Source organism: Lysinibacillus sp. NPDC097287 (genome assembly GCF_044761695.1).
Lineage (GTDB): Bacteria > Bacillota > Bacilli > Bacillales_A > Planococcaceae > Lysinibacillus.
Genome location: NZ_JBIWCX010000008.1, coordinates 115,343 through 215,393, shown reverse-complemented (window position 1 = coordinate 215,393; position 100,051 = coordinate 115,343). Strand labels below are relative to the sequence as shown.

At 37.4% G+C, this 100,051-nt stretch carries 91 protein-coding genes, 17 tRNA genes, 1 rRNA gene, 1 other RNA gene, 2 pseudogenes, 3 riboswitches and 1 other annotated feature (1 of these 116 only partly in view); of the genes and pseudogenes, 73 read left to right on the top strand and 39 right to left on the bottom strand.

From position 1 onward, the window contains the following. The 19 genes from rrf to ACIQ2D_RS13435 form a co-directional block, all read left to right on the top strand. A 5S ribosomal RNA gene (gene rrf / locus ACIQ2D_RS13525) occupies positions 1–99 on the top strand; the annotation flags it as partial. A gap of 11 nt (positions 100–110) precedes the next feature. Continuing rightward, positions 111–186: transfer RNA gene (locus ACIQ2D_RS13520), tRNA-Val, on the top strand. Between the two features lie 3 nt (positions 187–189). After that, positions 190–263 (top strand) — tRNA-Trp (locus ACIQ2D_RS13515). 74 nt (positions 264–337) lie between these two features. Continuing rightward, positions 338–410: transfer RNA gene (locus ACIQ2D_RS13510), tRNA-Lys, on the top strand. A gap of 37 nt (positions 411–447) precedes the next feature. Further along, positions 448–519, top strand: a tRNA-Gly gene (locus ACIQ2D_RS13505). Between the two features lie 10 nt (positions 520–529). Next, positions 530–618 (top strand) — tRNA-Leu (locus ACIQ2D_RS13500). A gap of 20 nt (positions 619–638) precedes the next feature. Next, positions 639–715, top strand: a tRNA-Arg gene (locus tag ACIQ2D_RS13495). A gap of 7 nt (positions 716–722) precedes the next feature. Beyond that, a tRNA-Pro gene (locus tag ACIQ2D_RS13490) sits at positions 723–799 on the top strand. A gap of 6 nt (positions 800–805) precedes the next feature. Next, positions 806–881: transfer RNA gene (locus ACIQ2D_RS13485), tRNA-Ala, on the top strand. Between the two features lie 25 nt (positions 882–906). Beyond that, a tRNA-Met gene (locus ACIQ2D_RS13480) sits at positions 907–980 on the top strand. Positions 981–1,079: 99 nt separating this feature from the next. Then, positions 1,080–1,172, top strand: a tRNA-Ser gene (locus ACIQ2D_RS13475). A 160-nt stretch (positions 1,173–1,332) separates the two neighbouring features. Then, a tRNA-Met gene (locus ACIQ2D_RS13470) sits at positions 1,333–1,407 on the top strand. Between the two features lie 4 nt (positions 1,408–1,411). Next, a tRNA-Asp gene (locus ACIQ2D_RS13465) sits at positions 1,412–1,487 on the top strand. 38 nt (positions 1,488–1,525) lie between these two features. Continuing rightward, positions 1,526–1,601 (top strand) — tRNA-Phe (locus tag ACIQ2D_RS13460). Positions 1,602–1,606: 5 nt separating this feature from the next. After that, positions 1,607–1,680 (top strand) — tRNA-Gly (locus ACIQ2D_RS13455). 4 nt (positions 1,681–1,684) lie between these two features. Continuing rightward, positions 1,685–1,758, top strand: a tRNA-Ile gene (locus ACIQ2D_RS13450). 7 nt (positions 1,759–1,765) lie between these two features. Continuing rightward, positions 1,766–1,842, top strand: a tRNA-Asn gene (locus ACIQ2D_RS13445). Position 1,843: 1 nt separating this feature from the next. Beyond that, positions 1,844–1,915, top strand: a tRNA-Glu gene (locus ACIQ2D_RS13440). A 281-nt stretch (positions 1,916–2,196) separates the two neighbouring features. After that, the gene (locus tag ACIQ2D_RS13435) at positions 2,197–3,243 is read left to right on the top strand and encodes a nitric oxide synthase oxygenase (protein ID WP_402864806.1); all 1,047 of its coding nucleotides are present in this window, start codon (positions 2,197–2,199) and stop codon (positions 3,241–3,243) included. A gap of 50 nt (positions 3,244–3,293) precedes the next feature. On the opposite strand, the gene ACIQ2D_RS13430 is transcribed toward ACIQ2D_RS13435, so the two are convergent. Further along, positions 3,294–4,499 (bottom strand): CynX/NimT family MFS transporter, encoded by a 1,206-nt coding sequence (locus ACIQ2D_RS13430; protein WP_402864804.1) that lies wholly within the window; start codon positions 4,497–4,499, stop codon positions 3,294–3,296. A gap of 176 nt (positions 4,500–4,675) precedes the next feature. Then, positions 4,676–4,853: riboswitch (Lysine riboswitch) on the top strand. Positions 4,854–4,936: 83 nt separating this feature from the next. On the opposite strand from ACIQ2D_RS13430, the gene ACIQ2D_RS13425 reads away from it, so the two are divergent. Further along, positions 4,937–6,400 carry an amino acid permease gene (locus ACIQ2D_RS13425; RefSeq protein WP_402864802.1) on the top strand — a complete coding sequence of 488 codons (1,464 nt, stop codon included), beginning with the start codon at positions 4,937–4,939 and terminating at the stop codon, positions 6,398–6,400. 33 nt (positions 6,401–6,433) lie between these two features. Here the strand turns inward: ACIQ2D_RS13425 and ACIQ2D_RS13420 are convergent, their stop codons facing one another. Continuing rightward, positions 6,434–7,699 carry an Nramp family divalent metal transporter gene (locus ACIQ2D_RS13420; protein WP_402864800.1) on the bottom strand — a complete coding sequence of 422 codons (1,266 nt, stop codon included), beginning with the start codon at positions 7,697–7,699 and terminating at the stop codon, positions 6,434–6,436. Positions 7,700–7,955: 256 nt separating this feature from the next. Here ACIQ2D_RS13420 and ACIQ2D_RS13415 point away from each other — a divergent pair, with 256 nt between their 5' ends. From ACIQ2D_RS13415 to ACIQ2D_RS13375, 9 genes are all read left to right on the top strand, one after another. Beyond that, positions 7,956–8,651, top strand: coding sequence for a response regulator transcription factor (locus ACIQ2D_RS13415; protein WP_402864798.1), 696 nt, complete (start codon positions 7,956–7,958; stop codon positions 8,649–8,651). Then, on the top strand, positions 8,641–9,933 hold the full coding sequence (locus ACIQ2D_RS13410) for a HAMP domain-containing sensor histidine kinase (protein ID WP_402864796.1): 1,293 nt from the start codon (positions 8,641–8,643) through the stop codon (positions 9,931–9,933). Before ACIQ2D_RS13415 ends, ACIQ2D_RS13410 begins: the two co-directional genes overlap by 11 nt. Before the next feature lie 2 nt (positions 9,934–9,935). Next, on the top strand, positions 9,936–10,616 hold the full coding sequence (locus ACIQ2D_RS13405; RefSeq protein ID WP_402864794.1) for a PepSY domain-containing protein: 681 nt from the start codon (positions 9,936–9,938) through the stop codon (positions 10,614–10,616). 123 nt (positions 10,617–10,739) lie between these two features. After that, positions 10,740–11,267 (top strand): PepSY domain-containing protein, encoded by a 528-nt coding sequence (locus ACIQ2D_RS13400; RefSeq protein ID WP_402864792.1) that lies wholly within the window; start codon positions 10,740–10,742, stop codon positions 11,265–11,267. A gap of 104 nt (positions 11,268–11,371) precedes the next feature. Further along, positions 11,372–11,523: riboswitch (cyclic di-AMP (ydaO/yuaA leader) on the top strand. Positions 11,524–11,673: 150 nt separating this feature from the next. Beyond that, positions 11,674–13,497: an APC family permease gene (locus tag ACIQ2D_RS13395; RefSeq protein ID WP_402864790.1), complete on the top strand. Its 1,824-nt coding sequence runs from the start codon at positions 11,674–11,676 to the stop codon at positions 13,495–13,497. 626 nt (positions 13,498–14,123) lie between these two features. Beyond that, positions 14,124–14,225: riboswitch (purine riboswitch) on the top strand. Positions 14,226–14,581: 356 nt separating this feature from the next. Beyond that, complete coding sequence (locus ACIQ2D_RS13390; protein ID WP_402864788.1) at positions 14,582–15,166, top strand: xanthine phosphoribosyltransferase; 585 nt, start codon at positions 14,582–14,584, stop codon at positions 15,164–15,166. Beyond that, on the top strand, positions 15,166–16,458 hold the full coding sequence (locus ACIQ2D_RS13385) for a nucleobase:cation symporter-2 family protein (RefSeq protein WP_402864786.1): 1,293 nt from the start codon (positions 15,166–15,168) through the stop codon (positions 16,456–16,458). The genes ACIQ2D_RS13390 and ACIQ2D_RS13385 overlap by 1 nt, the downstream gene beginning before the upstream one ends. Before the next feature lie 100 nt (positions 16,459–16,558). Further along, positions 16,559–16,687 carry a hypothetical protein gene (locus tag ACIQ2D_RS13380; protein ID WP_402864784.1) on the top strand — a complete coding sequence of 43 codons (129 nt, stop codon included), beginning with the start codon at positions 16,559–16,561 and terminating at the stop codon, positions 16,685–16,687. 311 nt (positions 16,688–16,998) lie between these two features. Then, the gene (locus tag ACIQ2D_RS13375; protein ID WP_402864782.1) at positions 16,999–18,999 is read left to right on the top strand and encodes an acyltransferase family protein; all 2,001 of its coding nucleotides are present in this window, start codon (positions 16,999–17,001) and stop codon (positions 18,997–18,999) included. Between the two features lie 95 nt (positions 19,000–19,094). On the opposite strand, the gene ACIQ2D_RS13370 is transcribed toward ACIQ2D_RS13375, so the two are convergent. Beyond that, complete coding sequence (locus ACIQ2D_RS13370; RefSeq protein ID WP_402864822.1) at positions 19,095–20,387, bottom strand: DUF2252 domain-containing protein; 1,293 nt, start codon at positions 20,385–20,387, stop codon at positions 19,095–19,097. Positions 20,388–20,745: 358 nt separating this feature from the next. Between ACIQ2D_RS13370 and ACIQ2D_RS13365 the strand changes: the two genes are divergently transcribed. The 5 genes from ACIQ2D_RS13365 to ACIQ2D_RS13345 all read left to right on the top strand — a co-directional run bounded on the left by ACIQ2D_RS13365 (position 20,746) and on the right by ACIQ2D_RS13345 (position 24,942). After that, positions 20,746–21,324, top strand: coding sequence for a YitT family protein (locus ACIQ2D_RS13365; protein WP_402864781.1), 579 nt, complete (start codon positions 20,746–20,748; stop codon positions 21,322–21,324). Positions 21,325–21,536: 212 nt separating this feature from the next. Next, positions 21,537–22,418 carry an EAL domain-containing protein gene (locus ACIQ2D_RS13360; RefSeq protein ID WP_402864780.1) on the top strand — a complete coding sequence of 294 codons (882 nt, stop codon included), beginning with the start codon at positions 21,537–21,539 and terminating at the stop codon, positions 22,416–22,418. Further along, the gene (locus ACIQ2D_RS13355; protein ID WP_402864778.1) at positions 22,390–22,581 is read left to right on the top strand and encodes a CBS domain-containing protein; all 192 of its coding nucleotides are present in this window, start codon (positions 22,390–22,392) and stop codon (positions 22,579–22,581) included. Before ACIQ2D_RS13360 ends, ACIQ2D_RS13355 begins: the two co-directional genes overlap by 29 nt. A gap of 9 nt (positions 22,582–22,590) precedes the next feature. Next, positions 22,591–23,346 (top strand): GGDEF domain-containing protein, encoded by a 756-nt coding sequence (locus tag ACIQ2D_RS13350; RefSeq protein WP_402864776.1) that lies wholly within the window; start codon positions 22,591–22,593, stop codon positions 23,344–23,346. 201 nt (positions 23,347–23,547) lie between these two features. Further along, positions 23,548–24,942 (top strand): L-cystine transporter, encoded by a 1,395-nt coding sequence (locus ACIQ2D_RS13345; RefSeq protein WP_402864774.1) that lies wholly within the window; start codon positions 23,548–23,550, stop codon positions 24,940–24,942. A gap of 250 nt (positions 24,943–25,192) precedes the next feature. Here ACIQ2D_RS13345 and ACIQ2D_RS13340 read toward each other — a convergent pair whose 3' ends face one another. The 3 genes from ACIQ2D_RS13340 to ACIQ2D_RS13330 all read right to left on the bottom strand — a co-directional run bounded on the left by ACIQ2D_RS13340 (position 25,193) and on the right by ACIQ2D_RS13330 (position 27,825). Next, complete coding sequence (locus ACIQ2D_RS13340) at positions 25,193–25,507, bottom strand: hypothetical protein (RefSeq protein WP_402864772.1); 315 nt, start codon at positions 25,505–25,507, stop codon at positions 25,193–25,195. An 85-nt stretch (positions 25,508–25,592) separates the two neighbouring features. After that, the gene (locus ACIQ2D_RS13335; RefSeq protein WP_402864770.1) at positions 25,593–26,147 is read right to left on the bottom strand and encodes an SLOG family protein; all 555 of its coding nucleotides are present in this window, start codon (positions 26,145–26,147) and stop codon (positions 25,593–25,595) included. A gap of 523 nt (positions 26,148–26,670) precedes the next feature. Beyond that, positions 26,671–27,825 carry a DUF418 domain-containing protein gene (locus tag ACIQ2D_RS13330; RefSeq protein ID WP_402864768.1) on the bottom strand — a complete coding sequence of 385 codons (1,155 nt, stop codon included), beginning with the start codon at positions 27,823–27,825 and terminating at the stop codon, positions 26,671–26,673. Positions 27,826–27,928: 103 nt separating this feature from the next. Here ACIQ2D_RS13330 and ACIQ2D_RS13325 point away from each other — a divergent pair, with 103 nt between their 5' ends. Together ACIQ2D_RS13325 and ACIQ2D_RS13320 are read left to right on the top strand one after the other, a co-directional pair. Beyond that, positions 27,929–28,627 carry a response regulator transcription factor gene (locus tag ACIQ2D_RS13325; protein WP_402864766.1) on the top strand — a complete coding sequence of 233 codons (699 nt, stop codon included), beginning with the start codon at positions 27,929–27,931 and terminating at the stop codon, positions 28,625–28,627. Beyond that, the gene (locus tag ACIQ2D_RS13320) at positions 28,627–30,270 is read left to right on the top strand and encodes a sensor histidine kinase (protein WP_402864820.1); all 1,644 of its coding nucleotides are present in this window, start codon (positions 28,627–28,629) and stop codon (positions 30,268–30,270) included. Before ACIQ2D_RS13325 ends, ACIQ2D_RS13320 begins: the two co-directional genes overlap by 1 nt. Before the next feature lie 63 nt (positions 30,271–30,333). On the opposite strand, the gene ACIQ2D_RS13315 is transcribed toward ACIQ2D_RS13320, so the two are convergent. After that, positions 30,334–31,242 (bottom strand): TetR/AcrR family transcriptional regulator, encoded by a 909-nt coding sequence (locus ACIQ2D_RS13315; protein WP_402864764.1) that lies wholly within the window; start codon positions 31,240–31,242, stop codon positions 30,334–30,336. A 157-nt stretch (positions 31,243–31,399) separates the two neighbouring features. Between ACIQ2D_RS13315 and ACIQ2D_RS13310 the strand changes: the two genes are divergently transcribed. Then, positions 31,400–32,914, top strand: coding sequence for a DHA2 family efflux MFS transporter permease subunit (locus ACIQ2D_RS13310; protein ID WP_402864762.1), 1,515 nt, complete (start codon positions 31,400–31,402; stop codon positions 32,912–32,914). A 57-nt stretch (positions 32,915–32,971) separates the two neighbouring features. On the opposite strand, the gene ACIQ2D_RS13305 is transcribed toward ACIQ2D_RS13310, so the two are convergent. Beyond that, entirely contained in the window at positions 32,972–35,158 is a 2,187-nt protein-coding gene (locus tag ACIQ2D_RS13305) for an MMPL family transporter (RefSeq protein WP_402864760.1), read from the bottom strand. 126 nt (positions 35,159–35,284) lie between these two features. Here ACIQ2D_RS13305 and ACIQ2D_RS13300 point away from each other — a divergent pair, with 126 nt between their 5' ends. The 5 genes from ACIQ2D_RS13300 to ACIQ2D_RS13280 all read left to right on the top strand — a co-directional run bounded on the left by ACIQ2D_RS13300 (position 35,285) and on the right by ACIQ2D_RS13280 (position 40,843). Continuing rightward, positions 35,285–35,902, top strand: a complete 618-nt coding sequence (locus ACIQ2D_RS13300) for a TetR/AcrR family transcriptional regulator (RefSeq protein ID WP_402864758.1) — start codon at positions 35,285–35,287, stop codon at positions 35,900–35,902. A gap of 483 nt (positions 35,903–36,385) precedes the next feature. Continuing rightward, positions 36,386–36,814, top strand: a complete 429-nt coding sequence (locus ACIQ2D_RS13295; RefSeq protein WP_402864756.1) for a DUF1641 domain-containing protein — start codon at positions 36,386–36,388, stop codon at positions 36,812–36,814. A gap of 45 nt (positions 36,815–36,859) precedes the next feature. Beyond that, positions 36,860–38,044 carry an NAD(P)/FAD-dependent oxidoreductase gene (locus ACIQ2D_RS13290; RefSeq protein ID WP_402864754.1) on the top strand — a complete coding sequence of 395 codons (1,185 nt, stop codon included), beginning with the start codon at positions 36,860–36,862 and terminating at the stop codon, positions 38,042–38,044. 645 nt (positions 38,045–38,689) lie between these two features. Further along, the gene (locus ACIQ2D_RS13285) at positions 38,690–39,445 is read left to right on the top strand and encodes an SDR family NAD(P)-dependent oxidoreductase (RefSeq protein ID WP_402864752.1); all 756 of its coding nucleotides are present in this window, start codon (positions 38,690–38,692) and stop codon (positions 39,443–39,445) included. Between the two features lie 132 nt (positions 39,446–39,577). Next, on the top strand, positions 39,578–40,843 hold the full coding sequence (locus tag ACIQ2D_RS13280) for an MFS transporter (protein WP_402864750.1): 1,266 nt from the start codon (positions 39,578–39,580) through the stop codon (positions 40,841–40,843). Positions 40,844–41,063: 220 nt separating this feature from the next. Here the strand turns inward: ACIQ2D_RS13280 and ACIQ2D_RS13275 are convergent, their stop codons facing one another. From ACIQ2D_RS13275 to ACIQ2D_RS13265, 3 genes are all read right to left on the bottom strand, one after another. Further along, complete coding sequence (locus tag ACIQ2D_RS13275) at positions 41,064–42,233, bottom strand: MFS transporter (protein ID WP_402864748.1); 1,170 nt, start codon at positions 42,231–42,233, stop codon at positions 41,064–41,066. Positions 42,234–42,291: 58 nt separating this feature from the next. Beyond that, positions 42,292–42,552 (bottom strand) — a binding site (T-box leader). Positions 42,553–42,675: 123 nt separating this feature from the next. Beyond that, complete coding sequence (locus ACIQ2D_RS13270) at positions 42,676–43,563, bottom strand: hypothetical protein (RefSeq protein ID WP_402864746.1); 888 nt, start codon at positions 43,561–43,563, stop codon at positions 42,676–42,678. Then, positions 43,556–44,062 carry an RNA polymerase sigma factor gene (locus ACIQ2D_RS13265; protein ID WP_402864744.1) on the bottom strand — a complete coding sequence of 169 codons (507 nt, stop codon included), beginning with the start codon at positions 44,060–44,062 and terminating at the stop codon, positions 43,556–43,558. The genes ACIQ2D_RS13270 and ACIQ2D_RS13265 overlap by 8 nt, the downstream gene beginning before the upstream one ends. Positions 44,063–44,289: 227 nt before the next feature. On the opposite strand from ACIQ2D_RS13265, the gene ACIQ2D_RS13260 reads away from it, so the two are divergent. Further along, a complete protein-coding gene (locus ACIQ2D_RS13260) occupies positions 44,290–45,258 on the top strand; it encodes a quinone oxidoreductase family protein (RefSeq protein WP_402864742.1) in 969 nt (322 codons plus the stop codon). 110 nt (positions 45,259–45,368) lie between these two features. Here ACIQ2D_RS13260 and ACIQ2D_RS13255 read toward each other — a convergent pair whose 3' ends face one another. Beyond that, on the bottom strand, positions 45,369–46,169 hold the full coding sequence (locus ACIQ2D_RS13255) for an EcsC family protein (protein WP_402864740.1): 801 nt from the start codon (positions 46,167–46,169) through the stop codon (positions 45,369–45,371). 76 nt (positions 46,170–46,245) lie between these two features. Beyond that, positions 46,246–47,562: a MocR-like pyridoxine biosynthesis transcription factor PdxR gene (pdxR, locus tag ACIQ2D_RS13250; RefSeq protein WP_402864818.1), complete on the bottom strand. Its 1,317-nt coding sequence runs from the start codon at positions 47,560–47,562 to the stop codon at positions 46,246–46,248. Positions 47,563–47,705: 143 nt separating this feature from the next. Between pdxR and ACIQ2D_RS13245 the strand changes: the two genes are divergently transcribed. Then, positions 47,706–48,281 (top strand): GNAT family N-acetyltransferase, encoded by a 576-nt coding sequence (locus tag ACIQ2D_RS13245; protein ID WP_402864738.1) that lies wholly within the window; start codon positions 47,706–47,708, stop codon positions 48,279–48,281. A gap of 142 nt (positions 48,282–48,423) precedes the next feature. On the opposite strand, the gene ACIQ2D_RS13240 is transcribed toward ACIQ2D_RS13245, so the two are convergent. From ACIQ2D_RS13240 to ACIQ2D_RS13220, 5 genes are all read right to left on the bottom strand, one after another. Then, positions 48,424–49,131, bottom strand: a complete 708-nt coding sequence (locus ACIQ2D_RS13240) for an ABC transporter permease (protein WP_402864736.1) — start codon at positions 49,129–49,131, stop codon at positions 48,424–48,426. Then, positions 49,128–49,976: an ABC transporter ATP-binding protein gene (locus ACIQ2D_RS13235; RefSeq protein WP_402864734.1), complete on the bottom strand. Its 849-nt coding sequence runs from the start codon at positions 49,974–49,976 to the stop codon at positions 49,128–49,130. Before ACIQ2D_RS13235 ends, ACIQ2D_RS13240 begins: the two co-directional genes overlap by 4 nt. Before the next feature lie 145 nt (positions 49,977–50,121). Continuing rightward, on the bottom strand, positions 50,122–51,078 hold the full coding sequence (locus ACIQ2D_RS13230; protein ID WP_402864732.1) for a LytTR family transcriptional regulator DNA-binding domain-containing protein: 957 nt from the start codon (positions 51,076–51,078) through the stop codon (positions 50,122–50,124). Positions 51,079–51,107: 29 nt separating this feature from the next. Beyond that, on the bottom strand, positions 51,108–51,671 hold the full coding sequence (locus tag ACIQ2D_RS13225) for a dienelactone hydrolase family protein (RefSeq protein ID WP_402864730.1): 564 nt from the start codon (positions 51,669–51,671) through the stop codon (positions 51,108–51,110). A 106-nt stretch (positions 51,672–51,777) separates the two neighbouring features. After that, positions 51,778–52,659 carry a LysR family transcriptional regulator gene (locus tag ACIQ2D_RS13220; protein WP_402864728.1) on the bottom strand — a complete coding sequence of 294 codons (882 nt, stop codon included), beginning with the start codon at positions 52,657–52,659 and terminating at the stop codon, positions 51,778–51,780. Positions 52,660–52,891: 232 nt separating this feature from the next. Between ACIQ2D_RS13220 and ACIQ2D_RS13215 the strand changes: the two genes are divergently transcribed. Further along, positions 52,892–53,854: an AEC family transporter gene (locus ACIQ2D_RS13215; RefSeq protein ID WP_402864726.1), complete on the top strand. Its 963-nt coding sequence runs from the start codon at positions 52,892–52,894 to the stop codon at positions 53,852–53,854. A gap of 136 nt (positions 53,855–53,990) precedes the next feature. Here the strand turns inward: ACIQ2D_RS13215 and ACIQ2D_RS13210 are convergent, their stop codons facing one another. The 5 genes from ACIQ2D_RS13210 to ACIQ2D_RS13190 all read right to left on the bottom strand — a co-directional run bounded on the left by ACIQ2D_RS13210 (position 53,991) and on the right by ACIQ2D_RS13190 (position 61,319). Further along, positions 53,991–55,010, bottom strand: coding sequence for a LacI family DNA-binding transcriptional regulator (locus ACIQ2D_RS13210; protein WP_402864724.1), 1,020 nt, complete (start codon positions 55,008–55,010; stop codon positions 53,991–53,993). 128 nt (positions 55,011–55,138) lie between these two features. Further along, complete coding sequence (gene dcuC, locus ACIQ2D_RS13205; RefSeq protein WP_402864722.1) at positions 55,139–56,557, bottom strand: C4-dicarboxylate transporter DcuC; 1,419 nt, start codon at positions 56,555–56,557, stop codon at positions 55,139–55,141. A gap of 426 nt (positions 56,558–56,983) precedes the next feature. Next, positions 56,984–57,913, bottom strand: coding sequence for a ribonucleoside hydrolase RihC (gene rihC, locus ACIQ2D_RS13200; RefSeq protein ID WP_402864816.1), 930 nt, complete (start codon positions 57,911–57,913; stop codon positions 56,984–56,986). 10 nt (positions 57,914–57,923) lie between these two features. After that, a complete protein-coding gene (gene rbsK / locus ACIQ2D_RS13195) occupies positions 57,924–58,844 on the bottom strand; it encodes a ribokinase (RefSeq protein WP_483869749.1) in 921 nt (306 codons plus the stop codon). A gap of 360 nt (positions 58,845–59,204) precedes the next feature. After that, positions 59,205–61,319: a choice-of-anchor I family protein gene (locus ACIQ2D_RS13190; protein WP_402864718.1), complete on the bottom strand. Its 2,115-nt coding sequence runs from the start codon at positions 61,317–61,319 to the stop codon at positions 59,205–59,207. A gap of 301 nt (positions 61,320–61,620) precedes the next feature. On the opposite strand from ACIQ2D_RS13190, the pseudogene ACIQ2D_RS13185 reads away from it, so the two are divergent. Then, positions 61,621–62,255, top strand: a pseudogene (locus ACIQ2D_RS13185) (HD domain-containing protein). After that, a complete protein-coding gene (gene scpC / locus ACIQ2D_RS13180; RefSeq protein WP_402864716.1) occupies positions 62,185–63,459 on the top strand; it encodes a succinyl-CoA:acetate CoA-transferase ScpC in 1,275 nt (424 codons plus the stop codon). The pseudogene ACIQ2D_RS13185 and the gene scpC overlap by 71 nt, the downstream one beginning before the upstream one ends. Positions 63,460–63,503: 44 nt before the next feature. On the opposite strand, the gene ACIQ2D_RS13175 is transcribed toward scpC, so the two are convergent. The 3 genes from ACIQ2D_RS13175 to ACIQ2D_RS13165 all read right to left on the bottom strand — a co-directional run bounded on the left by ACIQ2D_RS13175 (position 63,504) and on the right by ACIQ2D_RS13165 (position 66,124). Further along, positions 63,504–64,130, bottom strand: a complete 627-nt coding sequence (locus tag ACIQ2D_RS13175; RefSeq protein ID WP_402864714.1) for a LysE family translocator — start codon at positions 64,128–64,130, stop codon at positions 63,504–63,506. A 50-nt stretch (positions 64,131–64,180) separates the two neighbouring features. Further along, entirely contained in the window at positions 64,181–65,125 is a 945-nt protein-coding gene (locus ACIQ2D_RS13170) for a LysR family transcriptional regulator (RefSeq protein ID WP_402864712.1), read from the bottom strand. Positions 65,126–65,452: 327 nt separating this feature from the next. Continuing rightward, positions 65,453–66,124, bottom strand: a complete 672-nt coding sequence (locus ACIQ2D_RS13165; RefSeq protein WP_402864710.1) for a carboxymuconolactone decarboxylase family protein — start codon at positions 66,122–66,124, stop codon at positions 65,453–65,455. Positions 66,125–66,476: 352 nt separating this feature from the next. Here ACIQ2D_RS13165 and ACIQ2D_RS13160 point away from each other — a divergent pair, with 352 nt between their 5' ends. From ACIQ2D_RS13160 to ACIQ2D_RS13150, 3 genes are all read left to right on the top strand, one after another. Continuing rightward, entirely contained in the window at positions 66,477–68,015 is a 1,539-nt protein-coding gene (locus ACIQ2D_RS13160; protein WP_402864708.1) for a DEAD/DEAH box helicase, read from the top strand. Positions 68,016–68,085: 70 nt separating this feature from the next. Next, positions 68,086–68,865 carry a YqhG family protein gene (locus ACIQ2D_RS13155; RefSeq protein ID WP_402864706.1) on the top strand — a complete coding sequence of 260 codons (780 nt, stop codon included), beginning with the start codon at positions 68,086–68,088 and terminating at the stop codon, positions 68,863–68,865. A gap of 120 nt (positions 68,866–68,985) precedes the next feature. After that, positions 68,986–69,624, top strand: coding sequence for a LysE family translocator (locus ACIQ2D_RS13150; RefSeq protein ID WP_402864704.1), 639 nt, complete (start codon positions 68,986–68,988; stop codon positions 69,622–69,624). Positions 69,625–69,668: 44 nt separating this feature from the next. Here the strand turns inward: ACIQ2D_RS13150 and ACIQ2D_RS13145 are convergent, their stop codons facing one another. The 3 genes from ACIQ2D_RS13145 to ACIQ2D_RS13135 form a co-directional block, all read right to left on the bottom strand. Next, the gene (locus tag ACIQ2D_RS13145) at positions 69,669–70,481 is read right to left on the bottom strand and encodes an SDR family NAD(P)-dependent oxidoreductase (RefSeq protein ID WP_402864702.1); all 813 of its coding nucleotides are present in this window, start codon (positions 70,479–70,481) and stop codon (positions 69,669–69,671) included. A 359-nt stretch (positions 70,482–70,840) separates the two neighbouring features. Further along, entirely contained in the window at positions 70,841–71,167 is a 327-nt protein-coding gene (locus tag ACIQ2D_RS13140; protein ID WP_402864700.1) for an ArsR/SmtB family transcription factor, read from the bottom strand. Further along, the gene (locus tag ACIQ2D_RS13135; RefSeq protein WP_402864698.1) at positions 71,164–71,589 is read right to left on the bottom strand and encodes an SRPBCC family protein; all 426 of its coding nucleotides are present in this window, start codon (positions 71,587–71,589) and stop codon (positions 71,164–71,166) included. Before ACIQ2D_RS13135 ends, ACIQ2D_RS13140 begins: the two co-directional genes overlap by 4 nt. Positions 71,590–72,014: 425 nt before the next feature. Here ACIQ2D_RS13135 and ACIQ2D_RS13130 point away from each other — a divergent pair, with 425 nt between their 5' ends. From ACIQ2D_RS13130 to ACIQ2D_RS13110, 5 genes are all read left to right on the top strand, one after another. Then, a complete protein-coding gene (locus tag ACIQ2D_RS13130; RefSeq protein ID WP_402864696.1) occupies positions 72,015–73,229 on the top strand; it encodes a NupC/NupG family nucleoside CNT transporter in 1,215 nt (404 codons plus the stop codon). 246 nt (positions 73,230–73,475) lie between these two features. Next, positions 73,476–73,805, top strand: coding sequence for a bacillithiol system redox-active protein YtxJ (ytxJ, locus tag ACIQ2D_RS13125; protein WP_402864694.1), 330 nt, complete (start codon positions 73,476–73,478; stop codon positions 73,803–73,805). Between the two features lie 349 nt (positions 73,806–74,154). Continuing rightward, the gene (locus tag ACIQ2D_RS13120; protein WP_402864692.1) at positions 74,155–74,358 is read left to right on the top strand and encodes a cold-shock protein; all 204 of its coding nucleotides are present in this window, start codon (positions 74,155–74,157) and stop codon (positions 74,356–74,358) included. Positions 74,359–74,895: 537 nt separating this feature from the next. Then, positions 74,896–75,210, top strand: a complete 315-nt coding sequence (locus ACIQ2D_RS13115) for a hypothetical protein (protein ID WP_402864690.1) — start codon at positions 74,896–74,898, stop codon at positions 75,208–75,210. A 228-nt stretch (positions 75,211–75,438) separates the two neighbouring features. Then, a complete protein-coding gene (locus tag ACIQ2D_RS13110) occupies positions 75,439–75,870 on the top strand; it encodes a hypothetical protein (RefSeq protein WP_402864688.1) in 432 nt (143 codons plus the stop codon). Positions 75,871–76,028: 158 nt separating this feature from the next. Here the strand turns inward: ACIQ2D_RS13110 and ACIQ2D_RS13105 are convergent, their stop codons facing one another. Then, the gene (locus ACIQ2D_RS13105; protein WP_402864686.1) at positions 76,029–76,382 is read right to left on the bottom strand and encodes a hypothetical protein; all 354 of its coding nucleotides are present in this window, start codon (positions 76,380–76,382) and stop codon (positions 76,029–76,031) included. Positions 76,383–76,563: 181 nt separating this feature from the next. Between ACIQ2D_RS13105 and ACIQ2D_RS13100 the strand changes: the two genes are divergently transcribed. From ACIQ2D_RS13100 to ACIQ2D_RS13090, 3 genes are all read left to right on the top strand, one after another. Next, positions 76,564–77,043 carry a hypothetical protein gene (locus ACIQ2D_RS13100; RefSeq protein ID WP_402864684.1) on the top strand — a complete coding sequence of 160 codons (480 nt, stop codon included), beginning with the start codon at positions 76,564–76,566 and terminating at the stop codon, positions 77,041–77,043. A gap of 431 nt (positions 77,044–77,474) precedes the next feature. Continuing rightward, positions 77,475–77,897, top strand: coding sequence for a FosM family fosfomycin resistance protein (fosM, locus tag ACIQ2D_RS13095; protein WP_402864682.1), 423 nt, complete (start codon positions 77,475–77,477; stop codon positions 77,895–77,897). Positions 77,898–78,370: 473 nt separating this feature from the next. Beyond that, on the top strand, positions 78,371–78,637 hold the full coding sequence (locus ACIQ2D_RS13090) for a CPCC family cysteine-rich protein (protein WP_402864680.1): 267 nt from the start codon (positions 78,371–78,373) through the stop codon (positions 78,635–78,637). Between the two features lie 123 nt (positions 78,638–78,760). On the opposite strand, the gene ACIQ2D_RS13085 is transcribed toward ACIQ2D_RS13090, so the two are convergent. Continuing rightward, complete coding sequence (locus ACIQ2D_RS13085) at positions 78,761–79,234, bottom strand: DUF2975 domain-containing protein (protein WP_402864678.1); 474 nt, start codon at positions 79,232–79,234, stop codon at positions 78,761–78,763. Between the two features lie 781 nt (positions 79,235–80,015). Next, positions 80,016–80,208, bottom strand: a non-coding RNA gene (gene ssrS, locus ACIQ2D_RS13080) — 6S RNA. 245 nt (positions 80,209–80,453) lie between these two features. On the opposite strand from ssrS, the gene ACIQ2D_RS13075 reads away from it, so the two are divergent. After that, positions 80,454–80,792, top strand: a complete 339-nt coding sequence (locus tag ACIQ2D_RS13075) for a zinc ribbon domain-containing protein YjdM (RefSeq protein WP_402864676.1) — start codon at positions 80,454–80,456, stop codon at positions 80,790–80,792. Positions 80,793–81,240: 448 nt separating this feature from the next. Here the strand turns inward: ACIQ2D_RS13075 and ACIQ2D_RS13070 are convergent, their stop codons facing one another. Both ACIQ2D_RS13070 and ACIQ2D_RS13065 read right to left on the bottom strand, forming a co-directional pair. Then, a complete protein-coding gene (locus ACIQ2D_RS13070) occupies positions 81,241–81,753 on the bottom strand; it encodes a zf-HC2 domain-containing protein (RefSeq protein WP_402864674.1) in 513 nt (170 codons plus the stop codon). Between the two features lie 234 nt (positions 81,754–81,987). Further along, positions 81,988–82,629, bottom strand: a complete 642-nt coding sequence (locus ACIQ2D_RS13065; protein ID WP_402864672.1) for a YfbR-like 5'-deoxynucleotidase — start codon at positions 82,627–82,629, stop codon at positions 81,988–81,990. Between the two features lie 174 nt (positions 82,630–82,803). Between ACIQ2D_RS13065 and ACIQ2D_RS13060 the strand changes: the two genes are divergently transcribed. Further along, entirely contained in the window at positions 82,804–83,244 is a 441-nt protein-coding gene (locus ACIQ2D_RS13060) for a hypothetical protein (RefSeq protein WP_402864670.1), read from the top strand. A gap of 183 nt (positions 83,245–83,427) precedes the next feature. Here the strand turns inward: ACIQ2D_RS13060 and ACIQ2D_RS13055 are convergent, their stop codons facing one another. After that, the gene (locus tag ACIQ2D_RS13055; RefSeq protein ID WP_402864668.1) at positions 83,428–83,607 is read right to left on the bottom strand and encodes a putative motility protein; all 180 of its coding nucleotides are present in this window, start codon (positions 83,605–83,607) and stop codon (positions 83,428–83,430) included. Positions 83,608–83,919: 312 nt separating this feature from the next. On the opposite strand from ACIQ2D_RS13055, the gene ACIQ2D_RS13050 reads away from it, so the two are divergent. From ACIQ2D_RS13050 to ACIQ2D_RS13005, 10 genes and pseudogenes are all read left to right on the top strand, one after another. Further along, the gene (locus ACIQ2D_RS13050) at positions 83,920–84,651 is read left to right on the top strand and encodes a LysM peptidoglycan-binding and 3D domain-containing protein (RefSeq protein WP_402864666.1); all 732 of its coding nucleotides are present in this window, start codon (positions 83,920–83,922) and stop codon (positions 84,649–84,651) included. 129 nt (positions 84,652–84,780) lie between these two features. After that, positions 84,781–85,332: a superoxide dismutase family protein gene (locus tag ACIQ2D_RS13045; protein WP_402864664.1), complete on the top strand. Its 552-nt coding sequence runs from the start codon at positions 84,781–84,783 to the stop codon at positions 85,330–85,332. A gap of 269 nt (positions 85,333–85,601) precedes the next feature. Then, a complete protein-coding gene (locus ACIQ2D_RS13040) occupies positions 85,602–86,618 on the top strand; it encodes a TAXI family TRAP transporter solute-binding subunit (RefSeq protein ID WP_402864662.1) in 1,017 nt (338 codons plus the stop codon). 93 nt (positions 86,619–86,711) lie between these two features. Further along, positions 86,712–87,221 (top strand): DUF1850 domain-containing protein, encoded by a 510-nt coding sequence (locus ACIQ2D_RS13035; protein ID WP_402864660.1) that lies wholly within the window; start codon positions 86,712–86,714, stop codon positions 87,219–87,221. Further along, positions 87,218–89,266, top strand: coding sequence for a TRAP transporter permease (locus tag ACIQ2D_RS13030; RefSeq protein ID WP_402864658.1), 2,049 nt, complete (start codon positions 87,218–87,220; stop codon positions 89,264–89,266). Before ACIQ2D_RS13035 ends, ACIQ2D_RS13030 begins: the two co-directional genes overlap by 4 nt. Before the next feature lie 167 nt (positions 89,267–89,433). Further along, positions 89,434–89,577, top strand: a complete 144-nt coding sequence (locus tag ACIQ2D_RS13025) for a hypothetical protein (protein ID WP_402864656.1) — start codon at positions 89,434–89,436, stop codon at positions 89,575–89,577. Between the two features lie 141 nt (positions 89,578–89,718). Next, complete coding sequence (locus ACIQ2D_RS13020; protein ID WP_402864654.1) at positions 89,719–90,828, top strand: amidohydrolase; 1,110 nt, start codon at positions 89,719–89,721, stop codon at positions 90,826–90,828. A 74-nt stretch (positions 90,829–90,902) separates the two neighbouring features. Next, positions 90,903–92,012 (top strand): mandelate racemase/muconate lactonizing enzyme family protein, encoded by a 1,110-nt coding sequence (locus tag ACIQ2D_RS13015; protein ID WP_402864652.1) that lies wholly within the window; start codon positions 90,903–90,905, stop codon positions 92,010–92,012. A gap of 12 nt (positions 92,013–92,024) precedes the next feature. Continuing rightward, positions 92,025–92,693, top strand: a pseudogene (locus tag ACIQ2D_RS13010) (N-acetyltransferase); the annotation flags it as partial. A gap of 21 nt (positions 92,694–92,714) precedes the next feature. Next, positions 92,715–93,671 carry a nucleoside hydrolase gene (locus ACIQ2D_RS13005; protein ID WP_402864814.1) on the top strand — a complete coding sequence of 319 codons (957 nt, stop codon included), beginning with the start codon at positions 92,715–92,717 and terminating at the stop codon, positions 93,669–93,671. Between the two features lie 67 nt (positions 93,672–93,738). Here ACIQ2D_RS13005 and ACIQ2D_RS13000 read toward each other — a convergent pair whose 3' ends face one another. Further along, on the bottom strand, positions 93,739–94,449 hold the full coding sequence (locus tag ACIQ2D_RS13000; protein WP_402864650.1) for a Fe-S oxidoreductase: 711 nt from the start codon (positions 94,447–94,449) through the stop codon (positions 93,739–93,741). Positions 94,450–94,609: 160 nt separating this feature from the next. Between ACIQ2D_RS13000 and ACIQ2D_RS12995 the strand changes: the two genes are divergently transcribed. Further along, the gene (locus ACIQ2D_RS12995; RefSeq protein ID WP_402864648.1) at positions 94,610–95,041 is read left to right on the top strand and encodes a DUF4395 domain-containing protein; all 432 of its coding nucleotides are present in this window, start codon (positions 94,610–94,612) and stop codon (positions 95,039–95,041) included. A gap of 332 nt (positions 95,042–95,373) precedes the next feature. Next, positions 95,374–96,636: a hypothetical protein gene (locus tag ACIQ2D_RS12990; RefSeq protein ID WP_402864646.1), complete on the top strand. Its 1,263-nt coding sequence runs from the start codon at positions 95,374–95,376 to the stop codon at positions 96,634–96,636. 119 nt (positions 96,637–96,755) lie between these two features. Here ACIQ2D_RS12990 and ACIQ2D_RS12985 read toward each other — a convergent pair whose 3' ends face one another. From ACIQ2D_RS12985 to ACIQ2D_RS12975, 3 genes are all read right to left on the bottom strand, one after another. Next, positions 96,756–97,718, bottom strand: coding sequence for a DMT family transporter (locus tag ACIQ2D_RS12985; RefSeq protein ID WP_402864644.1), 963 nt, complete (start codon positions 97,716–97,718; stop codon positions 96,756–96,758). A gap of 119 nt (positions 97,719–97,837) precedes the next feature. After that, positions 97,838–99,067, bottom strand: coding sequence for a peptidase T (gene pepT / locus ACIQ2D_RS12980; RefSeq protein ID WP_402864642.1), 1,230 nt, complete (start codon positions 99,065–99,067; stop codon positions 97,838–97,840). A gap of 29 nt (positions 99,068–99,096) precedes the next feature. Further along, the gene (locus ACIQ2D_RS12975; protein ID WP_402864640.1) at positions 99,097–99,747 is read right to left on the bottom strand and encodes a lysoplasmalogenase; all 651 of its coding nucleotides are present in this window, start codon (positions 99,745–99,747) and stop codon (positions 99,097–99,099) included. Between the two features lie 136 nt (positions 99,748–99,883). Here ACIQ2D_RS12975 and ACIQ2D_RS12970 point away from each other — a divergent pair, with 136 nt between their 5' ends. After that, positions 99,884–100,051: the 5' end (the start) of a hypothetical protein gene (locus tag ACIQ2D_RS12970; RefSeq protein WP_402864638.1), read on the top strand. Its footprint extends 1,512 nt past the window's final position; the window shows 168 of its 1,680 coding nt (coding positions 1–168); it begins with the start codon at positions 99,884–99,886; the stop codon falls past the right edge of the window.

The window sequence follows — 100,051 nt, the reverse complement described above, 5'->3', positions numbered from 1 at the left end:
AGAGGTCACACCCGTTCCCATACCGAACACGGAAGTTAAGCTCTTTAGCGCCGATGGTAGTTGGGGGCTTCCCCCTGTGAGAGTAGGACGTCGCTTCGCTTATTTTTTGTGGAGGATTAGCTCAGCTGGGAGAGCATCTGCCTTACAAGCAGAGGGTCGGCGGTTCGAGCCCGTCATCCTCCACCATTTAGGGGCATAGTTCAACGGTAGAATAGAGGTCTCCAAAACCTTTGGTGTGGGTTCGATTCCTACTGCCCCTGCCAGGTCCTATAACTACGGTTATTACATTATGGCGTAGTTTGGGAAAATATTATCACAGTCATTTTATTAATAAAATGAGCCATTAGCTCAGTTGGTAGAGCATCTGACTTTTAATCAGAGGGTCGAAGGTTCGAGTCCTTCATGGCTCATCATTTAAATTGCCAGTATAAATAAATCTAAGCACATGCGGAAGTAGTTCAGTGGTAGAACACCACCTTGCCAAGGTGGGGGTCGCGAGTTCGAACCTCGTCTTCCGCTTCGTATATGTGCCGGGGTGGCGGAACTGGCAGACGCACAGGACTTAAAATCCTGCGGTGAGTGATCACCGTGCCGGTTCGATTCCGGCCCTCGGCACCATTTTCTTTTAATAATAATTTGCGCCCGTAGCTCAATTGGATAGAGCGTCTGACTACGGATCAGAAGGTTGTGGGTTCGACTCCTGCCGGGCGCGCCATAGTTTTCGGAATGTAGCTCAGCTTGGTAGAGCACTTGGTTTGGGACCAAGGGGTCGTAGGTTCGAATCCTGTCATTCCGACCATTATATGGGGCCTTAGCTCAGCTGGGAGAGCGCCTGCCTTGCACGCAGGAGGTCAGCGGTTCGATCCCGCTAGGCTCCACCATAACTTATAACCATATAAAGATCCTGGCGGTGTAGCTCAGTTGGCTAGAGCACTCGGTTCATACCCGAAAGGTCGTGGGTTCGACTCCCTCTGCCGCCATCTTAAAGGAACTTAAGCTCATTTGGTTAGCCCAGACGGCTCATAACCGTCCGGTCGCAGGTTTGTGTCCTGCAAGGTCCATCATTTATATATAACTTTGGAGGTATACCCAAGTTCGGCTGAAGGGATCGGTCTTGAAAACCGACAGGCGGGTAACACCGCGCGGGGGTTCGAATCCCTCTACCTCCTCCAGTTTTTTAAATAGATGGTATTTTAAAACACGAGTAGTATTGTCGCGGGGTGGAGCAAATCGCAACACGAAGATTGCGATTAACGTCGACGCAAGCGAAGCGTGGAAGACGTCAACGTACTAAAAGCGTATAATACTTTTGCTTATACTTAATAAAATTGTCGCGGGGTGGAGCAGTGGTAGCTCGTCGGGCTCATAACCCGAAGGTCACAGGTTCAAATCCTGTCTCCGCAACCAAAATGGTCCCGTGGTGTAGCGGTTAACATGCCTGCCTGTCACGCAGGAGATCGCCGGTTCGATCCCGGTCGGGACCGCCATTTTTTAATCAAAAGATTAGTTAAAACTAATCGAATGTGGGTCAGTAGCTCAGTTGGTAGAGCATTAGATTGAAGCTCTAAGTGTCGGCGGTTCGATTCCGTCCTGACCCACCATTTTTGCGGGTGTAGTTTAATGGTAAAACCTCAGCCTTCCAAGCTGATGTCGTGAGTTCGATTCTCATCACCCGCTCCAATAGGGGCCTATAGCTCAGCTGGTTAGAGCGCACGCCTGATAAGCGTGAGGTCGATGGTTCGAGTCCATTTAGGCCCATTATTATTCCGAAGTAGCTCAGTTGGTAGTAGCACCTGACTGTTAATCAGGTTGTCGCAGGTTCGAGTCCTGCCTTCGGAGCCACGGCCCGTTGGTCAAGCGGTTAAGACACCGCCCTTTCACGGCGGTAACACGGGTTCGAATCCCGTACGGGTCATTTTGCATGTAGCATATTATTGCTACATGCTTTTTTTATTGTTGTTGAACTGTGCACTTAAATATCTAAAGAATAAGCGTTATAATGCTTAAAACGATAAACTATACTATTCGATAAGTACGGTCAATATATTGCGCCTTTCGTAACTGCAAATTCAAATCATCCATCTGGAAATTTGAACAAAGTATTTCATATATAAAAGATGTATGTTTTCTAGCGTTTTTTTTCATGGTGAATCCGGTTCCGTTGCTCTAAGATGAGGGTATATGGGGGAATTCGACATGAATTTACAAGAGGTACAGCGTTTCTTATTACTTTATCAATTGGAAAAAAACCAAACAGAGGCTTGGCTAACGAATAGATTGCAAGAAATAAAAGCAGTGGGAGAATATATCCCGACGACAGAAGAATTAACATTTGGTGCACGTGTGGCGTGGCGTAATAGTAATAAGTGCATTGGGCGCTTATTTTGGCAGTCACTTCATGTTGTAGATGCACGCGAAATATTAGATGAGCAGGAAATTTTTGAGTCGTTGCTTGCGCATATTCAATACGCGACAAATGAGGGTAAAATTCGCCCTACAATCACTATTTTTGCACCGGGGCGAGTGCGTATTTGGAATCATCAACTTATACGATATGCTGGCTATGAAACTGCAGAGGGCATTGTGGGTGACCCGCATTCCGTGCCATTTACAAAAATTTGTGAGTCGCTTGGCTGGCAAGGTGAAGGTACAGCGTTTGATGTACTGCCACTGGTTGTACAGGTGGATGAGCGTTCGCCACAAATGTTTGCAATTCCACAGGAGTATATATTAGAAGTGTCGATTCGTCATCCTGAACGTAATGAGGTTGATGCACTAGGTATGAAATGGTATGCAGTGCCGATTATTTCAAGCATGCGCTTTCAAATGGCGGGTATCGATTTTCAGGCTGCGCCTTTTAATGGCTGGTATATGGGTACAGAAATAGGTGCGCGTAATTTAGCGGATCATGATCGCTACGATATGATTCCAGCTATGGCTAAAATTTTCGGGCTGGATACGACAAAGCAATCATCACTTTGGAAAGACCGTGCACTTGTTGAGCTCAACATTGCCGTATTGCATTCTTTTAAAGAGGACGGTGTAAGCATTGTTGATCATCATACCGCGGCACAGCAGTTTAAGCTGTTTGAAGAGGCAGAGGTAACGGTAGGGCGTGAACTTACTGGTAATTGGAGCTGGCTTATTCCACCGCTATCACCAGCATCAACGCATATTTTCCACAAGCCGTATGTGAATGTGTACAACACACCGAATTATTTCTATCAAAAGCCACCCTATTAACAAGTAAAGGCATCTCATCGTAATTTAGATGAGATGCCTTTTTGTAACTCCTAATTTACATATTCATTTTTAGAAGCCCTCATAGCACTTGCGAATAGTACTAACACTACAACAATAAATAGCCAGCCAGCGATGTCCCACCCACCGAATAGATCGTGTAGATAGCCAAATAATATCGGACCAGAAGCTGCAAGTAAGTAACCCCCAGACTGCGCAAACCCTGATAGATCAGCAGCCTCGTAAGCTGTACGTGTTCGTAATGTAAAGAGCATCATTGCTAGTGCAAATGAAGCGCCACCCGCCATTCCTAAAAACACCATCCAAAGAACAGCAAGGCTTGTCCATTCCATAACTAAGCCGATAAAGCCTATTAAATAAAATGCTGTAAAAACGAAAACGAGCGGACGCTGCGACTTCATTTTGCCAGCGATAATAGGTGTGAGTATAGCCATTGGAATTTGTGATAACTGCATTGTCGAGAACATCCATCCAGCACGGTCAGCTGGCAAGCCTTGAGCTATATAGATTTCAGGAATCCAAGCGGCTGTTGTGTAAAATAGTAGAGATTGTAAGCCCATCGCGCCAGTTACTGCCCACGTTACTGGAGATTTCCACAACGGTATACGGACTTTCGTAGTAGCAACAGTTGGTTCAGGCTTATTGAACTTCAATTGTGGAATCCAAATAAGTATTGTGATGACTACAAGGACAATAGATAGGGCAAGTGCACCTTGCCAGCCCAGTGACGAATTGGCGACTGGATAGCTAATGCCTGCACCCACACCGGCTGAAAGATTCATTGACATCGTAAAGCAAGCCATTAGTAAACCGACATGGTAAGGGAATTTCAATTTTAGAAGCCCTGGAATTAGTACATTCCCGAAAGAGATTGCAACGCCAATAAGTATCGTTCCGAATACGAGTAATTCAGTTGTGCCAAGTGAGCGTAATACGATACCAAGCGCAAGTAAAATAGTAGATAAAAGTAATGTTAATTCTAATCCAAATTTGCGTGCCACAATGGGTGCAAAGGGCGACACCACTGCAAAAGCCAACAAAGGAATTGTTGTTAATAAACCAGCAAGTACATTAGAGATACCTAGCCCTTCACGAATGAAGGAAATGGATGGTCCAACGGCAGTCAACGGCATACGTAGAGTAGATGCGATAAAAATAATACCGATGACAAGTAACAATGTTGTACCTGTCCAGCTTAATTTTTTGCTAGGAGAAGTAGATTGTTCATGAGTTACCAAAGTAAGACCTCCTGATATAAAAGTTATAATTCGAACCACTATATCATTTTATCATGCTTAAAAAAATAGTAGAAAGTTCATAAAATACTGAACATTTAAATGCGTATTGAAATGTAAAAGGGTATATGTTAAGCTTAATTACATCATAAATTTAATATATTAATGCCTCATGTTTGTATTGAGGTAGAGGTCGCGTTATTTAAGAGTACGCTAATGGAAATGACAAGCATTAATGAAATTAGCTGAAAGGAAATATCGCCGAAGTGTGAAGGGACTTGAAAACTTCATGCTGGGGCTGTCTCCGAAAGGAACAGAACTGTCACGTTTTGATCGACGTGTTGTGCTATCGTGTTTTAAAGAACAGAGGATTCTACTTAGCCATCGCATCGTGTTGTGATGGTATTTTTTTGCCTCTAAGAAGGAAGGAAGCTATTAACGTGAGTGAAATAAAAGTAAATCAGCTAGGGCATAAAGCTCCGAAACTGAAAAAAGAATTGAAAAGTCGCCATATTACCATGATTTCTCTTGGTGGAACAATTGGTACAGGGCTATTTTTAGCGAGTGGTGGTGCAATAGCTCAGGCAGGTCCTGGTGGTGCGCTACTGGCCTATGCGCTAATCGGAGTTATGGTGTACTTCTTAATGACGAGTCTTGGCGAGATGGCAGCCTATATGCCATCATCCGGTTCATTTAGTACGTATGCGACAAAATTTGTCGATCCAGCATTAGGCTTTGCACTTGGCTGGAACTATTGGTATAACTGGGCGATTACAATTGCAGCAGAAATCGCGGCCGTATCGCTTATTATGAAATATTGGTTCCCAGATAGTTCTTCTGCTTTATGGACAGTCATGTTCATTGCAGTCGTGTTAACATTTAACTTATTGTCTGTAAAAAGCTATGGGGAAAGTGAATATTGGTTTTCGATGATTAAAGTCGCAACGGTAATAGTATTCATCATCGTTAGTTTTCTGATGATTTTTGGTATTTTAGGTGGACAAGCACCGGTCGGCTTTACGAATTTCTTCATTAGTGATGGGCCGTTCCATGGGGGTTTCTTAGCGACGTTCGGGATTTTCCTAGCAGCAGGATTCTCGTTCCAAGGGACAGAATTACTAGGGGTTACGGCTGGTGAAACAGATGATCCAGGTAAAAATATTCCGAAAGCCGTAAAATCAGTTTTCTGGCGTATTATTTTATTCTATATTTTAGCGATTGCTGCAATCGGGATGCTGATTCCGTTTACAGACGAACGCTTATTATCTGAAGATATCGCTGTATCACCATTTACGTTAGTGTTTGAACGCTTAGGGATTGCCTTTGCTGCTTCATTCATGAACGCGATTATTTTAACTGCGATGCTTTCAGCGGGTAACTCAGGGCTCTATGCAGCATCACGTATGCTATGGAGTCTTGCAGTAGACGGTCATGCACCGAAAATTTTCATGAAGCTTAGCCGTCGTGGTATTCCAATTTACGCGTTACTTGCGACATTAGCAGTAGGTAGCTTAGCATTCCTTGCCTCATTCTTCGGTGACGGTGTTGTCTATATGTGGCTATTGAATGCTTCAGGTATGTCAGGTTTCATCGCATGGCTTGGGATTGCAATTAGTCACTATCGTTTCCGTAAAGCATTCGAGGTACAAGGATTGGACCCAAAATTACTGCCGTATAGAGCGAAATTGTTCCCGTTTGGTCCGTTATTTGCCTTTACGGTATGTATGATTGTTGTTTTGGGTCAAAACTATACAGCCTTTATGGGCGGTGCGATTGACTGGTACGGCGTGCTCGTATCATACATCGGTATTCCATTGTTTTTAGCGTTCTGGTTAGGCTATAAATTAAAACATAAAACGAAAATCGTTCCACTGAAAAACTGTGATTTAACTGTGGATAAATAAAGAGAACGAGGTGCATCTACGCACCTCGTTTTTTTATGCAAAAATCGTCTGCCAAAGCAGATAAATATTCAAGCTAACAACAATCGCAACGACAATCCAGCCGAGGAAGGAAGTGATTTTATGATTCACTAGACTACCCATAATTTCTCTTTTACTCGTAAACATTACAAGAGGAACAAGAGCAAAGGCTATCCCGAACGATAAGATGACTTGACTCAAGACAAGCGCGTGAGTTGCATTTACACCAGACGCAATTATGGCAAGTGGTGGAATCATTGTAATGGCACGACGCAAATAAAGTGGAATCCGTCTTCGGATAAACCCCTGCATGACAACATCCCCAGCGAGCGTCCCCACAGAAGAACTTGCCAAACCGGCAATCAGTAACCCGAGTCCAAATGAAATAGCCGCCAGCGGACCGAGTGCATCACGCAGTCCGTTAAATGCTACATCTAAATCTTCTACCACAAGTCCCTGCGTATGAAACACTGCTGCTGCAATAATGAGCATGCTCATATTGATGGCACCCGCAATAATCATCGCAACCATAATATCGATAAATTCAAAGCGGAATATTCGGCGTTTTTCACTTTCATTACGACCGACAATACGACTTTGTGTTAATGAAGAATGTAAGTAAATAGCATGGGGCATTACCGTTGCCCCTAAAATTCCTGTGGCAAGTAATAGTGAATCTATGCCTTCAAACTGAGGTGTTAGAACGCCCATTGCCACACCACCCCAATCAGGTTGTGCTAAAAAAGTTTGGAATGCAAATGCTAGCACTACAATGAGCACCATGCCAGAAATGCCGGCTTCAAAAGCACGAAAGCCACGTCGTTGTAATTCTAAAATAGCAAATGAGCCAACCGTGGTAATGAACGCTGCAGGCAGCATTGGGATGTTAAATAGTAAGTATAGGCCAAGTGCAGCACCGATAAATTCGGCAAGATCGGTTGCGATGATGACAACTTCAGCTTGTATCCATAAAAAGATAGATGTTTTTTTTGAAAAGTTTTCCCGTGAGATTTCCGGCAAGTTTTTACCAGTTGCAATACCGAGTTTTGCTGATAAGGATTGGATGAGTACTGCCATTAAATTTGAAAAAGCGATAACCCATAAAAGCAAATAGCCATACTGTGAACCAGCAGTAATATTCGTTGCGAAGTTACCTGGATCTATATAGGCAACTGCTGCAATGAAAGCTGGGCCAAGAAATGGTAAAATATGTCGCCAGCCTTTTACATCCCCATCCAAAACTGCCTCTGCTGTTGTTTTTGTAATTTTTTTATAAACCATAATGCGCCCCCGTTCCGTATTAAAAGTATCGTTATCACAAAAATGTTTCCTTGAGGAAAGTTTGATTATATTTTATGACTACTTGTTTGAAAAATACCGTCATTCGCCCAAATAATGAAATAAATAAAATCTACACTTAATTGAGGGAATGTATGTAAAGCTTGTCTTGATACAATCTGTTTCTCATCATTTTCTAATTAGACTTTCATACCTTGCATAGTTTACGATAAAAGAAAATGCTGAGGAATGACGCCATATGACGAATCGGATTTTAATTATAGAAGATGAAGAAAGCATTGCACGAGTGTTACAGCTAGAGTTGCAATTTGAGGGCTATGAAGCGGAGATGGCACACACTGGAACAGATGGATTACTGAAATATCGTGAGCAGAAGTGGGATTTGGTGTTACTTGATATTATGCTTCCTGAAATGAGTGGGCTGGATGTGTTAAAACGTATTCGTGCAACAGAGTCTCATACACCCGTTATTATGTTGACGGCAAAAGGGGATGTAGAGGATAAGGTCAAGGGGCTCGACCTTGGAGCAAACGACTATATGACAAAACCATTTGAAATTGAAGAGTTGCTGGCAAGAATTCGCACGGCTCTAAGATTTTCACAGCGAGCAATCGAGCAAGAGACTCTTACAGCATTTGGTGAATTATCTATCAATGAACAAACACGTGATGTTTTATATTACGGAGAGCATGTGTATTTGACTCCGCGTGAATATGAGCTTTTATTATACTTACTGAAGCATCCAAAGCAGGTACTAACACGTGAGCAAATTTTAGAAGCGGTGTGGGGCTATGATTACTACGGAGATACAAATGTTGTCGATGTATATATCCGTTATGTGCGCCAAAAACTTGATGCAGCGAATCATACACCAATTATTAAGACCGTACGTGGTGTTGGGTATGTATTAAAGGGGCAGATGAATGAAGCTTAAAACAAAAATTCACTTGCTAACGACTCTGCTCATGCTAGTGATTTTAGTGGCGACCAATATTGGGGTATATTTTTTGTATGAAGAGCTTGCGTACGATACCGAATATAAGCAGTTGCAGCATCGTGGGGACGAACTAAGTACGGCACTTAGCAAGCTGGAAGTGCAGACGAATATACAGCAGGTAATTCGTGCGTATATGCCAACGGATGGAGCGGTTCATGTTTATGATGAGGGGCAGAATTTGAAAATGAAGGTGCAGGCAACCCTCGAGATGTCAGATGCGAAATATATTACATTCGAGATGCCGGCAATTTGGCCTGATGGGACGGTTGTGGAAATTGAACTTGTTCAATCAATGGAAGAAGTAGCGAGAACAATGAGTTTGCTGAAAATTATATTAATACTTGTTACACTTTTGGCGGCAATCCCTATTCTTTTAGCAAGCCTCGCATTAAGCCGCCTCATCTTACAGCCACTTGAACGGTTAAGTACTACGATGAAAAAAAGTGCGGATACTGGAAAGTACGAGAAAATCGAGTTAACTGACAAAGGCAAAGATGAGTTAACCGAGATAAGTCGGACTTTTAATGGCATGATGGAGAAGCTCGAACTACATTATCAAAAACAGCAACAATTTGTATCAAATGCTTCTCATGAACTAAAAACACCTATTACAGTCATTGAAAGCTATGCTAAATTACTTCTACGCCGAGGTTTTGATAATGAAGCGGTTGCAAAGGAGTCCTTACAAGCAATAGCCAATGAATCTGCACGTATGCATGAGATGGTTTTACAATTACTAGAACTAGCGAAAAACAAGGAACAGTTAGATATCCAGTGGGAACAAATTGAGTTAGCATCATTACTAGAAAATACAGCAACACAAATGCAACAAGCATACCATAGACCTTTTATCGTAGACGAGGCTGTACCAAGTCACATTTATAGCGATGAAAAAATGCTTAAGCAGCTACTGTTCATTTTACTTGATAATGCACGCAAATATAGCGAAGGCGAGATACGGATACATGCGTCTGAAAACAATCAACATGTTTTCGTTACGATTCAAGATTGTGGTGATGGGATTCCTGAGGAGCATCTACCACACTTATTTGAGCGTTTTTATCGTGTAGGTGAGGACCGTAATCGTAAAACAGGTGGTACTGGTCTAGGGCTTGCAATCGCCAAGGAGCTAGCAAATCAACTATTGATTAAGATAGAGGTCGAAAGTGTAGTGGGCAAAGGATCAAACTTTACACTGTGCATACCGAAGGAGGGGTAACAATGAAAAAATGGCTTATAACAATTACTGTTATTATTATCGTTTGCGCTGTTGCTCTTTGGTTTTTTCGGGACTATTTCGTGAAAGAGGACCCATTAAGTAAGAAGGAAGCAATCACCCATATTCAAAGTTTGTATAATGGGCAGGTCAAGCACATCGAAAAACAGGGTAATCAATATGAAATTGAGCTTCTTCGCAACGGTGCTACATATGAGGTAGCTATCGACGTAAACACACGCCAAATTACAGATTTACTATTAAAAGAGGCCGTGAAAAAGTCGTTATTAAGTGAGGTGCAAATTCGTAAATATGTAACGGATTATGCGCCTGGTGAAATTGAAAGTATCGCACTAGAAAATACTTATTATAAGGTTCAAGTTACGAATGATAATAAGATTAAAAATCTCCTAATGGATGCCTATACAGGTGAAGTCATCTCAGAAAAGGATACGCCAAAAGAAGTGAATGAGCCTGTTATTGAAAAAGTCGTACTTTCCGAGCAAAAGGCAATTCAAATTGCCCAACAGGAGCTACAAGGTGAAGTTGAGTCAGTAAAATATAAGGAAACGGCAGATGGAGGTTATTATTTAATCGAAATTGAATCGGATAATGCTGAGGCTACCTTTGAAATACACGGAGTTACGGGCAAGATTATGTCTGTCAGTTTGGAGGAGAATGATTAGCATTATAAATTTGCTTGTATGTCTAAGGTGAATTTTATTCTCATGAAATTCTAATGTACCTCTTTCCGTCTTATCATCTTCGCTTGGTATGCTAAGTACAGATAAAACAAAGGAGAGATGAACATGAAAAAAATTATTTTAATTCCAGCGTTAGTCGGTGTACTTGGTATAGGAGCGGTAATCGGTTCTACAAGTCTTTTATCTGGTAATGCACAAGAAAATAAAGTATTAACGATGCAAGAAATCGAGAAAAAAGCATTAGCAATCGTGAACGGAACGGTTACAGATATTGAATTCGACAAGGAGCGTACAGGCGACGTTTACGAAGTAGAAATTATAACTGCAACAGAAGAGCATGATTTAAAATTCGATGCTTATACAGGTAAATTATTGAGTCAAAAGAAAGAAGCATTAGATGATGATGATGATGACGATCGTAACATGCAAGTGGAAAACAATACAGCTAAGAAAATTACAAAAGAGCAAGCAATTGAAAGAACATTGTCAAAAGTTGATGGGACAGTGACAAAAGTAGAGCTAGACGATGATGTTTATGAAATTGAGATTGTAGACGGACAGTTTGGATACGACGTTGAGATTCACGCAAATACCGGTGAAATTGTAGAATTTGAACAAGATATTGAAGACTAAAATAGAGGCAGCATCATGCAAAATGGTGCTGTTTTTTTATGTGCATTTGCCTCTTTACATTTTGCAAAGAGAGGCGTAAGATGACATCAATATAAAAGTTTCAAATTTCTAAATCGCTGAAGCAACTATACGCGGGGGACCCATTCTTGGCGGATTGTACAGACAATTCTTGGGGTGAATCTCTTCAATATTGAAGGGTAGGGCTACTCATGGCCCGAATCCGACAGCTAACCTCGTAAGCGTTAAGAGCAGAAAAATTGGAGCTTGGCAGACGTGAAAATGTCTACAAGTCTTATTTCGTGATGACTTGTAGACATTTTTTATTTTCGCGTATTTGTCTTCATTCAGCAACTATCATAGATTTAGAAATGAGAAACACACTCTAAGAAAATAGAAGGTGTTTAGTATGAAGTCCTCATTCAAACGTTATGTAATTGGCCGGCCATTAAAATCAGATGCACTTGGGGAGCAAAAGCTCAATAAAACAAAGGCACTTGCAATCTTGTCGTCAGATGCATTGTCTTCTGTGGCATATGGGCCAGAGCAAATTTTACTTGTACTGATGGCAGTGGGAGTAACTGCATTTTGGTATTCTTTACCGATTGCTGCTGGGGTAGTTGTGCTACTAGGGGCACTAATCCTATCGTATCGTCAGGTTATTTTTGCGTATCCGCATGGAGGAGGGGCATATGTTGTATCCCGGGAAAATCTTGGCGTTAATGCAGGACTTGTCGCAGGTGGTTCATTGCTTGTCGACTATATTTTAACGGTAGCGGTAAGTGTATCTGCTGGAACGGATGCTATTACATCTGCGTTTCCAAGCTTACATGAGCATAATGTTGCCATTGCTGTATTTTTTGTTATTTGTTTAACAATTTTAAATTTACGTGGCGTCACTGAATCGGCGTCCGTTTTAGCATATCCCGTTTATTTATTTGTCTTAGCAATGCTAATTTTAATTGCGGTAGGGATGTACAATGTAGTAACGGGGCAGGTACCAGCTAATCTGCATACAAATATTGGTACGCCGGTTGCTGGTATTAGCTTATTTTTACTGTTAAAAGCATTTGCCTCTGGTAGTTCGGCTTTAACTGGAGTCGAAGCGATTTCAAATGCGATTCCGAATTTTAAGGAACCTGGACCGAATAACGCAGCAAAAACATTACTCGTAATGGGTGTTATTTTGGCAGTACTTTTTGCAGGAATCGTGGGCTTAGCGTATTTTTATGGGGTCGTACCAAACGCAGAAGCGACGGTTGTTTCACAAATTGCAGAAGCAAGCTTTGGGCGGAATGTTTTTTATTACATTGTGCAAGGTATGACGGCGCTTATTTTAGTGCTTGCTGCAAATACTGGTTACTCGGCGTTTCCTTTGTTAGCAGTAAATTTATCAAAGGATGGTTTTATTCCGAGAATATTTCAAATTCGCGGTGACCGCCTGGGCTATTCGAATGGCATAATAATGCTTGGTGTAGCTGCGATTGCGCTTATTATTTTCTTTGATGGGGCAACGGAGCATTTGATTCCATTGTATGCGGTTGGTGTATTTATTCCATTTACGCTTGCGCAAACAGGGATGATGCGTAAATGGTGGCGTGAAAAACCAACAGGCTGGGTAGCAAAATTTACTGTCAATACAATTGGTGCAATTATTTCATTTGTAGTAGCAATGATGTTTTTTGTGACGAAGCTTTCGCAAGTATGGCCAGTGTTTATTTTTTTACCGATGATTATTTGGATGTTTCATCATATTAAGAAGCATTATGATGCGGTCGGACCTCAATTAAAGCTAGATGCGGAAGTATTGCCTGAGATTACGGGCAATGTTTTGATTGTTCCAGTTGCTGGGATAACAAAAGTAGTAGAAAATTCTCTGCATTATGCACAATCATTGAATGTGGATAAAATTATTGCCTTTTATGTGGCGTTCGATCAGGCGGATGCAAAAGCATTTGAAGAGAAATGGAAAGCGTGGCAGCCAACGATTCGAATCGTGACTTATTATTCACCGTATCGCAGTATTACGCATCCACTCACAAAGTTTATAGATAAGGTGGAGCATCAATTTGCAAAGTCGGGTCAACGGGTTTCAGTTGTTATCCCGCAGTTCTTCCCGAAAAAAGGCTGGCAACATCTATTGCACAACCAGTCGAGTCTATTAATACGAACTTCACTATTATTCCATAGAAATGTGGTCATTATTACAATACCTTTTCATTTACAGAAATAATGACTCGATATGAGCGAAATTACACTCTAAAAATACCAATCTGTATTAAAAGAGAATTATCATTATGAATGGTTGATTTTCGTTCCGGCTGGGCGCTTTCCGGGGGGCGTCTGATGAGCCGCTTCACTCGCAAGCTCGCTTCAGGGTATCAGGCCAACATGATGTTGGTCACGAAGGCGTTGTCACACGATGTGACGTTTTTAGCCTTCGTTCCTTTATTGTGATCCCCCAGCCTCCACTCCAATCAACAAACCTACTTACAATTAATGAGCTCTATAAAAGATGCTTAACGCTCGCCCTCTGGATGCGTAAGTGCTGGAACGGAAAGTAACTATCACTCTATTTAGATGGAAGTAAATGCTCTGTAATTTGCTCATTATGAGTAATGACTAAAAAGGGCGGAACAATTTGTTGCTGACGCTGCGCTTTCGTACAGAAAAGATTTATTAATGTTGCCTTTCATAATGAATAGTTTTCTGCTATAATCAGAGCATTAGTTGCAAAACACGAACGATCACTGTTAAAAAGTGATGAAATGTGGTTGATTTCCGAAAAATTAGAATTATTCCATTATTTCTATTCATCTTGAATTCAGAAAAATCCATGTTTATAATAAGTACATTCTTATAATTAAATACTATTTCACTCATATAATAGCGGGAATATGGCTCGCGAGTTTCTACCGATTTACCGAAAATGAATCGACTATGGGCGGCAATGTTTAGAATACTTACTCAACTGAGTTGTTTTTCTAATTGCGTCAACGTTTTAAGCGCTGAACACTTTGCTCCACTCGTAGATGAATGGAATCAAAGTATTCAGCGCTTTTCTATATTCATTCAGTGGGCGTCAGGGCGCCCACTGAATGAATATAAAGCCTCCGGCGGATGTCACCGATGTTTTTGCGCGAAAGCGTAGCGACAGCAGCAGATTTTGAAAGAAGAGGAAGTCAGCCTAAGTACGTCGCATCCATGCGACAACGGCTGACTGACCTGCATCACGCAGGCCCAAGCACAATTCAAAATCTGGACGCAATTACGCCGAGGCGTAATTGATTAAACATATGAAAGAAGGACAACAAGAAATGAAATTACTACAAGACAAAATTATTCAAGAAGGTAAAGTGTTATCTTCAACTGTATTAAAAGTAGATTCTTTTTTAAATCATCAAATTGATCCACAACTTATGAAAGAAATCGGCCTTGAGTTTGCGAATCGCTTCTCGGATCAGGTTATTACGAAAGTGTTAACAATCGAGTCTTCTGGTATCGCACCATCTGTGATGTTAGGTCTTGAAATTGGCGCACCAGTGGTGTTTGCACGTAAACGTAAATCTCTTACATTATCAGATAATTTATATTCTTCAAAAGTACATTCGTTCACGAAAAATGAAACAAATGAAATTTCCGTATCTCATAGTTTCATAGGTGCAGACGATAACGTGCTAATTATTGATGATTTCCTTGCGAATGGTGAAGCTGTGAAAGGATTATTAGACATTGCGGCTCAAGCAGGAGCAAATGTTGTCGGTGTTGGTATCGTCATTGAAAAAGGCTTCCAAGACGGCGGCAAGTTACTACGCGCGCAAGGTGTTCGTATTGAATCATTAGCGATTGTTGATTCACTTGAAGATGGCAAAGTGACATTTGCGACAGGGGAAGAAAAGTAATGAATAAAACGAAATCGACGGCATTGGCTATCCAACATCTACTGGCAATGTATGCAGGTGCCATTTTAGTACCGCTGATTATTGGTGGTGCTCTTGGCTTTAGTTCTGAACAAATGACGTACTTAGTAGCTATCGACATTATGATGTGCGGTATCGCAACGTTATTACAAGTGTATTCAGGGAAATTTATCGGAATTGGTTTACCAGTAGTACTTGGCTGTACATTTACAGCGGTTAGCCCAATTATTGCAATTGGTTTAAACCCAGAACAAGGAATTACGGATATTTATGGTTCAATTATTGCATCAGGTATCATCGTAATGATTATTGCTGGTTTCTTTGGTAAATTGGTGAAATTTTTCCCACCTGTTGTAACAGGTTCAGTAGTGTCGATTATCGGTATTTCTTTACTACCGGTTGCTATGAATAATATGGCTGGTGGACAAGGTGCAGCAGATTTCGCATCTGGCTCAAACGTCGCTTTAGCGTTTATTACATTAGTAATTATTTTAGTTGTTTATCGCTTTTCAACAGGTTTCATCCGCGCGATTTCGATTTTAATCGGTTTAGTGGCAGGTACAATTATCGGAATATTCATGGGTAAAGTGGATTTTACACCGGTTAATGAGGCAGGATTTTTCCATATGGTACAGCCATTCTACTTCGGTATGCCGACTTTTGATGCAACAGCAATCCTTACAATGACACTTGTTGCAATGGTCTCTCTGGTAGAATCAACAGGTGTTTACTTCGCACTTAGTCATATTGTTGAGAAAAAAGTGAATTCAAAGGATTTAGCACGTGGTTATCGCTCTGAGGGTCTTGCTTCAGTAATTGGTGGTATTTTCAATGCATTCCCGTATACAACATTTTCTCAAAACGTTGGACTTACACGTATGTCTGGTGTAAAAGATCGCAAAATCATCTACATAACAGGTGGCTTACTTGTTGCTCTTGGTTTCTTACCAAAACTAGCTGCATTGACGACAATCATCCCAACACCAGTCCTTGGTGCAGCTATGCTTGCGATGTTCGGGATGGTTATTACACAAGGTATGGGGATGTTAGTACCAGTAATGGCTGAATCGGCTGAAAACGCCATGATTGCAGCAATTGCAGTTGGTCTTGGTGTTGGTGTAGCGGTTGTTCCAGATATTTTTGCATCACTTCCACCAGGTGTAGCGATTTTAACATCAAATGGGATCGTCTGCGGTTCTGTGACAGCAATTTTATTGAACATCTTATTTAATATGATTGGGCCAAAACATAAAAAAGACCCGATGCATGGCTAATAAATGAATAACATCTATCTTAATATCTCATATATTAAGATAGATGGAATGATGTCACCTACTTTGTCTATTAATTTAGATAGAGGAGGTGGCATTTTTTATGGGTGAAAAAGAATGTTTAATGAAAGCTAAGTTAGCGAGTGATATAGACATGGTCTCACTTACTTTAAAACAAGCGTATGATTATTCTCTTCAGTTAAAGAGGGGGATGTCCGATAAGTCCCTTTAAGCAGAACAAATGGCTTTCTATATGGTAAAAATAGCTACTCCCAGCAAACTATTTTACTTTTAGGACAGCCCCTTTATATAGCCTGTTAAATCAAATGTTTAAAAAAACGCAGATAGATATAACGGTAAGATTCGAATATGAAAGAGGGTATTATTTAAAGTTGATTACTCCGATTAATGGTAAATGAGTAATAAATAACTGTTATTAAACATCAGTATTTTACTATATTATTTAATATGGTGAATACTTTTTACTAGTACTTCATCTTATTTATTAAGTGGTATTTCACAATAATTGGAGTTGGGTAATGAATGTTGGATTTAAAGATACCTGATAAGCGGTATCGAACAGAAATAGAAGGATTACGTGCAATTGCGACACTTCTAATCGCGATATATCATATATGGTTAGGAAGAGTATCGGGAGGCGTCGATGTCTTTTTCGTACTTTCAGGATTTTTAATTACTATGTCCTTAATTTCGAAAATAGAGAGAACTGGTAAAATACACTTTGGGGGCTATTTACTAGGTTTGGCTAAACGATTATTCCCACTAGCTTTAACTGTAATAATATTTATTACTGGGTTATCTATTTTCCTGTTACCTCAAGTACAATGGGATCAAATTACTTCTCATATGTTAGCTTCTACATTATTTTTTGAAAACTGGCGTTTATCGCTTGATGCCGTAGATTATTTAGCACAAGCTGATGTAGCTAGTCCGTTTCAACATTTTTGGTCCATGTCAGTACAAGGTCAATTTTATATTCTCTGGCCATGTTTAATTTTTGTTACGTATATTTTAGCGCAGAAAATTTTAAAAACGCCGGTACGTAAAACGCTTTTAGTAGTATTATTAATAGTTTTTATTCTATCGCTTAGTTATTCTATTTATATAACAAACTTAAATCAACCTTGGGCATATTTTGATTTGTTAGCACGTGTTTGGGAATTTAGTTTAGGGAGTATTTTTGCTATTCTGTTGCCATATCTTTCTTTAAATAAATGGATAAGTACGTTTATTGGATGGGTAGGCCTACTAATAGTTTGCTTTACTGGTGTTATCATTCCAGTCTCGGATCTTTTCCCAGGTTATATTGCGTTACTACCCATTGGGGGGGCACTTTTGTTAATCCTTTCAGCGGAATCTAGTACTCGATTTGGAGTGGACAAGATACTTGGGGCTAGACCATTTTTATTTTTTGGAAAATATACATATGGATTTTATTTATGGCATTGGCCATTATTAATTTTTTATAAAGTATATATGGATACAAGTACCGTTTCCATTGCACATGGACTTCTAATTTTATTCGCAACATTTATTTTATCATACGTTTCAACAAAGTTTATTGAAACACCAATCCGTGAAATAGAGGCACGACATTCAAAATCGCAACTCATTTTTGTATTATGCGTGATGTTGATCCCTGTATTATTGATGAACTTTTCCTTTAACTACTTTGTGGAACAAGCGAAAGCACAAAAACCTCTGGAATATAGTATACAAGATTATCCTGGTGCTTTAGAATTCCAACAAAATATCCAACCAAATGAAGGCGTTGAATTAATTCCTTCAATGGTGAATGTGAAAACGGATCTCGCCTCATTTTATGACGATAAACAATGCTTTACCAATAAAGGTGTAGTTGTAACAAAATGCTCATTCGGTGTTACGGATAACCCAGACTATATAATTGCACTAGTTGGTGGTTCGCATTCAGGTCATTGGTTCCCAGCTTTAGAGATGTTAGCAGAAGAGTTAAATTTCCAAATTGATGTTTATATTCGTGATGGATGTCGTTTTACAAATGATGATTTTGATGGTCAGATAACATCAGAATGTTTACTTTGGAATGAAAAGGTGATGGATGTCTTAATCAAGGATCCACCGGATTTAGTATTTACAACATCAACATTGAATAAGAGAGATACTGTACCTATTGGATATATTGGGCAATGGAGTAGGTTGGAAGGAATCACACAAATCTTTGCTATCCGTGACAATCCACGAATGGTTGAAGATGTCCCTACCTGCGTTGATAGAGTAAGTGATCCATCTGAATGTTCGGTTCCAAAAAATCAAGGTGTATCAGAAATTGTCCCTTGGGAAAATACCGGGGGAATTCCATCGAATGTAACATTTGCAGACTTAACGGATAATTTTTGTGATGAATCAAGATGTTACGGTGTAATTGGTAACGTCATTGTTTATCGCGACATGCACCATATTACAGCAGAGTACGCAAAAACATTGGCCCCTGCTTTAAGAGAACCACTTGCAGATGCATTAAAAAGTTTGGATAAAAAGTAAAGGAATCCTGGAATGAGGGAGGGGAAATGCTCATTCTGGGTGTTCATCATTAAAAATGGCTTCTCGAAATTTTCGAGAAGCTGTTTTTTTATTGTCTAACTTTTAAATTTTTCTTCTACCCACTCTTTAAATAGCTCAAAGTCTGAATAGACAAGCTCTTTATAGCGCATTGCCTGTAATATCGTACTTTCTATAAAGATGTCGTGGTGTTTACCAATTGCGTGTAAAATTTCAACTTCGCTATGGTAGGTAAAAACATCGGAATAATCAATGTCCGCACGTGCATGAATTTTAGCGGTGATTTGCCCCATAATCGATGTTGTGACGAAGTAATCTTCTAAATCTGTATAGTTTTTCGGCTTTACTTTTTTCTTATACGGAGAACGTTCACGAATGTAGTATTCTTGTCCATCCATTGTGACGTAGGCTAAGTGTGGATCTTCTAAATGATGCATCGCCTTTTGAGTTCCGACAACACGTGCACCCTGATGTTCATAATGGGCCCAAAATGTTTCGTTATACGGTAGGAAATATGCTGGAATTGCTGAGCGTACTTCTTTCATTTCTAGCACTAAATCTTCTACCCCGAGTGCATCGGTTTGTCCATCTACTAAAATATAATAGCGTTTTAAACCAATTGACGCTGTACCAGAGCCGTGTTTAATGGCAATGTCTTTGATGGCGTAGTTGGGTAATACATTAGAAATGGCCGCAAATTCTTCTTTGGATACAGGTTGTACTTCCTCATTCCATAGGAAAACACGTTTGCCTTCTTCATTAATCTGTGAAATATCCTGTAAAAAATGAGTACGTTGACGTTTCTCAAGCTTTTTTAACACTCTTTTTATGGGACCCTTTGTGTTGTCTTTCGTAAACGACAAAGTACGAGGATCATCTTGTTTGCGTTGGAATCGTTTTAATTGATTGATATAGCCACGAAGGAAATGGTGGATGGCCATTTCTTGAGCCGATGTATTTAAGCCCTGCTCTTCGAGATACAATGCGATACTGACACTCATACGAATGATATCGTATAAATAAGAGCCTACATACCCCTCATCAAAATCATTGACGTCATAAACAATGTCACCAGATTCATTTTGAAATGCACCAAAGTTGTCCATATGCAGATCACCCTGAATCCAAGTGGGTTTTTCATCATCGGTATGAAAAATAGACGGTACCTTTGTCACATCATAATAAAATAAATATGCACTTCCACGGAAAAAGCGGAATGGGTTCTCAAGCATTGTTTTATATTTCTCCAAGCGCTGCTCTTTACTTAAAGCCATACATTGTCCGTCGAATTCTTCGAAAATCTTCTCGAGCTGATCATGCCTGATAAACATGCGTGTATGTTTGACACGTTCTAATAGTATGCGCCCCATCATCTAACTTCCCTTCCGACAAAAATTATTTTAATTGTATTATACTGTAAAATCCATGGATAAGTTTAGAAAGTTTAATAACGACAAAATTGAGCACATGATTCTAAATGACTTAGGTAAAAAAAGTTTGAAAAGTTTTATTTAAAAAAATTTCCGAAGACATTCGCGAAATCAGCGTTTTTGCTTGAGCTGACACTTATTTGAAATTATGTTGTATGCTAATTTGGACAATTTTCCTTAACTTTAACTTATAGAGTGAATATAAAATAATGCACCGTCCTGATAATTCAACGAAAAACATGTTCAGTTCTGTGATTTCATAACATAGATACATGTCCAGTTCTTTGAGGGGGAGTATATGTTTTTTCTAAAGAAAGGTTTAGTTATCATTGTAGGTAGCATCTTTTTAGCTTTAGGTATCAATCTATTCTTAACACCTTATGAAATATTAGATGGCGGCATTGTAGGGATAGCGCTAATTTTATATTATCTGTACAAATTAAAAATTGGACTTATGATTATTATTTTAAGTATCCCAATTTTTATAATTGCCTGGTTTAAATACAGGGGATATTTCTACAATAGTTTACATGGATTAATTATTTCTTCATTTATGATTGATCTTTTGAAACCTGTTCGCTCCCTTATTCAAATTGAAGCTATATACAGCTCGATTCTAGGTGGTATTTTTTTAGGTTTGGGCGTGGGGTTGATGTTGCGATTTAAAACGAGTACGGGCGGAACAGACCTAATCGCTCAGTTTTTATCTGTTAAAACAGGCATTAACGTCGGAATATTCATTTTCATTATTGATTCCGCGGTTATTGTAACAGGAGGGCTTTTGTTATCTTCTAGCACACTATTACTTTCGATTATTACGATACTTGTAGTTGGTATTACAACTAGTATTATGACTAGTAATATTTTTCGGGTATAAGTCTTTTGGAGGAAAGAAAAATTTTTATGGATAAATTATTGAGTAATCAATTTAAATGAGACTTCAGATGGTTGGCACTTAAAAAAGTGGAGCTATTTGAGGTCTTATTCATTATAAAAGGAACTAACAGGCCTCTTTTTACACAACATTTATAGTACGTTAACAATTGAAGCGTACAATGAAGCAAAATAACCAAATTAAGAGGTGCGAGAATGGAGTCCGTTTTGAGACAAAGCATAAAAACGAGTAGCCTTTTTTCATATATAAAACACTTGTATCAGCATCATCAGGAAAACATTTTATATGTGAAGCGTCTAAAGGTATTAAAAAAAATTATGCAGGACCAGGATTTACATACATATTTTCAGCCAATCGTGGATATTCAAACGAAGGAAACAATGGGATTTGAGGCATTGAATCGACCAGAAGTAACGGAGTTATTTACAAGTGTCGATCATTTTTATGAGTTTGTCGGTCAAACAGATAAGGTATTTCTTTTTGATTGTTTTTGCCGCAATTTATCACTTCAACGATTCAAGGGACGACTGCGAGGAGAGATGCTGCGTAAAAATTTTGTGTTATTTCTCAATATTCATCCGAACGTTCTGCTGGATAAAAGTTACCATAGTGGGGAAACCATGCAATTTCTAAGGGAGTTAGACATTAAGCCACAGCAGGTTGTTTTTGAACTGACGGAGAGAAGTGCTGTGACAGATTTTGTGGAGTTTGAGCGAGTACTTTCGCACTATCGTTCACAGGGCTACCGAATTGCAGTCGACGATGTTGGATCGGGCTATAATAGTTTAAAAACACTCATCTATTTAAAGCCGGAATTTATCAAACTCGATAGGTCACTGATTCAGTTTATAGACAAACACAGTGAACAGCAGCAGCTTGTCACGTTACTGATGAAATATGCAGAGCAAGCTGAAACAAAGATTATTGCAGAGGGTATCGAACGATTGGAGGAACTCGATTATTTACAACAGATAGGTATCCACTACGCACAGGGGTATGCTTTAGGAAAGCCGACAATGGACATACAATTAGGGGGAATACAGGTGAGTGGCGATGAAAATAGGGGAAGTCATTGAGATTGTTCCTTGTATTGATGAATCTGTAAAAAATAAAGAGGTTGATCTTCTTTTTACGCAAAATCCAACACTCCGAGGTATTGTAGTTATTCAGGAAAACAGACCGATTGGCCAAATTACACGCACACACTTCTACCAGAAAATAGGGACGCGTTATGGCTGAAATTTATTTATGGGTCGACAAAATCAGCTTGTCATCAAAAATGATCCGCTCGTTGTTGAAAGTAATATTCCGATTACGGAGGTTAGTACGGCTTCCATGCAGCGACCGGTGGAAGATTTATATGATGATGTGATTGTTACGAAGAATGGATTTTTTCTTGGTGTTGTCAGTATTCGCGAACTACTGTTAAAGCTTGTGGAGACACAAGTAGCCATTGCTAGCTTCTTAAATCCATTAAGCAGTTTACCTGGTAATAAATTAATTGATGAAAAGTTAGATGAGGCGTTAAAACTTCCAGAATTCAGCCTTATTTATTTTGATTTAGATCATTTTAAAGCTTACAACGACACATACGGTTTTAATAGAGGAGATAAAATTTTACTCTACTTAACAGATATATTGAAAAGGAATGTAGCGGGTGTGGATGACTTTTTAGGACATGTTGGAGGAGATGACTTTGTCGCAATTCTTCCACACTATGAAGTAGGGCCTATATGTCAAAAAATTATCAACGAATTCGATGATAAGATTACGAACTTTTATGAGCTAGAGGACTTGGCGCAATTACAGGTTCCTAATAGAGCAGGTGAGCTAGAGCTCTTTACCTGTACATCTATATCCATTGCTGTCATTACAAATGAATATCAGCAATTTGAAACAGCTGAACAGCTATCAGATGCTGTTGCTCGCTTAAAGATGGTGTGTAAAAAAAAACCAGGAAGTTGTTATTTTATTAATGCCAAGCAAAACTGCCTCGTTCACTAAACGGGGCAGTTTTTTTGTGAAGAATAGGATTTTCAAATTCAATAATCAAAGAAATTGAAGTGTTTGCTTTTTGGTTAGAATAGTTTCAGGCGAATGCCTATTAAATAAAAAAATAATCTCAATAAAACATACTTGATTAATAGGGATTGAGGGTATATAATTCGACTTACATAATATTAAATCAACTTAGGGGGTTATGTATTGACAATTTTACAAGTCATTCTCAACGTAGCGGTATTACTTGTGTTCGTTGGAATTCTATATGCCATGAACAAAAAGCACGTAAAATTCTCAAATCGTGTGTTTGCAGGTCTAGGCTTTGGTATTGCACTTGGTCTGGTATTACAACTTATTTACGGAATTGATTCGGAAGTGTTAGCAGAATCGATGTCATGGTACAACATTATAGGGACTGGTTACGTTAAATTACTACAAATGATTGCCATGCCACTTGTATTTATTTCAATTCTGATCGCCTTTACAAAAATGACAATCGGCAAAAACTTCGGGAAAATGGCCGCACTTATATTAGCAATCTTAATTGGTACTACAGCCATTTCGGCAGCAGTCGGAATTTTCTCTGCTACAGTATTTGACCTTGATGCAACGCAAATTATGCAAGGGGATGCAGAGGCAGCTCGTGGTGAATATTTAGAGGAAAAAACAACAGGTTTAGCAGCTCCGAGCTTACCGACACAAATTATAGAATTGTTCCCAGCGAACCCATTCCTTGATTTAACGGGCGCACGTTCTACGTCAACAATAGCAGTCGTGATATTCGCAGCATTCCTCGGATTTGCTTACTTACGTATCGCACGTAAAGATGAGTCAACAGCTGCAACTATTAAAAAAGGGTTAGACGCAATTTATGCGTTAATTATGGGCGTTGTAACAATTGTTTTACGCCTTACTCCATATGGTATTTTAGCAATTATGGCACGCACAGTGGCAACATCAGATTTCGGTGCGATATACAACCTTGGGAAATTTGTACTTGCTTCATATGTGGCATTGATTATTGTCTTTGCAGTTCATTTACTAATTATTACATTAAGTGGTTTGAATCCAATTACGTATGTGAAAAAAGCAGCAGAAACTTTACTGTTTGCTTTCACCTCTCGTTCAAGTGCTGGGACATTGCCGCTCAATATTAAAACACAAACTGGTCGACTTGGTGTTCCAGAAGGTATTGCCAATTTCTCGGGTTCATTCGGCTTATCTATCGGGCAAAACGGTTGTGCAGGTGTTTATCCGGCAATGCTTGCAATTATGATTGCACCAACTGTAGGTATTAATCCGTTAGATCCAGTGTTCATTATTACAGTAATCGCCGTTGTAGCAATCAGCTCCTTTGGTGTAGCTGGTGTCGGCGGTGGCGCAACATTCGCTGCCATTCTTGTACTATCGGCTTTAGATTTACCAGTTGCATTAGCCGGTATTTTAATCTCAGTTGAGCCATTAATCGACATGGGGCGTACAGCGCTTAATGTGAGTGGTTCAATGACAGCTGGGGTGGCAACAGCACGCGTATCAAAAGAGCTTGATACAGATATTTATAACAATCCATCAGCAGGTGCGCACGTATCTGATCTATAGGCTAAAGAGCTACATTTCCAACTTTCGTGGAAATGTAGTTTTTTTTATATCGAATAGGAAAGAAAGTTGCAATTAGTTTTAATAAAGTAAATGTTTGGGTTTTGGGGATATATAAATTTTTTTCTAGCTTTTAACATAAAAAGAGAGCAGTTCGTTATTTCTGCTTACAAAAAAAGTTACCTTTAAAATATGATTTTAAAGGTAACTTTTTTGCGTGAGGGCTATCTGAGAAGAAAATTTTTGTCTTCATTTAAATAATCTTTACATAAAAATCCTTACCGTTCAACAATTCAGTCAGTTCGATGTTGCTTGTTTTTTTATAATAATCGTAGATATTGCGTGCTAAACCGGAGTGTCCATTTAAATATGTCCCTGTCATAATTTCTTTACGAGGGTTATGGAAATCAAAATATAAGCGTGAGTCATGACACATGGAATCTAAAATAGCATGAAAATCTTGTTCTTCAATGTGAATACCTCGGTTATATTGGCATTCTCGGCGGTACGTATCGTGTGAAACGTTTACTGGCTTAGGCTCAAGTACCATTTCTACTTTTTTATTCAAATTTAGACAGCTCCTCTCGGAAAATAGTAGCGTACATCTGCTGCTTCTACAAGTATATAATTGTCAGAAAATTATATCAATATCCTTACCAATCTGAGCGTTGCATTTCTTCTGCGATGACTTGTAAATCATAGGCGTTTATCGATAAAAACTCATAATCATGTCTTTCCATATACTTTTCTACAAGACGTTTCATGTACTTTGGTGAGCCTTCGTTTTCTTCATCGTAAACAAGTAAAATACCATCAGTGTTTTGGATGATGAATTTATCCTTCTCGGTAAATTGCCATGGTGCCTCGTATGGTTTTTTCGTCACGCTTGTATGAAAATCTGCTCCCGCTACAATCATCTGGTACTTTTCCTTTTTAGGATCTTGCCAATTTTTCTCCTGCTCTAAAAATGGCGTAATGACTGCGTATTTCAAATCAGTAAACTCAGCTTTTAAAGCAAGTACTACTTCGGCTGCCCAAGTCTCTACACCCTGTTGTCCACTGATAATAACCCACTCTAAACCTTCATCCAGTAATGTTCGAAGGCGATCCTCTAATGCTTTTTTAATGATGGGAATTCCGGGATGCTTGTCATCGAAAATACCTAGCTCATGGGGTTTGTAGCCCGTAATAATTATTCGCTGTAACAATAGGAAATCCTCCTAAGCCAAGTATCTTTTGTAATTAATTATACAGTAGGGGAAGTATGATTTGAAAACAAGAACAAAGCTTGTCGATGTGGTTTTGAAAAAAAATTCACGGTTTATACAAAAATAGAAGTAGCTTGCTGAACTACAGATCATGAAAAAGAGTACTATTGGTATCTGAATTTGCTATTTGAAATAATAGACGAGGAGGTCATGTTAGCGCAAATACCACCGCTATTGCCTTTACAACGGCAGTTGGAGCGCTTTTTGGGGTGGATTGATTAAGATATGATTTAAAGGCTGTATTTTATACATAACTGGGGATAGTTTTAGTATTGGTATTTATTATAAAGAAGAGCATCTTGATAACAGAATGCTCCTCTTTTTCGATGCTATCTACACTGTTTCTTTCACGAATCTTATTGCTCCTTTAAAATGCACAGATTACAAGAATTGTTGCCACTGTTGCACAAACCCCGAGAAACCACCATGTGTCTGTGAAATCCGTTTCAGTTTCATTATTCATTCAAAGTGTCTCCTTTTGTTTAATCTGCCCATCTAGGGACCAATTCGTCCACATTCTAAGCACAGTTTCAAACGGTCCTCGTTTAAATCGCTTTAGATAATAAACGCTAAACACGCATTGTAAGCTATAGAGTACAATGCCGAACACAACGCCCCAAAATACACCTAATTTTCCGTATAGCCCGAGTCCGTATCCGTAAAATATAGATGTACAAATAATGGTTTGCATTAAATAATTCGTCATCGACAGTTTCCCAACACTTTCAAAAACATGTGAAAGTAGTTGTACTGGTCTAGTGGTGAATAGTAGCGCTGCTAAATAAAGGTAACCAACTGATAATAGTAGAGAGCCACCCATAAGCAATATGTTAGAAAAATTACTGTCTATAAAACTTGTTGCTTTACATAAAAGACCAATAGGTACAAGTAATGCCCCGAACATGTACCCTTTCTGTTCGTGTTGCATATTTTCAAAGCTACGATTTTTCGCGAGTCCCATGCCGAATAGAAACAACGGTGCAATAAACAAAGGGGCTAATGCGAACATAATTAACAAGAAAATCGGATCATCGAAACCAGGAGGCATTACATGTAAACGAAAATCAAAAATATCTTGATAATTACCATTGGCATAAACAGCATCTGCTTTTTCAATATAAGCATTTGTTTCACGTTGCTCTTTCGCCGATAACTCTGCAGAACCAAAAGCTAGAGCAGTAGAAAGTACAAATAACACAGCGCTCCAAATAAATAGTGTCTTTGCTTTACGATTAATAAAAGGAATTAAAAACAGTGTCATAAAGCCATAAGACAATAAAATATCACCGTCCCATAAAAACGTTGCGTGGAGCCAACCAATTGCAATTAGCCCTAATGCCCGACGTATAATCGACCATCGACTCTTGTTTTTCTTCTTACGGATAGATTCTTTTAATTTAATAAGGGAATAGCCAAATAAAATAGTGAAGATGGGCATAGAGGAGCCTTCAATAAAGACTTTTACGAAGTACAGAGCACCTGTATCAAGTGTTGATAAATTTTTTAATTCATCCTTTCCATACATTCCGAACTGAAAAATAAGTAAATTAGCAAGCAAAATTCCGAGTAAACTAAATCCGCGCATACCATCAATAAAAGAAACTCGCTTTGTTGTCATTGCGTTTTATCTCCTTAATTGGTTAACTTATACATAGTATAGTTGATTAACCTTATAGAAAAATAATGATTACCTTAAAATAATCTTAAAAGTGGGTGACTAGATGCAAAATGCATCGATATTGGTGTTAGAGGATGAACGTGCAATTGCAGAGATGCTAGAGATTATTTTACGAAAAGAAGGCTTTTCGAACATTAAACTATGTGAGAGTGTTCATGAAGCGAAGCTTGCAATAAAAGAAGAAACAATGGATTTTTATTTGCTAGACATTATGTTGCCGGATGGCAATGGGCTTGATGTTGCCAAACATATTCGAGCGCAAAGTGATGCACCTATTTTCTTTCTAACAGCAAAAGCGAGTGATGCGGATAAGTTAAGAGGATTTATGAATGGTGCAGATGATTATATTACGAAGCCGTTTAATCCGTTAGAGTTAGTTGCCAGAGTGAAAGCGCAACTAACACGATATATGAAGAAAAATGATGTGCAAAAGGACACTCTATATAAGTTTAGTCGTTTTACATTTAACGTTGATGCGGCAGAATTAATAGTTGATGGTGTGAAGGATATTATCGGTGGACGATTATTTCATTTGTTGAAATATTTATGTGAGAACGCAGGTCAAGTGTTATCGAAAGAACAAATTTACGAGCGTGTTTGGGGAGATTATATATTCGATGATAATACGGTAATGGTTCATATACGTAAGTTACGTGAGAAAATTGAGGAAGATCCAAGTAAGCCAACCCATATAATAACGGTGAGAGGGATTGGTTATAAGTTCGTTGGTGATAACCGGTGATGAAGCCATCTAGAAGATTAACACTACGTTTTATCTCTTATTTCACAGTGTTTTACTTACTAATAATTATAGGTTTTATTGTAAGCTTGTTATTTTTCGCGTTCTTCATCAATGATCAAGTGGGTGACAATATCCATGTCATGACTGCATATGAAATCGAAGAAAATGCTGTGGAAATGGATGGGCAGTCTGTACAGATTGCCGATTATCTCGTAAAGCGTGCAGGGGAAAATTTAGGGCAGTTGTATTTGTTCAATAAATCCATGAAGGTGTTGGATTATACAGGTGATAATTGTGACCTCTGTGAAATGACAGATAGTGAGATTCTGACACTAGAACGTTCAGGTATGCATACATGGAAACTACCAAAATATTATTTACTATTTTTGCCGAATTCGCCTGTGCATCCTCTATTTGACGAAACTCTTGAGTTTTGGCAAGGTGAGGGAGAGCTACCGTCAGCGTTTGTTCTGCGTTTAGCTGAGAATAAGGCTGCTGTAGAAATATATGATGAGCATTGGAAGCGTGTAAATGTAATTGGTGAAGAGTATAAGTTACTGTATAAACCAGATTTGTTAGAAGAGCATTACGATATTTTTGAACATAAAGAACTTATACAAAGTGCAACCCTAAAAGACGGCTCTACACTTGTTGTACGAATGCCGAATCCGTCGTATAAACCATTTGAAGAACCATTTAATAAAGCAATGATTTTATTTGTTGCGGTATTTTTTGGTGGACATATTATTTTATTAATTGGAGTCATTTTTTTATCATTAGGAATTTCACGTCAATTTGTACGTCCACTTGTGTATGTTTTGTCTCGCATTGAACGATTTGCGCAATTTGATTATCGAAAAGTAATCGATAAAAAATTACACCATCAAAAGACTGGGAAATTAAAACGGAAGTTCAAGTTATTCCAACCAGTCGATGAATCACTCAATCATTTATCGGATCGTCTTGCCTTCAATGAGCGACAAATTCAGAAGTCAGAGCAATTACGAGAAGAGTGGATTACTGGATTGTCGCATGATTTAAAGACACCTCTTAGTTCTATTTATGGTTATTCAACGATGCTAGCCTCTGTAGAATATGAATGGACTTGTGAAGAAATGCGAGCATTTGCTAAAACCATGCAAGAAAAAGCGACGTATATGGATGCACTTATTCAAGATTTAACGTATACGTATCAGCTGAAAAATAAAGCGATACAGCTAGAAAAAGTACCGTTAACTCTTGCTACATGGTTATCACAGCTTGCTGATGAGCAGGTGAGTGTGCAAGTGTACGGGGATGTCTTGCTTGAAGCGGATGAGCTTTTATTAAAGCGTATAATGGATAATTTAATTACCAATGCAAAAAAATATACGGTAACAGGCACAAAAGTAAGTATAGAAGCGCAAAATATAGAACAAGGCATCATGCTAACAATTGCTGATAAAGGACCAGGAATTCCTCAAGATGAGCTGGATAACCTGTTTGAACGCTATTATCGAGGGACCAATACAACAGATGATATAACTGGTACTGGGCTAGGTTTGGCCATTACAAAACAGTTAATAGATTTGCATGACGGTACGATAGATGTGCAGTCAGGTGCAAACGGTACCGTCTTTTTCTTGATTTTCCATGCTAAATAAAATAGTTAGGTGTAAAAAAGCAATCCTTGTCTTAAGTAGACGAGGATTGCTTTTTTGCATGGGTTATCTTTTTGTATGTTGCTCAGAAGGTTGTTCGATTTTCATGTAGTGCCATAAAGAATTGGCGATGTCGCGTGCCTCTGCTGCGTGCTCGGTATCAGCAAATGCTTTTCGGAATGGCGTTAGAATGGATTCTACAATAAATAACTTAGGGTGTTCTTGTTGTAATTCTTCTAATAAGAAGGTTGCATATTCTAAGCCGGCAGTTGGTTCGCTCGTTGTTAAACCTTTTGTAAATCCTTCTAGTTGTTCAAGGACAACTTCTTTACTTACAGTGCGTGAATGTAAGACATTTTGAATAGAAGTAATCATGTCGACGCTGATTAAAATATCTTTTGATTTAAGCATAGCAGGAATAATTGCTTGTATATTACGTAATGCGACACTTACAACAGTTTCAGGGTCGATATACTTGTAACCTGAAAATAAAACTACGCGGAAAGTGTGATTAATCATGCCAAATGTTTGTACTGCGCACTCATAACTTATTGGACTAACTTCTTCGCCGAATACTTGTACAAAACGATTAGCTAACCATTCTAGCTCCTGCAAATGATGGTTAAGGACAATTTTCTTTAGTTCATTATCATGTGAATGGAAAATTGATTCATAAATCGGTATTAGATTGTGTTCACGATTGACGTGGATAAGCACAGCAATTTGTTGAGTCAATACTTGTAAATCGGTCGGGTCCTTACCATAAATAAGTTCGTGCCTACGTAAACTCGCTTCCTCACGACCCTCGTCTAAAATGGCGATTAGGCAATCGCTTTTAGAGGTGAAGTGATTATAAAAAGTGCCTTTAGAAATTTCTGCAGCACTAATAATGTCAATAATGGATGTTTCTATATAGCCTTTTTCAATGAATAGCTTACGGGCTGAAGTGATTATTTGTCGTTTTCTTTTGTTCATAACCTCACCTTTTTAATGTTATTATACTCTTATTCTATAATGAAAACGCTTATATATCAACGATTATAGTTAATCAGAACTTTATCATTGAAAAAAATAGACTATGAGTATAAAATTAGTTTTATCATAATTTACAAGACAGAATAGAGGGAAACAAATGAATAATGCATCAACAATGAAAAAGCCCCCGTATGGCATGATCGCCATTCTGTTCGTGGGAGCTTTTGTTGCTTTCTTAAATAATACATTATTAAATGTTGCTTTACCGACGATTATGACAGACTTCGGTATTGATTATGCAACAGTACAATGGCTTGCAACAGGTTATATGCTTGTAAGTGGTATTCTCGTACCTGCATCAGCCTTTTTCGTGACACGTTTTAAAAATAAACACTTATTTATTGCGGCGATGTCGATTTTTACGATCGGTACAATAATGGCTGGCTTCGCGCCAAGCTTTGAAGTGCTATTAGCAGGACGTATGGTGCAAGCAGTAGGGGCTTCAAGTATGTCGCCACTACTAATGAATATTATGCTAATCAGCTTCCCGAAAGAAAAACGCGGGACTGCAATGGGGATTTTCGGTTTAGTAATGTTTGCTGCACCAGCAATTGGTCCTACATTATCAGGGTGGATTGTAGAACATTATGACTGGCGTATGCTATTCCAAATGATTATTCCGTTCGCCATTATTAGTGTAGTGTTCGGTATTTGGAAATTAGAAAACGTGATGGAAACACGCGATGTACGCTTAGACTTCCCATCATTACTTTTATCAACAGTAGCATTTGGTAGTATTTTATATGGATTCAGTACAGCAGGTAGTAAAGGTTGGTCTGACCCAATTGTTTATGGCACGATTATAGTAGGAAGCATTGCTTTAATTCTCTTCGTTGTGAAGCAATTACGTATGGATGAGCCATTATTAGAATTACGCATTTATAAATATCCAATGTTTGCGTTAGCTTCTATTATTTCGACTATTGTTTCTATGGCGATGTTCTCAGGGATGATTTTAACGCCAGCTTACGTTCAAACCGTTCGTGGTATTGAACCATTTGAAGCAGGTTTAATGATGCTTCCAGGAGCACTTGTAATGGGGTTCATGTCACCGATTACTGGTAAATTATTCGATAAAACTGGTCCACGTATGTTAGCGATTTTTGGCTTGAGTGTTACAACGATTTCCACATTTGGCTTAACACAATTACAAATAGATTCAAGTTACACATACATCATTTCAATGTATACACTTCGTATGTTTGGTTTATCGATGGTTATGATGCCAATTATGACGAACGGATTAAATCAATTACCACAAATCATGAATCCACACGGTACCGCAGTTAACAATACAGTTCAACAAGTAGCGGGAGCCATTGGTAGTGCGGTCATGGTAACGATTATGAATAATCGTACAAAATCAAGTGCAGAGGTACTTATAGCTGAAGCACAAGAAAAAGCAGCGCAATCAGGTGTAAAGCTAAGTGCAGAGGAAATGGCACAAATGAAAGAACAAATTATGCAGTCTGCATTATTAGATGGCATTAACCATTCATTCTTCATTGCAGCAATGATTACAGTTCTTGCCCTTGTCTTAGCTCTTTTCTTAAAACGAGTAAAAGTAGAAAGTGCTGCAGCTTCAATGGATTTGAAAAAACCAACAAAATAATAGCAAATTTAAAAGCGAGAAGTCACCTAAATTAGGTAGCTTCTCGCTTTATTTGTATTAAGTATCTTTTTTAAATAAAGCTCCTGGCCAAAACGCATATTTACCGAGGACGGTTGTAATAGCTGGTACGAGTAAAGGGCGGACGATGAATGTATCTAGTAGTACACCTATGGCCGTAACAACTCCGAATTGCACGAGTACTTGGATAGGGAGTGTGGCAAGGACCGCGAAAGTTCCGGCTAAAATAAGTCCAGCAGATGTAATCACACTACCTGTACGAACAACACCTTCTTTGACTGCCGATAGATGATCTTTCGTTTTACGCTTCTTCCAAATCTCTGAAATCATGAAAATATTATAATCTTCACCAAGTGCAACGAGGAACACGAACGCATACAGTGGAATAGCACCTTGAATTGCCTCTGCGCCCATAAAGTAATGTAAAATGATCCAGCCCGCGCCGAGCGCCCCAAAGTAAGAGATAACAACTGTCGCTAGTAAATAAACAGTCGCTGTTACTGAGCGTAAGTATACAAATAATAAGAGGGCAATTAATGCGATCATTGTGGGCATAATGACTGATTCATCGCGTTCAGTGACTTGTTTTGTATCATACTGATTGGCTGTTTCGCCGCCAATCCATACATGCTCACTTGCGTTGTTTACACCTGCATCTTCAAGCATCCTCACAGTTTCATCCTTAAGTTCAGGAATATGTTCTAGAGATTCTTTTGCATAAGGGTTCGTATTTAATATTATTTCATAGAGCTGAATCGAATCATTTTTCTCACCAATTTGTACATCATCAACATGGTCGATATACGGTAGTGATGCTAGTTGTACCTGTAAATTAACATCGACATCATCAACATCAACAACGAGTTGTACAGGCGCAAGTTCACCTGGTGAGAAATTTTCTTCTATTAATGTAAAGCCTTCACGAGAGGGCATATCTTTTGGGAAAGAAGATAATAAGTCGAATGTATATTGAATACGTGGTACAAATGCAGCTAAACCACCAAGTAAAAGTACAGTCACGGCAATGACAATCCATGGCTTTTGTGTCACGAAATATCCGATTTTATGACTTACTTTATGGCTCGGCTTATGTTGTTTTTTGCCTTGGCTATGAGCCATTTCTTCCGTTCTTGGTGTGAATGGATAAAATGCTACGCGTCCAATGATGACTAAAATAGCAGGGAGTACGACAAGAGCGGCAATCCCCATGATCAGGACACCAAAGCTAAATGGTACAGCGAAACGTTGGAAGGCACCATAATGGGCGAGACTAAGTGTTGCAAGTCCGATGACCACAGTAAGTGCACTCATTAAAATTGCGCCACCTGATTCTTTTACAGCAATCCTCATTGCAGCTGTTTTATCTTCGACTTCGAATAAAACTTCACGGTATTTCGAAATTAAAAATAAACAATAATCTGTTCCTGCACCAAAGAGTAGAACCGTCATAATCGACACAGCCTGGGAGTCTTTATCAATCCACCCTTGTTCGGCAAAGAATCCTAACGTTGGACTAATAAGCCCGTACGCAAGACCAACGACAATTAGTGGAATAATGGCAAGTAACGGTGAGCGATAAATGATGATCAGTAAAACAAGAACAAGAATCACCGTCGCGATTAATAATTTCACATCTGCTTGCGAGAATAAGCTCACTGCATCAGTTGCAATGCCGACAGGTCCAGAATAACGGACATGAAGCACATCACTTGCTAAATCTTTGTCTAATTGAACATCATGTGTCCCCATAATTTTCTTTAGATCATCTAGGCTTTCTTGCAGTACATCTGTTGCAACGCCTTTTTCAAAGAAGATAGGCGTCACTAAAGTGGAGCCGTTTTCTGATGTGGCAGCTTGTAATGCTTGTGGTGGCATTAAGTCATACGGTGGTATAAGAGATTGATTGTTTAATGGTTTTACCTTTAACTCACCGTACAACTTTTGAATGGCTGAAAAATCATCGGTTGTTAGACCATTTTCACGGTGCCAAACGAGTAGAAGGGGTGTTCCAGAATCGTTTGGAAATTGATCTTTAATAATGGCAGCTGCTTGCTCGGACATTTCTGTTTCTGGCAAGTTTTTTCCTGACTCACTTTCAATACTATTAATTTGTGGCCAAGCAAAAGATAGAACGACAACAAGTAATACCCAAAAGGCAAGGGCGATGAAACGCCCTTTTTTACTTGCTACCATTGAGCCCCACTGTTCGAGCGGATGCTTTTTCATTTAATAAAACCTCCAATTCATGTAAGTGTCTATAATTATATATACCGGAAGGTTAATTAATCAAATGGGAAATTACATTATGATATAATATGACTAAATAGAACAAGATATGAGGAGGAGAACTTGTTGAAAAAATCACCTCGTGTTCTCGGAAGACCTCGCCATGATGAAAAGGCAAAGCCAACACAAGAGGTCGTGCTGTTGACTGCTACTAATCTTTTTATAAAAAAGGGCTATAAAAATGTGTCGATGGATGATGTGGCGAAAGCTTGTAATGTGACTAAAGCAACGATCTACTACTATTACCCTAAAAAGGCAGACTTGTACACTTCAGCATTAGTGGGAATGATGGAAAGAATTCGATTTCATGTTGAGCAAATTTTAAATTTATCCAAACCATTTAAAGAACGACTGGAGCAATTAGTCGAAGTGCATTTATCTGCAACAGTGGATATTGATATGAAAAATTTTATGCGCGAAGCAACGATTCATCTCTCAGAATCACAATTGGAAAAGGTACATGCTTCAGAGAATGCCATGTATGAAACGGTCGAACGATCAATGCAACTTGAAATGGAGAAGGGAACAATTCGTCAAGGTAATGCACAATTTTTTGCACATTCATTTATGGCATTGATGTCAGTTGGTTACTTTAAAGATGGCGAGGGAACAAGCCTATTCCAAACGTCGAAGGAAGCTGCGAAGGAAATTACAGAATTCTTTTGGCAATCTATTCAAAAATAAAATTCAGTCCATGGTATTTAAGTAGTATCTATTAAGAAATATAGAAAATGAATTTTCACATAAGTAATAGCAGGGATTGTTTATTAGTGTATATTTTAGTTGATAAAATATGTTTATATAATTCCGTTTTTCAACTTAATAGGAATAATTAGGTAAGTGTACATCGAAAATAGTTTACAATTAAACGAATCTTTTAAAATAATGTCGAAATCGTGAATTAGTTAATTGAAATAATGTACAAACAGCCTTATAATTAAAGACGTAATGTCACCCGGACGAGATAAGGATGGAATTGTGATGCGTTTCAAGCAAAATAGAGTTAACATCGTAATTACAAATAATCATATTTGTAATCCGGCCCTTGTGACTGGTGAGTGTGTAAGATATAAGCTGTAACGACTGTTAAGATGAACGCTTAATGGTCTTTTTTTACATGTAGGCAATATAAAAAATAGCAACAGTGATGGCAAAGGAGAGTTTAAAATGTCAGAAACGAAAAACCAACCACAGACTGAACAATTAACTGTTAGTCAAGAGCAATTAGATGTACTAGACCAACTATTAAAGCCTGAGGTTCAAGAATCTCTAAATACTTTAGTAGAGCAATTACCAAAGTTAACTGAAATGATGACGTTATTAACAAAATCATATGAGTTTGCTCAATTAGTTGCAACGGATGAAGTATTAAAAAATGATACGGTTAGTGCGGTATCAGAAATGGCTGGTCCAGTAGTAGGCACAGCTAAAAATTTAGCGGCTACTGCTATCGAGGCAAAAGATCGTGCAGCGGAAAGCCAAGAATCAATTGGTTTATTTGGTCTTATGAAAATGTTAAAAGACCCACAAGTTCAAGGCGCTTTCCGCTTTGTAAATGCATTTTTACAAGTAAATGCTGAACGTAATTCAAAATAAGATCCAAGATATATTCAATTAGTAAGGACGGAGGATTAATTAATCATGTCAAAAGAAATCGTCATCTTAGGTGCTGGTTACGCTGGTGTATTAGCTGCATTAACAGCTCGTAAATATTTATCAGCCGATGAAGCAAAAATTACTTTAGTAAACCAATATCCTACACACCAAATCATCACAGAGCTTCACCGTTTAGCTGGTGGTACTATCGCTGAAGGTGCTGTTGCACTACCACTAAATAAAATCTTCAAAGGTCTAGATGTAGAGTTACAAATTGCGAAAGTAACAAAATTCAACGTAGATACTAAAAAGGTAGACTTAGATACTGGCTATACATTATCTTATGACACTTTAGTTGTTGCTTTAGGAAGCCAAACTGGTTTCTTCGGTATCCCAGGATTAGAAGAAAACTCAATGGTACTTAAATCAGTACATGATGCAAACAAAATCTACAAACACATCGAAGACCGTATCAAAGCATACGCACAGTCTAAAGACGAAGCAGATGCAACGATCGTTATCGGCGGTGGCGGTTTAACAGGTACTGAGCTTGTTGGTGAAATCGTGGACAACTTCCCGAAAGTTGCTGCGAAACACGGCGTAAACTTTGCTGACCTTAAAATTAAACTTGTTGAAGCTGGTCCGAAAATCTTACCAGTACTACCAGATACACTTATCACACGTGCTACTGAAAGCTTAACAAAACGTGGCGTTGAATTCATTACAGGTACACCTGTAACTGGTGTTGAGGGCAATGTAATTTCTCTTAAAGACCGTGAACCAATCGTTGCAAACACATTAATCTGGACTGGTGGGGTAGCTCCACTTCCAATGGTTGGTGAATCTGGCCTTGCTGCAGACCGCGGTAAAGCAACAATCAACGAATTCCTACAATCTACATCTCACCCTGATGTATTTGTTCTTGGCGATAGCTCTGTAGCATTACCAGCAGACGGAGGACGTCCACTTTACGCACCAACTGCACAAGTTGCATGGCAAATGGGCGAATGTGCTGGTTACAACTTATTCGCACAATACAAAAACCAAGATATGAAAGAATTCTCAGCTATCAATTCTGGTACTCTTGCAAGCTTAGGCCGTAAAGATGCTGTTGCTACTGTTGGAGGAAACAACATTGAACTTAAAGGTCTTCCTGCAACATTAATGAAAGAAGCGTCAAACATTCGCTATATGACACACATCAAAGCTCTATTCGGCTTAGCATATTAATCATTAGTATTCAAAATGTCCTCGAGAATATTGAGGGAACTGAATAAGTCAGAAATTTAATTTAAGCAGTGGAAAGTTCGATTCAAACGAACTTTCCACTGCTTTTTGTTTGTGTTCAATTGATATTTTATCAAGTCATAAAAAGAATCAGTTTAAGATTACTTTCGCTAACATGGAGCAGATATGGAAATAGTAGTGATGGACATGGATTCAAACTTTAAAACAGCATTCACTATACAGTAGGTGGACTTGATATTGTAGAAGAGGGTTTTATTTATTAAATAGGAGCATAATAGTTTTTATTATATACTACTAAAATGGTCGGGTTTACTTCGTTGACACATTCCGATAAAAAAGTTATTATGGTTACATAAAGTAACTAATATACAGAAAGTAATCTATAATCTTTTGATAGGATTCTTTCATTTGAAAGTTACTAGAATAATTAAGTTCACATTATTGACACATTATAATAAATAGGTTATTATAGTTACATAAAGTAACTAATATCCGAAAAGTTACTGAGGTGTATTAATGTAATGTAGTAGGTTCAAAGAGAATACAAGATGGATTAAGAAGTATTTATAAAACTCAATGCGGTTATTGGGTACATAACAATTATGTTTTTATAAAGGAGAAATTATAATGAAAAAACTTGATGGAAAAGTAGCAATTATTACAGGTGGCGCAGGCGGTATCGGTATGGGAATGGCAACTGCCTTTGTAAAAGAAGGAGCAACAGTTGTAATTGTGGACTTAAATGCAGAAGTAGGAAATGAATCTATTAAAACATTACAAGCACATTCACCAGAATCTATGTTTATTCAAGCAAACCTTGCAGAACATGAAAAACTAGGAAACATTGTAACACAAGTTATCGAGAGATACGGCAAACTAGATATTCTAGTAAACAATGCACATGCATCAAGAATGAATTCGATTGCTGATACAACACAAGCAGATTTCGATTTATCATTTAATACTGGATTCTATCCAACATTCTACTTAATGCAAGCTGCACTACCATATTTAAAAGAATCAAAAGGAAATATCATCAACTTCGCTTCAGGTGCTGGCATTAACGGTGATGTTAACCAAGCATCTTATGCAGTTGCAAAAGAAGCAATTCGTGGAATTACACGTGTAGCAGCGAATGAATTTGGTCCATTTGGGATCAACGTAAACATCATTGCACCAATCGCTAAATCACCAGGTATGATTCAGTGGGCAGAAGAAAATCCAGAATATTACCAAGGAATGCTTTCTAAAATTCCTCTAAGAAGATTAGGTGAAATTGAAGATGATATCGGTCGCGTTGCAGTATTCTTAGCAAGCGAAGATTCGGCTTATATTACGGGGCAAACAATCATGGTAGACGGCGGATCAATTAAATTACGCTAATCATATATAAAAGGGTGCCTTTTCGTTAAAGGGCATCCAAATTATAAATCATTATCTATCTAACTAAAAAACTAACACCATTTTGAATAAGTAAAATGGTCAACAAATAAACATTGAATCGAGGAGTTCATCATGACTCAACAAAAGAAAAAAATCCACTATGCATGGTGGTTATTATTAGGCGTAGCACTTATGGTCGGCTTAGCAAAAGGCGGAATCATGACTGCAGGTGGGTTGTTTTTAACACCAGTTACAGAAGATTTAGGAATTGGGATGGGAAGCTTAACATTATACTTTAGTATTTCCTCCATTGTCACAATGATTTTCTTACCAATCGCGGGTAAAATAATGGCGAAATACGATATTAGAATTATTTTAGTAACAGCAATGGTCCTTCAAGCTGGTGGCTTTGCTATGTTCGGCTTAATGAACTCTGTATGGGGTTGGTACTTATTCTGTATCCCAATGTCAATTGGTTCGATTTTTATCACACAAATCGCTGGTCCAGTATTAATCAATAACTGGTTTAAAAAGCATAACGGTTTAGCTATGGGTATTATGGTAGCTTCAGGTGGTATTTTCGGTGCAATCCTTCAACCAATGGCTGGTAACTTAATCGCCAACGAAGGTTGGAGAATTACGTATTTCGCATTAGGTTTAGGTGTAATGGCAGTTGTTGTACCAGTCATTTTATTAACAATTCGTATGGCACCTCAACAAAAAGGTTTACAACCATTAGGTAGTGATGAAGTACAAGCAAACAATACAGCTTCTTCTCAACAACAAGAAGTGACAGGTGTTACTGCTGCTGTAGCAAAAAAATCTAGCGCATTTTACGCATTACTAGCATTCTTCTTCTTTATCACAGCAATTAGTAGTTTCGGTCAACACGTTGCGCCATTCGCAATGGGCTTAGGTTACGATATTAAATTTGCTGGTTCTGCAATGGGCGGTTGGCAATTCGGTGTATTAATCGGTGCCCTTGCTTTCGGTATTTTAAGCGATAAGATTGGTGCGAAAAACACAGCCATCTTCGCAATGGTATTAGGTTTAGTGCCAGTTGTTATTCTTTTAACGGTTCCGGAGAACGCATTAATGTTCAACTTAGCTATTGGTATTTATGGATTTGTAGTAGCATCTTTAGGAACATTAGTACCACTTTTAACATCAGCTTTATTCGGTCTTAAAGATTACGCTCAAATCTATGCTACTGCTGCTCTTGGTTTAGCAATCGCAGGTATTGTTGCATTACCTGGTTATGGCTATGTGTTCGAACTTACAGGTAATTATACATTAGTACTATACGCAATCGCTGCAATGTTAGTAATCAATGTAGTATTAGTATTCGTAGCATTTAAAGGTAAAAAGAAATTAGAAAAAGCAGGTTTATGGAAGTAATTATTTTATGAGATTATTTTAACACAACATAGAATAGTATAAACTGTTCAACTGTGAAAATTCGTTGACACTTTGTACTATAACATATTTATCTGTTATAACACAACTGATGCCTCCTCCTTTATTACTTGTATTAGTAATAAGGGAGGAGCATCTTTTTTCTTTTCAGCACAGTTAAAGCGGCGTGTCGAATTCTAACATCTGTTTTTGAATAATATTTTTACTTCCTGTTTAAATGTGAAATAAGAAGACTGGCAACTACTATTAGTAGAACTGTTGCCGAAAAAACAACAAGTCTGATGCCAAACGTTTGCGATAAGATACCTACACCTAATGTAAGTACTAGTATGCCAAAAGATTCAGCGATGCTGTAAATACTCGTGAACCTACCTAATATGTTAATAGGAATATTTTGTTGAACATATGTTAAAAATCCGGTATTGGCAAATGAAAAAGCAAAGGTGAGTACAAAAAATCCAATGGCAGCCCACGTAAAAGTATGTGAGATGGAAAAAATGAGATATCCGATGGCTGTAAATAATGTGCCGTAACCAATCATATATTTGAGTTTAAATTTATGGCTAAATAGACTATTAACAATTGCCCCTGTAAAAGCGCCAACTCCAGCAACGCTTACAAGCAACCCATACATGGATGTAGATAAATTCAATACAATCGTAGCAAATGAAACTTCTAAAGAATCGATAGCTGTCGTCAATATAATGACATTACAAAAAAGTAAATAAAGTAACACGAGATGTATATGTTTTTTTGAGAAATGGTAAACGATATGCCAGTCCGCTTTTATAATGGACCAGCTCAAACTTGTCTTCACGGGTTCATTAGTCATCATATTGGGGAGCCGTGAGATAAGCATGGATGAACATACTAATGCGACACTGTTAAAAAGAATTGCTGTGGTAGGCGTTCCGATGAAAAATAAGACACCAGCTATACTTGGACCTACTATAAAACCAGCAGTCTGAATAAAATTTTTAAGCGCGTTAAATCTTTGTTGCTCATCTGTTGGAACAAGCCTTGTCATATATACAAGTGAAGATGTTGCGAAAGTGGCGTTAGCTATATGAATAAAAAAAGAAAGACAATAAATTGTAACTAGTGAGGAGCTAAAGAATAGGCATACGACTAAAACTGCTCTTGAAAGATCCAATGCTATTAACAGCTTACGTTGATTTAAACGATCAACTAAACTTCCTGCCCACAAGCTTGTGGTGATTGTAGCAATCGGTGCTAAAATATAAAGCACAATCACAGCTAGTGGCGATTGCGTAAGGTTTAACACTAATAAATTCAATGCTATGAAATACACCCATTCCCCAACATTAGCAACTCCAATACTACTAAGTAAAAGCACCTTTTTCCGCGTCATAAAATTCCTCCATTCCAATATTCAAAATGAAAAAAATCTCACCCCCAAGACGAGTTGTCTTAGGGACGAGATTGTGAATTTTACGCTCACGTGGTGCCACCCTAGTTCGTTATTATGTCGCCATAATAACCTTTTTAAGTACTGCATAAATGCTTATACTGTAACTCTGTAACGGGAGTTCCCGTCGCACCATCATCCGTTTAAGGAGTCCAATACGCTACTCCGAGACTTGTTTCAATAATGCGTTCTTACTCGTTTTCAGCAACTCGAGCTCTCTGGAAAGAACAACCTTATTTACTCTTCTCTTCAATGTATTTCAGATAGTTTAACACAAATCCAGAAAAATACAATCTAACAGTTGTTGAATGCAAAATTGACGATGTGATTGAGCAAAAGTGGCTGCTAAAAAAAGCTAGGTCACAAAAATGGTGACTTAGCGTAATTATATTTTATAGATAATGATTAGAAAGAGAGCTATAGCAATAGTCATAAAAGTAAAGTGAGCTAAAGAGGTTTTAATCTGGTAACGTTTATAGTCATAAAGTGAACGTAGAAGGATGAATAAGAAATAGTATAAGCCAAGTAGACCAAAATGTACTGTACCATAAATATTAATAATAGCCATACCACCCAGTGTCATTAAAGCTGTTGGAAGCGATGAAGTTTTTCGTGAAGGCTGCTCATCGTCCTTTTTACTAAAGTAACGACGCCCAATTTTAGCTATAATAATGAAGAGCGCAACTAGAAGTAAAATGCCAAGAAAGCGTAATCCTTTAAAGTGTTCTTGTACGGCTGCATTTAATTTGCCTGCATAATAAAATTGACCACTGGATTCATCTAAGACATAAGCTCCTGAATCTCCCATTATTATTTTAAAATACTTACTTTGTCCGTTATCATATTGAACGAATAAATGGTCTGCATTTTGAGTTGAAAAATTCAGCTCTGGATTTTTTGCAGGTACAAGATCTTGAAGGAGTTCTTCAAGTTGAATAAGCCATTTAGCATTGTCATTATGTCGTGTAGATAATAGGAAAAAAGATTGTAAATTATACGTTTTGTCTGCATCTCCATCTTTTAAAGCTATGGAACCAATAATGTGAACAGCTTCATCCGTTTCGGCAGATTGCGGTGGTAAAGTCATAGACGATAGGCTACTAATGAGCAAAATAATGGCGAGTGTAGTGACGATACTAAGGACAGCGTAGTATTGACGCATTTCTTTTTTTTGTGTTGTCTTTATTTGCTGATTGATTAGTTGCTTTGTTTGAGATTTAGCTTCCTCAGAACGTTCGATATTCAGCATTTGTTCAAATTGCTTGTCAAACATAGTCTACCTCTCCCTCCAATAAACGTTGTAGCTGCTCAACACCTCTAGCTGTATCGTTTTTTACCTTTACCTCGGAACAACCCAGAATTTTCGCCGTTTCTTTAATGGAATAGCCTTCGATTTTGCGCAAAATAATTGCTTCGCGATAAGCAAATTTCAATTTTTGTATCGCTATATATAATGCCTTCGTTTCTTCATCAGCTAAAAGCCACTCGTGGGGCACGTAAGTTTTTTCCTCACGTTCATGTTTCTTCGTAAATGGAATAAAGGATAAAATTCGCTGTCGTTTGTAGTAATCATAGACGATATTTCGTGCGATTTTCCTCAACCAGGTCAGCTCAGTCGCTTCACCTCGGAAATGTTGAATATTTTTGTGACATCGTATGTATGTTTCTTGTGTCAGATCTTCTGCTGTTTCAGGGTGACTGACCATTAGTAATATAAATTTATAAATGCTCGTACTATATAATTCATACAATTCCTCTGTTCGCAGATTCATCTTGCTCACCTCTTTCATCTATAGACGACTCACTGGAAGTTTTGACTCAAAAATTTTTAGAGTTATTCCGATAAAATCCAAAAGTAGGGTGCTAAATTCGTGGAGTTGGTCGATAAATCTCGAAAGTGTACGGATATATGAATTTCATACTCCGTGTAACACCTTTTTGAAAGAAAATAAATTACCATTTATATTATAATATTACTATATCAGGGAGGTGTGGTTGTATGAAGGCTGTTGTCATTCACGAATTTGGTACACCATCAGTTTTAGAATATGTTGAATGCGCAAAACCGAATATATCAGCAGGAGAACTACTAATTCATGCAAAATATACGAGTGTAAATTTTGCAGATGTCAAAAATCGAACAGGGAATAAGGCAAAGGGGAATTTCCCGATGATACTCGGTTTAGACGCGGCAGGGGTGGTTGAGGAAGTATTTGATGAGACTAGTGCTTTTAAGAAGGGGGATCGCGTAATAGCATTTCCTAAAAACGGTTCTTATGCGGAATATGTCATAGCCAATGAGCAATTAGTATTTAAAATCCCTCATGATTTATCTTTTGAAAAAGCTGCTGCGATCCCAACTGTTTCTTTTTTAGCGTATATCCTCACACATAAAGTTATGAAAGTAAGCGAAGCAGATGCGGTTTTAATTCATGCGGCATCTGGTGGTGTAGGAACAATGCTTGTACAAATGGCAAAACAACTTGGTGCAAAAAAAATCATCGGTGTTGTTGGCAATATGGACAAGGCTAACATCGTTTATGAGCTCGGAGCAGACACTGTATTGACGTACGATAACTTTAGCCAACAGGTGAATGAATATACAGATGGTTATGGAGTAGATATTGTTTTTGATTCGATTGCGGGAGATGTCACGGAGGAAAGTCTCAACTGCCTAGCTCAATACGGCACACTTGTGCAATTTGGCAACAGTGGCGGGAGAGCTGGTAACATTAAAACCTCAGATTTACATAGTAGTTGTCGCAATGTAAAAGGATTTAGCTTAGGCACGACTAGAAAACTAAAACCTGAAATGCTTCAAACAGTCGCTGGGGAAATTTTTGCGTTGTTGAAAAGTGAAGATCTACAAGTACCAATTGCAAAAACTTATAGATTAGAAGAAATGCAAGAGGCACATAAGTTTATGGAGAGTCGACAACATCAAGGGAAAATACTAATTAAAATATGAAATAAAAAAACTAAGAGAGATGTGAGTGCTATGCAAAGTATCTCTCTTTATTGATGATTTATAGGTTAGTATTTAACAGATGGATAACTTAATTGCTATGATTTCTATCGTTAAATTTCCTTCAGTTTTTCATAAATCCGTCTTTTTCGATATAGCATGATACCTGCTTCAGCAACATCATTTATCATTCCCTTGTTTGCATATGCACCGAAAATCATACCAGCTATCGGAACCATTTGGAAAAGCTTTTTCCAACCAAATTGGTCGCGATACGTGAAAAATACTTCCTGCCAACCTTGTAGCTGAGAAATCATATTTTCAGAGGCATCTTTGTCTTCGTGCATGGAGGAAAGCTCTTTCAATATCGCCTCCTTGCCGACAATATCAGCAGATGCGAATTGTAGGCATTTTACAATGAAAATACGCTCCATTTTATCGTTCGGATCATAGCCATGAATAATCGCAATCTCCTGTAGCGTTTTTAGTGCCATTCCCAATATAACTGGAATATCAATAGCTAATGTAAAGATACCACCAATACCAGTAGAAGCACCTTGTACAGTAGCTAATTTAACGCGATCGTTTTGGAGCTTTCCACTCATCGAAATCATGTCTTCTAATGGCATCTGTCCAATGTCATTAATTGTTTGAATTTCATCATAAGAGGAAGTATCTTTTATTTTCTGAATCATGGCTTTTTCACTGATTAAATATTTTCCACCGGACTGAATGTAGCTCCCTAACTCAGACACCAATAAACCGATTTTATTTTGGATGAAAGCCGGGGTCATTTTATCTAAAATTTTAAAAGGTATGCGACCTAGCTTTTCCCAAAACCACAAGCCTTTTTGATCTTTTTCCCATGTTTGAATTTCTTGTAAATGTACCTCTAATTGTTCTCGAGTTTCCATTTTTTCTATTCCCCTTTATATGAATGCGTATATTCTAAATACGAGAAAAATTATAAAAGGTTTCAAAACTAATTTTTTATTGCAAAACGTTAGCTAGAAGTGCAATCCCTTCTTTAATTTGATTTATCGATAATCCACCATACCCAATAAGTATCATGGCGTATTCAGTTGGGGATTGAAATGATGTTGAGCATGGATAAACTTTAATACCTACTGACAATGCGCGTTGAATTGCCTCTTCCTCAGATAGCCTTTTAGGTAATGTCACAATAATATGTAGTCCGGAACTTTCCCCAATCACTTGAAATTCCTTGGAGAAATGAGTGTTAATTGCGGTTAGAAGTGTCTGTTGTTTTTTGCGATAAATAGTACGCATTTTGGATATATGTTTATCAAGTAATCCTTGTTCAATGAAATCAGCTAGTACGAGCTGATTTACTTTTGAGACAACCGATTTTTGTTCTTGATTAAATAGATTAAATGCTTCAATAAGTGAATTTGGCAAAATTACATAGCTTATGCGAAGAGAGGGAATAAGTATTTTAGAGAACGTACCAAAATAAATAACCCGCTGTAGTTTATCCATATTTGCTAGCGAGGGAATCGGTAAGCCCTTGTAGCGAAATTCTGAATCATAATCATCCTCTATGATGAATGCTTCATTAGAATTAGCCCATTGCAATAGAGCCGCGCGTCTTTTTATAGACATAACCATACCGAGTGGAAACTGATGAGCGGGTGTTGTGTATAATATGTGAATTGTTTCTGTTGGTACAGTGACACCATGGTTATCCACAGGGATGGCATGAGTTGATAAACCGCAATGTTGCAATGTAGCATGTATTCTTGTAAAACCAGGATTCTCTAAGCCAACATGCGTTTGTGATCCGAAAAATTGGCATAGTGTTTGTAACTGACTTTGTGTACCACTATAAATAAATACCTGAGATGCTTCACAATCAACACCTCTTGAACGACCAACATACTCAGCAATTTCTCCACGTAATTTATGTTCGCCTTGCCATGGACTAGTAATTAGATTATCAGCTGAGAAGTGTTTTTTCATAAGTTTGTGCCAAGTTGTAAAGGGGAAAGCTTCTTTATCCACATGACCATTGCTAAAATCAAATTGTATTGGAGTTTTGTTGTTTTTTGTAGCTGGTGCGGACTTCTTCTGTATCAACAGCTGTTGCCATTCAAATTCAAAGGGTGCTACAAAATATCCTGATCGTTCTATACTATAAATATAGCCTTCAGCTAATAGTTGTTCATAGGCCTCTTTAATCGTATGAATACTAACACTTAGCTGATTAGCAAACATACGCTTAGAAGGTAGCTGAGACTGTGCTTGGAGTTTTTTCGTTAGGATTGCATGTTTAATTTGTTCATATATCTGTACATATTTTGGTGATTCATCTGAAAATAATATGAGTATTTCTATTATAATGCACCTCCTGGTATGGTTTGATTTTTAAAAATTGGTTATTTGTATCTTATCAAAAATGAAGTTAAATGGTTGAAAAGGAGTGACAAGAAATGATTTTTACAGCATTAGAAAATGAGATCGTATTATTAAAGCCATTAGAAAAACAAGATGTGGCTGGAATTTTAGCAGCTGGTAGTTATCCAGATATTTGGACTTACTTATCCACAAATCTTAATAATGAAGCGGATGTGCATAATTTTGTGGATAAGGCATTGCAAGAAAAAGCGTTTAATAAAGAATTTCCATTTGTAATTGTGGATAAAAAATCTGGAAAAGTCATAGGTTCTACAAGGTTTATGGATATTGATACACAACACCAACGGCTTGAAATAGGTTATACATGGCTAACACCGGCCTATTGGCGCACAGAAGTGAACACAAACTGTAAATACTTATTATTAAGCTACTGTTTTGACGTGCTCGGTTTACGTCGTGTTCAGATAAAAACAGATCATGAAAATACCCGTTCACAAAAGGCGATTGAACGGATAGGGGCCATAAAGGAAGGTATTCTCCGTAATCATATGATTCGAAAAGATGGCACGACACGCCATACGGTCATGTATAGTGTGATAAAAGAAGATTGGCCGGAAATGAAAACGCATTTGAAAAAGCTTTTGACGTAATGGAGGAACTTAATCTGTGTTTTTAAGGGATGTGTTATTCCAGTAGTGTATGAAAAAGTAATCCAAAAGCATGTGAATAATGCCTTCATTGGTACAGATTTAGCAATCGATTTGTGGGTAAAATAAGAAAAAAAGAATGGTCTTAGTCGACCATTCTTTTTTTATAGAAAAATGCTGTCATCAGCCATGTGAAAAGTGTCCATACGATAATTGTAGCGAATGGAACTATCAAATCAGTTGTTGAATAATTTCCTTCTAAAGATTCAGCTAAAAGTAAAAGTTGGGTACTTGGTAGCCACTCTGCAATTTTTAATACTGGATATGCCTCTGACATTGCAAAGGCAGTAGAACCACCTATGAAAATAAATACAACAGGTAAAATGATTATGGACGCTTCCATTATTGTTTTTGTAAACAACCCACAAAATGTTCCAATTGCAATATAGAAAAATGCTGATAGTAATAATGCAGCCGATAATAATAAAAGATTTGCTGGTTCGTAACCAAGAATATAGATTGTTAGAGCAATTACAGCACTAGATAATACAAAGACTAATGAGCTCTTTCCGATTATAATATCACCAAGTGAAGCGGGGGATAGCATTAAACTACGAAGCGTATTTTTTTCCTTTTCCTCCGCAATTAAACAGCATTGTACATAGGCTGTGACAAGGGAAAAGGCCATGTTAATTAGTAACATCAAGGATTGTAAATTACTTCCCCCCACTTTGTTGTAAGCAAACGCTAAAACAAGCGGTATAAGAGCCATAATGGATACAGCATAGTTTCGAGAAAATTCCTTGAAATCCTTCACAAAAATAGCTTGAATACGTGTCATTGAAATGTTCATACTAAATCACTCCCCGTTATTTGCATAAAAATATCCCCTAAAGTAGGCTCGTTTGTATAAATACGTGCAACCTCATCTGAGCGCATCCAATAAAATAATTTCTGTGCATCCTCGGCACCACTTCGAATTGTTTCGCTCGTACCATTTTGTAGCTCTACCGTTATAGAATTATCGCCGAATTCTTTTTTCAACTGTTTCGGTGCACCCATTGCTCGAATTTTCCCCTGATGTAAGAAGGCAACGCGGTCACATAGTAGTTCGGCTTCGCCCATATCATGTGTCGTTAAAAAAATTGTCGTGCCCATGTCGTTTAATCTACGTAAACCGTTATAAATATGTTGTGTATTCACCGGATCCAGCGCTGAGGTAGGTTCGTCTAAAAATAACAGCTCTGGCTTGTGCATAATTGCGCGAGCAAGTGTAACGCGCTGAAGCATGCCCTTAGACAACTGGCTAATTTTCTTTTTACGTTCGGCATACAAATTAACAAAATCTAAAGCGTCTTTTATGGAAGGATTAGGTAATTCATATAACTGACAATAAAGTTTCAGGTTCTCTTCAATAGAAAGACGTGTATATAAGCCACTATTATCTGTTAAAATACCAAAACGTTTACGATTATCACTTTGTTTCATTTCGCTAGCAGCGCGTCCAAATAATGAAACATCGCCTGAAGTTTTTTCTGTTTGTGCTGTTAAAATTTTAATAGTAGTTGTTTTGCCAGAGCCACTAGGACCTAGGAATCCAAAAATTTCTCCTTTTTTAATAGAGAATGAAACATCTTGTAAGGCAACTTCCTTGTTAAAAGCTTTTTTCAAATGTTGAACATCAATGACTGTCTCCATGTGTAAACCTCCTGAGTGTTGTTGATGTCTTCACTTTAAAGCACATTTGAAAAGGCTACATTAGATTTCGGCTGAAAGGATGAAAATTGGCGCTTAGTGGAGATATATCCCTCTGACAGGAGTCGTTTATTTCCTGGGAAATCTACTAAATTCCGAGTATTTCTTTTAAATCTGCTAGTTTATTTTTCGATAATGGGACTACTGTTTTTTCAGAGCTATTTAGTGCCAAACTATAGCTATTGCGTGTCCAAGTAATGATTTCACGTACCTTTTGTAAGTTGACGATATATGAACGGTGGCATCTGAAAAATCCGAATGGTGTCAGTTTTTGTTCTAAATCGTTAAGTGACAGTGTGCAAGGAAATGCTTCACCAGCAACATACACAGAAACAACACCTTCTACACTTTCAATGTAGTCAATCTCAGGTGGGTTAAACAGAATGATCTTATCATTTTTCTTTGTAGGAATTTTATCGAGTCGTATTGGCGCATTTTCAATAGGGGAGGGGGTTGTTTCTATGTCCTCCTCTTTTACATCAAGAGTATGTAAGCCTTGTGCATCTAATCTGTATATTTCGCCACTCGAAATAAGTAACTCCTCAAAGTTGTTGGAAAGTAAAATAATTGTTTTTTCTTGTTTTTGAAGGGCAGCTAAAAGCTGAAGCACGTTTTGTTTCGAGAATTCATCTAGATTTTGAAACGGCTCCTCGATCACTTGAAGTGGAGCAGTATTTAAATAAGTATGGAGCAATTTCAAGCGCTGTTTTTCACTATTTTTAAGCTTGCTAATAAAGGTGTTTTTTTGCTCAGTCAGGGCAAAAAGTTTTAATAGCTCTTCCTTGCTTTGTGAATGGGCACTGAAAAGCCCTTGGCAAAAATGAATATACTCAGCTACCTTGAGTCTTTCATATAAAGCATGTTCACGTTCTTGTGTATATGTATTTTGTTGTTTCGTAAACCATTGCAGTAATGTGTGGATCTTCGCCACATCTGTATAGATACCAATAATAGCTCCCGTTTGAAAAGGAAGTTGAAAGCTTGGATAAATGACATTACCCGATTCAGTGTAAGGCTCGATCTCTAAAAAATTGTGTTGATTCAAAGCGATATCCTCCAGAAAATAGTAGATTTTTATATAAAATTTTTTATTTGCGAGCGTGCATGCAAAGCGCTTTCTAGATGAAAAGCACGATTTTGCTCATCCATAAAGCCATGTTCACCAACAAATTGCATGATTTGTACAAAATGTATGTGTTGGAGTGTGTGTTTCATTTCATTAATATCGAAACTTTTTTCATGGCTAGGCATTAGTACGAGTGTTGGGCAACTTGGCCGGATATCTAAGTATTGACGAATACGTGAGCCATAAACACAAACAACACGACGCAAGGGCAATGTAGAAAGTCGCCAAGCAAGTGTAGCACCTACACTAAAGCCAATCAAAACGACTTCTTCATATTGTTCGATGGCTATCCTTAGCTGCTGTGATAACTGTTCGATAGGTGCGTCAAAGCCAACTTCTTTAGTGAAATATGCGTAAGCTTCTTCTTCTTGCGCATAGGAAAACACTTTTCCTTCAGGATAAAGTGCCACACATTCAACTACAGTTTGGTCATCACTAAATTCACTGGCTTGTTCTTGTATAAAATTATTCACACCATATATTTCGTGCAAGATAAATACTTTCCGTTTCATGTTATCACCTATTTTATATTTTTTATTTAGTGATTCAAAACAGGCATGTTCCTTAAGAGCCTGGAAACATGCCTGTTCTATGTGGAGCATAGTGCACACTTGATACTTATACTTCTGATTCCTCAAATAACTCCTTGGAGATGGCTAAGAATTTTTTAAGGGCATTAGATAAAGGAACATCATGACGTCTAATAAAGACCGTTGAAACATGTTGATCATGATGTGGAACCGAATAGAAGTTGATATTTCTGCTTTCTTTTAGTTGATTAGCCATACATTTTGAAACAAGAGCAACACCTAAACCAGCCTTTACACACCCTAACATGCCTTCAATTGTTCCAAATTCCATTTTCTTAACTGAAAAAACCCCTTCATCCCTTAGCCATTGTTCTAACTTGGCACGATAGGTGCATCCTGGACGGAAGACAAGAATCGTTTGATTTTGTAAATCTTTTATTGAACGGATAGGTGATTGAGATTTATTTGATATAAAGACTAATTCCTCTTCGATAAGAGATTCCTGGATGAGTTTAGGATGGTTAATGGTGTCGGTAATAAAAGCACCATCTAAATTAAATTTTAATAGTTCATTTACAAGTTCCTCAGTGGATCCAGTTTTCAGAGATAAGTTCACTTCTGGATATTGTTTATGATACATGGAAAGAACAGAAGGTAGGCGGACAGCTGTTGTAATATCTGTTGCACCTATGGACAATGGGCCGGAAGGGTAGATTGGATTTTTCAATGCTTCTTTCGCTTCCGTGAAAAGATTTAAAATTCGTTCTGTATAGCCTAACAGTATTTCGCCGTCAGATGTTAAGGCCACACCTCTATTACTTCTATGAAATAAGGATGTATCGAGCTCAGCTTCTAACTTATTAACTCGATTCGTAATGTTGGATTGTACATAATTTAATTGAACAGCAGCTTTACTGACATTACCATGTAGGGCTACAGCTTGAAATATTTTTAGATCTTTAACATCCATTTACAAGCGCCTCCTTCCTTTGGTATCGAATTTGGTGATATTGACCATTTATTACAATCATTTTACATGATATTAATGTGCTCTTACAATGAAAATGTAATATATGTAAATTATTTGGAGCGGTGGGTGGAGTGAAGATGTTTTATTCTAGAGTTTATAAACGGTGTGTAGGATTAGTGGCTGAAGCCATATATAAGGTAGCAAAAGAGTATGCATTTTCGAGGGTTAAACAATGAAAATCCTCTTAGATGCTGTATTGCCGGTTTTTGCAATTATGTTTTGTGGATATCTCTCTGGAATCTTTGGAATTGTAACTAAATCAGGTTCTAAAAGCTTAAATAATTACGTTTTCTATGTTGCATTGCCTGCGTTACTTTTCCTTACTACTGCGACAGCGCCTGTTAAACACCTAGCAAATTGGAGTTTTATCAGTATTAATTTAGGCGGGATCCTTGCAAGCTTCATTATTGCTATGATAATTTCAAAATTTGTTTTTAAAAATGACTTTTCTACATCTTCTTTATATGGAATGAATGCCTCTTACGGTACAACTGGATATATGGGAATCCCGTTAGCAATTGCTGCTTTTGGTCAAGAAGCAGCCTTACCAGCAGCACTTGCAACATTAATTCATAACATTCCTGTTATAACTATCGTCCTTTTATCATTCGAAGTATCCAGAACAATGAAGAATTCAGAATCGGGTAAACATGTTTTTGAAATAGCATGGGATGTCTTAAAACCAGTTTTAAAAAATCCATTAACAATTTCAGTAGTAGCCGGAATTGTTATAGCGATATTAGAATTTGAATTACCTACCCCTATACAAACCTTTGCACAATTACTTTCAGATGCTTCTGGCCCAACAGCTCTGTTTGCATTGGGGCTTGGATTAGTAGGGCAAGTCGGTTTTATAAAAGAGTTTGGAATGAAAAAATCTGAAATTGCCATTATTGTAGCTTTAAAGCTACTGATTCAGCCTTTAATTACGATTTTATTAATGATGTTTGTATTTGAGGTTGATATACTTTGGGGGATTATTGCTGTCTTAATGTCGGCTTTACCAGTAGGTGCTGGCGTTTTTGTATTTGCTCAGAAATATGAAAAATTAGAGAAACAAACATCTATAGGTATCTTAGTGTCCATGGTTATATCTATTTTTACGGTTTCTAGTTTACTAATATACTTTAGTTAGAAAATCCCACTATAAATCCACTTTAAGGATCCTAATGAGAAAGCCCAATTACAATTAAAGAATTGGACTTTTTCATTATATTATCAAATGTAATGGATTACGAATGAGAAGAGAGCCAATCATGCTTATCCTACAATCATTCAGTGCTTAAAGATGCGACGCTACTATTTTCAATTAACTTAGGAATTAAACAGATGTTTTCATACGGTTTATTCGGTTTTAGTATTCTGTCAAACAAGAGCTGACATGCTTTTTCACTTAATTCTTTTGTATTTTGGTCAACGGATGTTAGCTCAATACCAATCACATAAGGGTAAATCGAGTTATCGTAACTGACTAATGAATAATCGTCTGGAATATGCTTCTTTTGTTCATACATAAATTTTAAGAAACCGAGTGTCATCATGTCATTCGTAATGAAAACCGACGTAATATCTTCTTGAAGAAGCTGGTTGCCAGCACGATAGCCACTTTCAATTTGATAATCTCCTTCTATTATATAGGCATCGTTAATGTCACAATTAAATTCGCGCATTGCTTTTAAATAGCCATTTAATCGGAGACGGCCGTTATTTGAGAACTCTGAACTAGAAATACAAGCTATTTTTCGATGTCCGTGTTCTAATAAATGTTTAACGGCTAAATAAGCACCTTTTTCATTGTCGAATAATACCTGATCACACTCGAGATTTGAATAAACACGGTCTATCATTACGTAGGGGATGTTCATTTTTGATAATACTGCTACTAATTCTTCATTGTTTTTATAGGATTCATCACTTGGTATGATGAATAAGCCATCAACAGATCGTGATAGTAATAAATTTACGACAAGTAAGTCATTTTGATATTCATTGTTTGTGTTTAATATCATCAATGCATATCCTTGTTCACGACAGAAAATCTCTATATTTTTGGCTAGTGATGAGAAGAAGATGTTTTCTATATCTGGAATGATTAATCCTAATGTTTTTGTTTGTTTTGTCACAAGACTTCGGGCCATCTGATTAACCGAATAGTTATATTGATTGGCGATGCTTTTAATTCTTTCTTTTTTTTCAGTAGATATTCGACATGGCCGATCATTTAAAACTAATGAAACGCTACTAGGTGAAACTTCAGCCATTCTAGCGATATCTTTGATTGTAACCTTCATCGTTTGTTTTCCACCCTTAAATAGTTGATTCTAATTTAAGTATAGCGTTTACCTTATATTTTTCAATTTCCTTACTTAATATAAAAAGCAGTAGAAATAGTTTATATCACTATTTCTACTGCTTTTTCTTATAAGAAGATAATCATTGAAAGAATGAACATGAAGATTACACCGGCGATCATAGGTACGGAAGTACGTTTAACGATTTCAAGTGGTTCTACTTTCACTGTTCCTGCTACGATTAAGACAACTGCAGCAACCGGTGAAACAGCTCTGAATAAGTTGCCAGCTAGTCCCATAGGTACTGAAAGAGCAAGTGGACTGATATCTGCAACGGCTGCTAAAGGAACCATTAAAGGTACCATCGCGAAGAATAGGGCAATACCACTTCCGCTTAGTAATACGATTAGTGCTGTGAAGAGTACTAAGATTAACGGTAAAATGAAACCAAATCCGCTACCTTGAGTATGTTGCATCGTTTCTTGTAGTGCATCGATTAAGCCAATTGATTTTAAACCAGTTACAAAGACAGAAGCTGCAACGATTAAGGCTACGATTGGAATCGCACCGCCCATGCCTTTAAAGAATACTTCAGTGTCTGCCAATACTTTTTTGTCTGCTTTATGGCGAATTAATTCACACACAATTGCTAGTACGAAAGATACTAATGCTGCAACTTCTACGCTAATTGAAATCGAAGTACCTGTTGCCATTTGTACTGCGTATGCAACTAGAAGTAAAATGATAGGGAAGACAGGTAGAATTGCGTAAACTGTTTTAAATAATTTTCCACCTTCAAGAGCTTTAACTTCTTGCACTTCAACATCTGACTCTTGGTGTTTAGCATTTGAACGTTTGTCCATATATTTTTGCCATAAGTAGTGAACAAGAGCGATGAATAAAAGTGTAGGGATTGAAACAATTGCATGGTAGTTAAATACATATTGTGAAACTGTCAAATCAGCAAACGCAGCATGTTTAGCTAGCTCTTCAGCGATCGCTACGTTATCACTACCAAGTGGTGTTGGTACAATTGTTGCAGAAGTTGCAATAACAGCTGCAATACTTAAAGCGGACATCCCTGCTCGTTTTAGTACAGGATATAAAGTAGCTAATAAAATAATCGCTAAGTTTGAAGCACTAGGAACTACTAGTGATAATAGGTTTCCTAATAAGAATACAAGTGGTACTAAGAAGTACACTGATTTTACTTTTGAAATTGGCTTCGTTAATACTTCTACAGTGACATCATTTGCACCGATGGATGACATGTATGCTGTATATCCACCGAGAATTAAGATAACAAAACCAGCTGACATAAGTGTGTCTTTAAACTGTGCAACGATTACTTGTAACGGATCTAACCATAATGATCCGGTTGAAACGAATTCTTTAACAGCAATGTCTTTGCCCATTAATACAGCAACGACTATTAGAACCATACCCATTAAAAAAAGTGAGATTTTAATATCCATTTTTTTAATTAACATATAAATTACAACTGCAACAGCTAATATTGCTGCACCATACATAATGATATTTTCCACGATGTTCAGCTCCTTATAGAAGTTTTTTGAAGAAATGAGGGTTCTACACCAAATTCTGTGCGTACCAGCACATTCCACTACAGGCGGACGCTTTGCCGCTGACGCTTCGCTTTCGCGCAGAGCAAGAGCTTCCTGGGGGCGAACCTTGAGCCGCTTCGGGGGCAACAGGATGTTGGTCATGAAGGCGTTGTCACAGGACGTGACGTTTTTAGCCTTCGTTCTACTGGTGCTCCTGCGGGGTCTCAAGCTGTTCGCTAATCCCCGAGGAGTCGCCGCCTTCCGTTCCATGTGCTTACATCATTTTTAAAATCAAATACATGTTTCAGTGATGACCCGAAATGAGAGTCTGTTTTTTTTTTTTTAATTGAATTTTAGGCATTCTTGTATGAAGTCTTTTTCAAGTCCATACAAGAATGCGCTTTCATTTTAGTTGCATTTAGAAAGGCTTTCCATGAACCATGTTTTAAACATATCTGGGTCAATGTCTGTGCATACTTTTGCGTTATTTTCTTGGCCTAAATAGCCTTTAAAGTCAACAACTGTACAGCCAGCTGTCATCGATCCATTCAGTTCAATATCTACAAATGTTTCTTCCACTGTAAACATCTCTGGTTTTAACAGATAAGCAATTGCACAGCTATCATACATTTTTAAACCAGTTTTCATGCTACCGCCGCGATAGCGTTGGAACAGTTGATAAATCATGCCGCCTGTTTTGTTCATGTCTTTTAATTTTTGGCTATCTTCAGGGTATACAAGTGCTTTCCAACCAACATCTAAACCAACCATTACTAATGGTAGCTTGCTAGAAAATACGATTTTAGCTGCTTCCGGATCTGCAAAGATGTTATACTCTGCCATTACGCCAGCATTTCCTCTGCCTGTTGAACCACCCATTAAAACAATTTCTGCAATGTTTTCTTTTACTTCTGGATACATTTTTAGAAGTAGGGCAATGTTTGTTAATGGACCGATTGGCACAAGAGTAATTGGTTCTTCGCTTTCCATAATGACACGTCGCATTGAATTGACAGCGTTTTCATTTATGAGATAGCTTTTCGTTGGTTCAGCAAATTCATAGCCACCCATACCTGAATCTCCATGCACGTTGGATGCTTCAATTGGTTTTTTGATTAACGGTTCTGAGGCACCCATCGCAACAGGGATGTCTTTTTGGAATAATTCTAGTAATCTTTCAGCGTTATAAGTAACTTTATCTAATCCAACATTTCCTGCTACAGTTGTAATCAGTCGCACATCTAATTCTTCACTGAATAGTGCAATAGCAAGGGCCACTGCATCATCGATTCCTGGGTCTGTGTCAATAATAATTGGTCTTTTAGTTAATTTAGTCATTTTAGTCATTTTAGTTTTCCTCCTTAAAATACGAAATAATTTCATCTCTTGTTGGGATAGAAGGTTGTGCACCTTGTTTCATTACAGCTAAAGCGGAAGCCTTAGAAGCATATTTCATACTTTCAGCAATAGTTTCTCCGTTCGAGAAGCTATATAAGAATGTACCAATATAAGTATCTCCGGCAGCCGTTGTATCTACTGCTTTTACTTTGTAACTAGAAACAGATATAAATTCATTTGCTTGACCATAGACGCTACCATTCACACCTAATGTAATAATGGCTGAATGAACGCCTGCTTCAAAAAGAATGGCCATTGCCTTTTTGCATTCTTCTTCTGTTGTTGGATAGATGTTTGTTAATAATTCGCATTCTGATTGATTAACAATGATTAAATCAATATATTTATAGGATTCTGAAGGAATCGCTTTCGCTGGAGCAGGATTTAAAACAGTAAACAATCCTCTGCTTTTTGCTTCTTTAAGTGCTTCAAGTACAATGTCTTGTTTGTTTTCAAATTGTGTTAAAAAGATATCTTCTTTGTTTGCTATTTGTTGCAAAGCAAAAGAGATTTCCTTATTCTCTACACAATGATTAGCACCTGCGTTTAAAATAATGCGATTATCACCTTGACTTCTAACGATAACAGCAACGCCAGTAGGTACTTCTGCACGTTCAGTAATATAACTGCAATCCACTTGATTTTCTGTTAAAGAAGCAATAAGTTCCTTACCAAAAATATCTTGGCCAACTGAAGCTAACATATACGTTTGTGCACCACTTTTTGCGGCTGCTACAGCTTGATTTCCACCTTTTCCACCAGGAGCAGTGAAAAAAGAATGTCCATCGATGGTTTCACCCGATTTGGGCATTTGGTCAGCTTCAATGGACAAATCCATATTCAAACTACCAAAGACGATAATTTTTCTCACACATTTCATTCCTTTCAAACGAACGATGTAAGTCTTTTTAAATTGATGTGATCATAAAAAACAAAAATATTATTGTTAGCGGTTACATTTAGTTGATAAAACGTTTTAGCAAGTAGATAATAACACCGATATTTCGAAAAGACCATGGAAAAATTTTAGTGATATACCAACCTTTATTAAGAATTGTAGTGTTTCAAACCGTATAAACGAAGGAGTTTAATAAATCGACACATTTTCTATCCGACTTGCCCATTTTTACGTAGTGGGCTACAAGTGATTTAGAATGGAGGGGGGATAATGTTGAAGAAATTGAGATGAAAATAGCCTGCTGAAAATTTAGCAGGCTAGGGGATTCAGCTATTAATGAAGTAGTTTGTGAAGAAGTATGGCTGCTTCTGCGCGCGATAATGTAGCATCTGGGCGGAAGTATTGTTGTTCATCACCAGTGAAAATATCAGCCTGTTGTAAAGCATAGACAGCTTCTTTTGCTTCTAGTGATATGGCCTGATCATCTGTAAAAGTCTGTTTTTCTTGTACTTTCACAAAATCCGAGTTTGTAACTCGTATATAGCGGTATAAAATTTGTGCGGTTTCTTCACGTGTAATTGATTCATACGGCTTAAAATGACCAGTAGCGGTATTGAGTAAATTGTTTTTACTTGCCCAAGTAACAGGTTGCGCGAAATAATCGCTAGGTCGAACATCCGAAAATTGGACCTTATTAGTAGGGGTAATGGATTGCATCCGACTTAATGCTGTCACAAATTGTGCGCGTGTCAGCTGTGCATTGGGCTTGAATTCTTCCTTTGTTACTCCTTGGAATAATCCAGCTGTTGCGACAGATTCAATCGCAGTTTGCGCCCAGTGACCTTGAACATCAGTGAATGTTACAGAGGATGGGGCGCCAATTGTAAGGGCTGTTACTGTACCACTTACCTCATGTGCTACCAATAAAGTAGGTAATCCGGTAGGGCTTTGCTGAGCAGAAATGAAAGCAAGTCCTTCTGGTGAAACATCCCCTTGAATATCTTTGCTAAAGTCACGCTCGTTCATATATTGCACAAATGTAGGTGCTTGTGGATTTGTAATATCGTACATCATAACGCCACCAACACGTTCAATACCGATAAAGGCGTAAGTATGGTCGCCAATTTGCCCAATCTTTACATCCTCGGGCTCAGGTCCCTTTTTACCACTACGGTTATCTAACTTCGTATTGTTGTTGGAGGCATTAAAGAATTCCGGTAGTGCTTTGGCGATAATCGTCTCAAAATCGCTACCACTATCAAAAACTTGCGTCATCGTGTCTGCCTCGTAAATCGAGAAGGAACGCCCACCGAAAATATACGTATCTTCTTTTGCAAAGCCATCGTAGTCAGCTATATCAAAAAGTACGACCTCATTGCCATTTAATTCTGTTTCCTTTTCGTTCAAGTAGCCATTCCAATCTCTTGAATCTCCTTCGTTGGCTGTCACGATATAAGTCTTCCCATTTGTTTCATATGCTGCAATTCCATCAGGCATATATATGCCTTTGACTGATTCAGGTTGAATAGTAATGGTTTTATCCTTCATTAAATCGAGCGCATTTCGTTCTTGGCTATGATCCTTAAAGCCAAGACCTTGCATGTTATCCCATTCATTAGTGGAAAGATTGAGAGTAGCAATTGCATTTGCTTCTTGTAGTGCGACATAAGCGAACTTGCTATCGGCACTTACTGCAATATATTCGGGCTCTAAATCAACAGAAGGTGCAGTTTCTTTCTTTAAAATTACTCCATTAGCAACGAGTGAGTCGCGCTGTCCATCTAGGCTTTCAAAAGTAATCGTTTTTGCGATGGCTTTTGTGACACCAGCGGAAATATCAATGACACTCACGCTACCTTGAGGATCAGCTACACCAGTTACATAGCCTTCGCGTGGTTCACCTTCATTTGCAACTAGGATCTTTTTACCGTCTGGTGTAAAGGTCACCATGTCAGGTTGTTTCCCTGCTTCTATGACATGTAAAAGGTTCCCTTCGTAATCTAAGAAGACGGCTAATCCATTGTCGTTATAGCCAGCAGCTTGAACCGCTGCCACTATGACATCTAGCTCGGTATTAATGCTAATGCTTGTGACATCGCCGTATGTAAAGTTCGGCTTTACTTTTTTTAGATTCTCTTCTAGGTTAATTGTCTTTTCTGCTTTCAAAGCGTTAAAAGCTGAGCTACTAGGTAATTTTACAACCTCTAACTGTTTCGTTGTGCCGTTAATGACATAATATTTTTGATTATCCGTATTGTAGGCAACGATTTCAGTGGCGCCACCATCTTCATTTTGCACACCAGAATCATAGCGAGAAGACACCTTCATCTCTAGCCCATGTTTTATTGATGTTTCTGCTTTTGCCGAAGAGATTGTTCCACCAAAAGATAAGCCCGTAAAGACAAGTGAACAACTCGCAGCCAAAACTGCTAATTTCTTAGATTTCATCCATTCATACCCCCATTGTGTAATTGTTATCTACAGTACAGGGTGAATGTAAAGGACGTATGAAAAGATATTAAAAAAATATAAAGTTATGAATGTATTTATTTACAATGTGTTAATTACCAAAAGTAAGATTGATCTTACGACTATGTTTTTCAGTATTTAAGGAATTAATTCAGCGTTCATAGTTTGTTTCTATCGTTATCATAGAAACAATAGAATGGTTTGATAGTTAGCTAGTTCCTATAATAATAAGTAATCGACGACTCTTATGTTGATATGAAAAGTAAAGGGGGGAAATGGTTTGTCTACGAATATTGCCGGTACAAAAATTCCACATAGTCGTCTTGCAGTAGAGGCTCAGGATATTTTGAAAGCGCATGGTTCTGACTTGCTTTGGAATCACTCGAATCGAGTCGATTCTATCTATTCGGGGCATTGCAAGACGAAAAGGCGAAGAGAAGATATGATGCCGAACTTTTATATGTCAGTGCAATATTTCACGATTTAGGTTTAACGAAAAAACATAGTAGCCTAGATAAACGCTTTGAAGTAGATGACGCAAATGCTGCTCGTCAGTTTTTAGCATTGCACGATATAGATGAGCGTTCGATTCAACTTGTATGGGATGCAATTGCATTACATACAACAATAGGCGTTGCAGAACATAAGGAAAATGAGGTTGCGTTGTTGTATGCAGGAGTGGGTCTCGATGTAATGAGGGATGGCTATCACGACTTAACAGCTGCTGAACGAGACGCAATCACGCAGGCATTTCCACGAAATCAATTTAAACAAGAAATATTGCCGGCATTTTTTGAAGGGTTTAAGCATAAGTCTGAAACGACTTTTGGCAATATAAAGTCCGATGTATATATTCCAAATTATAAATCAAAAAATTACTGTGATTGTGTACTACATTCACCGTGGGCTGAGTAAATTCAAACACAAAGTTCTTTATACAGATGCACACGTTTCTCAAAATGCAGAGCTTATTCGTCAAGGTATTGTAGGACCTATTGATTTTGCGATTATTGAGGCAACTGCGATTACGGAAGATGGCTTACTTATTCCAACGACTTCTGTCGGTAATTCACCAATTATTGTGCAAATGGCAAAAGAGATTATTATCGAGTTAAATGTCTCACACCCTGATTCACTAGAGGGTATTCATGATATTTATATTCCAGAGGCACAAGGAGAGCGTAGGCCAATTCCATTAATGGGGGCAGGAGAGCGTATTGGTACAGTAGGAATTCCGTTAGATCTTGCAAAGGTGCGTGGTATTGTTCTTTCTGATATTCCTGATGCTCCTTCAACAATCGTGCCACCAGATGAAGAAACAGCTATTATGGCTGAGCATTTACTAAACTTTTTACGAGATGAAATTAAAGTAGGTCGTTTAACCAATACATTAGCGCCGTTACAATCTGGAGTCGGGTCTGTGGCAAATGCTGTACTGAACGGTTTCTTAGACTCTGAGTTTGAAAATTTAGAGGTGTATTCAGAAGTTTTACAAGATGCAGTGTTTGATTTATTAGATGCTGGGAAGCTGAAATCCGCTTCTGGAACATCAATTACATTGTCGAAGGAACGTGGTGAGCAGGTTTACAGTAATCTTGAGAAATATGCAGATCAATTGATTTTACGTCCACAAGAAATTTCTAACCAACCTGAAATTATTCGCCGCTTAGGATTGATTTCAGTAAACACAGCATTGGAAGTTGATATTTATGGGAATGTGAATTCAACGCATGTCTCTGGTACGAAAATGATGAATGGTATCGGTGGTTCAGGAGATTTCGCTCGAAATGCACGACTGGGTATTTTCGTCACGAAATCTTACGCAAAAGGTGGCAACATCTCAAGTATTGTACCAATGGCTTCACATGTTGATCATACAGAGCATGATGTGGATGTGATTGTAACCGAACAAGGAGTAGCTGATTTACGAGGCTTAGCGCCAAAAGAACGTGTGCCACTAATCATTAATAATTGTGCACACCCTGATTATCGTGAGCAACTATGGGCGTATTACGAAGCGGCAGTGGAGAGAACTGGCAATCATCACACACCACATCTATTAGAAGAGGCGTTATCATGGCATATCCAATTAGCAAAAACAAAGTCGATGAAGAAATAATAAAAACGATGACTGGGCATAACGCTTAGTCATCGTTTTTGGCATTATTGACTTTGGGTCGCTACTTTTAACCCTAGACCAATATAGATAGCGCCTATGATTTTGCCACTCCAACGACTAATTCGAGACGGTCCTTTAAACAGCTGCTGGACTTGTTGTACACCCATAACGATCGACGTTGTATAGAGGATACTTAACACAACAAAGATTAAGCCAAGTGTCAAAATTTGAAGAAAGGCACTACCTTGTTGTGGGTGAACGAACTGTGGTAAAAATGCTAAAAAGAATAATGCGGTCTTCGGATTTAGTACTTCAACGATAATAGCTTTACGATAAGCATCGTTTGAATACTCCGGGGGGCTTTCCGAAAGTGTGGAATCTTTTGGCTTTTCGATGATGGCACGAATACCTAGGTAGATAAGATAAATGGCTCCCGCATACTTTACTATATTGAAGGCTGTTGCAGAGGTCATCAATATAGCAGAAAGGCCAATTGCTGCGAATAATGTATGTATTAAATCACCGGTGGCAATACCTAGCCCTGTCATAATACCAGCTTTACGACCATGCTGAACGGTACGAGTAATTGTTAAAAATACTGCAGGACCTGGTATTAAAAATAGACCAATGACAATCGCGATAAATGCACTAAGCGTGGAAAAAGTGAACATAATATGGACCTCCTACACTTCGATTAATATTGTTGTTACGATTATAGCACTTATGTAAGCAACGACCGCATATCTTGGAGACTTTTTTCAGGTACATACATGCCCATATTTGCTAATTCATCAACGAAGAGTTGGATAAAGGCTTTAGCGCAAAAATTGATGAATTTATCTTTGCGGTATAGTAGTATAACTTCTCGCGTTAACGGAGGATTGCAAATAGAGCGCGCACAAATAGTTTCAGTCTTATGCAGATTATAAAGTGACTTTGAAATAATGGTTGCACCAACATTTTGCTCTACGAAAGTAAAAATCGCATTCGTACTCGCTGTTTCTAATTTTGGTGTGACATGTAAATTTTCGTTGCGCGCAGCACCATCAATCACTTTACGACATTGTTGCATAGTAGGGAATAAAATAAGCGGGTACTGTAACACATCTTTGAATTGCGCAGTTTCTGTACTTAATATTGGATGGTTTGTATGTGCAACAACGAGTAGTTCTTCGGTAAATAACGGAATTTTCACGAGCTGTTCTTCCTCGTAATCAAAATGTTCTTTTGTATAAGTAATCGCAAAATCAACCTTATTATCCTTCAACAGTGATAATAAATCATCAGAGCTGCTGATACTAACTTGAATATCTGGATATTTGCAATGATAGCTCAGTAACTGCTCCGAAACTAGGTTTGTAAGCTCCCCTGGTAATGTGCCCATAACTAAATTTCCAGCGTTTAAGCTTTTCAAATCATTAATTTGATCTTTTGTATTTTCCAAAGCACGGAAAATATGTCCACACTGCTCTAATAAAATTTCTCCGGCATTAGTAATGGCAATTTTCTTACCTAATCGGTCAAATAATGGGACGCCAACTTCATTTTCGAGTACTTTTATTTGGTGGCTCAGTGTTGGCTGTGAAATATTCAATTTTTCCGCTGCTCTAGTAAAATGAAGCTCTCTGCACAGCGTCATAAAATATTCGAGTTGTCGAAGTTCCATTTACATACCTTCTTTTGTATTGAATTCTCGATATGAGCAAAATTACATACTAAAAATATCTAATCTTTTTTAAAAGGGATAGAGGGTGATTTTCGTTCCGGCCGGGCGTTTTCCGGGCGGCGTCCGATGAGCCGCTTCACTCGCAAGCTCGCTTCAGGATCTCATCTAGGACGCTGTTCCCCCAGGAGTCGCCTAGCCTCCACTCCAAAAGTTTACTATGTGGAAAATAGGGTTTGTTAATTTGCTCATTGTAAGTTGAATTGATGAATTAAGTATAGCATTAAAAAAACCTCCTTCACTTATTCTACGAAGGGGGTTTTGATTTGTTTAGGTAAGCTGGGCAACTTGATCGAAGGCATTTAATGCATTTACACCGTGTGCAAGTGCAGAGCCAGCCTTTAAGGCAGTTGCGACCATGATGGATTCTGCAACTTCTTCTTTTGTAACGCCTAGTTTTTTTGCGCCCTGTACATGTAAAGAAATGCAATAAGGACAGCCAGTGGTATGAGCCACAGCAATTGCAATCAATTCTTTTTCACGTCCTGTTAGGAGTCCATCCTTCATTGTTTGTGTATCAAAATTGATAAAGGCTTTAAAGGCATCGGGTTGTAAGCTTGAAAACTCTTTTAAGCGAGAGAAATACTGTTCTTTATAAAGTTCTTCTCCCTCTTCGCCATCATAGGCATTTAATGCATTGACGCCATGGGCAAGTGCAGAACCAGCTTTTAAGGCAGTAGCAACCATAATAGCCTCAGCGGTTTCCTCTTTTGAAGCATTGTTGTTTTTAGCTTGTGTTACATGAAGCTCTATGCAATAAGGACAGCCTGTTGTATGTGCAACAGCTACCGCAATTAATTCTTTTAATTTTGTAGATAAAACACCTTCTTTTAATGCAAGTGAATCAAATTTAACAAAAGCTTTAAATGCCTCAGGTGCAAGATCAGCAAATTCACCTAAGCGATTGAAATAATTTTTTTGATATAGACTTTCAGTTGACATGGAACACGCTCCTCATCATTTACTATTTTTGTTTATAAGCAAAAATTATAGTCCTCAATAAAAATAATTACTAAAATCTCTTATTGGATTGCATCTAATTAGATAGGTGTATCTTGTAGAACAAAATGGTTGCGCACTCATTTTTACTAAATGATATATAAAATACCTTTTAATGTCAAATTATTTTGAATAATTAAAATTTATGTAGTAACCTTTTCTAAGTATATCCATAGAATGATGCGAAACATTTTGTTTAGTGAGAATAATAGGCTGAGAAACGCTTAAAAGTAACTCTTTAACATAGGTTCTTCTTTTTTGGACAACATAACAAAAGAAATAATTGCATGAGGTGATGATCATGATCATTGAAAGGTCGTCCGAGTGGGAAGAAGGCTTCATAGATAGATTGAATAATCCCGAGACATGGGACAGTTGGACGCTATATAAGATGAATTACGAAATAGTAAAAACGAATTTAATTACCGAATTTTCAGGTCTTCAATCGGCTAAATATTTACCAAATCTAACGCCTCTAGCACATCAATTGGAAGTAGCTAGCACGGTTATTGAAAGGATGAATGGCAAAGCTATTCTTGCAGATGAAGTTGGGCTTGGTAAAACAATAGAAGCGGGTTTGATATTGAAAGAGTATCTTATTCGAGGTCTTGTGAAAAAAGCGTTAATTTTGGCGCCAGCGTCGCTTATCAACCAATGGGTGGAAGAATTAAACCAAAAATTTCACATTCCCGCAATTCCTTATAAAAAAAATTACCCGATAGATCGCTACGATATTATTGTAATGAGTATGGATACAGCCAAAAAAAGCCCACATCGAGAGCTTGTATATGCACAAAATTTTGACATGTATATTATTGATGAGGCGCATAAGCTAAAAAACCATAAAACTCAAATATACGAGTTTGTTCAGAGTTTAAAGAAGAAGTTTTGCTTGCTGTTAACGGCCACACCAATTCAAAACGATGTATTTGAGCTCTATTACCTGATTTCTTTATTAAAACCTGGTCATCTAGGTAATTACGAAACGTTCCAATCTGCATTTTCAGCGAGTAAACATGACCTAGAACATGATGACTACTTAAGAGCTTTGGTCAACCAAGTAATGGTCAGAAATAGAAGAGAAGATACTGGGATAGAGTGGACAAATCGTCGTGTTCAAACAATACCTATCCAATTTACAAAAGAAGAAAAGGAAGTTTACGATTTACTTGTAGGGCTTAAAGATGTGTCGTCAGTTTTTTCAGGTTCTTTTTCATTGATTACACTCCAAAAAGAAATGTGCAGTAGTAAGGAAGCTACTTGCCTAACCTTAACTAAAATGCGTGAAAACTGTGTAGAATCAGATGAATTGGCTTATGTTGATGGCATTATCGAAAAGCTAATGGCATTGGAAATCAATTCAAAAGCGGAAAAGGTTTTGGAAATTATAGCTCAAGCAAATGACAAGGTCATTATTTTCACCGAATATAGAGCAACTCAAATCTATTTACAATGGTATCTCCATGTAAAAGGTGTAACTAGTGTGCTCTTTAACGGGAAGTTTAATAAAAACAAACGCGACTATATGAAGCATATATTTAAGGAACAAGCACAAGTATTAATCGCTACAGAAGCGGGTGGAGAAGGGATTAACCTGCAATTTTGTCATCATGTTATCAATTACGATTTACCTTGGAATCCCATGAAGTTAGAACAACGCATTGGACGTGTGCATCGATTAGGGCAAGAACATGATGTTCATATTTACAATCTAGCCATCGAAAACACAATTGAAAACAATATATTGGAATTACTTAATACGAAAATTGGTGTTTTTGAAAAAGTAGTGGGAGATTTAGACGATATTTTAACAAATTTTAAAAAGACAATTTGAGATGATGGTTTCCAAAGCGGATTATTTTACCCGAAAACAAAAAAATAGGGTTCGCAAGGGGAGGATATAAATGTATCCACAACAAGTTCATAGTTACTTGCAGCAATTTTTCACAGAAAATAATTGTTATATTTTGGGCGATAGTGATCATTACATCACGGTTCAATTAACAATTGATATGGATAAGAAAATTATGAATCGTCCTTTTTACTGGCAGTATGTAGAAGCTACAAATGGGGAACCAAATCCAGCTCAAGTAACATTTATTACAGACCAAAATAGACTTGAAGAGAAAATCCTAGGTGAAGTAATATATTTTGGTTCGCCTCGGCTTAGTCAATTATTTCAAGCAACTAAAGAGTTGGGAGCATTTGTACAAATGTTTGAGAAGGTGGAGAGGTTTGAAACCAAACCTCTATTAACGCCTTGGCTTGGTGTGAATTATAAAGTATCGTATTGTAGCGATCAAACGAAAGAAATGCTTTATTCTTTTGGGATTAACCTAATGACAGGTGAGGTTACTGAAGATTTTCAGGAAACATTAACAGATATGGATTTAGATTCAGTTAATTCAGAGGATGCATTTCAAGTCCAATATATTATAAAACCAATACGTGCCCTTCAACGGTTAGATGCAATAGTTGAAGATCTTATTCAAAAAGATGATCACACATGGGCAGAAGAGGCCGGCAGAAGGTGGCAAAGGAGTCAAAGAGTATTAGAGTACTTTTATGAAGGTGTAGAACAAAAGCCAGAGTGTTATGAAATTGAAAAGAAGGCATTGGAAGAACAATACGATGCGAAAATTAAAATTGAAATTATAAATGGTGGGTTATTTTATTTAACATGAAAGTGAAGGAGTTGGCTTAAAGATTCTTTTTTGAGCTGGCTCTTTTTGCGTTTAGTTATCTGTGGTAATATAATTTATGTAATTTTCTGATTTCTAATGAAGTAAGGGGGGGATTTGACGGTGGTGAATGTTTCGTTATTTTTAGTGATGTGTATTTTGCTTATTATTTTACCAGGCCCTGATACAGCCATTGCGACTAAGAATACACTTACTGTTGGTAAGAAGGGTGGATTACAAACCATCATCGGTTCCTGCTGTGGTTTACTCATTCATACGTTCGCTGCAGTCATTGGACTTTCTGCAATTATTGTGAAATCTGCATACGTATTCGCGATTTTAAAATACGTGGGAGCAGTCTATTTATGTTATTTAGGTGTTAAAACTTTATGGGCACTAAAAGCATTACGCTCGCAACAAATAGAAGAAAATGATGAAACGATAACTGATGATAAATACGATAGCCATTCTTCTTTTAAACAAGGATTTTTAACGAATATTACGAATCCAAAAGTTGCTGTATTTTTCTTAACATTTTTGCCTCAATTTGTAGACGGCACAGGTAATACATTCTTGCCTTTTTTAACGATGGGCGTAATCTATACAGCTTTAACGGCTATGTGGTTTGTTTTTTATGTCTACTTATTGGATAAAATCAGTGCCTTTATGAAAAAGCCGAAAACGAAAACAATCATCGAAGGTCTTACAGGTACAATATTAATTGGATTCGGTATAAAGCTTGCATTAGAAAAAGCCCACTAATTGTGGGCTTTTCTAATTTAAACTATTGCAAAATTAATGGTTAATTATGCTTTAGCTTGTTGCTCTGCCACCCAATTATTTGTATCTGCAATTGTTGGGTTAGCTAGGTAATGGCCACCTTCAATTTGAAGTGTTTGACCAGTCATGAACTTAGACTCATTAGAAGCTAAGAATACTACTGCGTGACCGATATCATCTGCCTCACCATGGTATGGAAGAGCATTAAACTTCATAAAGATATCTAGCATATCTTGTGGAATATTACTTTTAGCAGCTGGAGTTAAAATAAGGCCAGGTGCGATTGCATTACAACGAATGTTGTCTTTACCGTATTGAGTTGCAATATATTTAGTCATATTTACAACACCCGCTTTTGTTGCACCATAAGCCGTACGGATTTGATCACTTGCAAATCCAGCCATTGAGGCAGTGTTAATAATAGAACCGCCTCCCGCTTTTTGCATATGAGGAATAGCATAACGGCTACCAAGTAATACTGATTTTAAGTTAATGTTTACTAAACGATCCCATTCATCTAAATCAATATTCACAACGTCTAAATCTTTACGTAAACTAGTACCACCAACGTTATTAAATAGAACTGTTAGTGAGCCATATTGCTCAACAGTGAATTCAACCGCTGCTTCGATAGATTGTGCGTCACCTGCATCAAGGAATACTGCTGATGCTTCATAACCTTCTTTTACTAAAGTTTCTGCAAGTTCTTTTGCACCTTCGATATTATAGTCTGCGATAACAACTTTCGCGCCTTCTTTTGCTAATAATGTTGCTGCTGATAAACCAATTCCTGATGCGCCACCAGTAACTAGTGCTACTTTATTTTCTACACGTTTCATAAGAAATTCCTCCTGCAATAAGCGATAAAAGAGTATGTAATGGAATATATGTACCTTACACTCGTCTCCGTCATTATTCATATTATTGTCACATTTGATAGTTTAGCATTAAATTATTAACAATTAAACAAATATGCCCGAATGTTTTTTTTTTGCTAACGGGATTTTTTGTACAGTATTTTCGAGAAAACACAGAACTGGTGAAATAGAAAATATCAATTCAAGTGATTTTAGATTTAGTAAGTCCACCGACTATTGAGCAAATAAAAAACTCCACGGTATTTGTTAGAGAGGTCACCGTGAAGTTCCAAAGAATAGATATTAAGTTTTGTGGAAAGCTCTCATGTAGGCAAAGTAGTTTATTGGGTATCATGGTCGATTATACGTTGCAGTTGTGCCAATTTATTATCCCAAAACAGCTCAAAGTATTGTAACCAGTCTTCGATTTCTTTCAGTCGCTCTGCATGTAGTGTATATATCTTCTCACGACCACTTTTTTGTGCGGAAATAAGTTTGACTTCTTCTAAAACTTTTAGATGTTTTACGACAGCTGTTCGACTGATGGAAAAATGCTCAGTAATTGCGGCGATTGGTTTGTCGCTTGCCGCAAGAATTTCCAATACATGTCGTCTTGTAGGATCAGCTATTGCTTGAAATACATCGTGCTTTTCAGCGGCTTGGTTCACTCCGCTTCCACTGCCTCTTTTAATTTATGTCCGATAATCATTGACCAGCCACCATCCATATTTCTATGAACATCTTTGACGGCTATGTTTGCTTTCGGCACAATATGTGAAGCTTCTTTCCAACCACCGTGTGTTAACGTAAATTCAGTATTTTCGCCGATTTCTTTTAACTCAAATGTCACAAACCAACCATCAGTATCCCAAGCAAAACGTACATAATGTGGCGCATCTACTTGTTCAACTTTACAAGGTGATGGTCCGAATGGGGATTGTATTGTAAATTCGTGTCCTACTTCAGGCTTAAAATCATTTGGCATAAACCATTTAGCTATTTGCTCTGAGTCTGTAACTTTTTTCCACACCTTTTCAATTGGTGCATTTAACGTAATTGTCTTTACAATATTTTGTAATTTTTCAGTCATATAAAAACTCCTTTTAAAAAAGTATAACCCTAAGGTGTTGTAATTATGTAACACCTTAGGGTTATATGTCAAGGAGATGGTGTAATTAAAATGTTCATTTCTTTAGCCGGATTGAGCAGAATTATGTTGTTCTAAACCTGCAACATAATTGAAATTTATAAAAATTTCCCGCGTTCTTTTGAAGATTTATGTAATGACGAAACTAATTTGGGGACACACTAACCAAAGTCAGTACGTAACTAGAAAAATGGTTTTTCAAGAAATTTGCAGAAGTTTTTTAACTGAAAAATAGGAATCATTATTCATTTTACAACCCTCTGGCTTTTTGTTAAAATCCATTTTGAAAAGTCTGTCGTCAGATGTCTGTAAATAGATTTTAAAAAGGAAGCGTTTTCTTCCTAAAAAATATGAAGAAGGTGTTTACTATGAACATACTATGGGGAATAGGCGGTATACTTATTGTTTTAGGTATTGCGTTCCTTTTATCAAATGCTAAGAAGTCGATTAAGTGGCAAACAATTCTAGCTGGTTTAACGATTCAAATTTTGTTTGCGTTTATCGTTTTAAAATGGGAAACAGGTCGCCAGGCACTTCTCGCTCTTTCTAACGGTGTGTCAAATTTAATATCGTATGCAAATGAAGGAATTGGATTCTTATTTGGTCCATTAGCAGATACAGAAAATATGGGAGGGATGGTTTTTGCGATTTCAGTGTTAACCGTGATCATCTTCTTTTCTTCCCTTATTTCAGTGCTATATTATTTAGGAATAATGCAGTTCTTTATTCGCATCATTGGAGGAGCGCTTTCGAAGCTCCTTGGGACAAGTAAGGCTGAGTCAGTGTCAGCAGCAGCTAACATTTTTGTTGGGCAGACAGAAGCACCACTTGTTGTTCGACCATTTATCGCGAAAATGACAAAATCTGAATTATTTGCTGTTATGACAGGAGGGCTTGCATCAGTCTCTGGTTCCGTTCTAGTAGGGTATGCGTTGTTAGGTGTACCTCTAGAATACTTACTTGCTGCAAGCTTTATGGCTGCTCCTGCAGGGTTGATTATGGCTAAAATGTTCATTCCTGAGACTGAAACTGTGGACGAAGGAAACTTTAAGTTAGCAAAAGACGAAGAAGCCGCGAATGTAGTTGATGCAGCGGCACGCGGAGCGAGTGATGGTATGAAGCTCGCAGTGAATGTCGGAGCGATGTTACTGGCTTTCATTGGTATTATTGCATTACTTAATGGGCTACTTGGTGGCATAGGCGGTTTCTTTGGATTTGAAGGATTAACAATTGAAGGAATCTTAGGTTTTATATTTTCTCCTTTGGCATTTGCTATTGGTGTACCATGGTCGGAAGCTATTACAGCAGGTTCCTTTATCGGGCAAAAGCTTGTGTTGAATGAGTTCGTTGCTTATTCATCATTTGCTCCGGTTATTGCAGATCTATCAGATAAAACAGTTATTGTAGTCAGCTTCGCATTATGCGGGTTTGCGAATTTAAGCTCAATGGCGATTTTACTAGGTGGTTTAGGTTCAATGGTACCAAGTCGCCGCCAAGATATTGCACGTTTAGGAATTAAAGCTGTTGCTGCAGGTATGTTGGCATCTTTATTAAGTGCTGCAATTGCAGGAATGTTTATCTAACTTCTTTTCACTGAACGTCAGGTGTATTGGTGGATGTTAGATGAAATTGATAAAACAAAATATATAGTTTAGTTTTAGCACCTATTGTAAATAAGCAATAGGTGCTTTTTAGTTTTGAGAAATAACGCATTCATTATGATAAATATGCACACACCCCCTGCAATACAATAATAAGCGCACAATACCCTGTGTGGTATATAATGATTTTAAATTATGCTAAAAATGAGGGATTGGGGGTAAATACAAATGAAGCGAATTAAAACGAATGAAGAGTGGCTGAAAATATTAGAGCAATCGAAAGAACAGCCATTACTAATATTGAAATTCAGTTTGACATGCGTTAGCAGCATATCTGCTTTAAAAGAATTTAAAGCATTAGACACAGTACTTCCTAAATACTTAGTCATTGTGCAGAGAGAAAGGGACGTTTCAAACGTGATTGCACAAGATCTTGGCGTAAAACATGAATCCCCACAACTTCTAATTTTGAAAGAAGGGAAAGGTATTTGGCAAGCCACTCATTACAAAATAAAACGCCCGCTTTTATCTGAAGCAATTGATACATATATTTTATGAAATTTTTTATATTAATGCCGTAATCTGCTGATTTTGCGCGCCATCATAGACGTAATCTAAAGGGGTCAAGTCCCAAACTGCGAAGATGGAAGTAATGGCTAGCCATGTAAAAAGGAGATTCGGGTGTTTCGAGAAGCGTGTAATGCTTTGTTAGATAGAGGAGATCGAGGAAGTACTTAATTCTGAAGTATCTTCAGAATTACACGTATTAACTTTGTGAGCTTCGTTAATAGTTAATGCGTTCTCTTTTTACTAGACAAATATGATTTTTCTTTTTATAATAAATTTGCATTTTTTTTCTTTTGAAGAAATATGATATTATTTAATACGATTAATGGAGGTCATTTAAATGACACAACAAGGTACAGTAAAATGGTTTAACGCAGAAAAAGGTTTTGGATTCATCGAAGTAGAAGGCGGAAACGACGTATTCGCTCACTTCTCAGCTATCCAAGGTGACGGTTTCAAAACACTTGAAGAAGGTCAAAAAGTTGAATTCTCAGTAGAAGAAGGCCAACGTGGACCACAAGCTACAAACATCGTAAAACTTTAATTTTTAATGATGTAACCATAAAAAAGAGGCATCCTTTCATTGGGATGCCTCTTTTTTATTAAAATTTTAGGCTGTTTTCTAAAAGATTGTTGCTATTCAATTAACGACGTAGCTTGATTGAGGAAAAATTACTAAGTGGAAATTATATGATGGAAAATTGGTGGTATGGGTTGTTTAGTGCGATGTTTTTCGGAGTCAACATTATAACTCGCTCCCTATCTCCTCGTATAAAATGGAGGGAGAGTATCTAGGTACATTAAATGAGTCTTTATTAAGCATTTGATGGGGCTTATAATAATTCTATTAATGTTATTATTTTTTAAACGAAAAACGTCGTTAAAATTATTGGACTTTTAGGAATTTTAGTTAAACTAACGAGGCGTTTCTACAACAAGTGGAGACGCTTTTTTACTAACAAAGCAGGATGTTGAGTAAAATTATGTTTTAATTTGGAACTTTTACTAATACAATCCGTCAAAATTACAAATGGAAAATTATTGTAGAACGTGCAATTTATTTTTGAAAGGGGAATTAGATGTGAGTGATTGGCTTAATGTTGGCAGCCTCGTGCTTGGATTAATTGCTTGGATACTTCCTGTTGTAAATTTGATGCGATATGAAAAACATAGCAATAAGAAATGGATTGCTCTTTCCATTATGAGCATCAGTGTTTGTGCTATTTCGTTATGTTTCCAGATTTTTTATACCTATCATAAGGTGACAGTTGAAGATTGGGGTGCTCTTATGGACACAATGTATGCCGTAGCGTTCGCCTCAGCAGCCCTTCTCATCATCACCATCGTACTAAATGCAATTACTCTGATTGTATATCGTGATAGGGCAGCAAAGTAGAATATCAAATTCCAGTTTGTAAAGGTGTACTTAAAGGGAGGAAATGAATAATAGGGGGTAGAATATTATTATTGCTAAGTACCTTTTTTGCTCTGAGCAGATGTGCTGATACGTCAAAAGATATTAGTGTTTTCTTTTTAACTGTACTGATTAATGATCTTTACTAAAGTCGTTATTGGACAAACGAAGCAGTTTATTTATAACAGAGATAAAGGGGGTTAGGGGGAAATGATAATAAAAAATATTTTAAATTCTTACAATTTATTATTGTCTTTAGGTGCTTTTTATTTGGGCGTGTCAATGTTTTTAGGAAGAGGAGCTTTCGATACATTTCCGCAAGAGTGGCTAGGCGTATTGCCATTTAATAATTGGGCGGGCTTAGCTTTATTTGGAATGATTGTCTTTGGGATCGGAAATGGCATTGCTTCAACTTACGGATTTATAAAGAAAGATAAAAAAATATTTATAATGACCTTCACAATGGGAGCTTTATTTTTCTTTTGCACGGTTATACCAACTATTTTGTTGGGAGAATGGTACTTACCAACTTCAGCATTTTTGGTATTAAGCATAATCCAAATAGTACTTGGTTTTTTTGGTTTCCTCACTATCTATTTGGATTCGTTACTGAAAAATCATTATAGGAAAAATTCGTTGTAATTTCACTAAATTAATCCTTACTTCCCTTACAGATGCTTTAGTGAAACAAGGATTTATAAAGTATACAATATAAACCTAATAAACGTTCCCAAATCAGACTTCGGTGACTCTACGAGGAAAGCTTTCTAAACCACGCTTTGGGAAATTTTATAGTTACACTACATTTTTAAAACGACATCGATTGCGCATACGTGTAGAAGCTGTTCTTTTTCAGCGTAGATGTTGACGTAAAATGAAATTTTTGCGTTGCCAAAAGTATGCGTTTCTTCTTTATCCGCATACACTTCAAAAAAGTCGACTGTGTAATGCTTATATCCGTCTTTTTCTGTGTAGCACCAAACTTCATCCGCTTTTCGTGGATCGAGGCCTTTAGTATGCAAAAACTCGACAAGCGCATCATTTTTCATAATTTGCTCCGCATAAAAAACACAATCCTCACATATGCAATGACCGTCAGTACCAACAAGTCCCCTTTTTGCATAAAATTGCTCATTTAATTGTTTCGCGTTCATTATGCCCTCCAATAAATTGATAGTTTAATTATAGCAATAATTCACTTATACTCAGAAAAAATTTTACACTTTATTTTGGTGACTCTACGAGGAAAGCTTTCTAAACCACGCTTTGAGAAGATATTAAAGGTATTCCGAATATATATAGCGAAATAATATTCAGTAAGAGGTGAGGATAAAAATGAAAAAAATAATAGTGGGATTAATTCTTGTTTTATTTATAGGCGTTATATTTTGTCTAAGGGTAAATCCCCCTTTAGAATATGGTACTATCGCTAGCAATAGTGAATATACATCCGTTATCATTGGATTAGGAAATACAGGTTTTAATGATATTCAAGTTACTGAAGTATATGTTAATAATGACAAGACACCATCTGAAGTGAAAATGCAAATCGTTCATCCTGACGAGGCTTTCATTGTAACGGATGACTTTTCATCTTCAGAAGTAGCTTCGTATAAATTTTTTAGTTTAATGGACACAAAAATAAAAAAAGGAACCATAATTGGCGAGGTCTATGAACGACAAGATAAAAAACAAGTAAAAGAAGATGACAGAATTTATGGTCTAACTATCTTGAATGAACAACCGATTTATAAAGCAACAATACAATACCGTTATTTAGGGATGCCATATAAAATTGAAGTGAATGTTAAGTAGTTTTTAATAAAGTTCATTAAAATGAGCAGTATATTGTATACATATTTTAAAAAAACGTTCCTAAATAAAAGCTTGGTAACATTTCAAACAGCGACAAACACTGTTGAATCAGTGTTTGTCGCTGTTTTTATTAGAAAATAACGCTCTGAGACGCTGCGAAAAGTAATTTTAAAGAAGACTGTTCGATCCACTTGTTCTGAATGGCGGTAACATATAAATAGAATCTCAATGAAATTTTACCAAACGACGCTTTGGGGACTTTCCTTTACTCAACAATCGGGCCAGATTGTTGAATAAGGGGTCTAGCCAAATTTATACGGATTCACAACGTTAAGCAAAGAAATATCCCCAAACGACGCTTTGGGAAGGTTATACTTCAACTAACGGGCAGTATATTTGAAGTAAGAATACTAATTTTTGAGGTGGTAAAGGTGTCGATAAAAGGTCTTAATCATTATTTATTTTCAGTTTCTAATTTAGAAAGTTCTATTGATTTTTACAAAAATGTACTTGAAGCTAAATTGTTAGTTAAAGGTAGAAGCACTGCCTATTTTGATTTAAATGGTATGTGGCTTGCCCTCAATGTAGAAAAGGATATACCTCGTAATGAAATAAGCCAATCGTACACACATGTTGCTTTTTCAATCGAAGTAGCCGAATTTGATAAAATGTACGACAAACTAAAAGAATTGAATGTAAACATCTTATCAGGTCGTCCAAGGGATGAAAGAGATAAGAAATCTATTTATTTTACTGACCCAGATGGTCATAAATTTGAGTTTCATACTGGTACTTTACAAGATAGAATAGAATATTATAAACAAGAAAAAGCACATATGGAATTTTTCGATTAGTAGATTTCCTTATTGAACTAACGGATGCTTTAGTGCAACAAGGATTTATAAAGCATACAAAAATAAACCGAATAACGTTCCCAAATGGAAGTTTGGGCGCACATTAAAAAGCCACAAGCGCTGTTCAATCAACGTTTCGTGGCTTTTCCTATGAACATTGTTTATACAGTTTTTTATGCAGGCTGCGTAAACACTTGATACATCAATATTTACATAATTATGGCGTACTGTTTAGTGTGCATAAAATCCAGTATATTTCTCAATGTTGTAAATCTATATTTTTCTTTATATACATTTTTTTGTTATTACTTTATTGGAGTCTTCTTATATGGAAATACATTTCCAAGGGGGTGTGAAGTGCTTGTTAATCAATCGGGCGCGATTCTGTAATAAGGATCAGCGCTCGTTTTCATTAAAGGGACATTTAATGTAAGAAGAAATATGTTGGAATTTCATTAAAAGTGGGTGATTACATGAAATATACTTGTCCTTGTTGTGGCTATAAAACATTACCAGAAGAGCCATCAGATACTTTCTATATTTGTGAGATTTGTGGTTGGGAGGATGATGGGGTTCAATTTCATAATCCAGATTTTGAAGGTGGAGCAAATGAAGTTTCGTTAAAGCAAGCACAAAAGAATTTTATTAAATTTGGAGCATCAGAGGAACGCTTTGTTGAAAATGTAAGAAAACCAAATGAAGAGGATATTAAAGACCCTTATTGGAAATCGTTTATTTAGAAAACGGTATTAAACTAAAGGGCGCAATTCTTGAAAAAGAATAGACGCCAATTTTTTATTTAAGAGCCATTTAATTTAATAGGGAAAGAAGATATTATACCTACAAAATAAACATCTACATTTTTATTTCTTTTTTTCTAGGATATTTTTTATTGGCTTTTGAAGTACGTCCATAATGGCAGCGATGATAGCTGTTGCTAATATCCCTATTAGTCCAAGTGCTATTGGACCTGCTGGGTCATCACCTGTGAATATGGCATACACCCTTAAGTAAACTATTACTAATAAAATTAAGAAAATAATTGTAAAAGCGCATTTTTTTATAACCTTCAAGGATTTAAGGGATAACTCGGAAAAAGCGTGGTTACTATCGATATAACTCAATAGTTTATATGCTTGATACAAAGCTACAGAAAACGTAATGCATACTCCATACGCACATATTAACAACGGATATATCGAGTAATCTCCTGGACGCACTATAGCATCTCTTCTGGCTGCTTCAGGCAACAAAAATATACACACGGCAAGTACCGCAATTCCAATAAGAAAAGCAATAACCCTTAAGAAAAAAGTTGAACCTAGTTTACCATTCATTTAAAGCACCTCACTGATTTAATGATTATATGATTTTAATACAACATTTATCGATTATCAATAAATTTATTTTGTTTTTTATTATATTTTTATTGTTTTAAATATTGATTTGATTGTAATGTGGGAATCGTACTTGAATTATTGTAAATTTTATTATGAAGTAACCTAACAATCGTGAGGAATTCTATGCAAGAATTGTGCTTTTTCTATGTGAAAAGGTTAGATTGGAAATCTAAAAAGGTTTCTGATAAATAGAAGGAGAAATACACATGTATGGCTAGCAACACAAAGATAAATGCCTTATGAAATTAGCGAGGCAAAATGAAGCCGAAGAATGTTTTTTAGAAGCATTGAAATTAAGAAGATTTTTCATTGATTGACTCAACTCAAAAGCAGTGAATCTGTTAAATGAATTGGAGTGGAAAGCCTCTAGTGAAAATCCTGATGTATAAGAATAAAAGAAGAGTATAGGTTTATTAAACAATCGGGCGCTTTAATTAAAGATTCAATTTGCGAAATAAAAATAAAAACTGGAGTCGATTCTACGCATTTTATGGATTAACTCTGGTTTTATGCTGTGTTAAACAAGTTGATTCTTATAAGCAACAATCTTTTTGAAAATAGCCTTTTTTTGATATTGATTTCACTTTACTATTATTGATTTTGTTTAGCGAATTTAAATTAAATATTTATTTGCGACAAACCTGAAAAACTATACAAAAAGCACCCTTACCAATTAAGGTAAGAGTGCTCTATATACATTGCTATTAAAGGCTATGTAGTAAAAGCCGCGTATGCCGTATGTCTTATAGAAAGTTTTAAACCACCACTCCTCAAAGTGGGTGTTCGCAGAAGTTATCCTGTATATCCTCATGCACCGTAGTGTGAGGCCCGTCATTCCAACTCCAATAATAAAACTCCCTTTTACAGCTTAAAGGTTAAAACTTAATATTATACGAACAATGCAGCCTTTAATGATATGATACGGCATGTCTTTTGAAGTTGCAAGTAAGTAGAATATCGAAAAAAAGTCAATGGGCGAAGGTTGGAAACAACGGTACTTCTTGAAGGGAATTGTTGCAATAATGCTATTAGTTTCAAACATTTTTCACTTGTGCGAACGAAAAATACGAACAATCTTTGCGAAAACGGGCAGAGTATGTAAAGATAGGTGCATATATGGGTTTTGCCCAACAAAAAAGTAAGGGAGGCAACGGAAATGGCAGGATATCCAAATTGTCCAAAATGTAATTCAGAATATACGTACGAAGATGGTGTGAACTTTGTATGCCCAGAATGTGCATATGAATGGAGTGCAAATGCAACAGAAGAAGAATCTGATGCATTGATTGTTAAAGATGCAAACGGAAACCTTTTAGCAGATGGCGACTCAGTAACAGTAATTAAAGATTTAAAAGTAAAAGGTAGCTCATCGACATTAAAAATTGGTACGAAGGTGAAGAGCATTCGACTAGTTGAAGGCGATCATAATATCGACTGCAAAATCGATGGTTTTGGCGCAATGAAACTAAAATCTGAATTCGTTAAAAAATTATAAACAAACTTACAAAAGAGTCGCATATCGCGGCTCTTTCTTTACGGTCGTATAAAGTATTAGAAGCGAATGTAACACACTTTTACATACCGGTATTTTTCGTCGAGCTTATGGTATTTTTCATGCCATTTGTAAAAACGACGGGTATTTTCAACCTCGACTTAGCTCATTTTTCAGAATTGATATACTACATATTTTAAAATAATTGACAATTCCGTTGAAATACTTACTACAAGTGTAATTCACCTTAAAATTATACTTATTTCTAATTAAATTGTATGTCGATTTTGGTAATTGGGCTTTTTAACGTTTAGAGAATATTTTTTCAAATTTTTTCTTTGTACTTCATAAATGAGGGTCAGTGGTTAAAGGCTATATAGCATGAAAAGCTTGTCGATAGTTGGTTTGAAAAATGATAAAAAGCATCTTTCACTAGGAGAGATGTTTTTTATCATTTAAAAAACTTTCGTAAAATTATGGCCATAGCTGAACCAAGTAACGCAAAAATCGTATGTAAAATAGCAATAAAGCTAGCACCAATCAGTAGGGCACCGATATCTGAAAAACTAGAGTGGGTGATATAAAGTGGTGTATTAAAATTATCGATGATCGCCCAAACGAAAACAGGGGTGAAACTTATTACAAAGACAATCCAAATGTTTATGTAAAATAAATAAGTAAGGCAACCGAAAATGGCGTACGATACGATAAAGCTAAAGTTGTTGCCAAGTAATGATGAGTTCAATGCAAACATAAACGACAAAACAATAAATATTAGGTGAAAAAATGTCAATGTGCGCTTCATCGGTCTTTTTTGACTAGGTGTTGGCTGTGCAGAAATAAGCTGCTGGCAACATTCACATGAAGCTATATGGTTTTCAATAAAGCGCACAGTGTCACTTTGTAAAACACGTTTAAGATATAAAGGTAGTAAATCTTCTACTATTGAACATTCCTGTGACAAGGACTTCCCTCCAATCATCCACCCTCATTATACGATATTTTTTTAATCTGATTAAGCAGTCATCTATAACTCCATAATTTTCAATCGAATACAATTGTTATGCATAATTCTTCTGATATACAAAAGCCTGCTGAATCAGATTAAAATCTGGGCACAATTACGCCATGGCGTAATTGAGATAAATAAAAAAAGCCTCCCGTGAAATATTTCATTCGGAAAACTTATACATGCGCGTTATTTAGTATCGATTAATATTTCGTTTGTTAAAGCCTGGATGTCAATGTGAGTATCTTCTTGGACGGCATCTTTTAATATTTCGTTGCGGAAATACTTAACAGTCGCTTCTAAAGGTATTGCTAATAATTTTTTTAGAGCGGATTGATACATATAAACAAACTCTCGATCAGTATTACCACGCTTTAGTTCCGCGAAGGCTTCGTAGAATTGATCTAGCTTGTCAGCAAATTCGAGTAGACGACCTTCAAGTGTAGCATCTTTTCCTTCCTTCATCCGTTCGAAAAATATAGATTGGAATTTCTCAGGGATTTCATTAATAATAAATTTTTCCATCATTTTCTCTTCAACATGGGCAAGCATTTGTTTAAGCTCAGGACTTGCGTGCTTCACAGGCGTTTTAATGTCGCCGATAAAAACTTCAGCAAAGTCGTGATTGATGGTTTTTTCATAAAGGGACTTCCAGTTAACAGTAGCACCGTTCATTTCCTCGAGTGTTGCAAAAAACATGGCGTACTGAGACACTTTCCAAGAATGTGCTGCGACATTGTGTTCTTCAAACTTGAAGCGGCCTGGGCAGCGGATGATGCGTTCTAAATCATTAAGACTTGTAAAAAAATGATGAATTCCTATAGTAATCACTCCTTTTTGTTCTATACGTGCATGTTACTATAATCCATACCCGTTTTGTGTATAATTCAATCAATTTAATAATGATTCACAAGGTGTTTACAAAGGGTTCACAAATGGACTCAGGGTAGTGACTAGATGATGCTATAATATAAGCTGACATATTTAAAAAGGGAGGTACACAGAATGGTATCAATTTATATGCTTCTTCTATATAGCCATATTTTGAGCGCTATTCTTTCGATTGGACCACTCTTTGTATTATTACCTATAGTAAAAAAAATGCGTACAGCACAGCTTGATGAGATGACGTCGTATATTGGGACATTTCAATCAACTATTACGATTGTAAAGCACGCAGGGCATGTACTTGTCGCATCAGGAATACTATTGATGTGGCGTGGAGGCTACCCTTGGACGACTTCATGGGTTGTGCTCACTGTACTTGTTATGCTAGGTTCTATTGTGTTTTTAGCACGTGCTTTTAAACCAACGTTACGTACATTTAATACACCTGCCTATAATCAAGCGCAATTTACAGCACAATTACATCGCAAAATATGGATGTATATTATTTTATTACTCATTATGTTATGGCTTATGGTAGCAAAGCCTATATTATGGTAAAAAATCGAACAATAAACGTAAGTATGTTGATGTTTAAGAAAGCCATTTGTAAATCAAGAATTGTCGACGTTAAGTAGTTATTATATGTTCGATAGAGCTTTAACTTTCAACTATCTAATAAGATTAAATAAACAATAGAACAAAAATTGCCCTCGCAAAAATGCGTAGGGCAATTTTTTTGTCTTAAATTGAAATGTCAACGGCCGTCCCTTTGTAAGGGTGTGCGGCTTGGGGTTGTGGCATGTCTTCGAGTAATTCGACAGCAGCAGAGGCATTCAAGTTTAAGGCATTTTGCATCACGCTCATTTGTACGGTTTGCTGCAATTCCATAAGTTGTGACGACATAATTGAGTTAATATCCATAAATACACCCCCTCCTTTTCACTAATATCGACTAAAATTCAAAAGTTTCAAATTGAAGATGACAGTTATTTTTCATCAAATCACAGTAAATCAGTGTAGTAATTTCAGGTAAATAATTCATTAAATCGTGTTTGTTGCTAAAAATATGCTTGAAATTGTATAAAATTTTGTTTTTATAGTAATAATTTGTAATATTGAATCCGTTGCTTTGTAGAATTCGGCATTATTTTTGCTTTGCGAATAAGAGTTCAGGTCAATCATGCTAGCAACAGATTGTGAGAAATCTAAAAAGATATGGAGGAATTACTTATTATGAAGAAACAAGCAATAGCTTTAGCTGTAGCATTAACACTTAGTATAGGTATGTTTGCAAGTCCATCTTTAGCTCAAGAAGTAAAGCAAGAGGATACATTATGGCAGATATCGAAAAATTATGATTTATCAGTAGAGGAGTTACAGCAGTTAAATGCACTAAAATCAACAATTAGTAACTCAAAACAGAAGTTACCAGCTGATGGTAATTATTTAATAAAACAGGGCGACACATTGTTCAGTATTGCGAAAATTCATGGCGTAACTGTAGGTGACCTTATAACATGGAATAATCTTTCATCGAATTTAATTTATACGGATGAAACATTAGCTGTTAAGGCATCAGCCGCTAAGACAAAACGTTCGACTGTAGCGCGTTCTACTTCAAAGGCTACACCGTCTAAAAAACCAGTTAGTGCAAGTGCAGGTCCAAGTCCAAGTGGTAAAACATACACAATGCGTGCGACAGCCTATACAGCGTATTGTAAAGGGTGCTCAGGTATTACAGCAAACGGAACAGACCTACGATCCAATCCAAATCAAAAAGTAATTGCTGTAGATCCACGTGTAATTCCACTAGGCACAAAAGTTTGGGTAGAGGGGTATGGCGAGGCAATTGCAGCAGATACTGGTGGTGCAATAAAGGGCAATAAAATCGATGTATTCATTCCGTCTGATGGACAAGCTAGAAATTGGGGAGTTCGTACTGTAACGCTTAAAGTATTAAATTAATGGGGAAGAGGCTGTCTCAAAAGCTTTTGAGGCAGTCTTTTTCTATGGGGAAAGAGATGCCAACAGCCACAAAAATGCATAAATTTTTAAAGAGATGGGCACTATCAGTAATAGAGGGAGGTGTTATTTATGAAAAAAGTAAGTTTGTTGGCAGCTACTTTACTAGTATTCGTTGGAGGTTGTAATTTTTTTGATAAGGAAAAAGAGCAAGTTTCTGTAACAGCAACCCCATCGTTAACGGCGACAACAAAAGTTATAGGAGCTCAAAATGAGAGCTATGGAAATGTTTACTTGGAAGAGCAAGATGCCGGTGTAAAGATGACACTTGCTTTAACTGGATTGCCACCTGGAGAGCATGGGATTCACATCCATGAAACGGGGAAATGTGAAGCGCCTACATTTGAATCAGCGGGAGCACACTTTAATCCGACAGGGAAAGAGCATGGTAAGTTGAATCCGAAGGGATATCATTTAGGTGACTTACCAAATATAATGGTTGGAGAAGATGGAGCTGTAGATTTAACGTTTGTAGCGGAGGGTCTTACATTACAAAAGAATGTGAAAAATTCTCTGTTTGACCAAGACGGTAGTGCGCTTGTCATTCATGAAGTAGCAGACGATTATAAAACAAATCCTGCAGGAAATTCGGGTAAGAGAATTGCTTGCGGTGTCATTGAATAGTGGGAAATAAAGGCATAATATTAATTTATGTCTTATTTTTTTGCGCTTTTTTATTCGTGTATTAGTTGTATGTGGAAGCAAAAATGTGTGTATGTTAGATAAAAAATGATTTTAATAGAATATAGTTAAATGTTAGTAAAAACATGATTTTTAGTATATTTGTATAATTATAAAAGACTGAATTTACTTTAAATTAGTTGACAATATTATACTAGGTTTGATAGTTTTAAATAGATTCTTATTATTACCATTTAAGGGGGAAGGTTAATATGAAGACAAAACAGTTTCGATTATTAATGCTATTAAGTGCCTTTGCGCTATTGATTTTAGCGGCATGTGGATCTGATAGTGGAAAAGAGAAAGAAGACGCTGATAAAGAAGATGCGGGTGGGGATTCAGCATCAACTGACAAGCCAGCATCTGATATTAAATTTTTAAGCTTATTAACAGGTGGAACACAAGGTACTTACTATGCACTTGGTGGAACATTTGCAGATTTAATCACAACTGAAACGGGTATTAAAACAACAGCGGAAGTTTCACAAGCATCAGCTGCTAATATGACAGCGCTACAAGAAGATGATAAAGGTGAAATTGCATTCGTACAAACTGATATCGCTTATTATGCAACTGAGGGTAAGATGATGTTTAAAGAAAAAATCGACTCATTTTCTGCTTTAGGTGCGCTTTATCCAGAGACAGTTCAATTAGTTACAACTGAAGCTTCAGGTATTAAAACATATGCAGACTTAAAAGGTAAAAAAGTATCTGTAGGTGCACCAGGTTCTGGTACTTACGCAAACGCTGAGCAATTACTTGAAATCCATGGTTTAACAATGGATGATATTAAGCCACAAAACTTAGACTTTGGTGAATCTACTGACGGTATTCAAGCTGGTCAAATTGACGCTGCGTTTATCACGGCGGGTACGCCAACAGCTGCTGTTGAAGCATTAAACGCAACAACAAAAGTTAATATTATCGGCGTTGATGCTGGTAAAGCTGACGAGTTAATTGCGAAATACTCATACTACGCAAAAGATACAGTAAAAGCTGGTACGTACGGTCTAGCTAATGACGTAGAAACAGTTTCTGTTCTTGCTATGTTAGCAGTAAAAAAGGATTTACCAGAAGATGTTGTTTACAATATGACAAAAGCTATTTATGACAACACTGAAAAAATTTCGCATCCTAAAGGTCAACTTATCAAGGCTGAAACTGCTTTAGATGGTATCGGTATTGAGGTTCACCCAGGTGCTCAGAAATACTTTGATGAAAAGAAATAAGTAAACAGTACAAAAGAGGCTCGGGGTGCGTAAAGCTTCGGGCCTCTTTTTACATGAAAAGCGAATGGCTTTTAAAGTGGAGGAACAGATGTAATGCGAACGTGGAGTTTAGTAATAGGCCTATTATGTGTAGTAGGAATGGCAATTGTTTTTCTTCCTCTTCAAAAGGTATTCGCATTTACGGAAACACGCACCGACCAGCCGATAATGCATTATATCTCAGCAACTACCGACAATTCATTTCGCATACGTTATACGCATTCTATTCATAAATCAGATGTACTTGAGCACTACCAATATACAGAAGATAATCGAATTCAAATGTTGGGAATGGAGTATGAGAATTTAGCGATCGGGATGCCTGGTTATGCAGAGGAAGGTCAAACGTTAACGCATCATGATGGTAAGTATTATTTACAGTTTGAAAAGACGATGCTAGAAAATTTCACGATTTATATTGGAGATTTAGATATCGATCTAGTATTTGAGTATGAGGGTTTGGAATATGATTTAAAAAAGGATTTACAAAGAGGGAAGTCCTATTTGTTTCAAGTGAAGCAAGTGTCACTTTATGAACAGTGGAAGGGAGTTAGGATGAAATGATAAAACAACATGAGCCAAACAACGAACCAAACTTAGAGGAATTCGAACAAATATCTGCTGAAGAACAACAAGCAATTCTGGAAAAGTATGATATCGAATCGAATGTTCGTACAGTTTCAGGGGTTATGAAACATGTGATTTTCTTTGGATTATTAGCATTTTCATTGTTTCAATTATATACTGCAATATTTGGTCAATTTCCGGCACAAATCCAACGTACTATCCATTTAGGTTTTGGATTAACACTTATATTTTTGTTGTTCCCTGCTCGAAAAAAAGCAGCGAAGCATAAAATCGTCTGGTTTGATTATATTTTAGCGTTGTTATCTATAGCGGTAGGCTCTTATTGGTCAGCAAATTACACAGAGCTTATCAATCGTAATGGTACCATTACACAGTTAGATTTTATAGTTGGTTTGATTGCGGTGGTACTTGTACTTGAGGCGGCCCGTCGAGCAGTAGGTATACCAATTACGATTATTGCTATATGTTTCTTAATTTATGCATATTATGGTCCGTATTTCCCTGCATTTATGGCTCACCGTGGCCAAGATTTAGAAAGTATTGTTAACCTTATGTACTATACAACAGATGGTATTTTTGGTACACCGATTAGTGTATCTGCAACTTTCATCTTTGTCTTCTTATTATTTGGTGCATTCCTGGTGAAAACGGGTGTAGGGCAGTATTTCAACGATCTTGCTGTAGCGTTTGCGGGAAAACTGATTGGTGGACCTGCAAAAGTGGCGGTATTCTCTAGTGCTCTACAAGGGACAATTTCAGGGAGTTCGGTAGCCAATGTAGTAACATCAGGCTCATACACAATTCCAATGATGAAAAAGCTAGGGTATCGAAAAGAATTCGCAGGTGCTGTTGAGGCAGCGGCTTCTACTGGTGGTCAGCTAATGCCACCAATTATGGGTGCCGCAGCGTTCTTAATGGTAGAATTCATCGGTCGTGGTATTACGTATTGGGATATTGCAAAGGCAGCTGCAATCCCAGCTCTTTTATATTTTACAGGCATTTGGATTATGACGCATTTTGAGGCAAAACGTGTTGGTTTACGTGGTTTACGTGACGATCAAATGCCAGATCGTAAAGAAGTATTTAAGAAAATTTATTTACTATTGCCGATTGTAGCAATTATTATTTTAATGTTAACGGGTACTCCTGTAATGCATGCAGCTCTATACGGAATACTCATTTCAATTGGGGTTTCGATGTTTAATAAAGAAACACGTCTAAAGCCACGTGATGTTGTTGATGCATTAGTGGAAGGTGCGCGTACAGCACTTGGCGTAGTTGCGGCTACGGCATGTGCAGGTATTATCGTTGGGGTAGTTGTAAAAACTGGATTAGGTTTAAGCTTAGCTAATAGTTTAGTAGCTTTAGCCGGTGGAAGTATACTTTTAACGTTAGTATTCGTAATGATTGCATCGCTAATTTTAGGGATGGGTGCACCAACAACGGCAAACTATGTTATTACTTCTACAATAGCGGCACCAGCAATCGTTGCTTTATTATCACCGAATACACCACAAGAGTTAGTACCAGTGGTAGTTTTATTATCGGCACATTTCTTTGTGTTCTACTTTGGGATTATTGCCGATATTACACCTCCAGTAGCACTCGCCGCATTTGCAGCGTCAGGAATTTCTGGTGGTGACCCAATAAAAACAGGGGTCAATTCGGCGAAGTTAGCGATAGCGGCATTTATCATACCGTATATGATTATTTTCTCACCAGCATTATTAATGATTGATACTACGATTCCACAGATTATTTGGGTAGTGTTTACGGCTATTACAGGTATGATTGCAATTGGTGCTGGTGTTATCGGCTTCTGGTACCGTAAAATGCTATGGATTGAGCGCATTATTGCGCTTGGAGCAGGTTTGCTATTAATCTATCCAGAAAAATTCTCAGACTGGGCTGGATTAGGTATTTTCATTGTCATGTTTATTATTCAGTACTTAACACAACATAAGTTGGGCGGCAACGGTAGTGACGATCAAAATGGTCAAACCAAAGGCGTAACAGCTTAATATATCTAGAAAAGTGCAGTTCCTTTCGAGGGACCGCGCTTTTTTTATCTCGTTTTGAGATGGAATATATACTTATTATGCATAATGAGCATGGGTTGTTGTTTTTTCGAGAAGAATCGTTGTATAATTCATTTATCAGAAAATTCTATCTATAAGGGGTGGATTATATGACAACATTACAAAACTCAAAATTTGAGACGTACTTAATGGATCAAGAGCTTGAAATACAGGCGAAAGAGGAAGAAAGTAAAGATTCTTTTAAACAAGTACGTTATGAAGAATTTCCAGAAGGTTTCTTCACAAGTTTATAAAATATAAGTAGTATCGAGTTTCAATAAAACATCGGTACTGCTTTTTTTATGCATTTTTCAAACAATTAAAGCAAATTATTAATATTTGCAAAATAAATTATTGTATAATAGACGGATAATAAGCAATCTCGAGGTGTATCAATGGGGAAAACAATAAGCTTAGAAGAAACGATTTATCAATGGTTTGACCATTTTCATAACTATCCAGAAGTAAGTTGGAAGGAATTTAAAACAACTAAGAAAATTGCTTCAATTTTAAAAGAAATGAACGTGTCATTTCAGACATTTGAAGACTGTACTGGTCTTATTGCTGAAATTGGTCGAGGTGAAGATGTTATTGCAGTTCGTGCAGATATCGATGCCTTATGGCAAGAAGTCGATGGTGAAATGCGAGCAAATCATTCGTGTGGACATGATGCCAATATTTCAATGGTGTTAGGTGCCTTGACGCTAATAAAGAATGAAACATTTAATAAGCGCATTCGCTTGATCTTCCAACCTGCCGAGGAAACAGGTGGTGGTTCACTTGCGATGATTGATCGAAATGTACTTGAAGATGTGACACAATTATTTGGCGTACATTTACGTCCACAGGAAGAGTTGCCATTTGGCAAAGTAACACCTGCTATACATCATGGAGCGGCAGTATTTCTGCAAGGTAGAATTATTGGAGTTGATGCGCATGGTGCACGCCCACATCAAGGGAAAAATGCCATTGATGTACTGTTCGGCATTCAACAAATGTTAAAAAATATTTATATAAATCCTGCCGAAGTTTACTCTGCCAAGTTAACGAAGATGATTGCAGACGGCGGAAGTGTTAATATTATTCCTGGCTCTGCAACATTTTCTATCGATGTACGTGCTCAAAAAAATCAAGTACTTGAAGAAGTGAAGCACATGATCGAATCGGGCTTTAGCTATATACAAAATCAATTTGAGATCGAGCTTGAATGGGAATGGCTTGATATGACACCAGGAGCAGAAGTATCACCACATGCTGCTAAAATTGCAGAGTTATCGATTATAGAAGCAGTCGGTATGGAAGGACTAGCGGATCCTATTATGACACCCGGAAGTGACGATTTCCACTTCTATACAGTGCGTAAACCATCACTGCAAGCAACAATGATAGGTGTAGGCGCAAATTTAGGACCAGGTTTGCATCATCCCAACATGACATTTGAAAAAGAAGCAATGGTCGTAGGTGCAAAAGTACTTGCGAAAACATTAATGAACGCTGCAAGATAAATGAAAGGGGCCTCTTATTTTCTAAAAAGAGAGCCCTTTTGCACGTACATGCTTAAAAAGAGAGGATTTTTAAAATGAAAATACAAGAAATAGAGATTTTTGCAATTGATTTACCATTAATTGAACCATTTATCGTAAGCTATGATACATATCCTTCAATGCCTTCAATTATTGTGAAAATGACGTCAGAATGTGGGCTTGTTGGTTGGGGAGAATCCGTTCCAGACGATCATGTCACAGGTGAAACGCCAGAGTCGACATATGCTGTTCTGAAAACAAAACTAGCTCCGTTATTAATCGGCAAAAATCCGTTAGAGTTTGAGCGAATTCATGAACTTATGGATTCAGTTGTACGTGGTGTTCCTGCGGCAAAAGCGGCGATGGATATTGCATGTTTCGACCTTGCTGGGAAAAAATTAAATGTACCAGCCTATCAATTATTAGGTGGACGCTATCATGAGAAATTCCCGATTACACATGTACTAAGTATTGGGGCACCTGAAAAAATGGCCAAAGAAGCGGCTGAACGCGTAAAGCAAGGCTATAGTTCTTTCAAAATGAAAGTCGGTACGGAAGTACAAAAAGATGTGGAACGAATTCGCGCAGTACGTGAAGAAGTAGGGAATGAGATGGCGATTCGTGTAGACGTCAACCAAGGTTGGAAAACAAGCGGTAACACAATGCCAGTATTACGTGAGCTAGAAGCGCTAGGTATTGATTGGTTGGAGCAGCCAGTGCTAGCAGATGACATTGACGCAATGGTAGAAATCAAATCTAAAACAACAATCCCTTTAATGATTGATGAAGGTTTACATGGTGAAAAAGAAATGCGTGAGATTATTGCAAAACGCGCAGCCGATAAAGTTAATATAAAGCTAATGAAATGCGGTGGAATTTACCCGGCGATTAAGTTGGCACATATGGCTGAGATGGCAGGCATCGAGTGCCAAATTGGCTCAATGGTTGAATCTTCTGTTGGATCAGCTGCTGGTTTCCATGTGGCATTTGCAAGTAAGGCCTTTAAAAGTGTGGAATTAACAGGTCCGTTAAAATTCTCTAAAGATATTGGGAACTTGCACTATGATGTGCCATTTATCCAATTAAATGAACGTCCAGGTTTAGGTATTGATGTAGATGAAGTGATTTTAAACGAACTTTGTCAATATTCTGCAGTGGTGAAATAGGAGGTCCTACACATGTCAATTTATGAGGGAATGTTAGGAGACACACCTTTTTCAGTACGACGCTTAAGCATGGCGGATATCGAAGCTATAAAAAACGTACAGCAAGATGTTATTGCAGCGTTAGAAGACAAGAAGGTATTACAGCCTTTGTCGCTAGAAGAATTACAATTTTTACTAGGGGATCACGGTGTCATGGTCGGTGCTTTTGTAGGCGAAGAATTAATTGCTTTTCGTGCATTACTAGATCCGCCACTAGATGACGAACATTTAGGGCGTGATGCCGGACTTGCAGAACATGTATTGCCAAGGGTTGCTTATCAAGAAATTTCTGCTGTACATCCAAACTATCGAGGTTATGGACTTCAACGTACTTTAGCACAGGTTGTGATGCAGGAATTAGACCGTTCACGCTTCGACTATATTTGTGCGACAGTCATGCCATTTAATATTGCGAGCCTTAAGGATAAATTCGCGCAGGGCATGCGAGTGGTAGCACTGAAACTGAAGTATGGTGGTAAGTTGCGCTATGTGTTCATGAAGGATTTACGTGAAGATGTTGAGCAACAATATAGTGAGACAACACGTATTCATATGGCGGATACGGAAGCGCAGCAAACTTTACTAAAAGAGGGCTGGCTTGGCGTAAGTATGGTGCAACAAGATGGTGAGTGGTTTTTAGAATGTAAGAAGGTGGTAGTTAACATGCGTAAAATTCCTATGATTATTGATACAGATCCAGGCATTGACGATGCGATGATGCTGACGCTAGCCTGTGCGAGTGAAGAACTTGATGTTTTACTTGTGACAACAGCTGCGGGTAATATATCTCAGGATAAAACAAATTATAATGCACGTGCTTTTTTAAGTTATATTGGTGCGGATGTTGAAGTGGCGCGGGGGTTGGATAAACCAATTTTACGTGAGCTTGAGGTAGCAGAGGATATTCACGGTGAGAGCGGTCTTGGTAATGTTGATTTACCAGCCCCAACATTACAATGCAGTGAGCGACCTGCAGTGCAGGCAATGGTCGAAACATTATTAGCTAGTCCAGTGCCAGTCACAGTTGTAGCGACGGGTCCTTTAACGAATATTGCTGCTTTATTATTAGCGCATCCTGAGGTAAAGTCGAAAATTAAGATGATTTCTTGGATGGGTGGTTCGGCTGTTGGTGGCAATATGTCTCCAACTGCTGAGTTTAACGCTTATGTTGATCCACATGCGGTTGAAATTGTTTTCCGTTCGGGATTGCCGATTGTTATGAGTGGTCTAGATGTGACTCATAAGGCGTATATAACTGTGGAGGAAACGCAGCATATTGCAGCAATAGGTACCGATTTTTCGGACAAGGTAGTGAAAATGCTAACGTTTTACTTAGGTGTGATGAAAAGAACGCCATTTCACGCGGAAAACTACGATTCAACTATTCGTTTCCATGATTTATGTGCAGTTGCTTATGTGCTATCTCCAGAATTATTTGAGGGACAGGATTGTTATGTGGAGGTCTCATTAGATGGCGTGACAGCTGGTACAACAGTCGTTGATTATATGGGTGCAAGCGGTAAAACGCCAAATGTAAAGGTACTTCATTCGGTAAAACGAGAGGCATTTGTTGAGCAATTTATGCAGGCAGTTGAAGCAATCAGCAAAAGAATTAAATGAAAAATGAGCCTTACTTTTCACAGAAATGTGGAAGGTAAGGCTTTTTCTTAGTGTATTTACATGTTATTCATTTTTTTAGTGGACAAAAACCACATGCCATCAAGCCTGGTATGTCTTTAGAAAAACAGCAAGTTTTACGAACAGGGATATTTACTAAATCTGAGGGGCTACGCTTACTTGTATATTCAGCCCACCAGGATTTATTGGAGAAGCGTGCCCATGTTTTTGGGTCTTCTAAAATTTCAATATCCCCCATCGCTTGGTCAGCTAGTCCTGGGTTTGATAGCAATGTATGATAATGCCACAGCAAATAGCCAAAGAAATTCTCCCAAATAGTAAGTGGAGAAATAGATGTTACCTTGCGGAGTTGTTGAACAATAACATGCGCATCATATAAGATTTTTTCGATAACGGCTTGGCGTTCTTCCTCGTCTACATAGCGCCAATCATTTGGATTGACGAACATGCTAACGGTGAATGCACCAAATTCTTTTGTAGCATCGAAACGGATTTCAAGGGGTTTCCCATCCCAAACTTCATCGTATGCAGTAAGCATGTATAACTGCATCGCAAAAAACATACCGTAGCGTCGTGAAAAATGAGAAATTGCTGCAGTTTCCGTTGCAGCATCGGTAATGCCCATCATTAGCTGTAAAAAATCGTCATGATAAAAATCCTTATGTATATCTGCTAACGTAAATAATGTCCGTTTAGGTTCTGTTGTGTAAATGCTGTACGAATTGAGCTGTCGTACTTGATCCATTGTTAATGCTGGCATTTCCATCACCTTTTCTTTTCAAGTCATCTTCATTTAGATTAGCGTACTGTCCATTGGAGAAAGTTGCTACTTTTCTTATTATAAGTTAATAACTTTTGCTTCACAAATGGAATACAATGTTATAAAATACATTAAACATATATGGAAGGTGGGTTTTAATGTGAAGCAGCCGTATTCAATAGCAAGAGCGCTTGTTCGTCTCAATCAGTGGACTATTTTGTTAAGTGTTGTACTGACATGGGTAACGGGGAGTGTTTGGTTATTAGCGATTCCTTTAGTAGCTAATTTACTAGGGGTTCTATGCAATTTTAATCCAATTATCCGAGTGGGAAAGTATTTTTTGAAAAAAGAACCATCTGCCTATATACCAGAAGATGCACAGCAACAAAAATTTAATTCGAGTATTGCTAGTTTCTGTTTAGCGGGAGGATTGATGGGATTCTTATTAGGTTGGCAAGTGATGGGCTATGTATTTACAATAATGGTCGCGACTGCTTCCTCCATTGCAATTGCAGGATTTTGTATTGGTTGTTTTTTGCACTTTCAATTAAAACAGTGGCAGTATCGACGTTCGCTTAAAAAGGCACTGTAACCATTTTAAAAATATTTAATTAAATGTCAGAAAAGTTATTGACTTTTTAATTGATAATGATTATCATTATCATATAAAGATTATTCCTCATTACAAAACGAGTGTAAAGAGGATGGACTTTAGCTACTTTTCTCCAGAAGTTTGCTAGTTCATGAAACGGTCCTAAAGCCCCCCTCATTTTTAGGAACGTGAAAATCTCAGAGCGACTTATTCACATGTGGATAAGTCGCTCTTTTTTGTTTAGTTTTAGGTGGTTAAATTTGGTTAATTGAAGGGCGCGTATGCTAGAATTAAAAGTAGAAGTTTAATTAGAAATAAATGGAGGGGAATAAATGAAGAAATATGTTATCACTTTGCTCATCGTTTTAGTCTTTTTAGCAAACCCAGAATCATCTAAAGCAGAGCTGCAGTGGGACGGTGCACAAGTTGTAAAGGGACAAACGGGAAAAATGACCTTTACCAAAGATGTAAAAGTGTATAAGAAGAATGCAAACGGTACGTATAGCTCGATGACAGTCAAGCATAACAACTATTTCAGGGTGTATAATATCGAAAAGTATGATAATAAAACATTTTATTGGATGAGCTCGGGTTATCGTGTGCAAGCAACGGATTTAGTTGTTTTTAAGAAAATACCTCTGGATATCCGTGCTTCTCTTTATGATAATCCAGGCTATATCAACATCAATCGCCAAGACCAGAGCTATGGAAGTCATTATATAGCTGGTGTCGTTTATCATAATATTTCCATTCGTGAAAACCTATTCTACTCTGATTATAATGAGACTGGTGATTCTATTGATCACTCTATTGATGGAGCAGATATTCGCATTGTCGAAACAACGAAAAGAGACGAAGGACTCTATATGTTAACGGCTGATGCACAGGAGTTATACGGTCCAATGAATGGAGCGAAAGGGTCGAGAAAGAATTCAAAAGGAACTGCTTTTCCATCACTTGGAATTGAAATTAATGGATACCTTATGGTAGGTTCTGGACTCTATTACCCTGTAACATTACTCGAACCTGTGAAAAAACAAGGGAAACGCTATATTCGATATGGTGTAATTGCTGAGGTTAATGGAAGTCAAAAAGAGCTAAAACGTTTTGATGAAGGAGTATTATTGACAGAAAATGATACGACAGCTTGGATTGAGATAGATGGGGAAGTATATAGTGTACCGAAACAAGCTCTAGCTACCATAAGACCGAACGAATCACCGATTATTACAACGTCTTTCTTGCCAAATGATACGCTTCAGCAGCTAGATTATGGGGCTGGTGTATATAAGAGAACGGCTAATAATCGTTTTGAAGCGCAGAACGTTAATAAGTTCATTGACTATTATGAAACAGAAAAAACCTTTAATTATGAAAAGGATGGTATCAAATATGTTTTTGAAAAGCCAGTTACAGAAGGCTCAAGAATGACTAGAAAATTTAGCGATTCGATAGAAGAAGGATTTATTCGTGCAATTCATTACACATACACAACAGAAGCAGGCACATTTAGCAATGTTGTGGAAACGCCCTTTGGTGATATTTTTGCACCAGGCTATGGTTTTATCAGGGGACTAACGTCTTATGAAAAATAAATTCTTTACTTTTTTTGAGTGTAGGGTGAAAATATCAATAAAATCAAACAAGTGAGGAAAAACAATTCGTTTTTCCTCACCTGTTTGATTTTAGGTACTTATTAGACAGTCGCTTTAATCTAAGAAGATAACGATTGTTCGGTAGAATTCCTTTTACCCAGTAGCATTGTATAGTAGCTGTGCAATAGCATACCTACAATGATGACGCCGAGTCCGGCAAGTGCAATTGGATCTGGGAAGGCAATACCCAACAGAAGTACTTCTCCAATAATAACGAAAATAATTTCTGTTGATTGTGTAGCTTCAACAGCGGCTAGTTTGCCTTGATGATCTCGTACACGGTCTGTTGCAATAAAAAATAGAATGGTCGCAATGACCCCGGAGCTAATACCGACTAATAAGCATTGTAGAACTTGATTCATAGAAGGAAGTCCAACTGTCGCTAGTGCATAAATAGCCATCACAATCCATGCTGGCATCGATGCAATCGTCATGCCAAGTACGCGTTGAAACGTATCAATGCGACCACCACAAACGTCCATCATTTTACGATTACCAAGTGGATAAGCGAATGCAGCTACAGCGACTGGTAAAATACCTAGTAGCAAACTTTTTAGTGGAACCGACTGTGCTTGTGGCACTTGAATCAATAAAATGCCGACTAGAATAACACATGAAATCAGTAAAGATACGAGCGGTATTTTTTGACGTACGGTTTTGTCTGCGATCACAGAAACGAAAAGGGGAGCGAGCAATACGCCTGCAACAATCGTAAACTGCCATGTACCCGAAACGAGCCAGCCTGGTCCAAATGCCGCAGCAAATGTTAGCGGTGCATAGAATAAGACGAAGCCGACAAAGCTCCACAATAGCCAAGAAACAGGCTGAGCCTTCATCTCTCCTGAAAGCTGTTTAAATCCTTTACGATAAAAAACTATGACAAGTAGAAATGGCACCATGAAAAAATAGCGTAATGAAGCACTCCATAACCAGCTACCACCTTGCATTTCCATTGCGTGATTTAAAATAAATGTTACTGCAAAAAATAAAGAAGCTAAAATACCTAATGCAATTTCCTTCATATCAACTTCACCTCATTTTGATTAAGTCACTCAAAAATCTCGATATGTAATTTGAAAATTCAGTTTTCAAAAGAGAGAAAGCTACAAAGAAGGGACCCTTCTCCGTAGCAATTTTTCAATTACTTACCTTGCTGTTCAAATAGCTCAACAATTTCAATAATCACTTGTGTGGCTTTTTCCATCGTTTCTCCAGATACATATTCGAATTTACCGTGCATATTTTCGCCACCTGCAAAAATATTTGGTGTAGGTAAGCCCATATATGAAAGCTGGGAGCCATCTGTACCACCACGAATCGGTAGTGTGATTGGTGTTATATCTAATTTTTCCATTGCTATACGGGCAATGTCCACGATTTCTTTTACAGGCTCGATTTTTTCGCCCATATTATAATATTGATCTTCGATAGAAATGGTTAACGCATTTTCACCAAATTGTGATTGGATTTTTGTAGCGGCATCACGCATCAGCTGTTTTTTTGCTTCGAATTTTTGACGATCATGGTCACGAACGATGTAAGAAAGCTCTGAATGCTCGATTGAACCATTGAAGTTCATTAGATGGATAAACCCTTCATAACCTTCTGTTTTTTCTGGTACAGCATCTGCAGGCATTTCATTTTGGAAGGCAATCGCCGTTGTAATGGCGTTGACCATTTTATTTTTTGCAGAGCCTGGATGTACACTCGTACCTTTAGTAATGACTTTCACTCCTGCCGCATTAAAGCTTTCAAATTGCAGTTCGCCAAGTGGACCGCCATCCAACGTGTACGCATAGTCAGCACCAAAAGCTTCTACGTCAAATTTATGTGGACCACGCCCAATTTCTTCATCAGGTGTAAATGCCACACGTAATTTACCGTGTTTAATGTGAGGGTTTTTTACTAGGAAATCCATTGCTGTCATAATCTCAGCGATACCCGCTTTATCATCAGCACCTAATAGTGTTGTTCCGTCAGTTGTAATAAGAGTTTGGCCAATATAGTTTTTAAGTTCTGGGAAATCTGCTGGCGACATGACTAAGTTGGAATTTAACTGAATATCGCCACCATCATAGTTGTCGATACGTTGTGGATTGACGTTCGTTCCTGAGAAGTCTGTTGCTGTATCCACATGCGCTAAAAAGCCGATTGTTGGTACTTCTTTGTCTGTATTAGCTTCAAGCGTTGCAAATAAGTAGCCGTTGTCATCTAACGTAATATCCGTTAAGCCGATAGTAGCAAGTTCGTCCTTTAACATATACAATAAGTCGAATTGCTTCTGTGTGGAAGGCGTTGTTTCGCTTGTAAAGTCGGATTGTGTATCGATTTTCGCATAGCGAATTAATCGTTCAATTACTTGTTCTTTCATAATATTTCCTCCTCAAGAGTAATTTTCATTTATTGTATCACTTTGCTTCGAATATCGGAATATTGAAGGATGCTCAGAGCAATGAGTAATTGCGCGCTATAATATGTCAGCATAATAACCTCGTGAGCATAAGGTAGCGGCATTACAAATTTATTAATAGCTAAATAGGAATCAGATGAAATAAACAATAGGGCACCAATAAGTGCTAATGTAGATCCAGTACGAATGGACGTCCAACCCATCATGAAAATAACAGAAACATAGGCGACTACTGCAACCGCTAGCACTGTTTCACCAGAAGTAAACACTGTACCAGCAATCCATGTACCCATAATTACACCATACGCTGCAAGGGAAAGCTTAGCCCAAGTCGGTAATTTACGTTCGTTCGTACTGGCAAAGGCAAAAATATAAAAAATATGCCCGATTAAAAAGCTAGTAAGCCCGAATAAAAACCATTGCAATGTATAGTCACCGATCATACAAAAAATAAGTCCAACTATTATAAGTAGTTGATATTTTTTAATGTGAGGTACTTTTTGCATAGCAGCTAGAATAATGATGAGAATCATAGGAATGACTTTGAAAATGAGCGTCAAATCCTCGGGAATATGAGAAAAGAAAAAAATGTAGTAAAGACCAAATAAGACAATACAGCTAATTAATAATTTTTTTGCCATGTATTTCAACTCCTCTCACATAAAATTCGCTATTTTTCTACGAATACCTGTGTATTTATATTATTTTTATGATTGAAACTTTTTCGGTATGTAAACGTAAATAAGTTAGACAGTAGGTTGAGAAAGGGTGAGTAGAATGATTAAACTGCTTATTGCATCGGCAGTTATTGCATTAATTGCGAGCGTATTATTAACGCCGCTTGTTACGAAAAAAAGAGAAGATGGAAAATCCAAAAAAGTAATTGGCTACTTTTTTGTAGGTGCATTTATTGTTGGCTTTTTAGCAACGGGGATTACATTGTAT

What these genes read in the sequence shown, in the direction of transcription:
- ACIQ2D_RS13225 (WP_402864730.1), bottom strand. Translation starts at nt 51,671, where the DNA reads ATGAAACGGAAAGTATTTATCTTGCACGAAATATATGGTGTGAATAAT.
- ACIQ2D_RS13400 (WP_402864792.1), top strand. Translation starts at nt 10,740, where the DNA reads ATGAAAAAAATTATTTTAATTCCAGCGTTAGTCGGTGTACTTGGTATA.
- ACIQ2D_RS13370 (WP_402864822.1), bottom strand. Translation starts at nt 20,387, where the DNA reads ATGGGGCGCATACTATTAGAACGTGTCAAACATACACGCATGTTTATC.
- ACIQ2D_RS13310 (WP_402864762.1), top strand. Translation starts at nt 31,400, where the DNA reads ATGAATAATGCATCAACAATGAAAAAGCCCCCGTATGGCATGATCGCC.
- ACIQ2D_RS13320 (WP_402864820.1), top strand. Translation starts at nt 28,627, where the DNA reads ATGAAGCCATCTAGAAGATTAACACTACGTTTTATCTCTTATTTCACA.
- ACIQ2D_RS13245 (WP_402864738.1), top strand. Translation starts at nt 47,706, where the DNA reads ATGATTTTTACAGCATTAGAAAATGAGATCGTATTATTAAAGCCATTA.
- ACIQ2D_RS13050 (WP_402864666.1), top strand. Translation starts at nt 83,920, where the DNA reads ATGAAGAAACAAGCAATAGCTTTAGCTGTAGCATTAACACTTAGTATA.
- ACIQ2D_RS13380 (WP_402864784.1), top strand. Translation starts at nt 16,559, where the DNA reads ATGGGTGAAAAAGAATGTTTAATGAAAGCTAAGTTAGCGAGTGATATA.
- ACIQ2D_RS13415 (WP_402864798.1), top strand. Translation starts at nt 7,956, where the DNA reads ATGACGAATCGGATTTTAATTATAGAAGATGAAGAAAGCATTGCACGA.
- ACIQ2D_RS13360 (WP_402864780.1), top strand. Translation starts at nt 21,537, where the DNA reads ATGGAGTCCGTTTTGAGACAAAGCATAAAAACGAGTAGCCTTTTTTCA.
- ACIQ2D_RS13260 (WP_402864742.1), top strand. Translation starts at nt 44,290, where the DNA reads ATGAAGGCTGTTGTCATTCACGAATTTGGTACACCATCAGTTTTAGAA.
- ACIQ2D_RS13025 (WP_402864656.1), top strand. Translation starts at nt 89,434, where the DNA reads ATGACAACATTACAAAACTCAAAATTTGAGACGTACTTAATGGATCAA.
- ACIQ2D_RS13105 (WP_402864686.1), bottom strand. Translation starts at nt 76,382, where the DNA reads ATGAACGCGAAACAATTAAATGAGCAATTTTATGCAAAAAGGGGACTT.
- ACIQ2D_RS13405 (WP_402864794.1), top strand. Translation starts at nt 9,936, where the DNA reads ATGAAAAAATGGCTTATAACAATTACTGTTATTATTATCGTTTGCGCT.
- pepT (WP_402864642.1), bottom strand. Translation starts at nt 99,067, where the DNA reads ATGAAAGAACAAGTAATTGAACGATTAATTCGCTATGCGAAAATCGAT.
- ACIQ2D_RS13035 (WP_402864660.1), top strand. Translation starts at nt 86,712, where the DNA reads ATGCGAACGTGGAGTTTAGTAATAGGCCTATTATGTGTAGTAGGAATG.
- ACIQ2D_RS13255 (WP_402864740.1), bottom strand. Translation starts at nt 46,169, where the DNA reads ATGGAAACTCGAGAACAATTAGAGGTACATTTACAAGAAATTCAAACA.
- ACIQ2D_RS13280 (WP_402864750.1), top strand. Translation starts at nt 39,578, where the DNA reads ATGACTCAACAAAAGAAAAAAATCCACTATGCATGGTGGTTATTATTA.
- ACIQ2D_RS13240 (WP_402864736.1), bottom strand. Translation starts at nt 49,131, where the DNA reads ATGAACATTTCAATGACACGTATTCAAGCTATTTTTGTGAAGGATTTC.
- ACIQ2D_RS13325 (WP_402864766.1), top strand. Translation starts at nt 27,929, where the DNA reads ATGCAAAATGCATCGATATTGGTGTTAGAGGATGAACGTGCAATTGCA.
- ACIQ2D_RS13000 (WP_402864650.1), bottom strand. Translation starts at nt 94,449, where the DNA reads ATGCCAGCATTAACAATGGATCAAGTACGACAGCTCAATTCGTACAGC.
- ACIQ2D_RS12975 (WP_402864640.1), bottom strand. Translation starts at nt 99,747, where the DNA reads ATGGCAAAAAAATTATTAATTAGCTGTATTGTCTTATTTGGTCTTTAC.
- ACIQ2D_RS13020 (WP_402864654.1), top strand. Translation starts at nt 89,719, where the DNA reads ATGGGGAAAACAATAAGCTTAGAAGAAACGATTTATCAATGGTTTGAC.
- ACIQ2D_RS13265 (WP_402864744.1), bottom strand. Translation starts at nt 44,062, where the DNA reads ATGAATCTGCGAACAGAGGAATTGTATGAATTATATAGTACGAGCATT.
- ACIQ2D_RS13420 (WP_402864800.1), bottom strand. Translation starts at nt 7,699, where the DNA reads ATGGTTTATAAAAAAATTACAAAAACAACAGCAGAGGCAGTTTTGGAT.
- ACIQ2D_RS13005 (WP_402864814.1), top strand. Translation starts at nt 92,715, where the DNA reads ATGCGTAAAATTCCTATGATTATTGATACAGATCCAGGCATTGACGAT.
- ACIQ2D_RS13100 (WP_402864684.1), top strand. Translation starts at nt 76,564, where the DNA reads ATGAAAAAAATAATAGTGGGATTAATTCTTGTTTTATTTATAGGCGTT.
- ACIQ2D_RS13055 (WP_402864668.1), bottom strand. Translation starts at nt 83,607, where the DNA reads ATGGATATTAACTCAATTATGTCGTCACAACTTATGGAATTGCAGCAA.
- ACIQ2D_RS13435 (WP_402864806.1), top strand. Translation starts at nt 2,197, where the DNA reads ATGAATTTACAAGAGGTACAGCGTTTCTTATTACTTTATCAATTGGAA.
- ACIQ2D_RS13040 (WP_402864662.1), top strand. Translation starts at nt 85,602, where the DNA reads ATGAAGACAAAACAGTTTCGATTATTAATGCTATTAAGTGCCTTTGCG.
- ACIQ2D_RS13045 (WP_402864664.1), top strand. Translation starts at nt 84,781, where the DNA reads ATGAAAAAAGTAAGTTTGTTGGCAGCTACTTTACTAGTATTCGTTGGA.
- ACIQ2D_RS13120 (WP_402864692.1), top strand. Translation starts at nt 74,155, where the DNA reads ATGACACAACAAGGTACAGTAAAATGGTTTAACGCAGAAAAAGGTTTT.
- ACIQ2D_RS13365 (WP_402864781.1), top strand. Translation starts at nt 20,746, where the DNA reads ATGTTTTTTCTAAAGAAAGGTTTAGTTATCATTGTAGGTAGCATCTTT.
- ACIQ2D_RS13375 (WP_402864782.1), top strand. Translation starts at nt 16,999, where the DNA reads ATGTTGGATTTAAAGATACCTGATAAGCGGTATCGAACAGAAATAGAA.
- ACIQ2D_RS13110 (WP_402864688.1), top strand. Translation starts at nt 75,439, where the DNA reads ATGATAATAAAAAATATTTTAAATTCTTACAATTTATTATTGTCTTTA.
- scpC (WP_402864716.1), top strand. Translation starts at nt 62,185, where the DNA reads ATGTATATATTCCAAATTATAAATCAAAAAATTACTGTGATTGTGTAC.
- ACIQ2D_RS13220 (WP_402864728.1), bottom strand. Translation starts at nt 52,659, where the DNA reads ATGGATGTTAAAGATCTAAAAATATTTCAAGCTGTAGCCCTACATGGT.
- ACIQ2D_RS13155 (WP_402864706.1), top strand. Translation starts at nt 68,086, where the DNA reads ATGTATCCACAACAAGTTCATAGTTACTTGCAGCAATTTTTCACAGAA.
- ACIQ2D_RS13165 (WP_402864710.1), bottom strand. Translation starts at nt 66,124, where the DNA reads ATGTCAACTGAAAGTCTATATCAAAAAAATTATTTCAATCGCTTAGGT.
- ACIQ2D_RS13175 (WP_402864714.1), bottom strand. Translation starts at nt 64,130, where the DNA reads ATGTTCACTTTTTCCACGCTTAGTGCATTTATCGCGATTGTCATTGGT.
- ACIQ2D_RS13135 (WP_402864698.1), bottom strand. Translation starts at nt 71,589, where the DNA reads ATGACTGAAAAATTACAAAATATTGTAAAGACAATTACGTTAAATGCA.
- ACIQ2D_RS13285 (WP_402864752.1), top strand. Translation starts at nt 38,690, where the DNA reads ATGAAAAAACTTGATGGAAAAGTAGCAATTATTACAGGTGGCGCAGGC.
- ACIQ2D_RS13130 (WP_402864696.1), top strand. Translation starts at nt 72,015, where the DNA reads ATGAACATACTATGGGGAATAGGCGGTATACTTATTGTTTTAGGTATT.
- ACIQ2D_RS13315 (WP_402864764.1), bottom strand. Translation starts at nt 31,242, where the DNA reads ATGAACAAAAGAAAACGACAAATAATCACTTCAGCCCGTAAGCTATTC.
- ACIQ2D_RS12985 (WP_402864644.1), bottom strand. Translation starts at nt 97,718, where the DNA reads ATGAAGGAAATTGCATTAGGTATTTTAGCTTCTTTATTTTTTGCAGTA.
- ACIQ2D_RS13215 (WP_402864726.1), top strand. Translation starts at nt 52,892, where the DNA reads ATGAAAATCCTCTTAGATGCTGTATTGCCGGTTTTTGCAATTATGTTT.
- ACIQ2D_RS13210 (WP_402864724.1), bottom strand. Translation starts at nt 55,010, where the DNA reads ATGAAGGTTACAATCAAAGATATCGCTAGAATGGCTGAAGTTTCACCT.
- ACIQ2D_RS13305 (WP_402864760.1), bottom strand. Translation starts at nt 35,158, where the DNA reads ATGAAAAAGCATCCGCTCGAACAGTGGGGCTCAATGGTAGCAAGTAAA.
- ACIQ2D_RS13190 (WP_402864718.1), bottom strand. Translation starts at nt 61,319, where the DNA reads ATGAAATCTAAGAAATTAGCAGTTTTGGCTGCGAGTTGTTCACTTGTC.
- rihC (WP_402864816.1), bottom strand. Translation starts at nt 57,913, where the DNA reads ATGACTAAATTAACTAAAAGACCAATTATTATTGACACAGACCCAGGA.
- ACIQ2D_RS13350 (WP_402864776.1), top strand. Translation starts at nt 22,591, where the DNA reads ATGGGTCGACAAAATCAGCTTGTCATCAAAAATGATCCGCTCGTTGTT.
- ACIQ2D_RS13030 (WP_402864658.1), top strand. Translation starts at nt 87,218, where the DNA reads ATGATAAAACAACATGAGCCAAACAACGAACCAAACTTAGAGGAATTC.
- ACIQ2D_RS13085 (WP_402864678.1), bottom strand. Translation starts at nt 79,234, where the DNA reads ATGAATGGTAAACTAGGTTCAACTTTTTTCTTAAGGGTTATTGCTTTT.
- ACIQ2D_RS13060 (WP_402864670.1), top strand. Translation starts at nt 82,804, where the DNA reads ATGGTATCAATTTATATGCTTCTTCTATATAGCCATATTTTGAGCGCT.
- ACIQ2D_RS13145 (WP_402864702.1), bottom strand. Translation starts at nt 70,481, where the DNA reads ATGAAACGTGTAGAAAATAAAGTAGCACTAGTTACTGGTGGCGCATCA.
- ACIQ2D_RS13160 (WP_402864708.1), top strand. Translation starts at nt 66,477, where the DNA reads ATGATCATGATCATTGAAAGGTCGTCCGAGTGGGAAGAAGGCTTCATA.
- ACIQ2D_RS13270 (WP_402864746.1), bottom strand. Translation starts at nt 43,563, where the DNA reads ATGTTTGACAAGCAATTTGAACAAATGCTGAATATCGAACGTTCTGAG.
- ACIQ2D_RS13295 (WP_402864756.1), top strand. Translation starts at nt 36,386, where the DNA reads ATGTCAGAAACGAAAAACCAACCACAGACTGAACAATTAACTGTTAGT.
- ACIQ2D_RS13235 (WP_402864734.1), bottom strand. Translation starts at nt 49,976, where the DNA reads ATGGAGACAGTCATTGATGTTCAACATTTGAAAAAAGCTTTTAACAAG.
- ACIQ2D_RS13410 (WP_402864796.1), top strand. Translation starts at nt 8,641, where the DNA reads ATGAAGCTTAAAACAAAAATTCACTTGCTAACGACTCTGCTCATGCTA.
- ACIQ2D_RS13395 (WP_402864790.1), top strand. Translation starts at nt 11,674, where the DNA reads ATGAAGTCCTCATTCAAACGTTATGTAATTGGCCGGCCATTAAAATCA.
- ACIQ2D_RS13275 (WP_402864748.1), bottom strand. Translation starts at nt 42,233, where the DNA reads ATGACGCGGAAAAAGGTGCTTTTACTTAGTAGTATTGGAGTTGCTAAT.
- ACIQ2D_RS12990 (WP_402864646.1), top strand. Translation starts at nt 95,374, where the DNA reads ATGAAGAAATATGTTATCACTTTGCTCATCGTTTTAGTCTTTTTAGCA.
- ACIQ2D_RS13290 (WP_402864754.1), top strand. Translation starts at nt 36,860, where the DNA reads ATGTCAAAAGAAATCGTCATCTTAGGTGCTGGTTACGCTGGTGTATTA.
- ACIQ2D_RS13170 (WP_402864712.1), bottom strand. Translation starts at nt 65,125, where the DNA reads ATGGAACTTCGACAACTCGAATATTTTATGACGCTGTGCAGAGAGCTT.
- ACIQ2D_RS13075 (WP_402864676.1), top strand. Translation starts at nt 80,454, where the DNA reads ATGGCAGGATATCCAAATTGTCCAAAATGTAATTCAGAATATACGTAC.
- ACIQ2D_RS13090 (WP_402864680.1), top strand. Translation starts at nt 78,371, where the DNA reads ATGAAATATACTTGTCCTTGTTGTGGCTATAAAACATTACCAGAAGAG.
- ACIQ2D_RS13390 (WP_402864788.1), top strand. Translation starts at nt 14,582, where the DNA reads ATGAAATTACTACAAGACAAAATTATTCAAGAAGGTAAAGTGTTATCT.
- ACIQ2D_RS13015 (WP_402864652.1), top strand. Translation starts at nt 90,903, where the DNA reads ATGAAAATACAAGAAATAGAGATTTTTGCAATTGATTTACCATTAATT.
- ytxJ (WP_402864694.1), top strand. Translation starts at nt 73,476, where the DNA reads ATGAAGCGAATTAAAACGAATGAAGAGTGGCTGAAAATATTAGAGCAA.
- ACIQ2D_RS13330 (WP_402864768.1), bottom strand. Translation starts at nt 27,825, where the DNA reads ATGACAACAAAGCGAGTTTCTTTTATTGATGGTATGCGCGGATTTAGT.
- ACIQ2D_RS13385 (WP_402864786.1), top strand. Translation starts at nt 15,166, where the DNA reads ATGAATAAAACGAAATCGACGGCATTGGCTATCCAACATCTACTGGCA.